Genomic DNA, 106,153 nt, shown 5'->3' on the forward strand with positions numbered 1-106,153 from the left:
TCGAGCTGGGCCCGACCAGCGGCCGCACCCGGATGCCGCGCGCATGCGCCAGCCGCACCAGCTCGGCGCCAGGATCGGCCACCGCCGGCACGCCGGCTTCGGACAGCAGGCCACCGTCGCGGCCGGCCTGGATCGGCGCGAGCAGCTCGGCCAACGCGTCGGCGCGGGTGTTGACGTTCAGCTCGCGGATCTCGATCTGCTGGATCGGGCGTGCCAGCGGGGTGCTTTCGCCCAGCTTCTTCAGGAAGGCGCGGGCGGTCTTGGCGTTTTCGGCGACCAGGTAGTCGAGCCCGGCTGCGATCTGCTGCACGCCGGCGGGAATGACTTCGACCAGCGGATCGGCTTCGTCGCGCTTGCCGAGGGTATTGGGGATCAGGAAAAGATTGCCGCTCATGGTTGGCTCCGGTGCGTCATGCCGCGAGCAGCGGGTAGCCCGCCTGGCGCAGCATGCCGGTCAGCGCGATCAGCGGCAGGCCGACCAGCGCCGTGGGATCGTCGGACTCGACGCGCGCGAGCAGCGTGATGCCCAGCCCCTCGGACTTGGCGCTGCCCGCCACGTCGTAGGGACGTTCCAGTTGCAGGTAGGTTTCGATCTCCGCGTCGCTGAGGTCGCGCATGGTCACGCGCGTCTGTACGTCGGCCAGTTGGGCGGTGCCGGTGCGCCCGTCCAGCAGGCACAGCGCCGAATGGAAGATGGCGGTGCGTCCGCGCATGCGGCGCAGCTGCGCGACGGCCTTATCGTGCACGCCGGGCTTGCCCATCTGCGCCCCGTCCAGCGTCAGCACCTGGTCCGAGCCGATCACCAGTGCACCCGGATGGCGCGCCGCGATGGCCTCGGCCTTGCGCTGCGACAGGCGCAGGGCGGTAGCCTCCGGCGCTTCGCCGCCGAGCGGGGTCTCGTCGATGTCCGGGATGGCCACTTCAAAGGGGATGCGCAGCCGCTCGAGCAGCTCGCGGCGGTAGGGCGAGCCGGAGCCAAGGATCAGCCTGGGGCGGGGGTCTTGATGCATAAGTGATTGAAGCGTAGCAGGAATAAGGCAAGGTTTGCGTGGCAAGACCTTTGACCTCCACAAGGTTTACGTCGTATAATCGTGCGTTTTGCCGCATCCGCACTTGGGCGCTGTGCCGCCAATGTGCGCGGCCGCTGTCAGCGCAGGCGTGGGATGTGGCGAGCCAGTCATTGCAATACGACGGGAGCCACGCACATGACCCAGCCAATTGACCTGCGCGCGCTCGATCTCTTCGCGTTCTGCCGCAAGAGCGAAAGCCTGAGCGGCGACGTGGCGGTGCGGGATTTGCCGCGCATCTTAGCCGAGACTGCCGCGCAAGCGCCAGCCGCGGCTCCCGAAGAGACGTTTGCCTATACGGCCACCGGCTTCGTTCGCGAAGAGGCGGCCGAGCCGGGCGCCCCGGTGGTGCGGCGGCTGTTTCTCGATGTGACCGTCAAAGGCCGGATGTGGCTGGATTGCCAGCGCTGCCTGACGCCTTATGCCGAGCCGGTCGATACGGCTACGCGCTTCGAGGTGGTGGAGAGCGAAGAGGCGGCCGATGCCGCGCCGATGGACGACGACGATGTCGACGTGATCGCCGGCTCCAAGCGTTTTTCGCTGCTGGAACTGATTGAAGATGAAGTGCTGCTGGCGCTGCCGGTGGCCCCCAAGCATGACGCCTGCCCGTCGGTGCACGAAAGCCTCGTGACCGGCACGGACGGCGAGGCCCAGCCCGAAGCTGAGCCAGAGGAAGAAAAGCGGCCGTCGCCCTTTGCGGCGCTGGCCGGCCTGAAGAACAAGCACTGAGGCCAACCGGGCCGAGGGCGTGTTCCGCAGGTGGTAGTTGAAGCATCCGGCCGGGCCCCGGCTACGCCTTGGGCGGGATGCGTGTGTTAATATTGAAAAATTCTCGAAGGAGTCATCATGGCTGTTCAACAGAACAAGAAGTCGCCGTCCAAGCGCGGCATGCATCGTTCGCACGACCACCTGACGGTCGCCCCGCTGGCCGTCGAGCCGACCACCGGCGAAACCCACCTGCGTCACCACGTCAGCCCGAACGGCTACTACCGTGGCCGCAAGGTCATCAAGACCAAGAACGACTGATAGCTTCGTGGCGTGACATTGCGTCTCGCTCGCGCATGCCTGTAAGTCGGACACAAGACGGTCAGACACAAAAAAGCGGCAAGATCGTTGCCGCTTTTTTGTTGGGCGCTCGGGACAACCGCCGGGCGTGGTGTGCGCTGCCGCGCTATCCGTACCAGGAACAATGACGATCAAAATCGCTATCGACTGCATGGGCGGCGACCACGGCGTGTCCGTGACCGTGCCCGCGGCGATCAGTTTTCTATCCCGCTACGACGATGCCGAAATGGTGCTGGTGGGCCTGCCGGACGCCATCCGGGCGCAGCTGAAAAAGCTGCATGCGCTGGATCATCCGCGTGTGAGCATCGTCGAGGCCACCGAAGTCATCACCATGGATGACCCGGTCGAGGTGGCGCTGCGCAAGAAGAAGGATTCTTCGATGCGCGTGGCCGTCACCCAGGTCAAGGAAGGCCACGCCGGTGCCTGCATCTCCGCCGGCAATACCGGCGCGCTGATGGCGGTGTCGCGCTATGTGCTGAAAACGCTCGAGGGCATCGAGCGGCCGGCCATTGCCACCACCATCCCGAACCAGGAAGGCTGGGGCACCACCGTGCTGGACCTCGGCGCCAACGCGGACTGCGAGCCCGAACACCTGCTGCAGTTCGCCCGCATGGCCGAGGCCATGGTCGCCGTGGTGGACCACAAGGACCGCCCGACCGTCGGCCTGCTGAACATCGGCGAGGAAGTCATCAAGGGCAACGAGGTGGTCAAGCGCGCCGGCGAACTGCTGCGTGCTTCCGAGCTCAATTTCTACGGCAACGTGGAAGGCAACGACATCTTCAAGGGAACGACGGATATCGTCGTTTGCGACGGCTTTGTCGGCAATGTGGCGCTCAAGAGCACCGAGGGCCTCGCCAAGATGATCGGCGGCATGATCAAGGAAGAATTCACCCGCTCGTGGTTCACCAAGCTGCTCGCGGCGGTGGCCATGCCGGTGCTGTCGCGGCTCGCCAAGCGGCTTGACCCGGCGCGCTACAATGGTGCGTCGCTGCTGGGCCTGCGCGGCCTGGTGATCAAGAGCCACGGTTCGGCCGATGCCCATTCTTTTGAGTGGGCAATCAAACGCGGGTATGATGCCGCCAAGAATGGCGTGATTCCCCGTATCGCACGGGCTTTCGCCGATAAGTCCAGCGCCGCTGGCGTGGCGCTGGCCGCCCCGGAGACAGACGCGCCCAGCGCGCATCCCAGTACCCACCCCGCTTGAGCGCCTTGCGCACCAGCCGGCGGGAACTGCGGTCCATACGATCCGACACTACATGACCAAGTACGCAAAAATCATCGGTACCGGGAGCTACTTGCCCCCGCGGCGCGTGACCAACCATGATCTGGCGGCGCAGCTTGCCGAAAAGGGCATCGAGACCAGCGACGAGTGGATCGTCTCGCGCAGCGGCATCTCGGCGCGCCACTGGGCCGAGCCCGACGTGACCAGCAGCGACCTGGCGGTCAAGGCCGCCGAGCGGGCCATCGAGGCCGCCGGCATCGACCGGCAGAGCATCGACCTGATCATCGTCGCCACGTCTACGCCGGACTTCGTCTTCCCCAGCGCCGCCTGCATGGTGCAGGAGAAGCTGGGCATCACTAACCACTGCGCGGCATTCGACCTGCAGGCGGTGTGCTCGGGCTTCGTCTATGCGCTGGCCACGGCCGACAAGTTCATCCGCAGCGGCTCGCACCGCAACGTGCTGGTGATCGGTACTGAAGTGTTCTCGCGCATTCTGGATTTCAACGACCGTACCACCTGCGTGCTGTTCGGCGACGGCGCCGGCGCAGTGGTGCTGACCGCTTCTGAAGAGCCTGGCATCCTGTCGAGCGCCATGCACGCGGACGGCAGCCACGTCGACATCCTGTGCGTGCCCGGCAATGTCTCGGGCGGCAATATCACCGGCAACGCCTTCCTGCAGATGGATGGCCAGGCTGTGTTCAAGCTTGCCGTGAACGTGCTCGACAAGGTCGCGCGCGAAGCCATGGAACTGGCAGCCATGCAGCCAGAGCAAATCGACTGGCTGATTCCGCACCAGGCCAATATCCGCATCATGCAGGGCACGGCCAAGAAGCTGGGCCTGCCCGCCGAGCGCATGGTCGCCACCGTGCACGAGCACGGCAATACTTCGGCCGCGTCGATCCCGCTGGCGCTCGACGTCGCCGTGCGCGACGGCCGCATCCGCCCGGGCCAGACCGTGCTGATGGAAGGCGTCGGCGGCGGCTTCACCTGGGGCGCGGTGCTGCTGCGCATGTAATTCGCAGCCGGTGCCCGGTGCGCGCCAATGCCGCGCGCCGCCGCGCCGGCTTCCCGTTCCATAAAGGGTTCCAATCCGATGAAATTCGCTTTCGTATTTCCCGGCCAGGGTTCACAGTCGGTCGGCATGCTCAATGCCTTTGCGGATAACGCCGTCGTGCGCGCCACCGTGGAAGAAGCCTCGGCCGCGCTGGGCCAGGATCTCGGCCGCCTGATCGCCGATGGCCCCGCTGAAGAACTGAACCTGACCACCAATACTCAGCCGGTGATGCTGACCGCCGCCGTGGCGGTCTACCGCGCGTGGCTGGACGCCGGCGGCCCGGCTCCGGCCCTGGTGGCCGGCCACAGCCTGGGCGAGTACTCGGCGCTGGTGGCCGCGGGCGTGATCCCGTTTGCCGACGCGGTGCCGCTGGTGCGTTTCCGCGCGCAGGCCATGCAGGAAGCCGTGCCGGTGGGCGAGGGCGGCATGGCCGCAATCCTGGGCCTGTCCGATGACGACGTCCGCGCCGCGTGCGCCGAAGCGGCTGCCGCCGGCGTGGTCGAAGCCGTCAACTTCAACGCCCCGTCGCAGGTCGTGATCGCCGGCCACAAGGGCGCGGTCGAGAAGGCATGCGAGATCGCCAAGGCCAAGGGCGCCAAGCGCGCGCTGCCGCTGCCGGTGTCGGCGCCGTTCCATTCGTCGCTGCTCAAGCCCGCTTCGGACCGCCTGCGCGAGCGGATGGCCGGGCTGGCGTTCGCGTCGCCGTCGATCCCGCTGGTGAACAACGTTGACGTTGCGATCGTCAATGATCCGGAAGCGATCAAGGACGCGCTGGTGCGCCAGGCCGCGGCGCCGGTGCGCTGGGTCGAGTGCGTGCAGAAGATGGCTGCCGAGGGCGTCACCCATGTGATCGAATGCGGCCCGGGCAAGGTGCTGGCCGGCATGACCAAGCGCATCGACGGCAACCTGACCGGCGGCGCGATCTTCGATCCGGCCTCGCTGCAGGACACGCTGGCCCTGCTGAAGTAAGCGCAGCGAAGTCAGCCCAGGTAGTCAGTCCAGGACAAAAGAGCACGAAAGGACATTCTGCATGACCAAACTTCTCGATAACCAGGTTGCGCTGGTCACCGGCGCCTCGCGCGGCATCGGCCGCGCCATCGCGCTGGAACTTGCCCGCCAGGGCGCCACCGTGATCGGCACCGCCACCAGCGAGTCCGGCGCCGCCGGCATCACCGAATACCTCGGCGCAGAAGGCCTGAAGGGCAAGGGCGCGGTGCTGAACGTCAATGACGCGGCCGCTTGCGATGCCCTGATCGACGAGATCGTGAAGACCCACGGCGGCATCGGCGTGCTGGTCAACAATGCCGGTATCACGCAGGACCAGCTGGCGATGCGGATGAAGGACGAGGACTGGGTCGCGGTCATCCAGACCAACCTGACCTCGGTTTTCCGACTGTCGCGCGCGGTGCTGCGCCCGATGATGAAGGCGCGCCAGGGCCGTATCATCAATATCACTTCGGTGGTCGGCTCGGTCGGCAACCCCGGCCAGATGAACTACTCGGCCGCCAAGGCCGGCGTGGCCGGCATGACCCGCTCGCTGGCCGCCGAGATCGGCAGCCGCAACGTGACCGTCAACTGCGTCGCGCCGGGCTTCATTGATACCGACATGACCAAGGCGCTGTCCGAAGAGCAGCATGCTTCGCTCAAGCAGCAGATTCCGCTGGGCCGCCTGGGGCAGCCCGAGGATATCGCCAACGCGGTGGCCTTCCTGGCCGGTCCGCAAGCCGCCTACATCACCGGCACCACGCTGCATGTGAATGGCGGGATGTACATGAATTAATCGGCTTTTTGGGTGGCGCTTTTCCGGCGAGAAGCCGGAAGAAGCCGCCTGAAGCCGTAGTGAAGTCGTAGTTTTCCGAACCAAACGGGCGCGATTCTTGCAAAGCTTGGCAGGCGGCATTTCTGTCGTCCCAAACCTGCTAAAATGCGCCCACTTTTTGTCGAACTTCCCTGGAGGGTTACATGGACAATATCGAACAACGCGTCAAGAAAATCGTGGCAGAACAGCTTGGCGTGGCCGAGGCAGACATCAAGAACGAATCCTCGTTCGTGAACGACCTCGGTGCGGACTCGCTGGACACGGTTGAACTCGTGATGGCGTTGGAAGATGAATTCGGCATGGAAATTCCCGATGAGGAAGCCGAAAAGATCACGACCGTGCAACAGGCTATCGACTACGCCACCGCGCACGTCAAGGCCTGAGCCCGTCGTATCTGAATTCCGAGCCACAGAAGGCAGGTGGGCGGGCCGTCGCGGCCTTGCCTTGCTGTTTTCTGTGGCTTTCGTCTGTTCGAAGACGCAGAATGGAATGCGCCTGTACGCCGCGCCCGTGGCCCGGCGGCAGGCTGATCCGTCGTTCCGTTGCCTCTTCACGCACCCGTAGGAAAACATAGTGAGCCGTCGTCGCGTCGTCGTCACTGGGCTTGGCCTTGTGTCTCCGGTCGGAAACACGGTTGCCGAAGGCTGGGCCAACCTGGTAGCCGGCAAGTCCGGCATCGCCACCATCACCAAATTCGATCACTCCGCGCTTTCCGTGCATTTCGCCGGTGAAGTGAAGGGCTTCAATGCTGAGGATTACATCCCGGCCAAGGAAGCCCGCAATATGGATACCTTTATCCATTACGGCATCGCCGCGGGTACGCAGGCCCTGAAGGACAGCGGCCTGGAAGTGACCGAAGCCAACGCCGAGCGTATCGGCGTACTGGTCGGCTCGGGCATCGGCGGCCTGCCGATGATCGAAGAGACCAAGGCGGTGCTGACCGAGCGCGGTCCGCGCCGCATTTCGCCGTTCTTCGTGCCGGGCTCGATCATCAACATGATCGCTGGCCACCTGTCGATCATCCACGGCATCAAGGGCCCGAACCTGGCTGCCGTGACCGCGTGCACGACCGGCCTGCACAGCATCGGCCTGGCCGCGCGCCTGATCCAGGCCGGCGACGCCGACGCCATGCTGGCAGGCGGCGCCGAGTCGACGGTGTCGCCGCTGGGTATCGGCGGCTTCGCCGCGGCCCGCGCGCTGTCGACCCGCAACGACGATCCGGCCGCAGCCTCGCGCCCGTGGGACAAGGACCGCGACGGCTTCGTGCTGGGCGAGGGCGCCGGCGTGATGATGCTGGAAGAGTACGAGTCGGCCAAGGCGCGCGGCGCGCGCATCTATGCCGAGCTGATCGGCTTCGGCATGAGCGGCGATGCGTTCCACATGACCGCGCCGAACATGGACGGCCCGCGCCGCTGCATGGTCAACGCGCTGAAGGACGCAGGCATCAACGCGGACCAGGTGCATTACCTGAACGCGCATGGCACCTCGACGCCGCTCGGCGACAAAAACGAATCCGATGCTATCAAGGCAGCGTTCGGCGACCAGGCCTACAAGATGGTGGTGAACTCGACCAAGTCAATGACCGGCCACCTGCTGGGCGGCGCCGGCGGCCTGGAATCGGTCTTCACCGTGCTGGCCGTGCACAACCAGGTGTCGCCGCCGACGATCAACATCGACAACCAGGATCCGGAATGCGACCTGGACTACGTGGCCAACACGGCGCGCGAGATGAAGATCGACGTTGCGGTGAAGAACAACTTCGGTTTCGGCGGTACCAACGGCACGCTTGTCTTCCGCCGCGTCTGATCCGTGGTTGAGGCGGGCCCTTCGCGGGCTGCGCCAGGACAGGGTCCACCCGTTGCGGTGGGCCCTGTTCGTGTTCTGCGCCGGTGAAGCGGCTGCGGTGGGGCTGCTCGTGTCCGCGCTGGCCGACACCGTTGCCGCCAGCCCGGCCGGCATGCTGTGGTGGCATGGCGCGCTGGCTCCGCTGCCCTTCGCCACCGGCGTGGTGATTGTGCGCAGCTGGCGCCGATGGACGTGTGCCTTGCGCTGGCGCTGCACGGCGCTGCTGCCGGCACCCGACGGCAGAGGGCCGCTGCGAGTCCGTATTGAAGCATCCGCCAGCCGCCACGAAGTAGTGGTGAGCGGATTCTGGCAGGCGGGCGGCGTCGCTGTCTTGCGCCTGGCCTCCCGCGCGCCTGGCTTGCCGGGTGCCGTCTTCCTCCCCTGGCAAGCCGCGTCGCCGGAACTCTCGCGGCGGTTGCAGCGCGCTGCCAGAGTTGCACTCCAGGTGCAACCCGATGCGGCCACGAGGGAACGAAATTGTTAATTCACGGTCACAGGATGCGCGTTGCTCGACGGGGCGGGCGGAGAATCGTAGGTAAAATACAACGTTTGTCGTGACGACCAAACCAAGAGATACACTGCAGGTGAGCCATACGTGAGCGAACGCGAAGCCGATCAGCTCCTAGTTGAACGCGTCCAGCAGGGCGACAAGCGGGCCTTTGAACTTCTGGTGACCAAATACCATCGGAAGATCATTCGCCTGATCTCGCGCCTGGTGAGGGACCCCGCCGAAGTCGAGGATGTGGCGCAGGATGCCTTTATCAAGGCATATCGCGCCTTGCCCCAGTTTCGCGGGGAGTCCGCCTTCTACACGTGGCTGTACCGGATCGCCGTCAATACGGCCAAGAACTACCTGGCTACCCAGGGCCGCCGCCCGGAAGCGTCGAGCGACATCGATGCGGAAGAGGCTGAAACTTTTGCGGACGGTGAGCAACTAAGGGATATCAATACGCCGGAGTCGATGCTCCATACGCGCCAGGTTGCCGAGACGGTGAACCGCGCGATGGAAGCACTGCCGGAGGAATTGCGGACCGCCATTACGCTGCGCGAGATCGAGGGCCTCAGCTATGAGGAAATCGCGGAGGCGATGGGATGTCCGATCGGCACGGTGCGCTCGCGGATCTTCCGTGCGCGCGAGGCGATTGCCGAAAGATTGCGTCCGCTGCTGGGAACGGCAGAGGGCAAGCGGTGGTAGTGGTTCCGGTGGTGGTAGTAGTTCGGTAGCAAAGAACGATGTCGTGCGGCCAGCGTTGCAGCCTATTCCTGCATCGATAAGCGACAGCAGTAGACGGGATTATCGGTGTTCAATGGAATGTCTTGGGGTGGGAAATGGGTCAGGCTCATAAGCAGTCGGTTCATGTAGTGGAAGCAGCGGAGCAGATCTCCGTTCTGATGGATGGCGAACTCGCGCCGCACGAAGTCGATGCCGTGCTTGATCTCGCGAAAGGCGATGCCGGCATGGTGGACTGGAGCACATACCAGTTGATCGGCGATGCGCTACGCTCGGAAGACCTGACGCATGCTGGCTCCACCGCCGATTTCCTCTCTCGCTTCTCCGCGCGCCTGGAGGCCGAGCCGCATGTGCTGGTGCCGGCCGTGGCGCAAGCCAGCGCCCGCCACCGCCTGCTGTTCAGGCCGTCGTGGGTGCGCCGCGCCTTGCCGGGTACCGCGATCGCGGCCGCCGTCGCAGCGGTCAGCTGGGTGGTGGTGCCGCAGATGCGCGGACCCACCGGCCTGGCCACGCCCCAAGCCGTGGTGGCGCGCGCGGAACCGTCCGCAGCCGCGCCGGCCGCCGGCATCGTCACCGTGGCCGAAACCCAGATGATTCGCGACCCGCGACTCGACGAATACCTGCGTGCCCATCGCACGTCGGTGGCAACGGATGCATTCGTGCCGACCATGCGCACGGTTGCCAACGGCGCCAGCTTCTCTCAGGAAAATACGCAGGAATAATGCCGGACATGCATAAAGGACGGTCGTCCGCCTATGTAGCGGGCGCACAGAGAATTGGGGCCCTGCGTAGGTCCCTTTTTCTGGCCTTGTGTCTGACTGCTGCAGCGGCAACCGCGCAGCCGTCGGACAGTACGCTGAACCGACGCGACGCCACCGCCTGGCTCAACAAGATCCACAAAGCCGCGCAACGCGAGAACTATGTCGGCACGCTGATCTACCAGCGCGGCAGCGTCATGCATGCGTCGCGCATCCAGCATTACAGCGACCTGGTCAACAACGAGTACGAGCGCCTGGAAACGCTGGACGGCAAGCCGCGCGAGGTGCTGCGCCAGAATGACGTGGTGCACAGCCTGATTCCGGAAGCCAAGCTCGTGGTGGTGGAGAAGCAGGAAGCCAAGGACCGCTTCCCGGCGCTGCTTGCCACCAACAAGAACGATGTGCTCGAGCTCTACGACATGCGCAGGATGCCCGCGGAGCGGGTGGCCGGCATGGATTGCGAGGTGTTCGCGCTGGAGCCGCACGATGCCGCTCGCTATGCGGTGCGCCTGTGGGCCGAAAAGAATTCCGGCTTGCTGATGCGTGCGCAGACCGTTGGCGATGGCGGCAAGGTGCTGGAGCAGGTGGCGTTCTCGCAAGTCCAGATCGGGGTGCCGTCTGAAAAGCAGCGCATCCTTGCTGCCATCAAGAGTGCCAGCAACTGGAACCACTACGAGGTGAATTACCAGCCGACCAACATTGCAGACGAAGGCTGGACGATCGCCGTGCCGCTGAAGGGTTTCCAGAAAATCCGCGAGGTGCGGCGGCCGCTGGGCGAGCTGCGGGCCTCGGCGCCCGGCAACAGCCGCGGCCAGGTCTTCGAAGTCCTGCAGGTGGTCTACAGTGACGGGCTGACCGGCCTGTCGGTGTTCATCGAGCCGGTTTCCGAGCAGCGCGTGCGCCGCGAAGGCGTGGCCGCGCTCGGCGCAACCCAGGTCGTGGTGCGCCGCATTGCCGATTACTGGATTACCGTCGTCGGCGAAGTGCCGGCGAGCACCGTACGCCAGTTTGCGACGGCCGTAGAGTACCGGCAGCCCAAGGCGGTACACTGAGCCTGACGCGGGTGCAGCCGGCGCCTCGGAATGCCCATTCTGGGTGCCGGCCCATGAATCCTGCGCATGGGGTCCCAGCCACGGGATCGTATCGGTTTTTTCTTCTTTCGCTGAATCCCGGGAGTTGTCGATGACTTTCAGATCTCCAGCCCTGGCGCGTGCCGTGGTCATGGCTGCCATGTTGGTGCTCGGCCCGACCGTGGCCGAAGTCAGCCACGCCCAGGCTGCCGCCAACAGCTACAACCTGCCTGATTTCACCGACCTGGTGGAAAAGGCCAGCCCCGCGGTGGTCAATATCCGCACCACCGAGCGCGTGCGCCAACGCGGCGGCGCCCCCGGTGACGATGAAATGGCCGAGTTCTTCCGGCGCTTCTTTGGCGTGCCCATGCCGGGCGCGCCGGCCCCGGGCACGCCGCCTCGCCGCGGGCAGCCGCAGCCGCCGCAGCAGGAAGAGCAGAGCCGCGGCGTAGGCTCGGGCTTCATCATCAGCGCCGATGGTTATGTGATGACCAACGCGCATGTGGTGGCGGACGCCGAGACCATTTACGTGACGCTGCCGGACAAGCGCGAGTTCAAGGCCAAGCTGATCGGCTCGGACAAGCGTACCGACGTGGCGCTGCTGAAGGTCGATGCCAACAACCTGCCGCGCCTGCCGCTGGGCGACTCGGAGAAAGTCCGCGCCGGCGAGTGGGTGCTGGCCATCGGCTCGCCGTTCGGGCTGGATAACAGCGTGACTGCCGGCATCGTTTCGGCCAAGGGGCGCGATACCGGCGACTATGTGCCGTTTATCCAGACCGACGTGGCGGTCAACCCCGGCAACTCGGGCGGCCCGCTGATTAACCTGCGCGGCGAAGTGATCGGCATCAACTCGCAGATCTACAGCCGCAGCGGCGGCTACATGGGCATTTCCTTCGCGATCCCGATCGACGAGGCGATGCGCGTGTCGGAGCAGCTCAAGACCGCTGGCCGCGTGACCCGCGGCCGGATCGCGGTGGCGATCGGCGACGTCACCAAGGAAGTGGCCGATTCGCTGGGACTGGGCCGTGCGCGCGGCGCACTGGTCGGCAGCGTCGAGCCGGGCGGCCCCGCCGAGAAGGCCGGCATCGAGGCCGGCGACATCATCCTGAAGTTCAACGGCCGCGATATCGAGCGCGCTTCGGACCTGCCGCGCATGGTCGGCGATACCAAGCCGGGCGCGCGCGTGCCGCTGCAGTTGTGGCGCAAGGGCGCGACCCGGGAGGTCACCATCACTGTCGCCGAGCTGGAGCCGGACGGCAAGGCGCGCGCCAGCCGCAGCGCGGCGCCCAAGGAAGACAGCGCACAGACCAGCAAGCCGAACGCGCTGGGGCTGGTGGTCACCGACCTGCCCGACACGCGCCTGAAGGAGCTCAAGCTCAAGTCGGGCGTCGAGGTAGAGCTGGCCGACGGTCCTGCGCTGCGCGCCGGCATTCGTCCGGGCGACATCATCCTGCGCCTGGGCGACACCGACGTGACCAACGCGCGTCAGTTCAACGAGCTGGTGCGCGGGCTGGACAAGAGCCGGATCGCTGCGGTGTTCGTGCGGCGCGGCGACGCCACCCAGGTGTTGACGCTGCGCCCGGGTGCCACCGCCAACCGCTGATCGGCTACCCGTCGATGGCATGCCCGTTCTGACGATCTACGGCCGGGCATACTGCCATCTGTGCGACGACATGAAGGTCGCGCTGGAGTCGCTCCGGCGCGATTTTTCTTTCGTGCTCCATGAGGTGGATGTCGACAGCGACGCCGGCCTGGAAGACCGCTTCGGCGAACTGGTCCCGGTCTTGATGCCAGGGCCACCGGAGGCGCTCGACAGCGGTGCCGCGCAGCTTTGTCACTATTTCCTCGATGATGGCGCGGTGCGGGTGCGGGTGTGGCTTGCGGCACACGGCGGCGCCCGCGCCAGCCGCTGACTGCGCCTGGCACGCTTACAGCGTGGCCATTTCGCGACCCGGAAGCCTTTGAAAATCCGGTAAAATTGCGGATTGGCGCAAAAATTGCGCCCCTGACCTTTGCGGCACGCCCGCGCACGCCTGCCGGCGCGCGGCGCTGGGCCATTTTCGAACTGCGACGAACCGTTGTTGCCGCCCGGGCCCTATTGCCGGCGCTCCCCTGAACACTAGATGGACCATATCCGTAATTTCTCGATCATTGCCCACATCGACCATGGGAAGTCCACCCTGGCCGACCGGATCATTCAGCTCTGTGGAGGGCTGTCGGATCGGGAGATGGAAGCGCAGGTCCTCGACTCGATGGATATCGAGAAAGAGCGCGGCATCACCATCAAGGCGCAGACCGCCGCGCTGTCTTACAAGGCGCGCGACGGCAAGGTCTACAACCTGAACCTGATTGATACCCCGGGGCACGTCGACTTCAGCTATGAAGTCAGCCGCTCGCTGTCCGCCTGCGAAGGCGCGCTGCTGGTGGTCGACGCCTCGCAGGGCGTCGAGGCGCAGACCGTGGCCAACTGCTACACCGCGATCGAGCTGGGCGTGGAAGTGGTGCCCGTGCTGAACAAGATCGACCTGCCGCAGGCCGACCCCGAGAACGCGATCCAGGAGATCGAGGACGTCATCGGCATCGACGCGCAGGATGCCACGCCGTGCTCGGCCAAGACAGGCCAGGGCGTGCAGGACGTGATCGAAGCCCTGATCGCCAAGGTGCCGCCGCCCAAGGGCGATACTGACGCACCGCTGCAGGCGCTGATCATCGATTCCTGGTTCGACAACTATGTCGGCGTGGTAATGCTGGTGCGCGTGGTCAACGGCACGCTGCGCACCAAGGACAAGGTCCTGCTGATGGCCACCGGCGCGCAGCACCTGGTCGAGCAGGTGGGCGTGTTCACGCCCAAGTCGATCCAGCGCGATTCGCTGACTGCAGGCCAGGTGGGCTTTGTCATCGCCGGCATCAAGGAACTGAAGGCCGCCAAGGTGGGCGACACCATCACCACGGTGCAGCGCAAGGCCGAGGCGCCGCTGCCGGGTTTCAAGGAAGTCAAGCCGCAGGTGTTTGCCGGCCTGTATCCGGTTGAAGCCAACCAGTATGAAGCGCTGCGCGAGTCCCTGGAAAAGCTCCGGCTGAATGACGCCTCGCTGATGTTCGAGCCGGAAGTGTCGCAGGCACTGGGCTTCGGCTTCCGCTGCGGCTTCCTGGGCCTCCTGCACATGGAAATCGTGCAGGAACGCCTGGAGCGCGAGTTCGACATGGACCTGATCACGACCGCGCCGACGGTGGTGTACCAGGTCGAGATGCGCGACGGCACCATGATCACGGTTGAAAATCCGGCGAAGATGCCGGACCCGAGCAAGATCGAGGCGATCCTGGAACCGATCGTCACGGTCAACCTGTACATGCCGCAGGAATATGTCGGCTCGGTGATCACGCTGTGCACGCAGAAGCGCGGCACGCAGATCAACATGAGCTACCACGGCAAGCAGGTGCAGCTGACCTACGAAATCCCGATGGCGGAAATCGTGATGGACTTTTTCGACCGCCTGAAGTCGGTTTCGCGCGGCTATGCGTCGATGGACTACGAGTTCAAGGAATATCGCCCGTCGGATGTGGTCAAGGTCGATATCCTGATCAACAGCGACAAGGTCGATGCGCTGTCGGTGATCGTGCACCGCTCCAACTCGCAATACCGCGGCCGCGAAGTAGCAGCCAAGATGCGCGAGATCATTCCGCGCCAGATGTACGACGTGGCGATCCAGGCGGCGATCGGCTCGAATATCATCGCGCGCGAGAACGTCAAGGCGCTGCGCAAGAACGTGCTGGCCAAGTGCTACGGCGGCGATATCAGCCGCAAGAAGAAGCTGCTGGAAAAGCAGAAGGCCGGCAAGAAGCGCATGAAGCAGGTGGGTACGGTCGAGATCCCGCAGGAGGCCTTCCTGGCCATCCTGCAGGTGGACGACAAGTAAGGCACCGGCAGCACGATGCCACGCGCAGCGGTTCGCCGTGCGCGTAACAGAACAGGCTGTACCAGGATTTCCAAGAACCAGAAGCCGTCATGAATTTTGCACTGATCCTTTTTGTGCTGGTGGTGATTACGGGTGTTGCGTGGGTCGCGGACAAGCTCGTGTTCGAGCGGCAGCGCCGCGCCTCGGCGCGGCTGGCGCTGGCCGAATTCGATTCCCGCCAGGCGGCGCTGCAAGGCGGCTTTGGCGCGACCGATGCCGACGCCACGCGCAAGCGCCTGGCCGAAGAAAAGCTGCGCCAGCCGTGGTGGCTGGAATACTCGGCCAGCTTCTTCCCGGTGATCCTGGCGGTGTTCGTGCTGCGCTCGTTCGTGGTCGAGCCGTTCAAGATCCCGTCGGGCTCGATGATCCCGACGCTGCTGATCGGCGACTTCATCCTGGTCAACAAGTATGAATACGGCATCCGCCTGCCGGTGGTGAACAAGAAAATCATGGACATGCGCGAGCCCCAGCGCGGCGACGTGATGGTGTTCCGCTACCCGAAGGACCAGTCGCTCGATTACATCAAGCGCGTCATCGGCGTGCCGGGCGACACGGTGCAGTATTTCAACAAGCGGCTGACCATCAATGGCAAGCCGGCCGAATACACGGTGCTGCCGGATTTCCTGGACGAAGAGCGCCTGGCGTACTCCAAGCATTTCCGCGAAAAACTGCCCGGCAGCGTCGACCATGGCATCCTTAACGATGCCGACCGGCCGGCGTTCGTGGCGGGCGCCGACCCGGATTTCCCTTACCGGGAAAACTGCACTTACAATCAGCAGGGTGTGACGTGCAAGGTACCTGCAGGTCACTATTTCGTGATGGGCGACAACCGGGACAACAGCCTCGACTCCCGCTACTGGGGATTCGTGCCGGACGAGAATATCGTCGGCAAGGCTTTTGTCATCTGGATGAACCTGGGCAATTTCGGACGCGTGGGCTCCTTTAAATAAGCCAATCCGCGCGGCGCAAGAACACTCAACACAACAGAGGGCAAGCGCAAATGGGTCAGACCGGGAAGGTTAAGGGGAAAGAACAAGGCCGGAAGTACGGGCAGGCCGGGCCACGGCGCCGCGGGCAGGGCGGTTTTTCCGTCTGGACGCTGCTGGTGGTCGTGGTCTTCGTGATTGGCGTGGCCTTGCCGGCCGTACGCTCGATCCCGAGCCTGGTGGAGTATTTTTCAGTCAAGCGCGCCGCCAGCTTCGCGAAGCAGCGCGCAGTCAACAAACGTGAAGTCGTCGAGTATTTCGACAAACAGGCAGCCATCGACCGGATTGCCGCAGTCAAGGGCGAAGACCTGCTGGTCCGCGAGGACGATAACGGCAACATCCGCTCGGTCGATTTTTCGTACCGGACCGAAGTGCCCGTCTACGGACCCCTGAGTCTTCTGATCACCTATTCGGGAACGCAGCACTGATATGAACCTCGACGCCTTGCAGCAACGACTCGGCTACCGATTCAGCAAGCCAGAATTGCTGCAGCAGGCGCTGACGCACCGCAGCCACAGCGCCCAGCACAACGAACGCCTCGAGTTTCTGGGCGATTCGGTGCTCAACTGCGCGGTGGCGGACATGCTCTATGGCATGTTCGGCAAGCTCGACGAAGGCGACCTGTCGCGCGTGCGGGCCAACCTGGTCAAGCAGCAGGCCCTGTATGAGATCGCCCAGATGCTGCAGCTGTCCGAGACGCTGCGCCTGGGCGAGGGCGAGTTGAAGAGCGGCGGTTTCCGCCGTCCGTCGATTCTCGCCGACGCGCTCGAAGCCATTGTTGGCGCGGTCTTCCTCGATACCGGCTTCGAGGCCGCGCGCGCGCTGATCCGCAAGCTCTATATCCCGATCCTGGAGCAGGTGGACCCGCGTACGCTCGGCAAGGACGCCAAGACCCTGCTGCAGGAATACCTGCAGGGCCACAAGATCGCGCTGCCGCAATATAACGTAATCGCCACCCACGGGGCCGCGCACAGCCAGCAGTTTGAAGTCGAGTGCACGGTGCCTAAACTGGAAGTCCGGGTGTTCGGCACCGGTGCCTCGCGGCGCGCCGCCGAGCAGGCCGCCGCCAAGCTGGCGCTGGACGAAGTCCAGAAGCTGGTACCGCAGCTGCTCAAGCGCAGCCGCGCCGAGCGCACCGGCAAGACCCGCAAGCAACCCCAGCCGCAGGACCCGCAGCTGTCTCTCAGGTTGAAGGAATGACCGAATCTAACCATCCGCAGCAAGACGCGGCGGATACCCCGGCCGCGGCGTTCCGCTGCGGCACCGTGGCCATCGTCGGCCGCCCCAACGTGGGCAAGTCCACGCTGATGAACGCGCTGGTCGGCCAGAAGATCAGCATCACCTCGCGCAAGGCGCAGACCACGCGGCACCGCATCGTCGGCATCCAGACCACGGATGACGCGCAGTATGTGTTCGTCGATACGCCCGGATTCCAGACCCGCCACGCCAGCGCGCTGAACCGTTCGCTGAACCGCGCGGTCACGTCGACGCTGTCGTCGGTGGACCTGATCCTGTTCGTGGTCGAGGCCGGCTATTACGGCGCCGACGACGAGAAGGTGCTGTCGCTGCTGCCGAAGAACACGCCGGTGCTGCTGGTGACCAACAAGCTCGACCGCATCGGCGAGAACCGCTCGGAAGTGATGATGCCCTTCCTGGAAAAGATGGGGCAGCTGTTCCCGTTCCGCGAAGTGGTGCCGATGTCGGCCAAGACCCGCGACCATATCGCGCGGCTGTTCGACATCATCCGGCCCTACCTGCCGGAAGGCGAGCCGATGTATGACGCCGATGCGATGACCGATCGCAGCGAGCGCTTCCTCGCCTCGGAAATCATCCGCGAGAAGGTGTTCCGCTGGACCGGCGACGAGCTGCCGTACACCAGCACCGTGGTCATCGACAAGTTCGAGACCGAGGGCCGGCTGCGCCGCGTCTTTGCCACGATCCTGGTCGAGCGCGACGCGCACAAGGCCATGATCATCGGCAACAAGGGCAGCAAGCTCAAGCAGATCTCCACCGAGGCGCGCCTCGACATGGAGAAGTTGTTCGACGGCAAGGTCTACCTTGAAATGTGGATCAAGGTGAAGAGCGGCTGGGCCGACAACGAAGCCGGACTGCGGGCCTACGGCTACGAGTGAGCGCACTGCGAGCGAAAGGCGAGCGACCCTTGAGCAAGACGGCTGACATCGCGCGCGCGCCGGCGCCCCGCGCCCGCCGCGCCGATCCGGTGGTGGACGAGGCGGCCGAACTGCTCGACAGCAAGGCGCTGCCCGGCATGGCTGGTGTTGGCGATGTGGCGGCGGCACGCGCCATGATGGACCGCGCCATGCGCATCGTGCCGGCACGGCCCGAATCGCGCGTCGCCGACCAGCCGGGCTTTGTGCTGCATGCCTGGCCGTATCGCGAGACCAGCCTGATCCTTGATGTCTTCACGCGCGACCATGGCCGCATCTCGATGGTGGCCAAGGGCGCCAAGCGCCCGCATTCGGCGTTGCGCGCGGTGCTGCAGCATTTCCATCCGGTGTCGGTGTCGTGGAGCGGCCGCGGCGAGGTCAAGACGCTGACCAAGGCCGAATGGGTCGGCGGCATGCCGCCGCTGGCTGGCGATGCGCTGCTGTCCGCGTTCTATCTCAACGAACTGGTGATGCGCTTCTGCCCGCGCGAAGATGCCTACCCCGTGCTGTTCCGCCATTACCTGGCCACGCTCACGCGGCTGGCGCATGGCGAGCCCGCCGGGCTGGTGCTGCGCAGCTTCGAGCGTGTGCTGCTGCAGGACACCGGCTTCGCCGTGGCCTTCGACCAGTGCCTGAGCACCGGCGAGCGCGTGCAGCCGGGGCTCGACTATGTCTACCAGCCCGAGCGCGGCGTGCGCCGCGCCCAGCCGAGCGACCCTTCGTCCTGGCCGGTGGTGTCGGGCCAGACGCTGCTCGACATGGCGCAGGACGATTACAGCCGCGCGCAGACCGCGGCGCAAAGCCGGGCGCTGATGCGCTTCCTGCTGCATTATTATCTGCAAGGCGAACCGCTGAAAACGCGCCAGATACTGATCGACCTGCAGTATCTGTGACCGAATCATTCCAATCCGAATCTCTCCTGCTCGCATGATCTTCCACGCAAATCCGGGCGTCATCGACCTTGGCGTCAATATCGACCACGTCGCCACGCTGCGCAACGCGCGCGGCACCGTGTATCCCGACCCCATCCAGGCTGCGCTGCAGGCCGAGGAAGCCGGCGCGGACCTGATCACGCTGCACCTGCGCGAAGACCGCCGCCATATCCGCGACGCCGACGTGCGCGCGCTGCGCCCGCAACTGGCCACGCGCATGAACCTCGAATGCGCGATTACGCAGGAGATGCTCGATATCGCTTGCGAGATCCGCCCGCAGGACGTGTGCCTGGTGCCCGAGCGCCGCGAAGAGGTGACCACCGAAGGCGGCCTCGATGTGGCCGGGCGCTTCGAGCAGGTCAAGGCCGCCTGCGCGCAGCTGGCCGGCGCCGGCATCCGCGTGTCGCTGTTCATCGATGCCGATCCCGACCAGATCGCCGCCGCGGCCGCGTGCGGCGCGCCGGTGATCGAGCTGCATACCGGCGCCTATGCCGATGCGCAGTCGCCCGACCAGCAGGCGGCGGAATTCCGCCGCATCGCCGAGGGTGTCGACGCAGGCCTGAAGCATGGGCTGGTGGTCAACGCCGGACACGGCCTGCACTACACCAATGTCCAGCCCATCGCGGCGCTGCCCGGCATCAAGGAGCTGAACATCGGCCATGCCATCGTCGCGCATGCGGTGTTCGTCGGCTGGCAGAACGCGGTGCGCGAGATGAAGGCCATTATGGTGGCCGCGCGCCTGGGCACGCGCTATCCCATCGCGGGCGCGCCGGCGTGATCTACGGCGTCGGCACCGACATCATCCAGATCGCCCGCGTGCAGGGCGTGATGGAACGCACCCACGGCCGCTTCGCGGAAAAGGTGCTGGGACCCAACGAGCTGGCCAAGTACCACGCGCGCAAGGCGCGTTCCGAGAAGCGCGGGCTCGCCTTCCTGTCCACGCGTTTTGCCGCCAAGGAAGCCTTTTCCAAGGCCATCGGCCTGGGCATGCGCTGGCCGATGACGTGGCGCGCGATGGAACTGATGAACCTCCCTTCGGGCGAGCCTGCGCCGGTATGCCACGGCGAGCTGGCGGCATGGCTTGCGGAACGCGGCCTCACTGTGCGGGTCAGTGTCAGTGACGAACATGACTATGCGGTCGCCTTCGCCATTGCCGAGCGCACCGGCGGGGCGGCTCCCCAAACCAAAGCCTTGTGAATCCAACCACTTCCATGTCCAAGAAGAACTCCGGCAAGCGGCCGGGCCCGGTGGTCCTCGACGTCGTCGGCAAGCAGCTCGATACCGACGATGCGCGCCGCATCGCGCATCCGCTGACCGGCGGCGTGATCCTGTTCGCGCGCAACTTCGAATCGCGCTCGCAGTTGCAGGCGCTGACGTGCGCGATCCGCGCGGTGCGCGACGACGTGCTGATCTGCATCGACCATGAAGGCGGCCGCGTGCAGCGCTGCAAGACCGATGGCTTTACCCATCTGCCGGCGATGCATCGGCTGGGCGAGCTGTGGGACCGCGATGTGCTGGCGGCCACGCGCGCCGCGGTGGCATGCGGCTATGTGCTGGCGGCCGAGCTGCGCGCCTGCGACATCGATTTCAGCTTCACGCCGGTGCTGGACCTCGACTACGGGCGCAGTGCCGTGATCGGCGACCGCGCCTTTCATGCCGACCCGCGCGTGGTGACGATGCTGTCCGGCCACCTCAACCACGGCCTGCTGCTGGCCGGCATGAGCAACTGCGGCAAGCACTTCCCCGGCCACGGCTATGTCGAAGCCGACTCGCACGTGGCGATCCCGGTCGACGAACGTACGCTGGACGAGATCCTCGGACAGGACGCGCGCCCGTATGAATGGCTGGGCCTGGGCCTGTCGTCGGTGATGCCGGCGCACGTGATCTATCCCAAGGTCGACCCGAATCCGGCCGGCTTCTCGCGCTACTGGCTGCAGGACGTGCTGCGCGCGCAACTGGGCTTCGAAGGCGTGATTTTCAGCGACGACCTCAGCATGGAGGGCGCCAGCGTGGCCGGCAACGTGACCGAGGCCGCGCGCGCCGCGCTGGCGGCAGGCTGCGACATGGTGCTGATCTGCAACCACCCGGATCGCGCCGACCAGTTGCTGACCGAACTCGACACAGGCATCGACAAGGCCTCGCAGCGCCGCGTCCGCAAGCTGTTCCCGCGCCGCAAGCCGATGGACTGGAACAAGCTGCAGGGCGAAGGCGAATACCGCGCTGCGCTGCGCACGCTGCGCGAGTACGAGCTGATCGCCTGATCCGCGGGCGTACAAAAACAGAAAAGGCAGCCGAGGCTGCCTTTTTCCTTGCCGGTCCCGCTGTGCGAGCCGGGACCTTGCGCGCGCCTTAGTTGGCGCGGCTGCGGTATTCGCCGGTACGGGTGTCGATTTCGATCTTGTCGCCGATGTTGCAGAACAGCGGGACTTGCAGTTCGAAACCGGTGTTGATCTTGGCGCCCTTGAGCACCTTGCCCGACGAGGTGTCGCCCTTGACGGCCGGCTCGGTGTAGACGATTTCGCGGACCAGCGTGGTCGGCATTTCGACCGAGATGGCCTTGTCGTTGTAGAACACGACTTCGACGTTCATGCCGTCTTCGAGGTAGTTCAGCGAGTCACCCATGCTGTCCTGCTCGACTTCGTACTGGTTGTAGTCGGCGTCCATGAACACGTACATCGGGTCGGCGAAGTACGAGTAGGTGCACTCGCGGCGCTCCAGCACCACGACTTCGAACTTGTCGTCGGCCTTGAACACCGACTCGCCCGGGGCGTCGGTCAGCAGGTTCTTGTACTTCATCTTGACCACGGCTGCGTTGCGGCCCGACTTGTTGTACTCGGCCTTCTGCACGACCATCGGATCGCCGCCGATCATGAACACGTTACCGACGCGGAGTTCCTGTGCGATTTTCATCTGAACTGTTTTCCTGAATAAGAAAGTAGGAATCTGGAATGGCGAAGGCGCGCTGCCGGCATTACCGCTGCGGTCGGGCAAATGCTCCACCGAAAGCCGCCGAAGCCGGTATCCACGCGCTCGCGACCCCGTGCTCAGCTTGCATTCAGGTCTTCAGCCCCCGCGTTCGACGCATGGGAGAGGACCCGGTTCTCCGGCCCGGTCGCCATTTGAATCAACCGGTTATTTTACCTGATTTTCGCAAAACGCCACCAGGTTGGCGGCAAGATCTCCGGGATGCTGCAAGCGCCGCTCCCAGCGCGGCGCGGTTGCGGCAAGTGCCTCCAGATGCGCTCGCAGGCGTGGCCAGTCGACGGGAACGCCATAGCCGTTCCACGCGTGCCAGAAATCGGTTAATGCAGCGGCGGCGTCGGGTGCCACCCCGCTTTGGCGGAACAGGTCGAGCCAGGCATCGAGCTTGACCTCGTGTGCCGCATCGTCCTGCGGGTAGATATGCCAGACCAGTGGCCGCGCTGCCCACTGCGCGCGGACGAAAGAGTCCTCGCCCCGCACGAAGTTCAGGTCGCAGGCCCACAGCAGTTCGTCGAAGTGCTCCTGGCGTACGAATGGGATCAGCTGCACGCACAGCCTGCCACGTTCCACCGGGTCGCCGATCCGCAGCGGCGCGCCCAGCCATTCGGCGACCTGGTCCGCAGCCAGGCCGGCGGGCACCAGGCAATGGACCGTCTCGGCGCCTTCGCGCCATTGCTCCAGCAGCGCGGGCAGGGCCGGGTTGCGGTAGGCAAACAGGCTCACCCGCAGCGCGTCGGGCCGGGGCGTCACGCTCAGCCGATGCCACAAGGCAGCCTGGGCGGCTGTTCCGCCAAGGAAGGCGGCGCGCTGCGCGCCCAGCATCGATTCCCGCAACAGGCCGCCGGTGCCGGGCTCGAAGCCGGGGAAGAAGAAGTGCTTTACCAGCGGCAGCCGCGGATGGGGCGAGGGCATCGCATGATGCTCCCGCACCCACTGTTCGGCGCTCATGTATTCCAGGTTGATCCAGGCGGGCTTGGGGTCGCGCGCGGCCATGCGGGCCAGGAAGGCTTGCGGCACTTCGCAGGCGAAGGCTTCGATGACGGCATCGTGTGGCGCCACCCCGGCGGTGTCATCCACGTCGCTATCATCACCCGGGCCTGCCGGCCGCCACGGACGAATTTCCACGCCCGCCAGGCGCTGCACGGTGGCGCCGGTATCGAGTTCAGGCGCCAGCCGCGCGAAGCTCGCCAGGTCATCGACCCATAGCCGCACCGCGTGCCCGTGCTCCTGCGCGAGCTGGCGGGCCAGCCGCCAGCCGACGCCGATGTCGCCGAAATTGTCGATCACGGTGCAGAAGATGTCCCAGGAGCGGATAGGCATGGCGGGTAAAGGCGCGCGCGGGCGGGACGCGCGCTGAATTGCTCTAAACTTGCGATTTTAGAGGCCGCGTCACTTTGTTGCGCGCGAGCCGTGTAGCGGTCACCGTCCCCCAATGTCCGACCAGCAATCCGATTCACCGAAACCCGAGGCCGATGTGGCGGCCGAAACGCCGGCCGACGTTCCGGCTGACGTGCAGCCCGAGATCGCCGCCGAAGCTCCGGGCGCTCCGGGCGAATTGCCGCCGGAGCCCTTCGACCCCAAGCCGGTCATCTCGCGCCTGCCGGGCCTGCCCGGCGTGTACCGCTATTTCGATGCCGCCGGCAATGTGCTGTATGTCGGCAAGGCGCGCGACCTGAAGAGGCGGGTCTCGAGCTATTTCACCAAGACCCAGCTGTCGCCGCGCATCGCGATGATGGTCGCGCGCATCGCCCGTATCGAGACCACGGTGGTGCGCACCGAGGCCGAGGCGTTGCTGCTCGAGAACAACCTGATCAAGGCGCTGGCGCCGCGCTACAACATCCTGTTCCGCGACGACAAGTCGTACCCGTTCCTGAAGCTGACCGGGCACCGCTTCCCGCGCATGGCGTACTACCGCGGCGCCACCGACCGCAAGCACCAGTACTTCGGCCCGTTCCCGAGCGCCTATGCGGTGCGCGAGAGCATGCAGATCCTGCAGAAGGTGTTCCAGCTGCGCACTTGCGAGGACACCGTCTTCAACAACCGCACCCGGCCTTGCCTGCTGCACCAGATCCATCGCTGCACGGGCCCGTGCGTCAACGCCATCAGCGAAGAGGACTACGCGCGTGACGTGGCCAACGCGGCGCGCTTCCTGCAGGGCCGCCAGACCGAAGTGCTGGAAGGCCTGCAGGGCAAGATGGAGCAGCATGCCGAGCGGCTCGAGTTCGAGCAGGCCGCCGCGGTGCGGGACCAGATCGCGGCGCTGTCGACCGTGCTCAAGCGCCAGGCGGTGGAGGAAGTGGGCGGGCAGGCGCGCGATATCGACGTGCTGGCCGTGGCGGTGGAAGGCGGGCGCGCCTGCGTCAACCTGGCCATGGTGCGCGGCGGGCGGCATCTCGGCGACAAGGCCTATTTCCCGGCCCATGCCGACGAGGCCGCGATGATCGTCGAGGATGCCGACCAGCGCGACACGCTGGACGAAGCCGGCGCCGCCGAGGCTGCACTACCGCTCACCGTCGAGCGCATCGCCGCCCGGGTGTTGTCCGCCTTCATGGTGCAGCACTACCTGGAGCAATCCGCACCCCCCATCATCGTCGTCAGCCATATGCCGGACGACGGCGCGGTGTTGGAGGCGCTGTCGCTGCACGCCGGCCGCAAGGTGACGCTGGTGCGCCAGCCGCAGGGCCAGCGCAAGGTGTGGCTGGAGATGGCGCAGCAGGGCGCGGCGCTGGCGCTGTCGCGCCGGCTGGCCGAGCAGGGCAGCCAGGAGGGGCGTACGCGCGCGCTGGCGGAAACCATCGGCCTGGACCTGGAAGACCTGGCGCTGCTGCGGGTGGAGTGCTTCGATATCAGCCATACCGCCGGCGAGGCGACGCAGGCGTCGTGCGTGGTGTACCACCACCATGACATGCAGAACAGCGAATACCGCCGATACAACATCCAGGACATCATCCCCGGCGACGACTATGCCGCCATGCGCCAGGTGCTTACGCGCCGCTACCAGAAGCTGGTCGAGCAGATGCAGGAAGACGGCGGCGGGCAGGCCGGCGGTGAGTCCGCCGCGCTGCTGCCGCAGATCGTGCTGATCGACGGCGGCAAGGGCCAGGTCGAGGTGGCGCGCCAGGTATTCGAGGAGCTGGGGCTGGATATCGGCTTGCTGGTCGGCGTGGCCAAGGGCGAAGGGCGCAAGGTCGGCCTGGAGACGCTGGTGTTCGCCGACGGCCGGCCGTCGCTGGAGCTGGGGCAGGGCAGCGCGGCGCTGATGCTGGTGGCGCAGATCCGCGACGAGGCCCACCGCTTCGCCATTACCGGCATGCGCGCGCGCCGGGCCAAGGCGCGCACGACCTCGCGGCTGGAAGAGATCGAAGGCGTGGGCGCACGCCGGCGGCAGAAGCTGCTGACCCGTTTCGGCGGCCTGCGCGGCGTGATGGCCGCCAGTATCGACGAGCTGGCCAGCGTCGAGGGCATCTCGCGCGGGCTGGCCGAGGAGATCTACCGGCAGCTGCATTGACCCGCGGCAGTTGCTGGCGCGGGCAGGAAAATGACCAATGATGGTCGATTGGTCCCGAAATCGGCGACAATCGCGGGATTGGTCACGTTCCCCCGCCGCCCGAGTTCCATGCCTTTCAATATTCCGATCCTGCTGACCTGGCTTCGTGTCGCCATGATTCCCCTGGTGGTGGGCGTGTTCTACCTGCCCGACGCATGGCTTCCCATGCACACCAAGAACCTGACGGCGGCGGCGTTCTTTATCATCGCCGCGGTGACGGACTGGCTCGACGGCTTCCTGGCGCGGCGCTGGAACCAGACCTCGTCGTTCGGCGCATTCCTGGACCCGGTCGCCGACAAGCTGATGGTGACGGCTGCGCTGCTGTCGCTGCTGGCGCTGGATCGGGTCACCGACCTGATCGCGCTGGTCATCATCGGCCGCGAGATCACGATCTCGGCGCTGCGCGAGTGGATGGCGCAGATCGGCGCGTCCAAGAGCGTGGCAGTGAACTTCCTCGGCAAGCTGAAGACCACAGTGCAGATGATCGCGATCCCGCTGCTGCTGTTCAGCGGTCAGCTGTTCGGCTTCGACGCCTATGTGCTGGGCACGTGGATGATCTACCTGGCCGCGGTGCTGACGCTGTGGTCGATGATCTATTACATGAAGCTAGCCTGGCCGCAGATCCGGGAGCGCAGCAGTGTCGTGGCGGGTGCCGGCGCCCGGAAGTGAAAAGAAATTCCAAAAAGGTGTTGACGCAGAGAAGAGCTTTTTGCATAATTTCATTCTCGTTGCTGACGACGCAAACGAAAGCAGCGAGATAAGGCGGGTTTGGCGCAAGATGTTGTGTGATAGTGCTAAATTGCGAAATAAAATGCCTTAAAAGTTTTTGAAGCAGTACCCTGCGGGAGTAGCTCAGTTGGTAGAGCGCAACCTTGCCAAGGTTGAGGTCGCGAGTTCGAGACTCGTCTCCCGCTCCAGGTTATCGAAGGGTTCGGCAACGTGCATGGCACTGGCCGGGCCGGCAGCAAAAAGTTGTACGCGGGAGTAGCTCAGTTGGTAGAGCGCAACCTTGCCAAGGTTGAGGTCGCGAGTTCGAGACTCGTCTCCCGCTCCAATCCCCAAAGGGAAGCAACGCTTCCCTTTTTGTTTGGGTTGAATTGCCGTGGCAGGCCAGCCGGCAGCATCGGCTGAATGCGGCTACAATCCAGCATCACGTCACCTGGCGGGGTGGCAGAGTGGTTATGCAGCGGCCTGCAAAGCCGTGTACGCCGGTTCGATTCCGACCTCCGCCTCCAGTTGCAAAGCAAAAACGGCGCCCAAGGGCGCCGTTTTTGCTTTGCGCATGTTTAGCGCTCGTTCGCCCAGCCTCGCGCAGCCGCCCCGCGCCGCGAATTGCCTCGCATTTCTGCGCTTTGAGCGCGCGGCGGGCATGTTACATTACTCCTGTCGTACGCTTTTCCGGGTGCGCCGCGCGATGGGTCGCGGCGCAGCATGTCATACGCCATTCCCGATCCGTGATGCGCCTCCAGCGTGTCCGGGGCCGCTGCGGCACTTCCCGTTCTTTCCCTGCTTGTCCCGTTACGAGGCTGCCATCGTGCCGCGCCGACCGCTGGTGCGCGCCGCATGGTGGGTCATGGCATCGTGGCGCGCGGGGAGGGCGGGTGGAATCCAGCCATCGCCGTCCAGCCCCTGACACGAGGAACCCCGCGCGCATGCATCACGCCACCCCGCTCATCAGCACCATCGTCGGTGGTATCGTCCTGGCCTTCGTCCTTGGCGCTATCGCCAGCAAGCTGCGGCTGCCGCCGCTGATCGGCTACCTGTGCGCGGGGATCGTGGTGGGACCGCATACGCCGGGCTACACGGCCGACCAGGCGCTCGCGCCGGAGCTTGCCGAACTCGGCGTGATTCTGCTGATGTTCGGCGTCGGGCTGCATTTCTCGATCAAGGACCTGATGGCGGTGAAGCGCATCGCGATCCCCGGGGCGGTCGTGCAGATCGGTATCGCGACCTTCCTCGGCATGCTGGTGGCGTGGGGTTTCGGCTGGTCGTGGGGGCAGGGGCTGGTGTACGGCCTGGCGCTGTCGGTGGCCAGTACCGTGGTCCTGCTCAAGGCGCTGCAGGAGCGCGACCTGGTGGAATCGCCCCAGGGGCGGATCGCAGTAGGCTGGCTGATCGTTGAAGACCTGGCCATGGTGCTGGCGCTGGTGCTGTTGCCAGCGATGGCGGGTCTGCTTGCCGGCGCCGCGGACGCCGGCGCCGAAGGCAGTCCGGGCACCGGCGACGTCCTGCTGGCGGTGCTCTCGACGCTGGGCAAGGTCGCCGCCTTTGTCGCGGTCATGCTGGTGATCGGGCGCCGCTTTATTCCGTGGATGCTCGAGCGCATCGTCTGGACCGGCAATCGCGAGATGTTCCGCCTGGGCGTGCTGGCGACCGCGCTGGGCGTTGCCTATGGCGCGTATTCACTATTTGGCGTGTCCTTCGCACTGGGGGCCTTCTTTGCCGGCATGGTGCTGGCCGAATCTGAATTCAGCCATCGCGCGGCCGAAGAATCGTTGCCGCTGCGCGATGCCTTTTCGGTGCTGTTCTTCGTCTCGGTCGGCATGCTGTTCGATCCCATGGTGCTGGTCAACGACCCATGGGGCGTGCTGTCGACGCTGTTTATCATCGTGGTCGGCAAATCGCTGGCGGCGATGGGCATCGTACGGGTGTTCGGGCACTCCGGGCAGACCGGCATGACGATTGCCGTCAGCCTGGCGCAGATCGGCGAGTTCTCCTTCATCCTGGCGAGCCTGGGCGTGTACCTGAACATCCTGCCCGAGCGCGGCCAGGCATTGATCCTGGCGGGTGCGCTGCTGTCGATCATGCTCAATCCGGTGCTGTTCCACCTGCTCGACCTGTACACCGCGCGCAGCAAGCGCAGCGAGCCGCAGGCGGCATAGCTGTCCGCGCTCAGGCGGCCCGCAGGAGGCGTCACGCGCCGATACGCGGCGCCATGGTGCGCAGGTATTCGGTGAAGGCCAGCAGGCCTTGCGTCGGGAACTTGTCCTGGTGCACGACCAGTTGCAGCGGCCGCACGATGCGCGGCAAGCCTTCGCGGATCGCCACCAGCGTGCCTTGCGCGAGTTCGTCGCGCACCACGTACAACGACAGGCAACTGACGCCGAAGCCGCTCATCACCGCGCGCTTGATTGCTTCGGCGTTGCCCAGTTCCAGCGCGAAGCGCAGTTCGCCCAGCAACGGCACCAGGCGTTCCTCGATCACCTCGCGCGTGCCCGAGCCCGGTTCGCGCACGATCCATTCGGCGTCGCGCAGTGCCACCAGGTCGTTCGGCGTGAGCGCCAGCGGATGCGACGGGCCAACCACCACCACCATCTCGTCATCGCACCAGTGCATGCTGCGCAGGTCGCGCTCGTGGCTGGCGCCTTCCACCAGGCCGATGTCGGCTTCGAACTGCAGCAGCGACTGCAGCACTTCGCGGGTGTTGCCGATGCGCAGGTCCAGCGTGCAGGGCCCGCTGCGCGAATGACGGAATCCCGCCAGCAGCGGCGGCAGGATATAGCTGCCGATGGTATTGCTGGCCGCGATGCGCAACTGCACCCCGGTCTGTGTGGCAAAGCGCTCCAGCTCATGCGCCTGGTCCAGCAGCGCCAGCGCGCGCGGGAAGAACTGGCGGCCGGTCTCGTTGATGCTGAGCCGGCGTGCGATGCGATCGAACAGCGGGCTGTCCAGCGCACGTTCGAGCTCTGCCAGTGAAGCGCTGACCGCTGACTGCGACATCGCCAGCGCCTGCGCGGCTGCCATGGTGCTGCCGTGCTGGGCCACGGCGACGAAGACGGACAGCTGGCGCAGCGTGAGGCGCAGGGGGCGTTGCTCGGGGCGGGGCTCTGGACGGGATTCCATATCGAAAGAATAGATAACGCATAACGATATTACCCGTTTTACGGGTTAGGGGCGGGCCAGTACGCTGGAGTCACTACATAACAAGTGAACTGCCATGTCTTCCGCCACTTCCAGCAGCGCCCCCCGCACCGCAGTCGTCACGCCGGCAGCGGCTTCCCCGCCCTGGTCACAGCGCCTGCTGACGCTGGTGCCGCTGGGCGGCATTGCCTGGCTGGCACTGGCGCTGGCCGAGCATCCGGCGATTGCCCGCTACGGCCTGAGCGCGCTGACGCTCGCCATGTGCGCCGGCATGGTCGCCGCCAATACGCTGCCGAAGCACTGGCTGGCGCCGCTGGCACCCGGGATGCAGGTGGCGCGCCATTACCTGCTGCGGCTTGGCGTGGCACTGTACGGCCTGCGGCTGACATTCGCGTCCATCGTCGCGCTGGGCCTGCCGGGTATCGTGGTGCCGCTGACGATGCTGGTCGCCACGCTGCTGTTCGGCACCTGGGTCGGCACGACCTTCTTCGGCCTGAGCCGCCGCGAAGCGATCCTGGTCAGTTCCGGCAGCGCCATCTGCGGCGCGGCCGCGGCCATCGCGGTGTCGTCGGTGGTACGCACCGACGATCGCCAGACCGCGGTGGCGGTCGCCACGGTGGTGCTGTTCGGCACCGTCGGCATGCTGCTCTATCCGTATCTGTTCGAACTGGCCAACGGCCATTGGCACTGGTCGGTCAGCGAGCGCATGTTCGGCATCTTCACCGGCGCGACGTTGCATGAAGTGGCGCAGGTGATCGCCGCGGGCAAAATGATCAGCGAGCCGACCGCCGATGCCGCGGTGGTGGCCAAGATGGTGCGCGTGCTGGCGCTGGGGCCGCTGCTGCTGGTGATGGCGCTGTGGCCGCAAGGCAAGGCCGAGGCAGGCCAGGCACCTGCCGGCAAGGGCCGCTTCTCCGGGATCCTGAAGTCGGTGCCGTGGTTTGCGGTGGGTTTTGTCGCGGTAATGGCACTCAACTCGGCCGGCACGGTGCCCGCTGCCTGGAAGGCCCCGTTGATCGCGCTGGATAACTGGCTGCTGGCGTGTGCGATGCTGGCCATCGGCCTGCATACCCGCATCGGCGACCTGGTGCGCGCCGGACGCAAGCCGCTGGCACTGGCCGGGGTGCTGTTTGTGTTCCTGATGGGGGTCGGTGCGCTGATGTGCTACGTGATGGCCTAAATGATGGCCTAAATGATGGCGTAAAGCGGCGTAAAGCACGACCCAGCGCGAAGGATCTGAAGGGGGGGCGAGAGCCTCCTCTTTTGTATTTGGCGCAAGGTTGCCGCTGCGGTGGCCCTGGTGCGGCCGACGGGACTCGAACCCGTACGCCTGGAAAGGCGGCAGATTTTAAGTCTGCTGAGTCTACCAATTTCTCCACGGCCGCACGGCAAGCCCGGTATTGTGGTGGCTTCGCAATCCGGATGCAAGCGCGCCGCAGGCTTTAATTTGCTTGGCCAAGCAGTTGGCGTCGCGGAAGGAAAAAGTGACGCACTGTTACGGCTAGTAACAATGTCGTGCCTTCGGTTGCACCTGGAAAATTCAGGCCCTCTACAATACCGAGTAAGAGAAATCTCAAATTCTGAGAGGCGGATATGAAACGTTGGTGGCTCGCAGCATTCGGTGTCGCAGCCGGGCTGGCATCCGGGGCCGCGATGGCCCATGTGAGCGTCGGCGTCGCGATTGGCGTGCCGGGCGTCGTGGTTGGCGCGCCGGCCTACTATCCGCCCGCTCCGGCCTACTATGCGCCGCCGGTGGTGGTGGCCCCGGCACCGGTCTACTACGGCCCGCCGGCCGTGGTGGTGCGTCCGCGCCCGGTCTACTACGGCCCGCGCTACTATGGCCCGCCGCGCTACTATGGTGGCCATCACCACGGTTACTATGGTCCGCCGGGCTACCGCGGTCATGGCCGCTGGCGTCACGACTGACCGGCCGGCGCCGAAACGCTGTGGAATACAGGGCCCTGCGGGGCCCTTTCCTTTTGGCTTGCATATCGCGACACGAGCCGCAGGCGCCGGTTCCCTGGATGATTCCCTAGTTTGACGCCCATCAAATTATTTGAACGGACTGCTCAAAGCGTCACGTCTATCGTCTTAAGGGTTTTCCCTAAACTAGAGGCATGACATCGCGATGAGGGCGCCTCTTTTTGTTTCAGGAGTCGTCCGCCGCGGTGCCCGTACCGACCAGAATTGCAAGGGGAATCTCATGAAGCTCAAACAATCAATTGCCGCCGCCTCCGTGCTGGCCGCGCTGTGCGCAGTGTCCACCGCCTCGTTCGCCGCGACCGGCAAGCCTGACCCGTACCTGGACGGCGCCCGCATGGGCAAGGTCGATCCGTTCACCGATGGCGCCCGCGTCGGCAAGACCGACCCGTACACCGACGGCGCGCGCATCGGCAAGCCTGACCCTTACACCGACGGTGCCCGCATCGGCAAGCCGGATCCGTACACCGACGGCGCTTGATTGCCGCCGTGTCTGCATGACGAATGGCCCGCCTGTGCGGTCCGCCTGTGCGGGCCATTTTCTTGCCCGCCGCTGCCGCGTGGGCGCGATGACGATGGCATGGGGTGCGGGGTATACTTCGGTCTCCAACCAAATGAATGACCAGGAGAGTGGCATGCAGCAAAAGACGGTTCTGACGGCAGACGATGTGAAGAAGATCATGGCCGCGGCGGAAACCGAAGCGAAGAACCATCACTGGGCTGTGTCCATCGTCGTGGTCGATGACGGTGGCCATATGCTGGCGATGCAGCGCCTGGACGGCGCCGCGCCGATCTCGGCCCATATCGCCGCGGAAAAGGCCCGTACGTCCGCCCTGGGCCGTCGTGAATCGAAGATCTACGAAGACATGATCAACAACGGCCGCTATTCGTTCATGACCGCACCGGTGTTGCAGGGCATGCTGGAGGGCGGCGTGCCTATCGTCGCCAACGAGCAGGTGGTCGGTGCCGTCGGCGTTTCGGGCGTGAAGTCGACCGAAGACGCGCAGATTGCCCGCGCCGGCATCGCCGCTCTGGGCCTGTAATAGCAGGGCCCGTTGCGCGGCACCAGTCGCGCATGAAAGAGCCCCGCAGGCCAGGGCCTGCGGGGCCGAATAAAAAGAGGGCATGGCTGGGTGTGGCCGATATGGCGAGGGGTCTGGAATTCCCGCCGCGGCGCCAGCACCTGGCTACTGCCCAACACCTCGTTCCGAGGTGGTCCCCACAAAAGTCTGTACTGCCACTTGCGTGGCACCCGCGGCAGACGCGGGCCTCAAACAGTTCCCTTCGGCTTCAGCGCATGGCCTTGCCGCCAGGATGCGTCATTTGGTCAGGATCAGCTTGCCATAGCGCGTCACGCGCAGCGTGTAGACCTCGCCGTTATGCAGGATCGGCAGCGTGCTGTTGCCGCGCATGATCGCGTCAAGTGCGACCGGTTCGCCGGCGGGCGCCGACGACAGGCTGTCGCGCACCAACGCTTCCAGCCGGGCGGGCAGGGCGGCTACGGCCGATTTCATGGATGCGATCGTCGACGGGGCTGCTTTCGCGGCTGCGGTCTCGCGGCGCGGCTGGGCCACCTCGACACGGCGCAGCGACAGGCGGCGGCGGGTGACTTCACGCGGTTGCGACAGCGGCAGGGAAAGAGTGCTCATCATCTGGCTCCGGGTCGGCCTGGCGCCATGGGCGCGCAGGGGAAAAGGCATCAGGGGTGCGCCACCGATGGCGCAATCGATGGATGAATCATAAATGCGAATTGTTATCATTACAATAGCATGGATCGAAGATTCGACAAACAGCGATCCGGTCCAGCGCCCTGCAGCGGCGAGCGGCCAGTAAACGAAAAAGGGCATCCGGCGGGATGCCCTTCCAGTGCGCAACGCCTGCCGGCGCGCCTCCTTATTGCTTGGGTTCGGTGATAAAGCCGATCTTGCCCAGGCCGCCGTGCTGCGCGGCGGCCATGACTTCGGCCACGCGCTCGTAGCGCACCTCGCGGTCGGCGCGCAGGTGCAGCTCAGGCTGCGGCTGCTGCTGCGCGGCCAGCGAAATATTGCTTTCCAGCGTGGCCTGGTCCACTTCCACCTGGTTCCAGAACACCTTGCCGCTGGCGTCGATCGAGACGTTGATGTTCTGCGGCTTGGGATCGTTCGGGGAGTTGGTGGCGCGCGGCAGGTCGATCTTCACCGCGTGGTTGATCACGGGGATGGTGATGATGAAGATGATCAGCAGCACCAGCATGACGTCGACCAGCGGCGTCATGTTGATCTCGCTCATCACCTCGTCGTCGTCACCGTCGAGAGTACCGAATGCCATGATGACTTCCTTGCTTGCGGATTAGCGCTGGGCCGCGGCCAGGCGCACGGTGCCGTCTTCGCTGCGGGCACCGGTGGGGCGCACGCGGGCGCCGGTCACGAAGTAGGCGTGCAGGTCGTGGGCGAAGCGGTTGAGCTTGGAGATCACCGCCTTGTTGCCCCGCGTCAGTGCGTTATAGCCCAGCACCGCGGGGATTGCCACGGCCAGGCCGAAGGCGGTCATGATCAGGGCCTCGCCCACCGGGCCGGCGACCTTGTCGATGGTCGGAACGCCCGAGGCGCCGATGCCGATCAGCGCGTGGTAGATGCCCCACACCGTGCCGAACAGGCCGACGAACGGTGCGGTCGAGCCCACCGAAGCCAGCACCGCCAGGCCCGACTGCATGTGCGCCACGGCGTCGTCGATCGAGCTCTTAAGCGAGCGGGTCAGCCAGTCGGAGATATCCATCACGTCGTGCAGCTGCGGCTGGCTGGCGCGGTGGTGCTGGGCGGCTTCCTTGCCGGCGATGGCCAGCGTGCGGAACGGGTTGGCATCATTGGCGCCCAGGGTTTCCAGCGCATGGTCGAAGTCGTCCGAGTGCCAGAAGCGCTTTTCCGCGCCTTGCGCCATCTTCTTCAGGCGCACCAGATCCCAGGCCTTGGTGAAGATCACGATCCAAGAGGCGAGCGACATGATCAGCAGAATGATGGCGGTCGCACGCATGACGAAGTCGCCTTGCGTCCAGAGGTGGGAGAGTCCGAGGTCCTGCATGGGTTGGTTCCTGGTGAGTTCGCTTGGTTTAGGTCAGATCGGATGATCGGAAATCGGGTAGCGGATCGGTGATCAGTTCAGTTCGAAGCCGATTGGCTGCTGCGCCGTGACGGCGATGGCACGGCCGTTGTCCGTGTAAGGCTTGCAGCGCATGGCCTGCACGGCTTCCACAGCGGCCTGGTCCAGGCGCGACGAGCCGCTCGACGACACCACGGAAGTCTTGACGACCTTGCCGCCTTCATCTGTGGTCAGGCGCACCACTGTCCTGCCGGTCTCGCCCATGCGGCGCGATTGAGAAGGATACTTCGGTTGGGGCGGCGTGCACTGGATTTCACCGATGCCGACGGCGCGCGGCGCGGCGGAAACGGGCGCCGGAGCGGGTTCAGGCGGTGCGGGCGGCGCAGGCGGTGCGGCCGGCGCTTCCGGCGCGCTCGGGGTCGGCGGCAGGTTGGCCACCGGCTGCGGAGTCGGCTTGGGCTGCGGCGCCGGCTTGGGCGTGGTCACCTTGACCTGCTTCGGCGGCGTTTCCTGCTTGGGCTTGGGTTTGGGCGGCTCAGGCGGGGCCTCTTGCTTGGGCGGTTCGAGCGGGATGATGCGGGCGACGATCTCGGGGGCGACCACCGCCTCGGTCAGCTTGCGGCCCAGGCCGCTCTGGATCAGGTAGAGCAGGCCGGCGTGGAACAGCAGGACGGCGAGCGTAATCTTGAAGAAGCGTTGATCGAACATGTGTCAACAACAAAAGTCTGCCGGCAGGCGCAGGAGGGCCTGGCTCGGTACAACCAGCGCCACGAGCAGCAGCGACCGTGCGCCATCACTTGCGGTAAAACAGGATCAGCGAGATGCCGCAACCGACCAGCAGGCTAAGCAGCAATTCCATGATAAACGCTCCTTCAACTAGGTTGACGTGGGAGCGCCACTCTGGGGCAGCGTGTCAGCGCGCTAGTATAAACGATAATGATTCTTATTTGTTGTGATTTGTGCGTCGCAACTGGAATTTTCTGCCGCGGCAAGTTATACCGCCAGATCAGGCAGCCGTGTGGAGCGGTTGGCGCTATCTTGCGCGGGTTTGCGCGCCCGCAAGGATCCGTAGCTTCGGTGGCACAGGCCACAGTCGCTGGTGGCAGCTTTGCCTATCCCCGCGCGGTGGGCAGCAAAGCGCGCTAGCATAGGAAGAAACTGCAGACGAGGCGGTGCGCCGGTCGGTCGGCCCCGCCACGGCGAACTCGGGGAACCGTCCATGGATTTCACACGTTCCGCTGAAGATGACCGATCGACGCTCCTGCGCTCCATGCCCGGGGTGTCGTCCAGCTCCGCGCTGGACTGGATGTGCGCGCAATTTGCCCTGCGCGTGGTGTGCGCATTGGGTCCGCGCTTCAACCTGCGCAGCAATATCAACGATGTGCTGACCGTCAGCGCGCAGGAAATGGTGTGGCCATACGGGGTGGTGCTGCGCGTGCAGCGCTTCCTGGCCGCCCGCTGCGCCGACATGCCCGCGTGGAAGGGCGCGGCGCGGCTGACGCCCGAGGAATTCCTGGACCGCCACGGCCAGTGGAACAGTGCCTTCGACGAAAGCGCGCTGTTCTATTACCTCGACGAGTACGTCAAGCACCACGCCAAGGACATGTTCGCCGTGTTCGACGCCTCGGCCGCCGCCATCGCGCAGCGGCTGGACGGCGAGCGCGTGCTGCTGGTGCGCAATATCGACATGCTCAGCCGCGTGCTGGACCTGCCCGACCACGAGCGCAAGCTGCTGCTGTACGCGGCGCTGGCCAAGTACAAGCGCGACCTGCGCGCGGTCATGGTCGATTGCAAGGTGGCGCACAGCCAGGAAGCCTTCCAGATCCTGGCCGGCCTGACCGGTGCCGGGGCGGCCGACGTGGCCGCGTCGCTGCGACCGGGCTCGCGGCTGGAAACGCTGAACCTGATCGAGCAGCCGCTGCCCGAGAACAGCGTCACCGACCTGGGCGACCTGATGCGCCTGTCCGACCGGCTGCTGCACGTGCTGCTGGGCAATTACGCCAACGAGGCCGAGATGATGGCGGTGTTCACACGCCCGGCCGCGCCGCCCACGCTGACCGTCGCCGACTACCCGCATGTCGAGACCGATGCCCGCTACCTGTGCGCGCTGCTCGCCAACGCCACGCGCCAGCACGCCAGCGGCGTCAACGTGCTGATCTACGGCCCGCCCGGCACCGGCAAGACTGAATTTGCGCGCCTGCTGGCGCGCGAGGCCGGTTGCGAGCTGTACGAGGTGGATTGCCTGGACCGCGACGGCAACAGCCTGTCGGGCAAGGACCGCTACCGCTCGCTGCAGGTATCGCAGGCCTTCCTGCGCGGCCGCGCGCATACCGCGCTGCTGTTCGATGAGGTGGAGGACGTTTTCCCCGGCAGCGCGCGCGAGCTGATGAGCCTGTTCGGCCAGGAAGATACGCGCGCGTCGGTCAACGGCAAGGCGTGGGTCAACCAGACCCTCGAGCAGAACCCGGTGCCGGTGATCTGGATTTCCAATTCGATCCGGCAGATCGACCCGGCCTACCTGCGCCGCTTCCAGTTCCACCTCGAACTGAAGATCCCGCCGCCGCTGGTGCGCGAGAACATCATCCGCAAGCACCTGGGTGGGCTCGATGTCAGCGATGCCTTCATCAGCGGCCTGGCCGCCCGCAAGACGCTGACGCCGGCGCAGGTGCAATCGGCGGCGCGTTTTGTCGAGCTGGCGCGGCCCGACGTGGCGGAACCGGTCGAAGCGCTGATCCTGCGCCAGCTGGAGCATGCCGACCGCGCCATGGGCCTGCGTCCGGAGGCCGAGGCCCGCCCGGTGGTCACGCATTACCGGCTGGAAAACCTGCACCTGGAAACCCGCTACGAGGTGGTGAAGATCGTCGATGCACTGCGCGTGCGCCAGCGCGGCACGCTGTGCTTCTATGGGCCGCCCGGCACCGGCAAGACCGCGCTCGCCGAGCATATCGCCGCCGAGCTGGACCTGCCGCTGATGATCCGGCGCGCCTCTGACCTGATGAGCAAGTACGTGGGCGAGACCGAGCAGCAGATCGCGGCCATGTTCGCGCGCGCGGAGGAAGACGGCGCGGTGCTGTTGCTGGACGAGGCCGACAGCTTCATGCAGAGCCGCCAGCAGGCGGTGCGCAACTACGAGATCTCAGAGGTCAACGAGATGCTGCAGGGCATGGAGCGCTTCAACGGCATCTTCATCTGTACCACCAACCTGTTCGACCGCATTGACGAGGCCGCGCTGCGGCGCTTCTCGTTCAAGATCCGCTTCCTGGCGCTGAGGCCGGAGCAACGGGCGGCGATGTTCGTCGACGAAGCGCTGGGCGGCGACGCCACGCTGCTGACCGATGCCATGCGGCGCGAGTTGGATGCGATGGATTGCCTGACGCCAGGCGACTTCGCCACCGTCAAGCGCCAGTGCGTGCTGCTGGGCGAGGCGCTGACGCCGGACGAATTCCTGGCGCAGCTGCGCCAGGAACATGCCATCAAGCCGGAGGTGCGGGAGCACCGGCCGCTGGGCTTCCTGCAATAACCTGCCGCAGGGCAGGCGCCGGCTAGAACGCTGGCGCCGGCTCGATCACCACCGTTTCCGCATCCGCGTCCACCCGCAGCAGCGCTGCTGCCATCGCGCGCAAGTGCGCGGCGTCCTTGGTGGAAACGAAGCGGTCGCGCGGCAGCGCGCCGGTGTCCGCGCAAAGGCCGTGCTCGGCCAGCTTGCGGGCGAGCTGGCGCGCAATGGCGCTGCCGGTGTCGACCAGCGCCAGTTGGTCTCCGACCATCTCGCGGATCGTGCCGGACAGGAAAGGGTAGTGCGTGCAGCCCAGCACCAGCGTGTCCGCGCCGGCTTCGAGCATGGGAGTGAGGTAGGCATCGAGGCGCTCGCGCACGGCGGGGCCGTCGAGGTCGCCTTGCTCGATCAGCGATACCAGGCCAAGGCCGGCCTCGCAGATAAAGCGGCTTTCGTGCTCGAGCGAGGTCAGCAGCCGGCCGAACTTGGCGCTCTTGAGGGTGTTGGCGGTCGCCAGCACGCCCACCACCTTGCTGCGGCTCGCCGCGGCGGCCGGCTTGAGGCCGGGCTCGACGCCGATGATCGGCACCGGCAGCCGCTCGCGCAAGGTCTGCACCGCGTGCATGGTCGCCGTGTTGCAGGCGATCACCAGCGCCTTGCAGCCCTGGCCGAGCAGCCATTCGCACGCCTGCAGCGTGCGCGCCTCGACGAACGTCTCGGGCTTCTCGCCGTAAGGCGCATATTTCGAGTCGGCGAGGTACAGCAGCGATTCTTGCGGCAGCAGCGCGCGGATCTCGCGCAGCACGGACAGGCCGCCAAGGCCGGAATCGAAGATGCCGATGGGTGCTGGGTTCACTGGGATGCGAGGACGACTGGAAAGGACTGGAAAGAAGAGGGCAGAAAAAAGCCGGGTCGGAACCCGGCTTTTTCGAGTGCTAGGGCAGATTCTACCGCCTCGGCGTGATGCGCTCGCGTGGCGATGCTTACAGCGCGGCGACCGGAATCTTGCCGATCTTGGCCTGCCACTCGGCGGGGCCGGTCTTGTGCACCGAGGTGCCTTCGCTGTCCACGGCGACCGTCACCGGCATGTCCTTGACGTCGAACTCGTAGATGGCTTCCATGCCGAGGTCTTCGAAGCCGACCACCTTGGCTTCCTTGATCGCCTTGGCCACCAGGTAGGCGGCACCGCCCACGGCCATCAGGTAGGCCGACTTGTGCTTCTTGATGGCCTCGATTGCCGCCGGGCCGCGCTCAGCCTTGCCGATCATCGAGATCAGGCCGGTTTCGGCCAGCATCATCTCGGTGAACTTGTCCATGCGCGTGGCGGTGGTGGGGCCGGCCGGGCCGACCGCCTCGTCGCGCACCGGATCGACCGGGCCGACGTAGTAGATCACGCGGTTCTTGAAGTCCACCGGCAGCTTCTCGCCCTTGGCCAGCATGTCGGCGATGCGCTTGTGCGCGGCGTCTCGGCCGGTCAGCATCTTGCCGTTGAGCAGCAGGGTCTGGCCCGGCTTCCACGAGGCGACTTCTTCCGGCGTCAGCGTGTTCAGGTCCACGCGCTTGGAGGTCTCGGTGTTGGGTGCCCACTCGACCTCCGGCCATTGCGACAGGTCCGGCGCTTCCAGCTTGGCCGGGCCGCTGCCGTCCAGCGTGAAGTGCACGTGGCGGGTGGCGGCGCAGTTCGGGATCATCGCGACAGGCTTGGACGCGGCGTGCGTCGGGCAGGCCATGATCTTGACGTCCAGCACGGTGGCCAGGCCGCCCAGGCCTTGCGCGCCGATGCCCAGCGCGTTGACCTTCTCGTACAGTTCGACGCGCAGTTCCTCGACCCAGTCCTTCGGGCCGCGGGCGATGATGTCCTGGATGTCGATGGATTCCATCAGCGATTCCTTGGCCATCACCATCGCCTTCTCGGCGGTGCCGCCGATGCCGATGCCCAGCATGCCCGGCGGGCACCAGCCGGCGCCCATGGTCGGCACGGTCTTCAGCACCCAGTCGACGATCGAGTCCGACGGGTTCAGCATCACGAACTTGGACTTGTTCTCCGAGCCGCCGCCCTTGGCCGCGACCTGGATGTCGACGGTGTTGCCCGGCACCACTTCATAGTGGATCACGGCCGGGGTGTTGTCCTTGGTGTTCTTGCGGCCGCCTTCGGGCGGGCTGACGATCGAGGCACGCAGCACGTTGTCGGGGTGCGTGTAACCGCGGCGCACACCCTCGTTGATCATGTCGGTCAGGCCCATGGTGGCGCCGTCCCAGCGCACGTCCATCCCCACCTTGACGAAGACCGTGACGATGCCGGTGTCCTGGCAGATCGGACGCTTGCCTTCCGCGCACATGCGGCTGTTGGTCAGGATCTGTGCGATCGCGTCCTTGGCCGCCGGGCTCTGCTCCAGCTCATAGGCGCGGCCCAGGCTGGTGATGTAGTCCATCGGGTGGTAGTAGCTGATGTACTGCAGGGAGTCGGCGACGCTCTGGATGAGGTCTTCTTGCTTGATGACTGTCATTTTGTGGGGTGGGCAGCGGTGAAACACAGGCCGAAATCATACACTGCCCCGGGGCTGTCTGCCCGGCTGCATACATTGGTCTACAGCCTCCTGGGGTGTCGCCGGCGCCTCATGGCGCGGACACCGAACGCCAAATGCAAAAACCGCGGCGCATGGCCGCGGTCCGGAGGCAAGTACTGGCTTTTGGAAAGCTTAATGTGATTCGCGCTTGGTATGCGCGCCGGCCGGGTGCGACACCATCCGGTCGACATACGCCATCGCCACCGCAGAGGCCAGGAACGCCACGTGGATGGCCACCTGCCACATGATGGTGTGGGTAGTGCGCTGTTCCGCATCGATAAACGTCTTCAGCAGGTGGATCGACGAAATCCCGATCAGCGCCATCGACAGCTTGACCTTGAGCACCCCTGCGTTGACATGGTCCAGCCATTCCGGCTCGTCCGGGTGGTTGTCGATGCCCAGGCGCGAGACGAAGGTCTCGTAGCCGCCCACGATCACCATGATCAGCAGGTTGGAGATCATCACCACGTCGATCAGCCCCAGCACCACCAGCATGATCTTGTTCTCGTCGAACTCGGTCACATGTGCCAGCAGATGCCAGACTTCGACCAGGAAATGGTAGACATAGACGCCCTGGGCCACGATCAGGCCCAGGTATAGCGGCAGCTGCAGCCAGCGCGACGCGAAGATGATGCTCGGGATCGGCCGCAGGCTCTGGGCCTGCGGCTTGGTCATTGGATTGGAAGCCATGGGCGGGGCGAAGAGTGGAAAAATTGCGGCGAGTTGAAAATCGGCGTGGATTGTACCAAGCGACGATGGCAGCGCTGTGTTACCAGCAGTAACCGGTGCCACGCCACGCCGTTCAGGTTCCCGCGCGCGGATCGGCGCCCGCCGCCTTGCCGCGCCACGCGCCGCGCGCAATCCGCCCCGGCCAGCTCGCAAGAACGATTCCGGCCAGCACGCAGGCCAGCGCCACGCCGTGCGGCCAGCCCGGCTGCTCGCCCAGCACAGCGATGCCGTAGGTGGCCGCTGCCACCGGCAGCACCGAGGTAAACACGCCCGCCAATTGCGCCGGCACATGGCGGATGCCCTTCATCCACAGCCAGAACGAGAACACGCTGGCCGACAGCGCGTACCACAGCAGCATCAGCCAGGTCTGCGCCGGCACCGTGGAGGCGTCGAAGGTCAGCAGCGGCACCAGCCCCAGCGGCAGCATCAGCAGGCCGCCGATCAGGTGGGTATAGGCGCAGATCTCGATCGCGGCCAGTGTCTGCGTGAGGCGGCGCGACAGGATCACGTAGACCGATTCGCACAGCACCGCGCCCAGGATCATCAGGTTGCCGAGCCAGGCCTGGCTGTTTTCGCCGGCGCCGTGCGCATCGCTGCGGGCGATGTTGAGCACGGCGATGCCGGCCACCGCCAGCAGCACCGAGGCCACGGTGCGGCGCGACAGCCGTTCGCGCAGCACCAGCCAGGACAGGATTGCCACCGTGGCGGGAATGGTGCTGGTGATGACCCCCGCGGCCATGGCGCTGGTCAGCCGCACGCCGTTGAGCATCAGCAGCGTGAACAGGAAGGTGCCGAAGAACGCCTGCAGGAACAGGTTCAGCCATTCGCCGCGCGACACCCGGCGCATGCGCGCCGGCCGGTACCACGGCGCCAGGCAGACGATGGCGATGACGAAGCGCAGCAGCGCGAACAGCAGCACCGGCACATGGGCGATGATCGATTTGCCCAGCCCCACATTGCTGCCGACCAGCGCCATCGATCCGACCAGGAACAGTGCGTGGATCGGGGAGAAAAGCCGAGAGTGGGCAGGGGCTGAAGTGGAGGTGTTGGTGGGCACGGTCGATGCCTCGGTCAGCCGGCGGCCACGATCGCGGGTGGCGCGAGGCGCGGCGAGCCGGTGCAAGCGTGGAGAGGCCGCGGCAAGGGTAAGCACCGCGTTCAGGTATAGGGCTCGCGGGATTATAGCTGTGCTAGCCTAATGGAGAAGGCTGCACTTTCGCCCCCGATGGCAGGACGTTTCCCGCTGCATTGCAGCATGCGGCGACCTCGGACACCGGCCAGTCACCATAGGCAGCAGCCGCCGACCGTCAGGTTTAAGTAAGCCGTCGGGCGTAACTTGGCAGCCAAAGCCATTCCAAAATCAGGAGACGAGTCTATGTCCGCCATCGAATCGGTGATGCAAGAGAACCGCGTGTTCAACCCGCCCGAGTCGTTCGCCAGCCAGGCCGCGATTCCCAGCATGGACGCCTACCGCGCGCTGTGCGAGGAAGCCGAACGCGACTACGAAGGCTTCTGGGCACGCCACGCCCGCGAGCTGCTGCACTGGAACAAGCCCTTCACCAAGGTGCTGGACGAGAGCAACGCGCCGTTCTACAAGTGGTTCGAGGATGGTCAGCTCAATGCCTCGTACAACTGCCTGGACCGCAACCTGGAAAACGGCAATGCCGACAAGGTCGCGATCGTGTTCGAGGCCGACGACGGCACGGTGACGCGCGTCACCTACCGCGAACTGCATGCGAAGGTGTGCCGCCTGGCCAACGGCCTGAAGACGCTCGGCATCAAGAAGGGCGACCGCGTCGTGATCTACATGCCGATGTCGGTCGAAGGCGTGGCCGCGATGCAGGCCTGCGCGCGCCTGGGCGCGACGCACTCGGTGGTGTTCGGCGGCTTCTCGGCCAAGTCGCTGCAGGAGCGGCTGGTCGACGTGGGCGCGGTGGCGCTGATCACCGCCGACGAGCAGATGCGCGGCGGCAAGGCGCTGCCGCTGAAGGCCATCGCCGACGACGCGCTGGCGCTGGGCGGCTGCGAGGCCGTGAAGAACGTGATCGTGTACCGCCGTACCGGCGGCAATGTCGGCTGGACCGAGGGCCGCGACCGCTGGCTCGACGACGTCTGCGCCAACCAGCCCGAGACCTGCGAAGCCGAGCCCGTCGGCGCCGAGCACCCGCTGTTCGTGCTCTACACCTCGGGCTCGACCGGCAAGCCCAAGGGCGTGCAGCACAGCACCGGCGGCTACCTGCTGTGGGCGCTGATGACGATGAAGTGGACCTTCGACATCAAGCCCGACGACCTGTTCTGGTGTACCGCCGACATCGGCTGGGTCACCGGCCACACCTACATCGCCTACGGCCCGCTGGCCGCCGGCGCCACCCAGGTGGTGTTCGAAGGCGTGCCGACCTACCCGAACGCCGGCCGCTTCTGGGACATGATCGCGCGCCACAAGGTCAGCATCTTCTATACCGCGCCGACCGCGATCCGCTCGCTGATCAAGGCCGCCGAGGCCGACGAGAACATCCACCCGAAGCAATACGACCTGTCGAGCCTGCGCCTGCTCGGCACCGTGGGCGAGCCGATCAATCCCGAGGCGTGGATGTGGTACTACAAGAACATCGGCAACGAGCGCTGCCCGATCGTCGACACCTTCTGGCAGACCGAGACCGGCGGCCACATGATCACGCCGCTGCCGGGCGCGACGCCGCTGGTGCCGGGTTCGTGCACGCTGCCGCTGCCGGGCATCATGGCCGCCATCGTCGACGAGACCGGCCATGACCTGCCCAACGGCAATGGCGGCATCCTGGTGGTCAAGCGCCCGTGGCCGGCCATGATCCGCACCATCTGGGGCGACCCGGAGCGCTTCAGGAAGAGCTACTTCCCCGAGGAGCTGGGCGGCAAGCTGTACCTGGCCGGCGACGGCTCGATCCGCGACAAGGACACCGGCTACTTCACCATCATGGGCCGCATCGACGACGTGCTGAACGTGTCGGGGCACCGCATGGGCACGATGGAGATCGAGTCGGCGCTGGTGGCCAACCCGCTGGTGGCCGAGGCCGCGGTGGTCGGCCGCCCCGACGACATGACCGGCGAGGCGATCTGCGCGTTCGTCGTGCTCAAGCGCGCCCGCCCGAACGGCGAAGAGGCCATCAAGCTTGCCACCGAGCTGCGCAACTGGGTCGGCAAGGAAATCGGCCCGATCGCCAAGCCCAAGGACATCCGCTTTGGCGACAACCTGCCCAAGACGCGCTCAGGCAAGATCATGCGCCGCCTGCTGCGCTCGCTGGCCAAGGGCGAGGCAATCACGCAGGACACCTCGACGCTGGAGAACCCGGCGATCCTGGACCAGCTCAAGCAGGCACAGTAACCCTTCCGCCGTGCCCCCTACCAGCCCGCCGCCGCGTTCCCGCGCGCCGGCGGGTTTGTTACGATAGCGCCCCACCGACCACGGACCGCCGCCCATGCCTGATGCCCAGTCGCGCTTCCGCCGCCGGCTGCTGCTGTACTACGGCCTGTTCACGCTGGGGTTGTTTGGCTTCGTCGGCATGATGGGGCTGCTGGAGCGTTCCAACGCCGATGCCTTGTGGCTCGGCTATGTCTTCCTCTTCATCACCATCGCGATCTATGCCTGCATCGGGCTGATCTGCCGCACCTCCGACCTCAACGAGTATTACGTCGCCTCGCGGCGCGTGCCGGCCCTGTTCAACGGCATGGCGATCGCCGCCGACTGGATGAGCGCCGCGTCCTTCATCGGGCTGGCCGGCATCCTGTTCGCATCCGGCTACGAGGGCCTCGCCTACGTCATGGGCTGGACCGGAGGCTATTGCCTGGTGGCCTTCCTGCTGGCGCCATACCTGCGCAAGTACGGCGGCTACACCATTCCGGATTTTCTCGCCGCGCGCTATGGCAACGGCAAGCCCGGCGGCAACCTGCCGGTGCGCGCGATCGCGGTGCTGGCGGCGTCGCTGTGTTCGTTCGTCTACCTGGTGGCGCAGATCCAGGGGGTAGGGCTGGTGGTGACGCGCTTCATCGGCGTGGAATTCGCCGTTGGCATCTTCTTCGGCCTGGCCGGCATCCTGGTGTGCTCGTTCCTGGGCGGCATGCGCGCGGTCACGTGGACGCAGGTGGCGCAGTACATCATGATGATCGTCGCCTTCCTGGTCACGGTCTCGATGATCGCGTGGAAGCATCACCAGGAAGCGGTGCCGCAGCTCAGCTACGGCACGCTGCTGGCGCAGCTCGATGCGCGCGAGCAGGAACTGGAGCGCGAGCCCGCCGAGCAGGCCGTGCGCGAGTACTACAAGCAGCAGGCCATCCTGCTGCAGGAGCGCATCGCCCGGCTGCCGGCATCCTTCCAGCAGGAGCGCGACACGCTGGACGCGCGGCTGCAGGACCTGCGTGCGCGCAATGCGCCGCTGCGCGAAATCAAGGCGCTGGAACGCGAGCGCCTGGAATTCCCGCGCGATCCCGCCGCCGCACAGCAGCAGTGGAACCTGCAGCGCGAAGACGCGCTTGCGCGCAGCCGGCATTCGATGTCGTCCACCGAGCCATACCCGGCGGCGTCCGAGCAGGAGCGCAAGACCAAGCGGCTCAATTTCGTGCTGCTTGTGTTCTGCCTGATGGTCGGCACCGCCAGCCTGCCGCATATCCTGACGCGCCTCTACACCACGCCCTCCGTCAAGGAGACCCGCAACTCGGTGGCCTGGGCCGTGTTCTGCATTGCGCTGCTGTACGTGTCCGCGCCGACGCTGGCCGCGCTGGTCAAGTACGAGTTCTTCGAGCACCTGGTCGGCACGTCGTATGCGGAACTGCCGCAATGGGTGGTGCAATGGCGCAAGGTCGATCCGCCGGTATTCGGCATCCGCGACGTCAACGGCGACGGCATCGTGCAATGGGCCGAGATCCTGCTGCAGCCCGACATGATCGTCCTGGCCGCCCCGGAGATCGCCGGACTGCCTTATGTCATCTCCGGCCTGATCGCCGCCGGCGCGCTGGCGGCGGCGCTGTCGACCGCCGACGGCCTGCTGCTCACCATCGCCAATGCGCTGTCGCACGACGTCTTCTATCACATGGTCGACCGCCAGGCGAGCCACCAGCGCCGCGTCACCACGGCCAAGATCGTGTTGCTGGGCGTTGCCTTGTTCGCTTCATACGTTACATCGCTGCGCCCAGGCAACATCCTGTTCCTGGTCGGCGCTGCCTTCTCGCTGGCGGCATCGAGTTTTTTCCCCGTGCTGGTGCTGGGCATCTTCTGGCGCCGGACGACTGCGGCCGGCGCTGTCGCCGGCATGTCCGCCGGGCTTGGCGTGGCGGTCTACTACATCTTCGTCAACTACCCGTTCTTCACCCGCATGACCGGCATTTTCGGCAACCGCTGGTTCGGCGTCGACCCGATCGCTTCCGGCGCCTTTGGCGTGCCCGCGGGGTTTGCGGTAGCGATCATCGTCAGCCTGCTCACGCCGCGCAACGCGCCGGTGATCGACAGGCTGGTGACGTATTTGCGTCGGGGCTAGGAGGGCGCCGCACGAACTTGTAGATTCGTCGGGCAACTCTGCTATAATCGCGGACTTCCCGGAGAGATGGATGAGTGGTTTAAGTCGCACGCCTGGAAAGCGTGTATAGGTTAATAGCCTATCGGGGGTTCGAATCCCCCTCTCTCCGCCACCTTATTCCATAAGGCTTTGCGGCAAATTCGGAAGCGCCAGTTTTCCTACAGAATCCCGGCTTTCCTATTCGATCACCGCAGAGGCTTCACCAGTTCCGGTTTGCGACGGTACACCCGCTCCGTGATCCGGCTGTCCGCGTGGGCCATCAGCGCCCGCGCATGCTCCAGAGTTTCCGCATCGCTCGCGCACTTCGCGCGCAGGTCGTGCTCGTTGAAGCGCTGCTTGACCCCGGTCTCTTTCAGCACGCGCTCCATAAATCCCCGCCACATCGAATCCCACCCGCCGGCGCGGCCGGTTTCCTCGCTGATGTAGCATTCGCCCTCCCGGTTACAGAATAGCCACTTAGCAATCCTGACCGGCCGGGCCCTCTTTGCCATCTCCACCGCTTCGCGCAACTCGTCCGTCCAGATCAGGATCACGCTCTTGCCTGTGCTGCCAGCCGTCTTCGCAGGCGTAACGTGAATACCGTCCTCCTGCAGGTCTGACATGGTCAGGCGGAGAAGGTCGCCGCGGCGGAGGCCGGTGATCATCTTCACGCGGATATAGGCCTGCACTGCCAGCACGCTGCCATGCGTGCGCTTTGGCTCCAGCGACAGGCATTCCACGATCTCCCAGTCCTCCACGTACCGCGTGCGCGGCTTCTCGCCGGACAGCCGAACCTGGCCCTTGAAAGGGTGGCGGTCGATGATTCCCCATTCCACCGCCTTGGTGAAGGCATGGGACAGGATCTCGACTTCCCGCCGGGCGGCTATCTTCGACTGGCGGCGCTCGATGTACTGGTAGACCAGCTGCGGCCGCACGCTGGCGATGGGAGCTGCACCCAGCACGGCCCGCAGGCGTTTGATCGCAACCTGGTTTTGTGCCTGTGTCGTCGCGGCCTTGGTGGGCACCACCTGCAGCAGGTAGCGCTCGAGCAGTTCGCCGATGGTCTTGGCATCCGCCGCATAGGCCAGCCGCTCGGCCCATACCTTGTAGGCTTCAGGGAGCGACGCGCCGAGGCGGAATTCCTTCTTGCCGTCCCACATCGCTTCCAGGCCCTTCGGGACCTGGTAGTAGTAGGCGCCGCTGCGCTTACGCCAGCGGTTAGGTAGCCCCCGGTTCTCCGGGCTGCGCGCGCGAGGCATCAGGCTGCGCTCCAGTTCGGTTGCCAGTCAGGGGAGGCCGCACGGCGCTCGCGTGGGCCCCCCATCTGTGCGTCGACGTGCGACCGCAGGACCGCCACGGTGCCATCCGGGCGCACCTTGTGCTCGATCCCCATGGCGCGAAGTGCGCGGATCTGCGCCGACGGCTTCTGCCTGTTCGTCAGTTCTCGCACTTCATCGCCGGAAAGTGTCAGTGTCGTCATGGCGGCTTCCCAATGTTGCCGGGTAATTGTCAGGATACTCGTTGCTGCTTGCTGCATTACAGGGTATGGCTTGTAAAGCGGGAATACAGGCAAAAGCCTGTTCCAGGTGGTGGTTATGGGGTGGCGGCGCTGAACAGGTCCTGCTGGCCCGGCTCTGGCACCGTCGCCGGCTTCCCGGTCAGCGCGTCGATCGCGAACTGCGTCGCCAGCCACCAGAATCGGTGCGGGCCGATCTCGCCAGCATCCAGCATTGCCGCGGCCTTGGCGAAGGCGTCATCTTGGCCGGCGAGCTGCAGCTTCAGCTCGGGGCCGGTCATGAAGTGGGGCATGTCTCGTTCCTCCTGAACTCCACTACCCATACCCAAGGGTTCGCCTCCCACGCGCCAGCACCGTTGATGCTGTCCCACAGTGAGGCGTAGCTCGTGGTAGGAAAGGCAACGCAAGAGCCGCCGGCGTAAGACTTCCAGCCATCGCCGTCACGCTCAATGCCCTCCGTGATTGCATCCGCCTCACTGCAGTCGTTCAGCCGCTCGACGCGCACGCCGGTGATCTCCAGCACCAGTCGGCACAGCGCGCGCGGCATGTGGATGCTCGGCTTCCAGGTGATAGCGTCGGCCGGCGGGATGTTCTCGAAACCGACCGGCACGCATGCGGGATAGTCCGCACGGTAGACCGTCGGGCCCGGGTCCAGCGGCACCGGCTGCGCCCACGTCTCCCGCACCCACAGGAGGTCGCCGGGCTTGCCATAGGGGCAGGCCACGCGCTTGATGCGCTCGTGCACCTCGTGGCCGGGGCCGTCGCCATACAGCCAGGACAGTGCGGCCACGCCCGGCTCGTCTTCGATGCCGACGCTCAGGCTCGGGCCAACAGCCTGCTTGAGGATCCGCCGTGTCTGCGTCTTCCGGCCGTCCAGGATGGCGCGCACCATGGCGCCGCTGAAGAGGATGGGGCGTTCTTTGGTCATGCTAGGATTCCTTACCGAAAAGCAGTGGCTGCACGGCACCGTTCTGATAGACGGTCTCCATAACGGTGTCGCCGGTCGGCTCGTCACCATCCCAGCCCTGCGGCCAGGTCTGCAGGGCGATCAGCTCGCGGATGCGAGCCTCTTCCTCGGCATCGATCAGGCTGATCTCTGGTCGGCCCTGCACGCGGGCTGCATCGTTGCAGGCGAATTGGATGGCAAGCACCCGATCCAGGGCCATCAGCCGTGCTTCGAACGTCAGCGGTCCCATGCGTTGCGGGTTCTTGGCGATCGATCCATCCTTCAGACGCTCAGCGCCGGCCTTCTTCAGGCGGTGCTGCGGCTCGCGCAGCTCGCGCCACAGCGGCTTGATGCCGCGAAGTGGGGCAAGGTAGGACCACTGGCTGTTCCGCAGGACGGTCTCCAGCGCCTTCTCCTCCTGGGCGAGGGGGCAGCCGACGCAGCCGGTGCGCGCATTCAGTTCTTCCGCTTCATCCCCACCGTAGGCGTCTGCGATCGCACGAGTCGACCAGTCACCGAAGTCCGCCTCCGGCGCCCAATGCTTCAGCCATTCCCATACATGGCAGACGCGCCAGTGAAGCAGAGGGGCTAGCGTGGCGATGCGTCCGCGCAGGCCGCGGGCATTGGGCAGAACCTGCTGATACCAGCCTTGGCCGCACTCGGCGCCGTCCTTGCCGCAACTCATCTCGATGCGGCGGTCACGGATCGCGCTCTCGCCCTGGCGGACGCCCGTAATCATCAGAATGCTGCCCTCGATCCCGTCGAGGCGCTGGCGCAGCGCTTCTTCCATGGGATCAATCTTGATCTGGCGGGTGCACCATCGCAGGGTGTTGTTGTTCGGCGGCGGCACGCCCCGGCCGAGGATATAGACCATGAACCGTTTGTCCAGCGGCGCGCGCACGACCTCTACCGCGATGTTTCGGTCGCGCAGCTCGTCCATAATTCGCTCGGCCGAGATGGCCAGCGGCGCGAGCTCCTGCCGGGTGTCGGCGTAGAAGACGGTCAGTGTCTTGGGACGCGTGATCTTGCCGGTGTCGAGCAGCCAGCAGATCATCGTCAGCGTGGCAGTGCTGTCCTTGCCGCCCGACCAGGCGATGCCCCAGTGGTCATGCGTCGGGCCGTAGGCCTGCATGGACTGAACCGTGAGTTCAATGCTCTCGGTCATCTGCAGGCGCTGGCCGCCGTCGAAGATAGAGGTCTGGGTGCTCATGCTAGGATGCCTCCCAAAAACGGGAGGGTTCATGTCGGTGGAAAAATGGGGCTGGGCCGCAGTTGTTGGTGCCGCTTGTGTTTGCGTTGCGGCGGGCAGTCTGGTGCTTGCACAGATCTGGCCCAAGGATTCCGGCGATGTAGCGAGCTGGGTGCAGGCAATCGGTTCCGTCGTCGCAATCCTTGCCGCCGCCTGGATCTCCAACTCTCAGCAACGAGCCGTCAACCGCAAGGAGCGTCTGGCAGAACTGCGGGTAGTCCAATCCGCTTGCCGGCTGGGTGTGGAGGCTTTGGCCATAGTTGTTGATGTTCGAGGTCTGCGTACCGGAGGTGTTTCGTGGGATGAATTTGTCGCGCGCAAGCAGCGGGAGGCGGTCAGGATTAGCGAGACATTGAATAGCTTGCCGGTTCATTTGATGCTGGCCGATGGCGTGCTTCACAGCGCCTTTCAGATCCGCATCCAGCTGGGACATCTGGGTATGCTTCTCGAAGCTTCCGCCAAGGCTGGAAACCTGTTTCACCAGTACGATCCGCTTGGCAAAGTCGAACAGGAGATCCGTGATCGGGTGGATGAACTGAAGGCGATCCTTGTCCGTCATTGGCACTTCAAAGCGGCCGATTGAGACGGCATCGGGCAGGAGGTTCATGCACGCACCTCCGCCAAGAACTCGGCCCGCGTGATCCGCTCGCCCTCATAGAACATGACGCCGGACGTCAGCTGTTCCGGCCACTGCCGGCCGTTCGCGGCGACGGCGCGGGAGATGATCTGGACGCGCTCAGCATTCACCGCAGGATTTGCGACAATTGCAGCGCTATTCACCGCAGGGGCCTGCGCGGCCAAGAGGGCGTCGATCCACTTTGCCTCAGCAAGTTGCTCGTCGTTCAGCTGGTCGTGCCGGCCAATGCCAAGCAATGCACGGATCGGCTGCCCGACTGGCGAGCTGCCACCCTGGTGATGCCACAGGATATTGAGCAGCATCGCGCGGGAGTGGCGAGACATCATGATCGATGCCGTGTGCAGTTGCGGCTGTTGCCCGAGGGTGGCGCGGATGCCATCTGCGAAGCGCCCCAGCGCCGCATCCCATGTGTTCGTTCCGGGCGTCGCAGCCATCAGGCCGCAGTCTCGGGCCAGGTTCCAGTCTTCGTCCCGGCACTGCGCCGGCGTCGTCGATTCGCTCATCTCATTGGTCCTTGATCGATGCGAGGAGGGCGGCCATCGGCCCGAACTTCACCCAGCGCGCGAGCGGCCAGTTCGGCTGCGTCACCGCGGCGCGCTTGAGCTCGTGAGCCAGCTTCTCCAACTGGGCCAGCTGCAGCGTCATGACGGCGTGCGCCTGGCGGCTGATGTCGAGCTGCTGGCGCAGTTCGGCGTTCTCGCGCTTCAGTGCCGTGGAGTCGCGCGCCAGGTCTACGACGTCGTCGTTCAGCCGGCGCGTGGCCATGCTGACGGTGGTTCCGATGGGCCAGGTCATGGAGTTCTGCCTTAGAAGGGAATTTCGACTGGCATGGAGTCGCCTTCGAGCGCTTCGCAGTTCACGAAGCGCCAGCCCGCGTATTTCTCCAGCAGTCGGCCGTACCTCGCCTTGCTGCGAAGAAAGCCCGCGTCGTTCTCGTAGGTGGCGAAGTGCGTGATGGTCTTGTTGGCTCGGTCCTTGACGGCGTTCTCGGTGTAGAAGAGACCGCTCGGCGTGACAAAGACTTGCGACAGGCCGAAGTCGTACGAATGCACGTCGCCGATGGGGTCGCGGTCCAGTCCGATCACCTGGATCAGACCGTGCGCGTTGGCGCCCTTGATGTCGCAGAGGTCCAGAAGGTTGCCGTAGTCTTCGTTTGCCGGGCGGAATTCGGCCTCGCCCATGAGCCACGCTGCCAGGATCTTGCAGTTGTGTGTGAACTGGGTGTCTTCGCCTTCCTCCCACTCGATCCGGACGAAGATGTCGATGTCCTTCACCTGCACGCCGCTGAGAGTGTCTCTTGGCGCGCCACCGGCAATGATCAATTCCTCGGTCCCGAAGAGCGAACGGGCGGTCTGGCAAAGGTGTTGCAGCTTCTCAATCGTCATGGACATGGTCGTCTATAGGTGTTTGGGTGGGGCGGCCGGAGCTGATCCCGGCTCTCTCTTACGTGTGACCGGAGCGCCGGCCGCGCAGTCTTCGCCCCGTTAATCGTCAGGCCGCTTCCTTCAGCTGCGCCGGCTCGTCGAAGTGGAGGCTCATGTGGACCTCCTGCCCGAGCAGCGACAGCAGCTTCGCGGTGGTGGTCTCGTCCGGGTGCGCCTGCACGCGGAAGTTGACGAAGACGGTGCCGCCTTCTTGGAAGTCGAACGCCAGCTTGTTGACCTTCGACTCGTCCAGCACGATGTCGAACTCTTCGCGCACGCCGTTGTGGATGCGCAGCACCTGGTGTTCCCAGTCGCCTTCCCACTTCACCGCGCCGAGCTTCGGGTTCTTCAGGTTGGGCAGGTAGCCGGCGTCGGTCACCAGATCACCCTGCACGGACTCGTCCTTGTGGTAGAAGGCCGCCTTCAGCGTCGGAGAGAACTGCGACAGCACGTCGTTCGACAGACGCGCCTGCAGCTTCAGGTCGACGCCCAGCACGTTGTCGTCGCCGTGCTTTTCGTTGCGGGTGTTGATGTGGAGGATCTTGACCAGTTCGGTTTCGAGTTCGAGCATGGGTATGGCTCCGGTGATTGGAAAATAGTTAGGCGACGGTGAGGTCCATCTCGCAGAGCCAGCCGATTACCTGCTCCTCGGTGGCTTCGAATTGGCTGACCAGGGCGGCGATGATTTGCGCGTCGGTCGGACGGGTCGGCGGGGCCGGGCGGCGTGCGGGCGCTTGGCGAGCGACCGGAGCAGGACGTGCGGCAGGTGCAGCAGCAGGGGCGGGCGCCGGCGCTGGTTCGTCAGCTTGTTTTGCCTGCTCGGCTTCGCGCGCCGCCTTCTCTTCGGCAGCGCGCTTGTCTGCAGCCTCGCGCTCCAGCTTGGCCTGCTCTTCGCGGCGGATGCGCTCGCGCTGCTCTTCTTCCTTGCGCTGCTCGTCGAGCTTGTGCTTTTCGATGCGGTTCGACACCACCATCTTGATGTCGTCCAGCTGCTTGGTAGCCAGGCCGTGGCGATCCGAGAACAGAAACTCGTAGCCCTTGATGGCCTCGTCCAGATAGGCAACGTTGGCACGCAGGCGCTTGGCCGATGCATCGGCGTCGATCTTGGCGTTGGCCAGCATCGTGTCCACGGCATCCTGGATGCTTGCCACGGAGCGCTTGCCCTTGGCCGCGCCAGCGAAGTCCGGCATGCCCAGTTCCACCCAGACGCCGCCGGTTTCTTCCTTCAGCGCTTGGACGTGAGCGGCGAAGGCATTGCGGCCGCAGACGATGATCGACTCCTTGATCTCGGCCTTTCGCTTCGTGACCAGCTTGTCCAGATCCAAGCGCACGCGCGCGGCCTCTGCGGTGACGTCGTCGATGGTGCGGAACAGGGCGTCAATGCTTTCCGTCTGCGCCAGCGCATGCTGCTTTGCAGACTTCAGCTTGGACTCCACTTCAGCGCACCACTTCACCGTCTTCTCGGCGTCGGCAAAGTCCTGATCGGTCTGCAGATCGCGGTTGATGCCGCGGAATACAGCGATGGCATGCTGGCGGAACGGCTCCAGGTTGCTGGCCGTCACCTGGCCGGTAACCTCAATCAGGAGTGCGGGCAGCGTCTCGGGCGTGCGGCCTTCCGGCTTGGCTTCGATCTCGCGCGGCTCGTAGTCTTCCACGTCGCGGTCGAACTGCTTCCAGCCGGCCATGATGCGGTTGAACCAGTCCTGAACCGGTTCGACGTCGGTCCAGACGAAGCGCTCGCGCGTGCCGTCCGACACAACGAAGCGCACGCGATCCGCGCCGGTCACCATCATGATCTGCTGGCACTGCGGCATATGGCTGTCCGGCACGATGCCTTGGCGCACCAGCGCCGCCAGATCCTCATTCCACTGCTTGTGTTCGAAGGCAATGTCGCCGGACATGGTCAGGCCGTCGCACGACGCCGACTCTTTGCCTCGCGAGCAGGTGACCGGATACAGTTCTTCGCCGAGGTCTTCCTCGACCAGCGGCCGCGCCATCGCTTCCAGTTCGTGGCCACGGTCCAGGATGCGCTCCTGCACGAACTGGCTGAACTCTTTCGGCATGGCCGTCTTCTTGATGTGCAGCAGCTCGTTGCGCTTCATGTTCTGCGACAGGCCGAGCATTGCCGCCGCCTCACTGGCGCCGTGATAGCTGAAGCGGAAGGCTTGCCACTCAGGCGAGCCTTGCACCAGGTTGTGGACGATGTAGTCAGTCATTCTCGTGGCTCCATGAATCGATGGTGTTCTTCTGTGCGTCGGTCAGCGGCGCGCCCTTGGACTCGATGAAGGCGATCATCTGGGGGACGGTCTTCTTCTTCGACTTGACCAGGTCGCGCCATGCCGCCTTGTTGGCGTCGAAGCGCTCCTGCGGGTAGGTGGCCGGCGCGTCGTGTCGCTGCTGCTGCCGTCCTTGATCCGGTCGGCCCTGAGTCGCGCCGCCGTTGCCGTCGTCATCGTCTTCCTGCTCGGACAGTCCGGTGATGGCCTTCAGCGTGTAGCGCTCCAGATAGGACTTCGTGCTAGCCCGCGCTTGGATCGCGTTCTTCGCGCCGCCTGTGTCCGGCGGGCCGCCCATCGACACGCTTTCCTCGTGTCCGGCGACATGGCGCAGGTAGCAGGTCACCTCAATCCAGTCTTTGTCGTCCTTGGTCAGTCGCCACGACGACGACAGGCCGTGCTTCGACAATGCGGGCGTCACCGTGTTGACCACCTCGTGCAGCTCCGCATATCCCTTGCCGCGCAGCGGTCCGTCGGTGACCTTCTTGTTCTTGATGATCGTGACCGCTTCGGCCTTGAATGCTGCGAACGCAGCGTCATAGGCCTTCTTCGCTTCCTTCGATTCCCAGCGCTCCTGCAGTTCCATCAGGCGCTCCAGGCGATCGAGATCCGCATTACTTTCCACTGCGATGCGCAGCAGATCGGCGGGCGTGGTGGTGGCCAGAGCGCCGGTGTGGCGAGTGGTCGGCAGTGCCGCGGTGCGCGGCATGCTGGGAGCGGTGTCGACGTCGACGACGTCTTCGACAACGGTTGACATGAAGGTCTCCTGAGAGGGAATGGTTTACAGGGCGCCGGCGCGGATCGCGACGGTCAGGTACCAGATAGAGCCAGCGGCCAGGCCGAAGCCGATGGCGCCGGCCCACTGGCGACCGCGCGTGCATTTCGCGCAGGCCAGCAGGGCGTTGGATGCGGGGTCGTAGTTCATACGGTCCTCGCCGGGTACGACATCGGGGCGTCGATGGTCAGTGCGGTGTACGCGCCCACCAGGGCGATCGCGGCAATGGCAATGGCGAACCAGAAGAAGATGGCAAGGAGCGCTCTCATGCTTGTGCTCCCGTGGCCTTGGCGATGGCCGAGCGCGCCTGCTCCAGCAGGTGCTCAGGCAAGAAGCTGTCGTTCGAGTACGGCTTATGGCCGAACGAGCATTCGTCGACGATGGCCTGCAGCGCCTGCGTCAGTTCCGCAACGAGGTTGTCGCGCGCGGCCTGGCGGGCGATGGCTTGCTCGGTGGTCATGCTGCCCTCCACACGCGCTGAACTTGAGCGGCTGCTTCGGCGGCTTCCGCGGTGGCCGCTTCCTGCAACAGCAGCTCGGCGTAGAGCAGCACCTCGGTCTTGTCGATCGAGCCCCAGGCGACGCGCTTCTCCGCGGCGGCGATGTAGTTGCGCAGCAGCATGGTTGCGGCCTTGCCGCCGGCCAGGCGCTCGAGGAACGCCTTCTCGGCTGCCGTCCCGTAGGACAGTTCGGCGATGACGGCGGAGGTCATGCTGCGTACCTCCGGGAGCGGGCCAGTTCATCGGAGGCGAGCGCTTCGAGGTGCTGCACGTACGCCGGCGCGAGGTTGTCGATCATGTCGACCGTCTCGCTGCCGTCGACCATCAGCTGGCGGATGTCGTGGGCGATGAAGGCCGGCGTGCGGCCCGGGGCGGGGGTGGTGAATTCGCCGATGACAGCCCAGTACAGGCCGTCGGCGGGGACTACTGCGCGCTCTTGATCTACGCGCACCACAGGGCGGCGCAAGATCTTGGCGTAGGTTGCGGGGCTTGGCATCGCGGGCTCCATCGGTGAGTTGATGGATTTGATTGTACACGCGACGTGAGTTTATGCAATCAGAATGTGAGTTTCGAGTGTGAGTTTTTTCGTACCCCTAAAGTGGGGTAGTTGTGAGCGCCCAACAAAAAGCCCACCGCGTGGGGTGGGCCGTTGTGAACCAGGAGGGCAGGGGTTACTGCTTGGTGCCGAGGAAGACGGCAATCTGACTGCGTGCCCCATTCAAGCTGGCCGCATAGAGGCGCTTGGTGGTGGGGTCCAGGTAGGCAATGCCGGTGAAGGTCTGGCCAGGAAATGCGCAGGGCGAAGCGCCGAACGTGATAGACACGTCGAATGCGTTTCCGCGCGCGCGTGGTGTTGCTTTGCCCGTGCTTGCGCAGCCGCTGCTGCCTATCGCCGCGATCGCGCCGTCGGCGGCCACGTTGATCGTCTGATTTTCCACGGCACCGATGATTGCAGACTGGCCGGAATACCGGCCTGTGATGTCGCCAAGCGTCGGTGTCTTTTCGTAGTCAGCGCTGTAGGTGCTGGTGAACGTGAGCGGCGTGCCGCCGCTGGTGGCGTTGTAGCTGAGGGTACCGTTCAGGCTTTGCTTGGCCTGCACGCTTGCCGAAACGCTCAGGCCTTGGACCGAGGCGCCGGATAGATTGAAGTCCCGGCCATTGGTAGAGGAGAAGCTCGAACCATTTACGGTTCCGGTGCCCTGAATGACGCCATCCAAAACACTAGGGTTGGCAGGCGCGGAATACATGACGTAGTAGGTGCCATCGTTCAGGACGATGCCGCTGATATCGCGATTGGCGCTGGTCTTGCCGTTCCAGATGCCTTCAGCGGCGTTCGACGGAACTACCGGTGCGGGCGCCGGCGCTGGCGCCGGTGCAGGCTCATCGCCACCACCACCGCCACCGCAAGCCGCCAACACGGCGGCTGCAAGACTGAGGACCAAGACGTTCTTTTTCATGTTTTCCCCTGATGCTTCTCGGCTTATTCCGGCACCCACTTCCCGACAACCACGCCGATGATGGTTGCGTTGCCGTTGATTGGGATGAATTTCGGGCCAGGCCAGTCAGGATTTAGCGGGCGCAGAAACTTGTGCCCGTTCTCAATGACCAGTTCTTTGAAGGTCGCCTCAGGTTCGTTTTCGAGCTGCACGACAACCCGTCGACCATGCTCGGCATGCGCCTCCGGCTCGACGTAGATCACGTCACCGTGCTGATAGCGCGGCTCCATGCTCGACCCCTCCACGCGAAGCGCGAATGCGCGCCTGCTCATCGGTCGCAGTGCTGGCAGCCACTGCTCCGCGTCTTCTTCTGTAAATCCCTTCACGACTTCCGACCAATTGCCTGCTTGAACCCAACTAATAAGGGGTATTTTCCCCTTCACATCAGGGCCCAACGTGAAGTTGTCCCCGGCCGAAAGGTCATTGTAAGGGTCCACTGAAAAGGCACTTTGCCCCTCTTTGGTGGGGTGGTGCGGATGCGAAGCGGCGAGAAGTTCATCAGCCGTGCACCCGAGAGCCGTCGCTATCTCAAGCGCACGTGCTTTCGGAGCCCCGCCTCTCTTCTTCCAGTTCGTGATGACGTTCGTGCCAACGTTGAGTTGGTCGGCCAGCCAGGCCTGTTTTCTCCCCGCGAGGCGAAGTTTTTCCTCAATCAGGGGCCAAGGGATGTTTGGATTTTCCATGTGCGCAAGGGTAGCTAAACGCTCACGACCTGTGGCTCACGGCACGACCGTAACAATGCTCACGTGGTGATTGCATAAAACTCACGCGCCGTGTATCTTGGTGTCTATGAACTCGACCCAAGAAAACGCCGCCATGCGGCTCGCTATCGACAAGGCTGGCGGCCTGAAGAAGTTGGCCGATGCCTTGGGCGAGAAGCGCACCCAGACCGTTGCCAACTGGCTCAAGCGCGGCGCTCCTATGGAGCGTTGCCCTGCCATCGAGAGTATCACCGGCGTGCCGTGCGAACAGCTGCGGCCCGACGTGAACTGGCACGAATTCCAACGGGTGCTTTGCGACCCGAATCGACAGAGGGCGGCCTAGCCCTCCGGATCTTCCTTGGCGACCTGAACCATGGCTCGCGTCCCGCGCAGCTGCTTCCGGAATTCGGTCAGCCAGGGATCCCCGAGGATCACGGGGCCGCCGCACAAGAGGCAGGTCTTGGCATCGACGGCGATGTCCGTCCGATTGCCGCAGGTAGCGCAGTGCGGAATCTCGGTCTTTTCGGCTTTGGGCATGGTGGTCTCGGTCCATGGCGCGGGTATTGGTCAGTTTAGCGGCATCGCTCTGATGCCTTCTTTTTTACGCAGTGCTCAACCGGTAACTCAACCGGTTACCCCATCAAATTTTCCTAAGGAGACCGGTGTGCAAGAACTGAGGCTGCTGGGAGGTGTGGTCAACGGGCCGGCATTCCTGCCCACCGACGTCATCGACGGATGCAAGACGTACCGGGAGGCGGTGCGGATCTCCTGGGCGCACCGCCGCATCAAGGGTATGACCCAGCGGACTCTGGCCGAGCTGATCGATTGTTACCCGCCGCACGTTTCCGACTACCTGCACGCGGACGACAAGGAAAGCCGGCGCAGCCTGCCTGGCGATCGCCTGAACGCCTTCGCAGCGGCGGTGGGCAACTGGGGCGTGCAGCAGTGGCTGATGCACCAGGCCAAGCTGACCGTGATGGAAGAGGTTATCGCGCAGAGGGCCGCATGACCCAACTGGACCAGATCAACGAATTGCTGCACCGGATCACCGTAGCCGAGACCCGCGAGGTCCGCATGGCCCTGTGCTCACAGATTAAGCAGTTGCTTGCCGAGATGCAGGGCACGACTGGGGGAAGGTAGTAATGGCTGGGGACTGGATCAAATTCGAGGTCAGCACGCCAGAGAAGCAGGAGGTGCTGGCCATCACCGTTGACATGGGATGGGACGACCCGGATTTGACGGTCGGGAAGCTGCTGCGCGTGTGGCGCTGGTTCGACCAACAGACGGTGGAAGGTAACGCTCCTGGCGTTAGCGCACCGTTACTCGACCGTATCGCAGGCGTTACCGGATTTGCGAAAGCGATGGCAAAAGTCGGCTGGCTGAACATTTCTGACGCTGGTCTCTCCCTTCCGAACTTCGGTCGACACAACGGTGAGACCGCAAAAAGTCGTGCACTCACCGCAAAACGGGTAGCGAAACACAAAGCTAACGCCAAGGGTAACGAGGAAGGTAACGCTGCAACCGTTACCGAAGAGTTACCTAGAGAAGAGAAGAGAAGAGAAGAGTCTTCTACTACCTCTAACGAGGTAGTTGTCGACAGCGTGCCCGCTGACGACTTCTCGCTAGACGGCGAGGGCAAAAAGACCACGCGTCCTGAATGCCCGCATCAGGCAATCATCGCCCTCTACCACGAGGTGCTGCCGATGTGCCCATCCATCCGCGAGTGGAACGGCACCAGGCAGGTCAACCTGCGCACCCGTTGGAATGAGGACAAGAAGCGCCAGAACCTCGACTACTGGAAGCGCCTGTTCACCTACGTCTCGCAGTCCGAGTTCCTGACCGGGCGCGCGAAGACGCCGGAAGGCCGTAAGCCTTTCCTTGCGGGCCTCGACTGGATCGTCAAGTCCGAAAACTTCACCAAGATCCGCGAGGGTCGCTATCACAGCGAGGAGGCCGCGGCATGAGCCTATTCCTCTGGATTCCCCAGCAGTCGATGCAAGACATCGATTCGCTCATTGCGTCGATGCTGCAGCACCGCGCCGAACGTTCGTGCTTCCTCCTCGGTGGGGAACAGCCCGAGAACGCTGTAACGGGTGTGGGGATTGCCGGCTTTGAAGGCGTCGATGTTCTCTCGAACCATCGTTGCCGCCGGTTCAACCCAGACGGCGTACCGGGACGGCGACTCGTAGTTGCTGATTGCCACCACCCACGTATTTTCGAGGAACTCAGTCATGGTTGAAGGTCGGGTCCTGTATCTGTTCGACGAGGATTTTAATCCCGAACTCATTGGCGACGATTCCTTGCCGGTCCAGTACCGGCTGAAGGCCCACGTCTTCGAAGCGTCGCTCGCAGCTAAGGCGATCATCTGGGGAGACCGTGTGGTCATGAATCGCTTCGGCCGCGCAGGTTTGATCCACAGCTTGGATAGCGGAGGCGCAGCATGAATGCCCCCGACGATTTCCCGCAGTCCCGTGCGCTGTTCAGCATCGAAGCCGAGCAGGCCGTGCTGGGCGGCCTGCTGCTCGACAACAGCGCTATCGATCGCATCAGTGGTCTGGAGCCGGCGCACTTCTACCGCGACGACCACCGCGAAGTCTATGGCGCGATCTACCGCCAGGTTTTGGCCAATCGGCCGGCTGATGTCGTGACCGTGTTCGAGGTGCTGCAGTCGCAGGGCAAGGCCGAGCGCGTCGGCGGCCTAGGCTACCTGACGCAGCTTGCGCACAACACGCCCAGCGCCGCGAACGTCGCCCGCTATGCCGAGATCATCCGCGACCGCGCCATGCTGCGCGAGACCGCCTCGGCCGCGCGCAAGGTGCTCGAGATGGTCGAGACACCGAGCGCCATGAAGGGTGCGGAAATTCTCGACCGAGCGCAGGCCCTGATCGGCGGTGTTGCGCAGATCGGCGTGCGCCGCGAAGCGAAGTTCCTGCGAGACCTGGCCACCCCCTTCGTCGAAGGCGTCGATGAGCGCTACCACGGCGCCGGCGACCGGGCTATCCCGACCGGCATCGGCTCGCTTGACCGCGCGCTCAATGGCGGCCTACGCGGCGGCAATCTGGTGATCGTGGCCGGGCGCCCCTCGATGGGCAAGACGGCGTTGACGACGGACATCGGCCTGAACATGTCGACCGATTACAGCGTGCTGCTGCAGTCGATGGAAATGTCCGATCAGGAGATCGTCGGCCGAGCGATGGCCAATCGCGGCGGGATCCACCTGTCGGCGCTGCTCTCCGGGCGCTTGGCGGATGCCGACTGGCCGCGCCTCACCTACGCCGTGCAGCACACCTGTGACCTGAACTTCGCGATCGACGATTCGCCGGCCCTGACGATGCTCGAGGTCCGCATGAAGGCCAAGGCCCACAAGCGCAAGCACGGCCTAGACGTGCTGATCGTCGACTACATCGGCCTGATGACCGGCGGCGAGGAAAAGATGCGCACGCAGCAGATCGGCGCTTACTCGCGCGGGCTGAAGGCGCTGGCGAAGGAACTGAACATTCCGGTCATCGCGCTGGCGCAGCTGAGCCGCAAGAACGAGGAACGTCCCGACAAGCGGCCGATCCTGTCCGACCTGCGCGACTCCGGCGACATCGAGCAGGACGCCGACGTCGTGATGTTCGTGCACCGCCCGGAGATGTACGACCCGAACAACGACGAGCTCAAGGGCTACGCCGAGGTGCTGATCCGCAAGCAGCGCAACGGCGCGCTCGGTGACGTGCCGCTGCTGTACCGCGGCGCCGTGACCAAGTTCGACGAGTGGACGGGCCCGTTGCCGACGGTTTCTGCCGGCGCGGCGGTGCGCAAGCGCGGCATCGCCGCAGATCTGTGAGGACAGCATGAGCGACTTCTTCGAAACCGTGACCGCAACGGAAGCGCCTGATTCGCAAGGGAATGTCCCCGCAGCGTTGGGTACGCCGACGTGCAATCTGAACATCCTGGCCATCGACATCGGTACCACCACCGGCTGGGCGCTGGGCATGCGCGACGGCGCGCTGCACAGCGGTAGCGAGTCCTTTGCGCCGCGCCGCAACGACGGCCCCGGCCAGCGCTGGCTGAAGTTCGCTGCGTGGTTGGGCGAGCGCGCGCGACAGGCCGGTGAGATCCACGCCGTCTACTACGAACTGGTGCTGCGCCACACCGCGGTGCAGGCCGCGCACGTGTACGGCGGGTTCGAGGCGCACCTGCAGGCCTGGGCAGATCGCAACAGGATCCGCCTGGTCGGCGTGCCGGTGCCGGTAATCAAGAAGGCCGCGACGGGGAAGGGTAACGCTGACAAGGTCGCCATGATCGCCGCCATGCGCAAGCGCGGCCATCGAGTGGTCGACGACAACCACGCGGACGCGCTGGCGCTGCTCGAGCACGCACGCAAGCAGGAGGCCTGACCATGCCGCGTTGGACTCCCGAAGAGGAACAGAAGCTGCGCGAACTGGTGGCCACCGGCCAGTCATATCGCGTGATCGGGGCTCATCTGGGCCGCGCCGGTGACACGGTGTTCGCCAAGGCCAAAGCGATGGGGCTCGGCCCGAAGCCACTGACCGGTGAACGCTCGCCTACCTGGATCGCCATCCTACGCATCTGTGCCGACGGCATTCCGCGCACGGTGCATGAGCTGGCCAAGGCCACCGGCGCCGCGCGGCACACGGTCGACTGCCTGTTCTGGGAACGGAAGAAGGCCAAGCAGGCGCACGTGGTGCGCTGGCTGACCGGTCACGGCGCGCCGGTGCCGTACTGGCTGCCGGTGCAGGGCCGGAGCGCCCGCCGCCCGCCGACGTTGACGCCGGCGCAGGTGTCGAAGCGATTCCGCGACCGCCTGCGGGAGAACGATCCGATTGCGTACCGAGCCTACCTGGCACGGACCACCACGCGCGCAGCGCTGAAGGCAGGCCGGGTGAAGCCACAGCACGCCATCGTGCGAGCACTTTTTGGAATGGGAGGGACCACGTCATGAGCAACTGGAACGGCTACTGCTGCTACTGCGGCGCCTTCGGGCACCGCGCGGACAACTGCCGCTGGAACCGCGGCGTTCGGCTGGCGAGGCAGCAATGAGCAACGGTCACGGAACGTGTCTGAAATGCAGGGGCGATGTCCAGGTGTTTGGCTCGCGCTGGTGCAAGAACTGCTACTACCCGGGTATCGACGAGACCTATCAGCGGTACCGGGACATGATCGAAGAGGGTTACACCCGCTACCAGGCGAAGGTCATGTCTGGCTGGGGCGACCCAGATGAAGCGAGGGAGGACTGAGCATGGCGGCGCTATACCGCGAGTTCACCCTGAAGTCGCCCGGCATCTGGCCGACGGTGCTGGCCTTCATCAAAGCCAATGCCGCGGCCTGCGCCGACAAGGGCCGCCCGCTGCGCATCATCGTGACGGCGGAGGAGCGGCGTCGGACGGGCGAGCAGAACGCCTTCTACTTCGGGCCGGTGCTGCGCGACATCGAGGAGCAGGCCTGGATCGACGGCCGCCAGTTCAAGCGCGACACCTGGCACGAGTACTTCGCCGACCTGTTCGCGCCGAAGGTCGAGATCGCGTTGCCGGACGGCCGGCTGTTCACGCGGCGCAAGTCGACGTCGGAATTCTCTGTCGGCGAGTTCAGCGAGTACGTGGCCAAGGTGCAGGCACACGCGGCCAACGAGTTCGGCGTCACGTTCGACGGGGTGCTGGGATGACACTGCCGGCCTACATGTTCCGCGACCCGGCGGTGGTCTACGAGCAGACCGAGGCCCGCAGCTGCAAGGGCTGCATCCACGAGAAGTCCGCCAGGCTGATGGGCGCCACGCACACGGTCTGCACCAAGCTGCTGCCGGGCGGCAAGCGGCGCCAGCACGGCCGGCGCTGCCAAAGTTTCAATGACGGGGAGAAGTGATGGAAAAACCGATGTTCGCAGACGTCTCGCACGCGCTGCACGTGTCCTACCTGGTGCTGTCGCTGCCGCCGCGACAGAAGGCGCCGTTCCGCAACATGCTGATCCAGCTGCTGGAGGCGATCGACGAGCCGACGGCCGCGCAGGAAAAGTGGCTGGCCGAGCTGCGCGGGCCGGCGGGGGAGTACGACCCCGACCGCCTGACCATGGACGAATACCGCGCGCAGTACGCCATGATCACCGACGCGGCCAAGACCCGGCTACCCAGCCCGGAGTACGCCGCGGTGCTGGCGCGCTACGCCCACGGGCAGGAGAAGCTGGCCGGCTGCAAGCGCCTGGCCATGTTCGCCCGCCGCTCGTGCGGGATCACCGCCGGCACGCTGCTGCTGGACCTGACCGCGCGCCACTACCTGCCGAAGCAGCTGCGCCAGGACATGACCGTCCGCGCGCTGGCGGAGAAGCACAAGACCGACCGCAACCGCGTCTTCCGTGCGGCGAAGTGGATGGAGGCGAACTACCGCGCTCTGGAGGCTCTGGCGCTGGAGCGGCTGGAACCGTCGTTCGTCGCCCATGGCCTGGTGCCGGACCGTACAGCGTGCAACGACTCGGAAAGCCTTGCGGCGTAAGGGATGGCGGGGAAAATATCCTTGCAATTTTGAGACAAGCGATGTAGATTTCCCCCAGACTCAGCCAAGCCCCGCCCGGTTCACGCCGGCGCGGGGCTTTTTCGTTGGAGCCGCGCCATGTCCCCTCTCGTGATGCTTTACCTGTGGTGGGGCGTCTGGGTGGAAGCGTGCCGCTCCTCGGGTAGCCGTAGTGGCAACAAGCCACGCGCTGAATAGGCGGAACGGTAAGGGCTGTAGGCATATCGGTAAGGACGATCTCCAGCAGTCGGAGTCAACCCCCGGCCAGAGGTGGGGCAAAACACTGGCAGCTGCCCGACGCGGTGACAAGCCGGTCTCCTCCCGTGCATCGCGGGTCTCCAAAGGCGGTGGGCGGGCAGCCCCCCGAATTCATCTACGCACGCGGAGTCGATGCCTGAGGCGTCGTTCCCTGAGGGACCGCGCACATGGCACGACCATCCAAGTACCAGCCGGACTTTGCTGAGCAGGCCCGGAAGCTCGCCCTGTTGGGCGCCACCAATGAGGAGCTGGCCGACTTCTTCGGCGTCAGCACCGCCACCCTGCGGAAGTGGGAAGCGGACTTCCCGGAGTTTCTGCTCGCCAAAAAACAGGGCAAGCAGGCTGCCGACGCCAACGTGGCCGACCGGCTGTACCAGCGCGCCTGTGGCTTCGAGCACGACGACATCGACATCCGGGTGGTGGGCGGCAAGATCCGCAAGACCAAGATCCGGAAGTACTACCCGCCGGACACCGCGGCCGCGTTCATCTGGCTGAAGAACCGCCAGCCGGCCAAGTGGCGGGACAAGACCGATCCGAAGGACGGGGACGACGTGCCGCCGCCGGTGATGGTGACGGTCAACGTGCACGATGCCAGCCGGCCCGAGCCTGAGAGCGATGCCTGATGCCTTCCTTGAACGTGCCCCAGGCGCAGTTCCTGGCCCTGCCGCACAAGTTCAAGGCGTTCGTGGCTGGCTTCGGCTCCGGCAAGACGTGGGTGGGCGGCGCTGGCCTGTGCAAGCACGCGTGGGAGTTCCCGCGCATCAACGCCGGCTACTTCGCGCCGACCTACGGCCAGATCCGGGACATCTTCTTCCCGACGATTGAGGAAGTCGCCGCCGACTGGGGCCTGATCGCAAAGGTGAACGCCTCCAACAAGGAGGTGCACTTATACAGCGGCCGCCGGTACCGGACCACGATCATCTGCCGGTCGATGGACGACCCCGGCAAGATCGTCGGCTTCAAGATCGGCAAGGCGCTGGTCGACGAGCTGGACGTCATGCGCAAACTGGAAGCGCAGACGGCGTGGCGGAAGATCATCGCGCGGATGCGCCAGGTCGCGCCCGGTCTGCTGAACGGCATCGACGTCACGACGACGCCCGAGGGCTTCAAGTTCGTCTACGAGCAGTTCGTCAAGGCGGTGCGGGAAAAGCCCGAACTGGCCGGCCTCTATGGTCTGGTGCAGGCGAGCACGTACCAGAACGCCAAGAACCTGCCCGATGACTACATCAGCTCGCTGCGCGCCAGCTACCCGCCGCAGCTGATCTCGGCGTACCTGCGTGGCCAGTTCGTGAACCTGACCAGCGGCTCGGTCTATGCGAACTTCGACCGGACGCTGAACCACACGGACGACACCATCCGGCCCGGCGACGCGCTGCACATCGGCATGGACTTCAACGTGCTGAAGATGGCTGCGGTGGTCTACGTGGTCCGCGGCGGTCTGCCCCGGGCGGTGGCCGAGCTCAAGGACGTGCGGGACACGCCGGAAATGGCGCGCATCCTGCGCGAGCGGTACCGCGCTGCCGGCCACAGCATCGTGATCTACCCGGATGCCAGCGGCAAGAACACGAGCAGCAAGAGCGCCAGCGAGTCGGACCTGTCGATCCTGCGAGGGGCTGGCTTCCAGATCAGCGTCGGCACGACCAACCCTGCGGTGAAGGACCGCGTGTCGTCGGTCAACGGCCTGCTGCAGAACGACAACGGCGAGCGCCGCCTGCTGGTGAATACGCACCAGTGCCCGGCCTTCACTGAGGCGCTGGAGCAGCAGCCGTACGACAAGAACGGCGAGCCGGACAAGACGACCGGCCATGACCACCTGAACGACGCCGGCGGCTATCCGCTGGTCCGCCTGTGGCCGATCGTGAAGCGGTCGGCGCAACGCACCAAGCTCCAAGGCACCTGACATGCCCGTTGACACCAAGCACCCCGACTACATCGCCGCGCTGCCCAAATGGGCGAAGTGCCGCGATGCCGTCAAGGGCGAGGAGGCCGTGCACGCCAAGGGCCAGACCTACCTGCCGAAGCTGTCCGGCCAGAGCGATGAGGCCTACGAGGCGTACAAGCAGCGCGCCGGCTTCTACAACGGCACCGGCCGCACGCTGGAAGTGCTGACCGGCCTGGTGTTCCGCCGGCCGCCGACCATCGACCTGCCCAGCGGCATGGAATCCGTGCAGGCCGACGCCGACATGTCGGGCACGCCGCTGCTGACCATGTGCGAGAAGACGGCGGACGAGCTGCTGCAGGTGGGCCGCTTCGGCCTGCTGGTCGACTATCCGACTCAGCAGAACGAGCCGCTGACCGTTGGCCAGGCCGAGGCGCGCGGGCTGCGCCCCTTCATGGCGCTATACACCGCCGAGGCAATAATCAACTGGTCGACCGGCCGGGTGGGCAACCAGACCACGCTGACGCAGGTGGTGCTGGCCGAGTCGGTGGAGGTGCGCAAGGACGAGTTCACGGTCGAGTGCAAGGCGCAGTACCGCGTGCTGGACCTGTTCGAGGGCCGCTACCGGGTGCGCCTGTTCCGCCCCGATCTGGCTCAGAACGTGGCGATCAGCGAGATCTTCCCGCTGATGAACGGTCGCCCGATGGGCTTTATCCCGTTCGTGATCTGCAACCCGACCGGCATCAGCTGGCAGGTGTCGAAGCCGCCGCTGCTCGACCTGGTCAACATCAACATGTCGCACTACCGCGGCACGGCCGACTACGAGCACGGGCTGCACTACACCGGCCTGCCGACGGCCTGGATCACCGGCCATGCCAGTCAAGGCGTCAACGAGGACGGCACCGCGGCAAGCGAGACGTGGTCGATCGGCTCCGGCGAGGCCTGGGTTATTCCGGAGGAGGGCGCCAAGGTCGGTTTCCTCGAGTTCCAAGGCGCCGGCCTGAGCCAGCTGAAGGACTCGCTGGACGGCAAGGTGCAGATGATGTCGACGCTCGGCGCGCGGATGCTGATGCAGGAGAAGCGCCAGGCCGAGGCGGCCGAGACGGCATCGATCTACCGCGCCGGCGAGAACAGCGTGCTGGCGTCGGTCGCCAACGCGGCCAGCTCGGCGCTTACCCGCGCGCTGGAGTGGATGCGCGACTGGATGGGCCAGAGCGGCGAGGTCAGCGCGCGCCTGAACACGGACTTCCTGCCCACCGGCCTGACGGCGCAGGACATCACCGCGCTGGTCTCGGCGTGGATGCAGGGCGCCATCAGTTGGGAAACGCTGTTCGATAACCTGGTGCGCGGCGAGGTGGTGGCTGATGGCTCGACGGCCGATGAGGAGCGCGCGCGGATCGACGCAGGCGCGCCATCTCTCGCGCCCAGCACAGCGGCGCCGCCGGCGGCCGAGTAATCCATGCGCAACCTGTCCCAGAAGCTCGCCGATCTGGCGGTGGAGCGCCAGCTTGACCTGAATCGGGTGATCGGCCACGAGTCGAACCTGGTGCTGACGGTCATGGAAGCGCTGCTGGACGACATCGAGAAGAAGATCGGGGCGCGCCCGCTGACGGAGTACCAGAAGACGCGGCTAAATCAGCTGCTGGCCGACGTCCGCGACCTGGTGGCCGACCAATACGAGACGCTGCAGGGCGACCTGTTCGACGACCTGAAGGATCTGGCCCAGCAGGAAGCGAAGTGGGTGCTGTCGAGCACCAACGGCGCGGTGGGCGTCGACCTGATGCGCGCGCTTGCGCCCACGTCGACGCTGAAGGCGCTGGTCGATACCGGCCTGTTCCAGGGCGCGCCGCTGGGGGACTGGCTGGATCGGCAGGCCGCTGACACTGCGTTCCGCTTTGCCAATGAGATCCGGCTGGGCGTGGCCGCCGGCGAGACCAACGCCAAGATCGTGCAGCGCATCGGCGGCTCGACACGCAAGGGCCTCACAGGCGTGATCGAGACCAGCCGCAGGAATGCCGACGCGCTGGTGCGAACCGCGGTGCAAACGGTGAGCGGGCGCGCGCGCAACCTAACGTGGGTGGCCAATGACGACATCGTCAAGGGCCGGCAGCAGGTGAGCACGCTGGACGGGCGCACGTCGGATGTCTGCATCGCCTACGCCGGCGCGTCGTGGAATCTGGAGGGCAAGCCGATCAACGGCACGAAGCTGCCATACAACGGCGGCGTGCCGCGCCACTGGGCGTGCCGTAGCACCGAGATCCCGCTGCTGAAGACGTTCCGGGAGCTGGGGCTGGACGCCGACGAGTTCACGCCGACCACGCGCGCCAGCATGGACGGGCAGGTCGCGGCTGACCTGACGTTCTCCGACTTCCTGGCCGGCAAGAGCAAGACGTTTCAGGATGACGTGCTCGGCAAGGGCAGGGCTGCCCTGTGGCGCGCCGGCACGATCACGCTGCCGCAGCTGCTGGATCAGCGCGGCAATCCGCTGACGCTCGAGCAGCTACGCGCCAAGTACGAATAACCGACGCCCGCCTGGCTGAGCCGTGCGGGCGTTTTTCATTGGGGCCGAGCCCCGCAACCCATCCCTGAGGGAATCCATGCCACTGGACCGCAACGACCCCGAAGTCAAGGCCCTGATCGAAGAAGTCACCGCCGCCGCGACCGAGGCGCTGAGCGCCAAGAATCGCGAGCTGCTGGGCGAGATCAAGACGCTGAAGGCCAAGGCCAAAGGCGCCGACATCGACCCGACCGAGCACGCCGCTCTGCAGCAGCAGGTGGAAGACCTGACCGCCAAGCTGGACAAGTCGGTCAAGGACGGCGCCAAGACGATCGAGAAGCTGACGGCAGACCTGACTGCAAAGGACACGGCTCTGACGCAGCACCTGATCGATGGCGGCCTGTCCGAGGCGCTGGCTAAGGCCGGCGTGGCGCCGCAGTTCATGGATGCAGCCAAGGCGCTGCACCGTGGCGCGGCGACGATCAAGGACGGTGCGGCGGTCATCGGTGACAAGCCGCTGGCCGAGCACATCACGGCCTGGGCGGCGAGCGATGGCGGCAAGCACTTCATCGCGGCGCCGGCAAACGGCGGGGGCGGCGCTCCCGGCGGCAATGGCAACCACAACCCACCGGTCGGCAACATGGGCGGCACGCGCGAAGAGCGCCGCGCTGCTCTCGCTGCCCGGCATCCCGAACTGAACAGCTAAGCGAGGTCAATCATGTCCCTGTCGCAAATGCAGGTCTTCAACAAGTACTTCATGCCCGCGATCATCGAGACGCTGGCGCAGGAAGTGGCGAAGTTCAACGCCGCGTCGCGCGGCACCATCCGCCTGACCACGGACGGCTTCGAAGGCGACTTCCTGCAGGAATCGTTCTTCGCGTCGATCCACGCAGCCCAGCGCCGCGTCGACCGCTACGCTGCCCAGGCTGCCGCCTCGGCAACCGACCTGACGCAGCTGAAGCGCTCGTCGGTCAAGATCGCCGGCGGCTTCGGCCCGATCCGCTATGAGCCGTCGCAGATGACCTGGCTGGACAAGCCGACCACCGAGGGCATCGAGGTGGCGTCGCGCAACTTCGCCGAGGCGCTGCTGGCTGACCAGCTGAACACCGCGATCGCCGCGCTGGTGGCTGCCATCAGCAACCAGGCTGCCGCGACGAACGACGTGTCGGCCACCGCCGGCATCAGCTACGCGGCCATGAACAACGCCTACGCGAAGTTCGGCGACCGCAGCCCGCTGATCCTGGCCAACGTGATGACCGGTCAGGTCGCGCACAAGCTGATCGGCCAGAACCTGACCAACGCGGTCAACCTCTACCAGGCCGGCAACGTCCAGGTGATCGACATCCTGGGCCGCGTGAACGTCATCACGGATGCCCCGTCGCTGTATGCCGCCGGCACGCCGAACAAGCAGAAGGTGCTGAGCCTGGTCGACTCCGCCGCGATCGTGCACGACGCGCGCGACATCATCAGCAACATCCAGACCACGAACGGCCAGACCCGCATCGAGACCACGATGCAGGTCGACTACTCGTTCGCCTTGGGCCTGAAGGGCTACACCTGGGACGAGGCCAACGGCGGCAAGTCGCCGGTGGATGCCGAGATCGCAACCGGTACCAACTGGGACAAGATCTCGACCAGCATCAAGGACACCGCCGGCGTGATCACCATCGGCGACGAAACCAAGAACTGATGAGCCGGGGCCCTTCGGGGCTCCGCCATCCCACTGATGAGGGAAACCATGGACAAGGAAGCCAAGAACATCTGGTATCTGGCCGGCCCGTTCTTCCGCTACGAGCAGGACGTCAAGGCCGAGGCGCGCAAGGCAGGCCTGCGCATCATCGACGCCAACGTGACGGACGACCGCACCGGCGAGGCCAAGGATGTGCCCAAGGTCACGCTGAAGCCGGAATACCGTCCGGCCAAGGTGAAGCAGGAAGCCGCGCAGGACTGACAGCGTCTGCTGACCATCGCCGCTCTACCCGGGGCGGCTTTGGTGAGCTGATGAGGATACGAACATGGCACTCGTCGTCGAAGACAGCACCGGCAAGCCCGATGCCAACAGCTATGTGAGCGTGGCCGAGGCCGACAGCTACCACGGCGACCGTGGCAACGCGAACTGGTCGGCGGCCACCACCAAGGAGGCGGCGCTGATCAATGCCACGAGCTACGTGGACAGCCTGTACCGGTTTCAGGGCCTGCGCGCGAGCGACACCCAGGCGCTGGAATGGCCGCGCGCCGGCGTGACTGGCATCCCGAAGCGGCTGAAGGATGCGGTCTGCGAACTGGCGCTGCGCGCGCTGTCGGGCCCGCTGGCAGCCGACGTGGCGCCCGAGCAGGTGATCGAGACGACCGTCGGTCCGATCACGAAGAAGTACGCCGCGGCGCCCCTCAACGGTGGCCGCAAGCGCTATCCGCTGGTCGACGGCATGCTGCGGCCGCTGCTGGTGGTCACGTCCGGTAATGTCCCGCTGCTGAGGGTCTGATGAGCTTCTACGACGAAATGGCCACGCTGGCCGACGAGCTACTGCGCGAGTTCGGCAAGGCGCTAACGCTGCGCCGCGTGGTGCCGGGCGCCTATGACCCGGCCAGCGGCACCTCGGCGGAGACCGTCACCGACTACCAGGGCACCGGCGCGCTGTTCGAATATGCCATGCTGGCCGCGGGCCAGACGTGGATACCCAGCACGCTGATCGAGGTCGGCGATAAGCAGTGCCTGCTGTCGCCCGCGGGCATGCCGCTGCCGACCACCGGCGACAAGCTGCTCGACGGCGCCGAAGTCTGGCAGGTGCAGAACGTCAAGGCCGTGAATCCGGCCGGCACGCCGGTGCTGTACGAGCTGCAGATCCGGAAGTAGCCAATGGCAGCCAACGACGAATTCCGCCGCAAGTTCGCCGCGTTCGTCGAGCGCGCCAAGGGCAATCAGGAACTGGTCGTGCGCAAGGTCTCGCTGGACCTGATGACCAGCCTGGTGATGAAGTCTCCCGTCGACACCGGCCGCTTCCGCGGTAACTGGCAGGTGCAGTACACCCTGACGCCGAGCACGCGCGAGCTGCTGGACAAGTCTGGCGCCGCGGCCATATCGGCGGCGCGCGCGGGGCTGCAGGGCCTGAACATCGGCGAGACGGCCTATCTGGTCAACCACCTGCCGTACGCCATCCCGCTCGAGTACGGGCATTCCAGCCAGGCGCCCGGCGGCATGGTGCGCATCACCTTGGCCGAGTTCGACCAGTACCTGACCCGCGCAGTGGGAGAGCTGAAGAAATGAGCAACGTCGCTGTCCGTAAGGCGCTGGAGACCCGGCTGAACGCCATGGCGCCGGCGCTAGCCACCGCCTGGCAGAACGTGCAATTCACCCCGGCCGCCGGCGTGCCATACCAGCGCGCGAATCTGCTGCTGGGCGCGCCGGAGAACCCCGCCTATGGCGAGTATTTCCGCGAGGTCGGCGTGCTGCAGGTGTCGCTGATGTACCCGCAGGGCACTGGGCCGGCGGCGGCCGATGCGCGCGCCGCGGCTGTACGCGACTGGTTCAAGCGCGGCACCACACTGGTTGCCGACGGCATCGAGGTGGTGGTGCAGCGCACGCCGGCCATTGCCGCGGGGTATGCCGACGGCGACAGATGGCGCGTGCCGGTCAGCATCCCGTTCTTCGCCAGCGCCTGACGCCGGCCCATCTCATCAACGCCTCGCCTTGCGCGGGGCATTTCTGTTTGGAGCAAGAAAATGCCCATCGCAAAGGGGTTGTTCAAGCAACTGCGGTACAAGCTGCAGACCGCGCAGGGCGTCGCGGCCGGTACCTCCGGCGGCCAGATCCTGCGCCGCGTCACGTCGGACATCTCGCTGAACAAGGACACCTACCAGTCCGAGGAGATCCGCTCCGACCAGCAGATTGCCGACTTCCGCCACGGCGTGCGCCGGGTGGCCGGCACGATCAACGGTGAAATCTCGCCGGGCACGTACGACGACCTGCTTGCCGCCATCCTGCGCCGCGACTTCACCGCGGTGACGGCCATTAGCGGAGCCAGCATCACGATCGCGGTGGCATCGCTGCTTGGCACGGTGCAGTCGTACACCGTCACGCGCGCCGCGGGCTCGTACCTCACCGACGGCATCAAGGCAGGCGACGTGGTGCGACTGACGGCCGGCGCGTTCAACGCCGCCAACCTGAACAAGAACCTGCTGGTGGTGTCGCTGACCGCACTGGCGCTGACCGTCATCCCGCTCAACGGCGTGGCGATGGTCGCAGAAGGCCCGATCGCCTCGGCCACCGTTTCGGTGCCGGGCAAGAAGACGTTCGTGCCGACCAGTGCGCACACGGACAAGTACATCACCTTCGAGCACTGGTTCGCTGACATCGCCCAGTCGGAGCGCTTCACCGACTGCAAGTTGGCGCAGATGGACATCAACCTGCCGGCGACCGGCATGGCGACGCTGGCAGCGCAGGTGCAGGGCCTGGACATGGTCACGGCCACGTCGGCGTACTTCACTGCGCCGGCAGTCGAAACCACGTCCGGCGTGGTGGCCGCGGTCAACGGCGTGCTGCTCGCCGGCGGCGTGCCGGTGGGGCTGGTCACGGGCATGAGCGCATCGATCAACGCCAACCTGACTGGCGATCCGGTGGTCGGCCAGAACACGTTGCCTGACCTGTTCCCCGGCCGCGTAGTGGTGACGGGCCAGTTCACCGCCTACTTCCAGGACGCGGTGCTACGCGACGCCTTCATCAACGAGACCGAGATCGGCATCACCTCGGTGCTGACGACCGGCAATACCGGGACCGCCGACTTCTTCGCAATGACGATGTCCCGCGTGAAGCTGGGCAGCGCCGGGAAGGACGACGGCGAGAAGGGCCTGATCCAGACCTTCAGCTTCCAGGCTCTGCTGAACGGCGCTGGCGGCGCTGGCACGGCCAACGAGAAGACCACCATTTCGGTGCAGGACTCGCTCGCATAAGACGAGCGGTCGACGGGACAGCGCTCCCACCCATGGGAAATTCGGCGGGCCGGCATGTGCTGGCCCGCATCTTTTTTGGAGCAGACGATGGAACAGAACACTGCGGCGCCGACGCGCTCGATCGCATCCCTGAACCTGGTGCAGGCCAGCGAGACCGGCTTCGAATTCGAGGTCAAGAACTCGGAAGGCATCGGCCTGGGCGTCTTCATCACGGTGCGCGGCGAGCATTCCGACACCGTGCGCGCGGCGGCGCGAAAGGAGATCAACGCCTTCCGCGAGCGCTCCTACCAAGCGGCGAAGAAGGGCGAGGCGATCGTCCCCGATCCGGTGGAAGACGACGAGGCCAAGGCCATTGCCGGCGCCGTGCTGCGCACGGTGGCGTGGCGCGGCCTGGACGAGCCGTGCACGCCGGACAATGCACGCCTGCTGTACACCGTCAACCCGGAAGTGCGCGGGCAGGTCTACGCCGCAGCTGCCCAGTCGGCAAATTTTCTGAAGGTCTGACGGCCGACCTGATCGCGTACGCGGAGCATCAGGCGGCGCTAGATGAGCGCCTTCCTGATGGCTCGACCGTCAGGCAGAACCTCGAATCGGTGGCGCGGCAGACCGGACGGCGGCCGGAAGGGCTGGACGGCCCGGAACTGCCGCCGGCGGGCTTCCAGCTCTGGGAGTGGTTCATGGAGCTGAACGCCACCAGGCCGGCCGGCATGGGCCTGTCACCGATCACCTACACCGACCTCCACGCCTTCTTCAGCATGATCGGCGAGCGCCCGGCGCGCTGGCAGATAGACGCCATCCGGCGGCTCGACCGCGTGGTGCTGGAGGCGGCCAACAAACGCAAGGCATAGCATGGACATCGCATCCCTCGGCATCGCCATGGACACCTCCGGGCTGGCGCGGGGGGAAGCTGCGCTCGACACCGCTGCGAAGACCGCTGGCCGGACGGCAGATGCCTTCGACACCGTCGGCGCCAAGGCTACCCAGGCCGGCAAGAAGGTCCAGCAGTCCGCCGCGCAGGCAGCGAACGCCATGCGCATGCTGCCTGCCCAGATGACGGACATCGGCGTCGGGCTGGCGACGGGCCAATCGCCGCTGATGGTGTTGCTGCAGCAGGGCGGCCAGCTGAAGGACATGTTCGGCGGGCTGGTGCCGGCCATCCAAGCGACCGCCTCGTACGTCGCTGGCCTGGTGAACCCTCTCACGGTCACTGCCGGCGCCGTCGCAGCGCTGGGCTATGCCTACTACGCCGGAAACAAAGAAGCCAAGGAGTTCAACGCCACGCTGCAGATGACCGGCAACTACGCCGGGCTGACGGCTTCCTCGCTGGAGAGCATGACGCGCCGGGTGGCGGCCGACGCGCGCACCTCGTTCGGCGAGGCGCGCGACGTGCTGATGGACTTCGCCAAGACCGGCCGCCTGACGTCTTCGGAGATGGAAGGCCTGGCCACCGTGGTGGTGCGCACCGCGGAGCTGACCGGCGAGAAGCTGGAAGACGTCAGCAAGGACTACGCCAAGGTCACCGCAGACCCGGCGAAGTGGGCGGCCGAGCACAACCAGGCCATGCACTTCATGGACGTGGCCACGTACCAGCACATCAAGGCGCTGCAGGACGCCGGCGACAAGCATGCCGCGGTGCAGGCGGTTATCGAGGCGGCCACGGCGCAGGTCGCCGCGTCGTCGGCGCAGCACCTGTCGAAGGCGGAGCAGGCCTGGCGCAGCCTGAGCGCCGGCGTCCAGCAGTTCTACGCGGAGCTGAAGAAGGGCCTGAGCACTGGCCCGACGCTGCAGGACCAGATCGACACCCTGACGGGGGAACGCCGCGACATCCAGGGCAACCGTCTGGCCGCGGGCCGGGTGGCGTCGATCGACAAGCAGGTCGCTCTGCTGCAGGAGCAGCAACGGATGGAGCAGCGCGCGGCGGAATCGTCGGCCGCCAACGCCCGGAAGCAGGAAGACGCCATCGCCGCCCAGCTGCGTGTCGACAAGATGCGCGACGAGGTGATGTCGAACGCCCAGAAGCGTCAGAAGGAACTGGAAAAGCTGGACAAGGACCGCGCTGCCATTCTGGCTGCCGGCGGCTCGTTCAGCGATGCCGACTACGCGCGCATGGTCAGCGGCATCAATGAGAAGTACAAGGATCCGAAGGCGAGCGGCGCCGGTGCCGCGGCGCTGGAGAACGCGCTGGGTGGCCAAATCGCCGCGCTGGAAGGCTATGCACGGCAAGCCAAGCAGATCGAGCACCAGTCCCAACTCGACCTGCAGCAGCAGCGGACGATGGGCCTGGTGTCCGAGCGCGAGTACATCCAGAAGTCTTATGACCTGAAGGAAAACGCGCTGCAGGACCAACTCGCCATTGCAGAACTGGAGGCGGAAGCAGCCAGCGGCCGCAAGTCGCTGGCTGAGCGCGAGCGGTACGCGTCCAAGGTGCAGGAGATCGAAGAGCAGATCGTCAACGTGCGCAAGGAAGGCACCAACGCCGTCGCCGCGTACGACAAGCGCGCGACCGATTCCCTGCGGGCCTATACCGACGCGCTGGACAACGCGCTGAAGCTGCGCCAGCAGGAGATCGGCCAGAACATCGCCGGCCTCGGCATGGGCGACACTGCGCGCGACCAGCTGGCACGGATCCAGCAGGCCAACCGCGACTTCGACCAGAAGTTCTACGACCTGAGCCGGTCGCGGCGTGAGGGGCGGATCAGCGAGGACGACTACCAGGCGCAACTGGCCGCGCTGCAGCAGTACCAGACGGACAGGGTGCTGCTCGAGCAGAGCGCCACGCAGCAGATGCTGGCAGCGCAGTCCAGCTGGGAACTCGGCGCCACCCGCGCGCTGGCCAACTACGCGGACGCCGCGCAGAACGTGTTTGCGCAGACCGAGAGCCTGTTCACCCGGGCCTTCGGTTCGATGGAGGACGCCCTGGTGAGCTTCACCATGACGGGGAAGCTCAACTTCGGCGATTTCGCCAAGTCCGTGATCTCGGACCTGATTCGGATCCAGACGCGCGCGGCGCTGTCGGGCATCTTCAGCCAGCTCGGAGGTTCGCTGCTCGGCATGGCGGGCGATGCAACCGGCATTTCGGTGGGCGGTGTCTATGGGCCGGCGACGCAGGCCGGGCTGGACAGCCTGGTCAGCAGCGTGAGCACCCGCGCATCGGGTGGCGATGTGCAGGCGGGAGTGCCGCTGCTAGTCGGTGAGCGGGGGCGGCCGGAACTGTTCGTGCCGGACAGCGATGGCACGATCATCCCGGACAACGTCCTGGCTCGCAAAGATGCACAGCAGGCCGCGCCGATGTCGGTCGAGATCAACAACACCTACCACATCGACAGCCGCACCGACCGCTCCGAAATCATCGCTTTCATCGACCAGAAGTCACGGCAGACGAAGGCTGAGATCCTGGACAGCATGAATCGCGGCGGCGCGTTCTCGCCGAAACGGTAAGCCATGACGACACTTACGTTCCCTGAGGACATCCTGCCGGCGAGCGCCATGTTCGGGCTGCAGTCAAACACGGAAAGCTTCACGTCCCCGCTGAACCGGGCCATGCAGACCGTGGAAAGGCCGGGCGCCCTGTGGAAGGCGCGCCTGACCTTCACCACCATGAGCCTTCAGCAGCAGCGCAAGCTGCAGGGCTTCCTGGCCGCGCTGAATGGTATGGCTGGTCGCGTGTACCTGTGGCCGCATGGGGCAGCGATCGCGGACATCGCCGCCGCTCCGGTGGACTCCACGATGGTGCTCAACTTCCTGTCCCAGTCGTACCAGATCAACGTCGCTCCAGTGGTCAACGGGGCGTTGATCGACTTCAACTACCTGCCATCGAAATACTGGCCGGCCAGCACGCTGGTGCTTCGAGCGGGCGAGTATGTGGAGGCTGGCGGCGAATTAAAGATGGTGACGGCAGACGTGGTCAGCGATGCGAACGGTATCGCGCTAGTTCCGATCGCGCCGTCGTTCCGCAAGGCACCGGCGGACCTCTCCGTGATCAATCTGGACAAGCCCAAAGCGTTCATGAGGCTGGCCAGCGACGTGTGGGAGTTCGTGAGCACGCCGGCATCCCGGCATGAGGCCTTCTCGGTCGACTTCATCGAGGTGCTGACATGACGCGCGCACTGGACGGCGGCAACGTCTCGCTGATCACTGCGGGCCATGTGCCGTATGTGTTCTTCGTGCAGCTCGACTTCTCGCAGCCGCTGCGGGTCTGTAGCGCTGGCTACAACATGGAGTGGAACGGCGCTACCTGGCTCGGTCTCGGTGCGCTGGGAGGCATTGAGCCGATCCAGGAGCGGGCGAGCCTCGAAGCAACGGGTGTTCGCCTGACGCTCAGTGGTGTGCCGACCGAATACGTTGCGATCATGCTCGCCGAGCAGTATCAGGGAAAGGCATGCCGCATCTGGTTTGCGCCGTTGCGATGGGATCTCCAGCTTGGCTTTGCGCCGATTCCATTGTTCTCGGGTCGCATGGACGTGCCAACCATCGATGTCGGCGAGACCGCGTCTATCACGGTGTCCGCCGAGTCGCGAATGGTCGCGTGGGACCGCGCGAAGGTGCGCCGCTACAACAACGAGGACCAGCAGAGCCGGTTCCCGGGTGATCGCGGCTTCGAGTTCGTGCCGCAGATGGTAGAGCGTCAGCTTCAGTGGGGAAGGTAAATGCAGCGATTGGAAGACTGGCCGACTCGGCTTGCCGAGTTTATTGAAGCCCGCCAAGAGCGGGCTTTTTCACGCGGTGTCAGCGACTGCTGCATGTTCGTGGCGGACGCGATTGAGGCAATGACTGGGACCGATCCGGCTGCGCGTTGGCGTGGACTCTACTTCACCGACAAAGGCGCGCATCGATTGCTGCGAGACAACGGCGGGGTAGTCGGTCTTTGCTCTCTGGTTCTTGGGCCTCCGATACCCGCGGCGCTGGCGGGGCGTGGTGATGTCGTTTTGATAGATGCGCCAGAAGGCGAGGCGTTGGCTGTGTGCCTGGGTGGGACCATCGCAGCGCAGGGTGGCAAGGGAATCATCTTCCTGCCTGCAACGGCTGCCAAAGCAGCATGGAAAGTCTAGGAGGTTGATATGGCAGAAGCTGTAGCTGCCGTAGCGGCATGGGCCTTTTCAGCCGCAGGCGGCGTAGCAGCCGGCGCAGCTGCTGTAGCTGCTGCAACGATTGCATACGGGGTTGCGTCCGCTGTCCTTACCATCGGCTTCTCGTTTGCGGTCGGCTCGCTCATGGGGGCGGTCTTCAAGCCGCGCACCCAAAACGGGTTTGCCGCCGAGGCACAGGGGCGCACGCAGATCGTCAGATCGAATGTCCAGCCGCGCAACATGATCTATGGCCGGGCGATGACGTCCGGCCCACTGGTGTTCGCAGCAAGCACCGACGGCAATGGCAAGACGAACCAGTTCATTCACCTTGTGGTGGCGCTGGCCGACCACGAATGCGATGCGATTGAGGAGGTGTACCTCGGGGAAGATCCTGTTGGTGGCATCGACGTGAACGGCTTCGTCACCGGTGGCAAGTTTCTGAAGCTGCGTGGCGAGTCCACTACGCATTCGAAGACTATCCCTGTCGGCCAGTCCCAAGTCACCTATGACGTTGACGAGACGGTCTATCGGGTGGTTTCCGCTGCCGGGTACACCGATGGCATGGGCTACGTACAGGAGTTCGCCTACACGGTGGACTGGCAACAAGGCTCGAAGACGGTAACCGTACGGGGCATTGACCCAGCTACCAAGATTGTCGTCATCACATATGAGGCGCTGCGGTCTAAGGCTCTGGTCCGGGTCAAGAAGCATCTTGGCTCGACCGATCAGGCCGCCGACGGCGACTTGGTATCGGAAGTGCCAGGCTGGACGTGGGACCACCGCCTGAGCGGTGTTTGCTACGTCTATCTGCGGCTGGAGTACGACGCCGACATCTTTCCGAACGGCTTGCCCAATATCAAGGCGGTGGTGCGCGGGAAGCGCCTGTATGACCCTCGCAACGGCGGTACGTACTGGTCGCACAACTGGGCGCTGTGCATCTACGACTACTTGCGAGACGAGCGCGGCTTCGGCTGTACCGACGCTGACATCGACGTCGCATCCGTGATCGCCGCGGCAAACATCAGCGACGAGCCGGTGCAGACCGACACGGCGGTGTGGCAAGAGCGCTATCTGTGCGATGGCATCGTCATGTCCGACAAGTCGCCGCGCGATAACCTGGCCGAGATGGTCACAGCTGGCGCCGGTGTGGCGGTAATCGCCGGTGGCGTATTCCGTGTGTTTGCGGGCGCCTACGATGTCCCGACGGTCACGCTGACGGAATCGGACCTGCGCGGGCCGGTGAAGGTGCAGCCGCGCACGTCACGCAAAGACCTGTTCAACGTGGTGAAGGGCACCTACGTCGATCCGGGCAAGTTCTGGCAGCCGGGCGACTTCCCCGCGGTGAGGAACGCGACCTATGCCGCCAACGATGGCGAGGTAATCGAGCGCGACATCGAACTGCCGTTCACCACCAACACGATCATGGCGCAGCGCATCGCCAAGATCATCCTGGAGCGGTCGCGGCAGAGCATCGTCGTCGAATTCCCTGCCAAGCTGACCGCTCTGCAACTGACCGCCTACAGCACGGTCAAGCTGTCACTGGCGAAGTTCGGCTGGACCGACAAGGTCTTCCGGGTGATGGACTGGCGCATGAGCGCCGATGGCGGTGTCGACCTGGTGCTGAACGAGGAGGCTGCCGCCGTCTACGACTGGAACCTGGGCAATGCCACCGTCGTCGATCCGGCGCCGGACACTAACCTGCCCAACCCGTTCTTGGTGGAGCCGCTGGGGCAGATCACGCTGGCGTCGGGCGAGGATCAGCTGATTCTCAGCTCGAGCGGCGTGGTCACGTCCCGGATGCTGATCACGTGGCCAGGGGCGCAGGATCTGGCGCTGTCCCAGACCGGCCGCGTCGAGATGGAGTACAAGCGCGCCGACAGCGCGGTGTGGTCGTCGATGCCGTCGCTGACTGCGGAGACGACGAGTCGACACCTTTCCCCGGTGGAAGATGGCGCCGCCTATATCGTGCGCGGCCGCTTCGTCTCGGCAATCGGCGTGCGCAGCAGCGCGTGGACGTACTCGGCGCTGCACGTCGTGACGGGGAAGATGGCGGCACCGTCCAACCTCACTGGCCTGTCCATGACGGTGCTAAACGGGTTGGCGAACCTGACATGGGACGCGGCGACCGATCTGGACGTGAGGAATGGTGGGCAGGCGCGGATCCGGCACACCACCGATCTGGTGCAGGCGAGCTGGGGCAGTGCCATTGACATCGGTGGCTATATCTCCGGCGCGGCCAATTCGGTGCAGCTGCCGCTGCTGGAAGGCGTGTATCTGGCCAAGTGGATCGATTCCACCGGCCACGAGTCGCCGACGGCTGCAATGGTCGTCACCACGGCGCCGTCGCTCCTGGCGCTGAACGTGGTGGCCACGGTGCAGGAGCAGCCGACCTTCGCCGGCGCCAAGACGAACGTCATCTACGACCCGGCGCTGAATGGCATCAAGCTGACCGGTGCCGGCCTGATTGATGACCAGGGCATGAGTGACGCCAGCGGGCTGTGGGACACGCAGCCTGCCATCAACACGCTCGGGCTGATCGATGACGTGGTCGGATCAGGTGGATGGGGCCTGATCGATTCGCTTGGCGGCATCGTCAGTAGCGGCGAGTACGTCTTTGCAGGCTCGCTCGATCTCGGCACGGTAGAGAAGTCGCGCCTGACTGCGACCATTGACGCGGTGTCGTTTGACACCGGCGACCTTATCGATTTCCGGTATGACCTGATCGACAGCTGGGCGTCGATCGATGGCGATCGGATCAACGACACCGCCGTCGCCCTGTACGTGCGCACCACCCCCGACGATCCTGCTGGCTCGCCGGCCTGGTCGTCGTGGCAGCGCTTCTCCATGGGCGACTACGAGGCGCGCGCCTTCCAGTGGAAGGTGGTGATGGAGAGCGGTTCCGCCACGCACAACGTAGTCGTGACAGGCCTGGCCGTGAATGTCGACATGCCGGATCGGCGCGAGTCGGGCAGGGACATCGTGTCGGCCGCAGGCGCAACGGCCATCACTTTCTCGAAGCCATTCCGGGCGCTGCCGGTGCTTGGCATCACCGCGCAGAACATGGCACAGGGCGACTACTTCGTCGTCAGCGGCAAGACCGTGTCTGGCTTCGCCGTGACCTTCTTCAACAGCGCCAGCGCGCCGGTTTCCCGCCGGTTCGACTGGGATGCGATCAGCTACTAACCAGAGAGGAAAGCATGTCCCAACACGACATGGACATCGCCAATCAGGCGGGCGCGGCGTTCCGAGCCGACCTGAACTTGGCACTGGGTGCGCTCGTCTCGAACAACTCTGGCGCAGCGGCGCCGACGACGCCCTTTGCCTACATGTTGTGGGCAGACACCAACGCCGGCCTGCTGAAGATGCGCAACGGCGCCAACACCGCTTGGGTGACTATCGGCCTGCTTGGTGTGCAGAACTTCGGCCACATCATGCCCGGCACGGTGGTGTACCACGCCGTCAGTTCTGTTCCGGCCGGCTTCCTGAAGGCCAACGGCGCCGCGGTCTCGCGAACAACCTATGCGGACCTGTTCGCCGTGCTGGGTACGGGATATGGGTCCGGCGATGGGTCTACCACCTTCAACCTGCCAGAACTGCGCGGCGAGTTCATCCGGGCGTGGGATGACGGGCGCGGGGTGGATGCGGGCCGGGTGATCGGGTCCGGGCAGCTGGAAGACCTGAAGAGCCATTTGCACACCACGCAATCTGTAGTGGCCGGCGGCGGCGCTGTGACAGGTCTCCAAATCGCGACCAACGGTATCAGCCAAGGCTTCATGTCGACCACATCCACGGGCGGCGCCGAAACGCGCCCGCGAAACATGGCCCTGATGGCCATCATCAAGTTCTGAGGAGCCGGCATGGAAATCTTCAACTACCACCCGATCACCGGCGAGTTCCTGAGCGTTGGCATTGCCGACGAGAATCCGCTCGAGCCGGAGAACCCCATCGTCTCCGGCTATGCTACGCCGACCGCTCCGCCGGCCGTAGAAGCTGGGCGCGTGCGCGTCTATCGGCGGCCGGACGGCACGGCGCCGCAGAACTGGCCTGAAGGCGCCTGGACGGTGGTCCCGGACTATCGCGCCGTGCAGCTGTACCGCACGGTAGACGGCTCGGCGTTCGAACTCGGCGGCGAGTACTCGGGCCTCGGCGATCTGCCGTCGTTCCTGACCGATGAGCCGCGCCCCTCGCCCGCGCATAAGTGGGTGGCGGACGAGTGGGTGCTGGACGACGGCCTAGTGGCTGAGCTTCTCGAGGCCGTACGGGCCGAGAAGAACGCCGAGATCAATGCTGCACGCTTGGCGGCCAACCGCAGCACGTTCGTGCACGCTGGCAAGGCGTTCGCTTGCGACGAGTTGAGCCGCAGCGACATCGATGGCGTCAACGGATACGCGACGCTGTTTGGCGCGCTGCCTGCAGACTGGCCTGGCGCTTGGAAGGCCGTCGACAATAGCTATGTGCCGATCGCCACGCTGGACGACTGGAAGGCGTTCTACGCCAGCATGGTTGCTGCCGGCAACGCGAATTTCGCGCACGCTCAGGCGCTGAAGGTGCAGCTCGCCGCGGCAACGACCATCGAGCAGGTGCAGGCCATCAGCTGGGAGTGACGATGCGCGCGGCGTTCTATCGTGGCACGCGGCCCGGCATGGCCGGCCTGTACAACCGTCTCGTGCGTTGGTGGTGCAGATCGCCGTATTCCCACTGCGAGCTGATCTTCTCCGATGGCATGGCCGCCTCAGCCTCTTACATGGACGGCGGCGTGCGCTTCAAGGCCATCGAATTCGATGCGGATCGCTGGGACATCGTGGATCTGCCGGACGACGGCGAGGCAGCGGCGCGGGCGTGGTTCGTCAACCAGATCGGCGCGCCCTACGATCTGCTGGGCAACGTCGGCTTTGTGTGGCGTCCGATCGCTGACGCGCGCCGTGCGTGGTTCTGCTCGGAGGCCGTCGCCGCGGCGCTGGGCTATACGGAGCCGTGGCGCTACGATCCCGCGACGCTTGCATCTGTGCTCACCAGACAGCCGCCTGTGGGCGGCCCCTCCGGAGTAAAGCATGCTGGGTAACGTACCCTTCGCCGAGCTGATCACGTTCACGCGTGCCAGCGCTGCCTGGCGCTTCAATGCGTCGGGCGTCCTGGTGCAGGATGGGAACAACGTGCCGCGCTACGACTACGACCCGGTGACGCTGCAGCCTCGGGGCATGCGGGTGGAGGAAGGGCGGACGAACCTGCTCACGCATTCGGCCAACTTCCCTGATGCGTCCTGGCCTAAAACGGGCTGCTCGGTTACCGGAAATGCGGCGCTTTCGCCGGATGGAACTTCTTCGGCGGACAAGATTGTCGAGGACACGTCCACAGGCATTCATGCCGTGGTGCGCAACGTTACCGTGTCGGCGTCCACGACTTACACGTACTCGGTCTTCGTGAAGGCCGCCGAGCGCACGGTCGCGCAGGTTCAACTCGGAAATTTCGGCAATCAGGTCGCATCAAACACCGTCTACGTCAACCTTTCTACCGGCTCGTTCACTGCTACGGATGCCAGTCGTACTGTGGTGCGTGATGCTGGAAACGGTTGGTGGTGGGTTGCGACCACGGTCACCACGACCGCGTCAGGCACATCCTTAGCGCCAAGCGCATACGCTGTGCAGACGATGGGGACTTCAACATATACCGGGGATGGTGCGTCTGGCATATACGTATGGGGAGCACAGTTGGAGGCGGGGGCGTTTCCCACGAGCCACATCCCAACCACTACCGCGACTGTCACGCGCGCGGCAGAAAGCGCACTTATAACCGACCTAACGAAGATCGGCCTCAACCCGCAGGCCGGCACCATATACGCCGAGTTCGTCGCGCCGAATATGGCCGCCGCAGCGAATCAGTCGATCTTCGCACTGTCAGATGGCACTACGGCAAATCGCATCCAGCCGTTCATCAATGCTGGGGTACTGACTACGCGCGTCACAACCGGGGGGGCTGCAGCGGACTTTAGTGGCGCGATCTCCGGTGCATCTCAAGTGCATAAATTGGCTATCGGCTGCGCGGCTGGAACTGCGGCGCTGAGCGTCGATGGCGGAGCGGCCGCCCAAACCAGTCCCACAGCCTTCCCCTCGGTGACAAAACTTTGCCTCGGGTCGGGTGCGGACGGCATTTCCGCATTCTTGAACGGCTATCTTCGGGCGCTTCGCTACTACCCGCGCAAGCTGTCCAACGCCGAACTGCAGGCGTTGACCGCCTGACCTTCTCACCGCCTCGCAACCAGCCGCCTTCTGGCGGCTTTTTCGTTTTCTGGAGGTTCACATGGAACTCATCGAAGAGGCCAAGAAGCAGCTCCCGCGGCTGTGGAGCGTGCGCCTGTCGCTGCTGGCCGGCCTGCTGTCGAGCCTGGAGGCGGGCGCCGATATGTATCTGACCGGCAAGCCGGCAATGGCCGCCATCGCCGCGGCACTCGTGGCGTTCGCCGCGGCGTTCTCGCGCATCGTCGCCCAGCCGGCCCTGAAAGACATGATCGACGCAGGCAAGGGGGCAGCCGAATGAGGGCCGGGTCGAAGCGGACCTTGCAGGCGACCGTCGGCGCCGGCGCCGCGGCATTGCTACTGACGGCGGTGCCGAAGTTCGAGGGCGTGATCCTGCGCGGCTACAAGGATCCGATCGGCATCGTCACCGCCTGCGCCGGCCACACAAAGACCGCGGTGCTGGGCCGGCCGTACTCGCCGGCCGAGTGCACTGCGCTGCTGGACGCCGACCTGGTCGAGCATGCCGACGGCGTCCTCGCCTGCACGCCGGGCCTGAAGGGCCAGACGTACCGGCTGGCCGCTGCGACCAGCTTCGCGTTCAACGTAGGGGTGGCGGCCTACTGCCGGTCGACCATGGCGCGCAAGTTCAACGCCGGCGACTACGCGGGCGCGTGCGCGGAGTTCTCGCGCTGGACCTACGCCGGCGGACGCGAGTTGCCGGGCCTGGTCAAACGGCGGGCCGCCGAGCGCGCCATGTGTGACGGCCGATTGGAGCAATCCTCATGAACCCTCTCACAAAAGCCGCCGTCGTCATCGGCATGCTGCTGGCGCTGGCCGGCGCTGCCGCGGCGTGGCGGGCGAGTGTGCATGCCGCGGGCTTCCGGGCCGGCCAGGCAGCACTGAAGGACGCGATCGACAAGCGCGACAAGGAGATCGCGCGCCTGAACAAGCAGGTCGTCGCCAAGGACCAGGACGTGCTCGTGGCCAAGCAGGAGGATCGCGAGCGCATCGTCACCATCTACCGGACCATCCGGGAATCAGTGGAGCCTGAAATTGTTGAAAAGCCTGTCTATCGCGATTGCCGCGTTGGCCCTGGCGTCCTGCGCAGCCTCGTCGCCGCCGCTGAGGGCGGAATGCCAGCCGATCCCACGAAGCCTGCGGACGATCCCGCCGGCAAAGCTGCCGGCGCCCGCCGATGACAGCATGGGCGCCTTGATCCGAGCCTACCTCGGCGCCGCCGAGCAGTACCACAAGAGCCGGCGCGACGCTGTTGCGCTGGACGCCGCAATCGAAGCCAGGGAGGGCTGCTATGCAGCAGAGCGATAGCCACGTCGCAGTAAGGATGGAGCGCCCCACGCTCCCGTTCTGGGGGCTGCTGGTGGCGCTGGTGGCCGCGCTGTCGGCTTACTTTGGCCAGCGCGAAGCCACGAACTCGGCGCTGATCGAGATCAAGACCGAGATGGTGGCCATGAAGAAGACCATCGAGAGGATGGAAGGGGACCGCTACACCGGCGCCGACGCCCGAAGGGACTTCGCATGGCGGGACGAACGAGTCGCAGAGCAGGGCAAGCGGCTGGCGGAACTGGAGAACGAGGTTCGGGCGCGGCGGCGATGAGCTTACATCAACTCTCGCGTCCGCCTATTGGACCTTGATGGCGTGATGCGAGAGCTGCTATCTGTTGCTGAATTAGGCGGAAATACTCGCGCCTGCCCACCGAACGAGCGGACGCAAGCGTAGCTTCCGATATTCCCTCAGGGAGTTCTTTGAGTAGATGTGGGAACATCACCAGCATCCATGTCCGGTAAGCTCTAAACTCGTCGCAGTCCTCGGCGCCAAGCACGCCGATGGCAAAGACAGCGTCCAGCATCACCATCTCGGATGCTTTGGGATTGAAGTGGTACACGTCCTCGGGGTCTTGGTCAGCGTGCTTGAAAAAGTTTGCAGCGCTGTTCAGCACATTGATCATGGAACCCCGATACTCGGCTTTGACGTACACGTCGATGAGTTCGTCGTGCAACATCTTGTGGCCAGTCTTATGATGCACATGTAGTTTCCGCAATACCATTCGTGCGGCACTGGCTAGCGCGTGAATCGAGATCGGGTCCATCTCGTGGAAGTAAAGCCAGATCGCCGTACGAAGCTGGTTTCTTGCTGCGTCAAGCTTGGAGATCTGCATTGACGCCTCAGCGATCTCCCTCTCTACCTGCATCCCTTGTGCTTTTCTTCCCATGGCGTCGTGTTTGAGTTAAGTCCCGGAATTTTAGGGCATCGGCGGCATGAGCCTCTTTGCATTCTTCGCGCACTACTATCGCCGAAACCGCTCCGGCGGTACCGCGCCGGGCCGCTTGATCTTCACCCAGTCGGCCGATCTCTCGCCGGCCTGATACGTCGAGCCGGCGCGCTTGCCCACAACACCCTCCAGACCTAGCGCCAGCGCATGACCGTAAAGCCAAGCGCCATCCTCCACGCTATCCACAAACAGCATGCCGGGGGACGACTGGCCGATCAGCTTACGTAGGTCCGCCTTTCGCCGCTCCAGTGGCAGCGAGCGCAGATCCTTCCCTTTGCCGACCAGCAGGTCGAACACGCAGTAGACAACGGGATCGGCGCCGCGGTACCAACCCTTGCGCCGGGCCCGCGCGTGCAGCCGCTCGAAATCGCTCTTGCCGATGTCATCCAGCACGCAGACCTCGCCGTCCAGGATCCAGCCTGCGGGGAGGGTGGTGAGAGCATCGACCAGCTCCGGAAACCAGGTGGTCGCGTTCGCCCCGTTGCGGGACTTCAGCCTTGGCGCGCCGCCAGTGGTGGCTAGTAGGCGGTACCCGTCGTACTTGATCTCGAAGTGCCAGCCGGGCTCTCGCGGGATGGTCTTGCGCTCGCACAGGAGCATGGGCCGTAGGTCGGCCAGGGTCGGCGCCACCGGCAGCCGGCTGGCCATGGCATCAGCCCGGGATGTCGCGCGGATCGTTGCCGAAGGAATTACGCTCGCGGATCTTGCCGTCCCGGCCGTGGATCAGCAGCTCTACCTTCTTTTCCTTGGCGCGGCGTGTGCCCGCAGCGATCGCCGCCTCTTGCGTGTCGAATGTCTCGCGGCCGTTGCCGCCCTCGGTCATGACGGCCCAGCGGTCGTCGTCCGGAACCACGTGGATGTCTTGTCCAGGCATGGCGGTCTCCTGAAGTTATGCCGCCAGTCTCCGCGCGTCACTGTGGCTGTGGGTATCCGGCGGAGTCCTACAGTGCCGGCGTGTCGGTTGCCTGGGCCGATAGCTCGATTTCGGCACCGATCGCGCGCATGCGATCGAGCACCCGGGAAAGTTCCTCATCTGAAAGAACAAGCCGAGCCGCGCCAAAAAAGAGCATCTGAGGTGCCATCTCGCGCGGTTGGGCCCCGCCGGTGTACTTGCGCCACTGTTGGCCGCCAGCAACGCCGAATAACTCGGCCATTTCTTCGCCGGTGCGGCCAAGTTCATTCTTGAGGCGTTGGAGGTCTTCTGGGCTGGGAGAGGAATAGCGCATAGAAGAAACCCGCCTTGCAGCGGGCCTTGGATCAGTTCAGGAAGAGCTTCACGAAGGCTGCTGCGGCCGCGAATAGGGCGGCGGCATGCACGAATGGGAGCCAGCGTGCTTCACGATTTAGCTTTGCCGTTTCGGCTTGCAGCTTGCCGCTTTCGGCATTCAGTTTGGTGGCTTCCATCACCAGCTTGCTGATCTCAGCTTCGGTCTTGATGATGTCCAAGGTCTTGTCCATTTGTGTCGTCCTTTCGGGATGTCGGGCGGCGCGGTGCGCTACCTCTGAGATCTATATTAGCACCAAAGGGGCTAATGTCAAGGGCGACGGCTTGCCCTAATCGTTCGCCTGGTCGGCGCGATACGCCGACCAGTAGTAGTGGGAATACCGACCGTGCCTGGCTCGCTTCTTCTCGATGAACAACCGGACCGTGCCGGCATGCCCGGCCTCGATCACTACCTCGTGTCGGTCTGGCGCCTCGCGCGTGGCCCTGCCCAGCGTACCGATGGCGGCCGCAATGTACTGGCCGTGGACCTGCCCGAGAATGCCGTTCTCGCCCGTTGGCGCTATATGCGACGGGCCCGATGAGAGGTGGCAGCCGGCGGCCAGTTTGCTGTTGCCCATGGTGCAGGTTCAGTTGACCCGATTCCAGGCGTCTTGGATTGCGCCGAAGGTGACCGGCAGCACTTCGCTGCCCGTGAAGTCGGCGGGCGTGTCGTCCTTCGGGTAGCCGAGAAACGGCGACGACTTCAGCATGCGGAGGAGGTTGGACGCATGCTTGCCAGACTGGGCCACTTCATGCAGGACCTCGTCCTCGATCTGGTGAATGAGCTTCCAGGTCAGAATGCCAGCGGCGCGGTGCTTGGCAACGATGGCAGGCGTGGCTTCGATGATGGCTGATTCTGCGGCTGAGAGTGAGTGCATGGCGGGTTGAAAGTACTGTATGGACATACAGTATATCCACAGTGGCCGCAGCTTCCTATAGCCACGAAGCACGCCCAATGAAATCAAGCACTTGCGCGCGCTTTCTCGTTCCTCGAATAGGAACGCGAACGTATCGTAATTCGTTTGGAATCAGTGGGTTGCAGCAGAAGAACGAGCAGGTTAATAGCCTATCGGGGGTTCGAATCCCCCTCTCTCCGCCAGAACATCCGCAGTGAGCCGAAGCCGTCCAATTGGACGGCTTTTTTGCTTTCTGCGCCGACCCGCACGGGATGCGCGCGGGGCGCCGGAACTGCCATAGCAGGGTCACCGGGCCTGTTGTTCGGACAGAGGCCGACTCCGGCAAAGAAAAGCCCTCGGCCAGGGTGGGCGAGGGCATGAAGGGCTTGAAGAAAGTGGGCAAGTCACGGAAACGCCCATAACCATGTTCGTGCAATCGCCCGGGGCGCGCATCCCTCTAAACAGAGGTGCCGCCAGGTTCGGCAGCGTCCTGACAGGGCCTGCATGAAAAAAAGAGCCCGCACAGCGGCGGGCTTTGGGTAGAAAGCCGAGAGGGGTCAACTCACGACCCGAGCATTCTCCGGCAAATGTAAAGACATTTGCATCCCCATTCGGTGGGGAGCTATTTCCATCGCTGTTTCGACGAGGACGCAGCGCAGCCTTATTCGAAGGTCCCGGCCGCTTTGGAAAGCGTCCACCCAAGCCCCAGACACAATCCAATCCATGCCGCCGAAATCAAGGCAACGTCATGCCAGTTCATCGTCCGGCGCCCAGGGCGGCGCAGCTTGAATGTGTCCCGCGACGAAGGCATGGCCGTCTCCTTCGGAAAGCATGGGGGAAGGCTAGGGCAACCCTGCCGGAATTCACGGGCTCAGTTGTAAAGATTTGTTGCGGTGCGGATGGGCCACAGCCTCTTTGCGCCAACCAAAGAAAAAGCCCTCGGCCAGGGTAGTCGAGGGCTTGAAGTAGTGGTGGGCGAGTCGCGGAACCGCCCATGACGATGGTCGTATAGCCGCATGGGATGGCGCATCCCTCTAAATAGAGGTGTTGTGCCTGGACGACGACACCCGGTCAACGGATCGCGCCCTGGCGGGGCTTGCCCTAGTGAAGGCAAAGAAAAAGCCCTCGGCCAGGGTAGGCGAGGGCTTGAAATGGCGTTGGGCGTGTCGCAGTCCGCCCGGTCTTATCGTCGCCGTTGCCGGCACGGCGCGCATCCCCAATTCTGGGGATGAAAAAAAGCCCGCACGAATGCGGGCTGCGGGAAATGCCGAGAGGGGTCAACTCACGACACCTTGATTCTGGCCAGGAAGTGCTGCAACGAACACCCCCACATGGGTGAATGGCGTCGCTGCTTCAACGCCGCGCCAGCCGGCAATCCGATGCAAATTGCGCATAACCTCGCGGTGGGGCGTGTGGAAGAATTGTTTCATTCTCTCCACCGCCTGAAGCACAATGACCGACCCCGTCGTCCACCTCAATGGTTCCCTCACCCCGCTGTCCGAAGCCCGCATTCCGGTCCTCGACCGCGGCTTTATTTTTGGCGATGGCATCTATGAGGTCATCCCGTACTACGGTGGCAAGCCGTTCCGCGGTACACAGCATCTCGCGCGCCTGCACCGCAGCCTGGAGGCGATCGGGATACCCGACCCGCACAGCGCCGAGCAGTGGCAGGCACTGATCGGCGAAGTGGTCCGTGCCAACGGGATGTCGGACCAGATGATCTATATCCAGGTGACGCGCGGCGTAGCCCGGCGTGCGCATGCCTTCCCCAAGGAAGTCGTGCCGACGGTGCTTATCATGACCAACCCGATGGCGCTGCCGCCCGCTCACATGCGCGAACAGGGCGTGGCCTGCGTGACGATGGAGGACCGGCGCTGGCTGAACTGCCAGATCAAGTCGACCTCGCTGCTGGGCAACGTAATGGCAGCGCAGCATGCCGCCGAGCACGGCGTGATCGAGGCGATCCAGTTCCGCGACGGCTGGCTGACCGAGGCCTCGTCGTCCAACGTCTGGGTGGTGCGCGATGGCCGCGTGCTGGCGCCGCCCAAGGACAACCTGATCCTGGAAGGCATCCGCTACGGCTTTATGGAAGAGGTTTGCGCGGCGCTGGAGATTCCGCTGGAAGCGCGCCGGATCGCCAGGGAGGACGTGTTCGGGGCGGACGAAGTGTTGCTGTCGTCGGCAAGCAAGGAGCTGCTGCCGGTGGTTACGATCGACGGGCGCACCGTCGGCGCCGGCGTGCCCGGACCGGTCTTCGCGCGGCTCTACTCGGCCTACCAGGCCGCGATCGCCGCACTTTGAACCACGCGGGCGCACCATGCTAGGATGCCAGCGCATGCATCGAGGAGTCAGTCATGGCCAAGCGCGAGCGTGGCCGGCGTGCCCTTCGGGACGAGGTCAGCCGGCGCATCCAGCAAATCTATGAAGTCGGCGAGGACGGCGCCAAAGTCCGCGTGCCCGCGCCGGTGCCGCATGCGCGCGATGCCCGCGGCCGCAACTGGGACATGAGCGGCTTTGGCAACGCAACCGGTTATGAGGCCAGCATCCGCGCGGTGGTCGACAAGGTGCGCGACGAGTTCGACCTGAACGAGTCGCTCGAGAACCGCGCGCCCAATCCGTTCGGCGACTGAGGCGGCTCACAGCGTAAGCGGCTATGGTCCGGGCGCCGGTTCCGGGCGGTCAAGCGTTCGGACGGAGGGCTGGGCTGCCGGCCGGCGGTCGCCAGTGGACTGATTATCGGTTGCTGCGACGCGGACTGAAAGATCAAGCAGCCGGGCTTCGCGGTGCTTCACGCAACACTTGCAATGGGGCCGGGTAAGGTCAGGTGCGGCCGGGTGCGGCCGGGTGCGGTGGGGTAGGCCGGGTAAGCCGGGTAAGCTGGGTAAGCTGGGTAAGGGCTCGGACCGTGTGCTAGAGTTTTCAGACACCTTTGTGTTACGGCACTTCCCGCAACGACGTTTCCAGAACGTTTCTCAAGGAGATGGATCATGGCGAGTGAAACCCGGCCGAACCTGAAAGCTTTCGTGCAGACCGCTCCCCAGGCTGGGCGCTATGTCTGGGTGATCGCGCTGGTCGACTTCGATGCGCGGCAGGTCCGGCGCGCCATCGTCTCGGATGACACCTTCACCACCGCGGACGCCGCGCGCGATGCCGGCGACGCTCAGCTCAAGGCGATGGCAGAGGATCACTGATGCCGCCGGCGTGCAGGCGAGTGTTGCGCGCCGGCATCTTTGTGATCCACCGAAACCCTTTCTTACATGGCGCCGCGGCGGGCGCGCGCTAGACTGTGCGCGTGTTCCTCCACGAGAAAGGGATTCCATGACACATCTCGCGCTCCGGCCGGTCCGGATTGTCTTGCTGGCGGCAATGCTGGGTTCCGGCCTCGCCTTCAGTGCGGCGTCGATCGCCCAGGTGTCGGTCAATATTGCCATCGGCGTGCCGCCGCCGGCGCCGATGTACGAGGCCATTCCCATCCCGCGCCCTGGCTATGTCTGGATGCCGGGCTACTGGGACTGGGACGACCACCACCATAAGCACGCGTGGAAGAAGGGCCGCTGGGAACGCGAGCGGCCGGGCTATGTCTATGAGTCGCCGCGCTGGATCCAGTCGCGCGATGGCTGGGTGCTGGTGCCGGGCCGCTGGGACCAGGGCGGCCACGGTGGCAAGGGCAATGGCAAGGGAGGCAAGAAGGACTACCACTGTCCGCCGGGCCACGCCAAGAAAGGCGAATGCTGAGGCGTGCGCCGGCGCCGCAAGGTGACGCCGGCCATGGTTGCCATGCTACGATCCCCGCCATGACTCCCGCGCCCGCAGGGTGCATCGGCAGTGGATCTGGAGGTAGCGATGGCAAGGCACGTCTTCACGCGCGCGCAGTATCTCGACATCCTCAATGACAGCCTGCGCAAGCATCCGGGCTGGCAGCCCGGCATGGCCTTCGTCTTCCTGCCGCCGGGTGCGGATGCCAGCCAGGCGACGGCGGTAGGCTGCACCGGCCCGATGGACGCCATCCCGGTCTACGCGGAAATCCAGCGCGTGGCGGCCGAGCTGATCGAAGTCAGCGACACGTAACGCGACTCGTCGCATGTTCCAGCGCGCGGTCGTTGCCGTGCCCGGCCGCAGCCTGCGCGTACAATGCCGGCCTCGACAGACTTTCGGAAATTGCCGTGAAGAAAACGGACCTGGAAAAGAACAAGGGCCTGAAGATCGCCAACAGCCTGAAACAGGCCTCGGCGGCCCGGGGCGGGATTCCTGGCGGCGCCGGGGCGCGGCCGGATCGCCGTGAACAGCGCCGGCTGGACCAGGAGCAGGGCCTGGTGCCGTTCGCGTGCAAGCTGGACGGCACGCTGGCGCGGCGCCTGCAGGCGCTGGCCGTCAATCATCCCGGTGGCATGACCGGCCTGCTCAATGAACTGCTGACGGGCGCGCTGCCGCCGGAGCAGGACCAGGCCTGATAAATGCGCGGCCGCGCAGGCGGCCGCAACGATCCGGCGGGGCCGGAAGCGGGTGGGTCAGTCCTCTTCCTCCTCGTCGAGGAATTCGCGGCGCAGCATCCAGTTGGCAATGGCTTCGTCGCAGAGGCGCTTGAACTTCTGCTTGTCCGGCATCTTGTCGAACAACTGGAAGTTGACCAGTGCCATGCCGGCGTCGGTGATATAGAACATCCGGCGCGGATCGTCATGGTGGACGATGCGGCCGTCGATGGCGTCTTCCTCGCTCTCGGCCGGCATGTCTTCCAGCTCGACCACGCGGCAGGTAAAGCGCGGGCTGCGGGTATGGGTCAGATACTCGAACTCGTCGTGCATGACCTCGCCGCTCTTGCCGGCGATAACGGCGAAGCCCCAGATAAAGCGGGGCATCGGCAGATCGGACAGATCTTCAATCTCGTCCATGGTGTTCTCCCTGATTCAATCCCCGCATTATCGCCCGGAACGCCGTTGCCTCAAACGTCGGCGTCGGATCCGGCAATGATGCTTGCCCGCGGCTAGGGCCTTGCCTGGCAATTCGACAGCGCCGCCGCGGCGTTTTCCTGCTGCATCAGGTCGCGCAGCGTGCCGGTGTCGCACTTGGTCCACCACTCGTAGCGCCCGCCGACATAGCGCGCGCCGGACGCCGCGACCGTGGTCACCGCCAGCACCGGCTTGCCGTCCAGGCGGAACACGGCGGCCTGGTTGTCGGCGCTGTTGAAGTAGCGCACGGTCAGCGTCTTGTCGCCGTCGCATTGGTAGCGCACGGTACGCACGTCGGTAAAGCGCACGCCGTCGATGCCGGGGGGCCGCGCGGCACTGGCGCTGCCAACGGCGGCCAGCCATGCAAGCAGCACCGCGCCGCGGATTGCGTTCAAGGTCGGGCGAGTCACGTCGGTGGGCCCTTTCTAGCGGTTTTGGCCAGCCAGTTCAGACGCGGGCGGCGGCGGCCGGTTCCTCGGGTTGCGCAGCGCCGCCCAGCATGTAGCCGGCGGCGAGCGCGCGGAAACTGTCGAGCTCGCGCGCCTGCCAGGCCTCGCTTTCCCCGAACTCTTCGGCCAGGATCGCGGCCACCGCCGGCGCGGCCTGCAGCGCAGCGCGCGCGTCGAGGAACAGCACGCGGTTGCGGCGCGCCAGCACGTCCTCGACGCGCCGTGCCAGTTCGTGCCGGGCCGCGAAACGGACATGCGCTTCGGTCAGGCCCGATGCCGCCGCCAGCACGCGGTCCTGGCCGGGCAGGGCGCGCAGCGTGGCCAGCTCGTTGCCGTAGTAGCGGTCCGGGGCGGGCGCATCCGCCAGCGGCAGTTCCGCCGGCAGTCCGGCGGCGCCGTGCAGCGGCAGGTCGCCGGTCACGCAGGGCGCGGCGCGCACCATCTGCCGCTGGATCGCGGTGTCGATCACGTCCTCCGCCATCTTGCGATAGGTGGTCCACTTGCCGCCGGTGACCGTGATCAGCCCCGCCTTAGAGACCAGGATCGTATGCTCGCGCGACAGCGACGCGGTGGAAGCTTCGCCGGTAGCCTTGACCAGTGGCCGCAGCCCGGCCCAGACGCTGGTGACGTCTGCGCGGGTGGGATCCTTGGCCAGGTAGCGCGACGCGGTCTCGAGGATGAAATCGACATCGTCGGCGCCGGCATCGGGCTCGAGCGGCAGGTCGCGCCGCGGCGTATCCGTGGTGCCGACAATGGTATGGCCGTTCCACGGCACCACGAACAGCACCCGGCCGTCGTCGGTCTTTGGAATCAGGATGGCGCTCTCGCCCGGCAGGAAGCTGCGCGGCAGCGTCAGGTGCACGCCCTGGCTCGGGGCCACCAGGGTGCGGGCATGGCCGTCCTCCATCTGGCGCACCGCGTCGACCCAGACCCCGGTGGCATTGATCACGCAATCGGCGCGCAGCCGGAAGGTGGCGTCGCCCAGCGCGTCCTGCACCGTGATGCCGCAGATCACGCCGCCTTGCTGGCTCAGGCCGGTCACGCGCATGTAGTTGACCGCGGTGCCGCCCACGTCGAACAGGGTGCGCATCAGCGCCACCGCCAGCCGCGCATCGTCGAACTGGCCGTCGAAGTACAGGTTGCCGCCACGCAGCGGGCGCCCGCTGACGTGCTCGGCCAGGTTGGGGACGGCGGCCAGCACCTCCTGGTGGTTCAGCCAGCGGCTGCCGGCCAGGTTGAGGTTGCCGGCGAGCAGGTCGTAGACCTTCAGGCCGATGCCGTAGAAGGGCTGGTCGAACATCTGGTACGCCGGCACCACGAAGCCCAGCGGCCACACCAGGTGCGGCGCGTTGCGCGCGAGCAGGCCGCGCTCGTGCAAGGCTTCGCGCACCAGGCCGATATTGCCCTGGGCCAGGTAGCGCACGCCGCCGTGTACGAGCTTGGTGGCCTTGCTCGAGGTGCCCTTGGCAAAATCGGCGGCTTCGACCAGCAGCGTGCGGTAGCCGCGCGAGGCGGCATCGACCGCGGTGCCGAGGCCGGTGGCGCCGCCGCCGATGACGATGACATCCCAGCGCGGTTCGCGCTCCAGGGTGGAAAGCAGGGCGGCCCGGCTGGGGGGCTGGGTCGGGGGCTGGGTCGGGGTGGAGGCTTTCTGCATGGCGCTTGGTTCGGGGTGTGTACGGTCTTGGCGGAGCGTTGGGGGCGGCCGGCGTTCAGCCGGCGGCGCCGGCTTCGTCCTCGCGCGCCCAGTCGCGGGCGCGCTCGACGGCACGGTGCCAGCGCGCCAGCCGGTGACCGCGTTCGTCAGCCGACAGGTTGGGCTCGAAGCGCTGCTCCACCTGCCATTGCTGCGCGATCTGCGCGGGGTCGCTCCAGTAGCCGGTGGCCAGGCCGGCGAGGTAGGCTGCGCCCAGCGCGGTGGTCTCGGTCACGCGCGGACGGACCACCGAGGTGCCGAGCAGGTCCGCCTGCATCTGCATCAGCAGGTCGCTGCGCGAGGCGCCGCCGTCCACGCGCAGCTCGGCCAGCGCGATGCCGGCGTCCTTCTGCATGGCTTCCAGCACGTCGACACTCTGCAACGCGATCGATTCCAGCGCCGCGCGCGCCAGCTGCGGCCGGCCGGTGCCGCGTGTCATGCCGACCAGCGTGCCGCGCGCGAAGGCGTCCCAGTGCGGGGCGCCAAGGCCGGCAAAAGCAGGCACCAGCACCACGCCGCCGGTGTCGTCGCACTGGCGTGCGAGTGGCTCAACTTCGGGCGCGCTGTTGATGATCTTCAGGCCGTCGCGCAGCCACTGGATGGTGGCGCCGCCCATGAAGACGCCGCCCTCCAGGCAATACTGGGTTTGCCCGCCCAATTGCCAGCCGATGGTGGTCAGCAGCCGGTTGTGCGATGCCACCGGTTCGGTGCCGGTATTCATCAGCAGGAAGCAGCCCGTGCCATAGGTGTTCTTGGCCATGCCGGGCGACAGGCAGGCCTGGCCGAAGGTGGCCGCCTGCTGGTCGCCCGCGATGCCCGCGATCGGGATCTCGACGCCGAACAGCCGCGCCGCGGTGCGCGCCACCTCGCCGCTGGACGGCACTACCTCGGGCAGCAGCGCGTGCGGGATGTCGAGCAGCGCCAGCAGCGCGTCGTCCCACTCGAAGCGGTGGATATTGAACAGCATCGTGCGCGAGGCGTTAGACACGTCCGTGACGTGGCGCGCGCCGTCGGTCAGCTGCCAGATCAACCAGCTGTCGACCGTGCCGAACGCCAGCTCGCCGCGCTGCGCGCGTTCGCGGGCACCTTCGATGTTGTCGAGCATCCAGCGCAGCTTGGTGCCGGAGAAATACGCATCGATGACCAGCCCGGTCTTCTCGCGGAACAGCTCGCCATGGCCGGCGTCCTGCAGCGCCTCGCACATCGGCGCGGTGCGGCGGTCCTGCCAGACCAGTGCGCGCCCGACCGGCTCGCCGGTCTTGCGGTCCCACAGCACCGTGGTTTCGCGCTGGTTGGTGATGCCGATGGCGCGCACCTGCGTGGCGGAGATGCCGGCATCGGCCAGCACTTCGTGCGCTACCGCCAGCTGCGACTGCCAGATTTCATACGGATCGTGCTCGACATGGCCCGGATGTGGGTAGTATTGGCGGAACTCGCGCTGCGCCAGCCGCACCACGCTGCCGGCGTGGTCGAACAGGATCGCGCGCGAGCTGCTGGTGCCCTGGTCGAGCGCCAGAACAAAGTGCGGCTCGGAAGCGTGCCGGCCTGGGCCGGCGTGCTGCGCCTGGGCTTGCGTTGCTGCCTGGTTCATGCGTTCAATCCTGAAAATGACAAGATGCGCCGGCCCGGCCGGCGCCCCGATCTGACATGGCCGACATCTTTTCCCTGCCGCCCGCGGTGCCGTCCGGCGTTCCGTCTGGAATTCCGTCCGGCGATGGCGCCGACGCCAGCCACATGCCACGCATCGCCGCCTCGCTGGCGGCGCGCACCCGCTTCGATCCCGCCAGCAAGCTGCGCCTGATGGTGGGCGGCCAGCAGGTCGGCTGGCTGCCCCGGGCGCATGCCGCGATCCTGCGCGGCATGGGTTGCATCCTCGGCCCGGAGGAGGGCGCCGCGGATGGCACCGCCGCGGTGGCATTGCTGCCGGGACGCTCCGGCTTCGAAGTGCTGAGCGCCGCGCTGGCCGCGCTCGCGCACCAGCTGGCCGAGGCCGGGCACGTGCGCGGCTGGCGCCATGAACTGTTCGCGGTCACCCCGGCGCTGGACGCGCCCGCGCTGGCGGCGGTCGAGCGCGCGGCGGCGCGCTTCCTGGGTTTGCTGACCTTTGCCTCGCACATGAACGGGATCGTTGACATGGCCGATACCGGCGCCGGCCCCGTGCTGTGGATCTCGCGGCGCAGCCCCGGCAAATCGGTCGACCCCGGCATGTGGGACAACCTGGTCGCCGGCGGCATGCCGCACGGCAGCGACCCGCTCGCCACGCTGGTGCGCGAGTGCGAGGAAGAGTCCGGCATCCCGCCGGCGCTGGCCGGGCGCGTGCAGCCGCACGGCATGGTCGAGGTGCTGCGCGACCTGCCCGAAGGCGTGCAGTGGGAACAGGTCTACATCTATGACCTGATGCTGCCGCCGGGATTCGTCCCAAGCAACCAGGACGGCGAGGTCAGCGAACACAAGCGCGTGGGGCTGGCCGCATTGCTTGATATCATGTCGAGCGGCGCCATGACGGTCGACGCCACGCTGGTGACGCTGGATGCCCTTCGCCGGCGCGGCTGGCCGGGCACCGAAGACCGTCGCGCCTGAGCGTGCGCAGCGGGCCTGGCCCGCGCTTTCACGGCTTTCACTGGCTTCGCGGCCTTGATGGCCCTTGGGCTCGCGCACCGGCTCGCGCACCGGCTCGTACACCGCGCCCCTCCGACAGAACCACACACCATGAGCACCACCGGATTTATCCTGACCCTTTCGTGCCCCGACCAGCCGGGCATCGTCCACGCCGTCTCGGGCCTGCTGTTCCAGCACGGCTGCAATATCGTCGATTCGGACCAGTACGGTGACGCGTACACCGGCCGCTTCTTCATGCGGGTGCACTTCAGCGCGGCCGCCGGCGGCCCGGACCTGGGCACGCTGAAGGCAGCGTTCGCGCCGGTGGGCGACCAGTTCGGCATGCAGTGGGAGCTGAACGACGCCTCTGTCAAGCCGCGCGTGATGATCATGGTGTCCAAGATCGGCCACTGCCTGAACGACCTGCTGTTCCGCGCCAAGGTGGGCGGCCTGCCGGTCGAGATCGCGGCAATTGTGTCCAATCACCGCGACTTCTACCAACTGGCGGCGTCGTACGACGTGCCGTTCTTCCACCTGCCGCTGATGAACGCCTCGGCCGAGCAGAAGGCCGCGCAGGAGGCGCGCGTGTTCGACGTGGTGCAGGAGCAGAAGATCGACCTGGTGGTGCTGGCGCGCTACATGCAGGTGCTGTCCGACGACCTGTGCCGCAAGCTCGCCGGCCGCGCCATCAATATCCATCACTCGTTCCTGCCCAGCTTCAAGGGCGCCAAGCCTTATTACCAGGCGCACGACCGCGGCGTGAAGCTGATCGGCGCGACCGCGCACTACGTCACCGCCGACCTGGACGAGGGCCCGATCATCGAGCAGGAAATCGAGCGCGTCGATCACAGCATGGACCCGGACCAGCTCACCGCCGTGGGCCGCGACGTGGAGTGCGTGGCGCTGGCCCGGGCGGTCAAGTGGCACGCCGAACGCCGCATCCTGCTGAACGGCCACAAGACCGTCGTCTTCAAGTAAGCCTCGATTTCCCAGGGGGTTTGCTCCCCTCTGCCGCGTGCGGGAGAGGGAACGGGGGGGAGGGCAGGCGCGTCGCAATGCCGACGCAGCATGCACCGTCCCGCCCCCCGCCCTCAACGCCAGCCCCGCTCCCGCCAGCGCGGCAGCGGCAGCCGGACATCCGGCACGCTCACTCCCGCTCCGCCACCACACACTTCACCCCACTGTCGGCCAGGATCCGGTCGAACGGTGCCGCCAGCGGCTCATCGGTGAACAGCCGGTCGACCTGCGACACATGCGCCAGCTCCACCATGGCCTGGCGGTTGAACTTGCTGGTATCCGCCGCCAGCCAGACCTCGCGTGAATGCTCGATGATGGTCCGCGCCACCTTGACCTCGCGGAAGTCGTAGTCGCGCAGCGTGCCATCCGTCTCGATGCCCGAGATGCCGATCAGGCCGATATCCACCTTGAACTGCCGGATGAACTCGACCGTGGCCTCGCCGACGATGCCGCGGTCGCGCGAGCGCAGCACGCCGCCGGCGACGATGACCTCGCAGTCGGGGTTGTCCGCCAGGATATTGGCCACGTTCAGGTTATTGGTGATCACGCGCAGCCCGCGGTGCTGCATCAGCTCGCGCGCGATCTCTTCCACCGTGGTGCCGATGTTCAGGATCAGCGAGCAGCCCTCCGGCACCGCCGCCGCCACCGCGCGCGCAATGCGCGCCTTGCCCTCGGCATTCAGCACCTGACGCTGCCGGTAGGCAATGTTCTCGGTGGTGGAGCCCTCCACCCGCACCCCGCCGTGGAAGCGCGCCAGCATGCCGTTCTCGGCCAGCAGGTTGACGTCTCGCCGCACCGTCTGCAGCGTGACGCCGAACTTGCGCGCAAGTTCGTCGATGGAGGCAAAGCCATGGCTGCGGACTTCTTCGAGCAGGGCGGTCTGGCGTGGATTGAGCGTCATGCCGGGATTCTAGTTCAAACAGAAACGAAAACAAATGATGCGGTGCACACTTGTTTTCTGTTCGTTTTATTACTAAAACGGTCGAAAGCCAAGAACTGTGCGCCTGCATCGCGCGGAAAGTGGTGATGCGAAAAGCATATCGAACATGGAGACCGGATGCAGCTGAGTTTGGAGGCCGTGGCGCAGCACGCAGGTTCGCAGGCGTATCTCTATCCGATGACGCTGGCGCCGGTTCCCGGTGCGGTGACCATCCTGCTGGGCGCTACCCAGGCGGGCAAGACTTCGCTGATGCGCGTGATGGCGGGGCTCGACCGGCCCAGCGCCGGCCGCGTGCTGGTCGACGGCCACGACGTTACCGGCGTGCCGGTGCGCGAGCGCAACGTGTCGATGGTCTACCAGCAGTTCATCAACTACCCGTCGCTCAAGGTCTTCGACAACATTGCCTCTCCGCTGCGCTTGCGGCTGCGGCTGCGTCGCGATGGCGCCGCCGGCGCCGACATTGCCGCGCGCGTGCGCGAGCTGGCGGCGCGGCTGCATATCGACCACCTGCTCGACCGCTACCCGTCTGAGCTGTCGGGCGGCCAGCAGCAGCGCGTGGCGCTGGCGCGCGCGCTGGCCAAGGAAGCGCCGCTGATGCTGCTGGACGAGCCGCTGGTCAACCTGGATTACAAGCTGCGCGAGGAACTGCGCGAAGAGCTGTCGCAGCTGTTCGCGCATGGCGATGCGACCGTGGTCTACGCCACCACCGAACCCGGCGAGGCGCTGCTGCTGGGCGGCCATACGGCCGTGCTCGATGCCGGCGAGCTGCTGCAGTACGGGCCGACCGCCGACGTCTTCCACTATCCCGATTCGCTGCGCGTGGCGCGCGCCTTCAACGATCCGCCGATGAACCTGGTACCGGGCACGCTCAACGGCGGCTGGGTCACGCTTGCCGGCGGCATCTCGGTGCCGGTGTCCGGCGCCGGCGGCGCCGGCGGAGGTGAGGGACCCGTCACCGTGGGCGTGCGCGCGTCGGCGCTGCGCCTGGCAGGCGAACCGGGCGCGGTCGCGGTACCGGGGCACGTGGCGCTGGCCGAGCTGTCGGGCTCGGACACCTTTATCCATGCCGATACGCCGGTGGGCAACCTGGTGGCGCAGTTCGCCGGCGTGCTCGACCTGCGGCTGGGCGAACCGGTGTCCTTGCACCTGTTGCCTGACCAGATCTACCTGTTCGACGCGGCCGGCCGGCGCATCCATGCGCCGCGGCGGCCCGGCGGGCTGGCCGCGGGGGTGCCGGGCGATGTGCCGGGCGGGGCGGCAGCCGGTGCCGCGGCGGCGGCGGGGGGCTGACGATGGCACGCATCGACCTGGACCTTGCGCACTCTTACCTGCCGCATCCGCGCAACGATGACGACTACGCATTGCTGCCGCTGAAGTTCACCTTCGAGGACGGCGGCGCCTATGCGCTGCTGGGCCCGTCAGGCTGCGGCAAGACCACGCTGCTGAACTGCATTTCCGGGCTGCTGCGGCCTTCGCACGGCACCATTGCCTTCGACGGACGCGACGTCACGGGCGCCACGCCGCAGGCGCGCAATATTGCACAGGTGTTCCAGTTCCCGGTGATCTACGACACCATGACCGTCGGCGAGAACCTGGCCTTCCCGCTGCGCAACCGCGGCGTGCCGGAGGCGCAGGTGCGCGAGCGCGTGGGACGCGTGGCCGAGATGCTGGAGCTGTCGGCCACGCTGGACCGCCGCGCCAGCGGCCTCGCCGCCGACGCCAAGCAGAAGATTTCCTTGGGCCGCGGACTGGTACGGCACGACGTCTCGGCGATCCTGTTCGACGAGCCGCTGACGGTGATCGACCCGCAGCTGAAATGGCAGCTGCGGCGCAAGCTCAAGGAAATCCACCACGAATTCGGCCTGACGCTGATCTACGTCACCCACGACCAGACCGAGGCGCTGACCTTTGCCGACCAGGTGGTGGTGATGTCGCGCGGCAAGGCGGTGCAGGTGGGGCCTGCCGATGCGCTGTTCGAGCGGCCTGCACACACCTTCGTCGGGCATTTCATCGGCTCGCCCGGCATGAACTTCCTGCCGGGCCAGTGGCGCGACGACGCCATCGAGGTGGCAGGCCGGCGCTACACGCCGGCGCTGGCGCCATCGGTGGCTGCGGCCTTGCGCGCGGCGGGCAGCTTCCGCATCGGCGTGCGGCCCGAGTACCTGCAACTGGCACCGGAGCGCGAGGAGCGCCCTATGCAGGCAGTGCCGATACAGGTGCAGCGCGCGCAGGACATCGGCACCTACTGGCTGGTGACCGGCAGCGTGCAGGAAGCGGGCGCGCAGGCTGCAACGCTGCGTGCCCGCCTGGGGGCCGAGGCGGCCGCCTTGCGCGCCGGCGACACGGCCTGGCTGTCGGTGTTCAACCGCCATACCTGCTACTACGTCAACGAGGAGCTGGTGTCATGAAGCCCGTCAACCAGAAGGCCTGGCTGCTGGTATTGCCGGTGGTGGCATGCGTGGCGTTCTCGGCGATCCTGCCGCTGATGACCATCGTCAACTACTCGGTGCAGGACATCATCTCGCCCGAGCGGCGCGTGTTTGTCGGCACCGAATGGTTCCGCACCGTGCTGCGTGACGGCGAACTGCACGACGCGCTGCTGCGCCAGCTGGGCTTTTCGCTGGCGGTGCTGCTGGTGGAGATTCCGCTCGGCATCCTGCTGGCGCTGTCGATGCCGGCCAGGGGCTGGAAGGCATCGGCGGCGCTGGTGATCATCGCGCTGTCGCTACTGATCCCATGGAACGTGGTCGGCACCATCTGGCAGATCTTCGGGCGCACCGATATCGGCCTGCTCGGCGCCGCGCTCGAGGCGATGGGCTTCGACTACAACTATACCGGTAGCGCCTTCGATGCCTGGGTCACGGTGCTGGTGATGGATGTCTGGCACTGGACGCCGCTGGTGGCGTTGCTCTGCTACGCGGGCCTGCGCGCGATTCCCGACGCCTACTACCAGGCCGCGCAGATCGATGGCGCCTCGCGGCTGGCGGTGTTCCGCCACATCCAGCTGCCCAAGCTGCGCGGGGTGCTGATGATCGCGGTGCTGCTGCGCTTCATGGACAGCTTCATGATCTATACCGAGCCCTTCGTGCTGACCGGCGGCGGTCCCGGCAACGCCACCACCTTCCTGTCGCAATACCTGACGCAGAAGGCCGTGGGCCAGTTCGACCTTGGCCCCGCGGCGGCGTTTTCCATCGTCTACTTCCTGATCATCCTGCTCCTGTGCTTCATCCTCTATAACTGGATGCAGCGCGCGGGCACCGCCGGCAGCGAGGACATGCCCCATGGCTGAAATCCGCACCCAGGCCACCACCACGACTTGGTGGCGCGCCGGTTTCCTGCTGGTCTACCTGCTATTCGCCATCGTGCCGATCTACTGGATGGTGAACATGTCGTTCAAGACCAACGAGGAAATCGTCTCCACGCTGTCGCTGTGGCCGGCCGACTTCACGCTGGAGCACTACAAGACTATCTTCACCGATTCGTCGTGGTACTCCGGCTACCTCAATTCGATGATCTACGTGGCGATGAACACGGTGATCTCGATCGTGGTCGCGCTGCCGGCGGCATACGCGTTTTCGCGCTACCAGTTCATCGGCGACAAGCATGTGTTCTTCTGGCTGCTGACCAACCGCATGACACCGCCCGCGGTGTTCCTGCTGCCGTTCTTCCAGCTGTACAGCACCATCGGCCTGATGGACACGCACCTGGGCGTGGCGCTGGCCCACCTGGTCTTCAACGTGCCGCTGGCGGTGTGGATCCTGGAGGGCTTCATGTCGGGCGTGCCGCGCGAAATCGACGAGACCGCCTACGTCGACGGCTATTCCTTCCCGCGCTTCTTCCTGACCATCTTCCTGCCGCTGATCAAGGCTGGCGTGGGCGTGGCGGCGTTCTTCTGCTTCATGTTCAGCTGGGTGGAGCTGCTGCTGGCGCGCACGCTGACTTCGGTCAACGCCAAGCCGATCGTGGCCACCATGACGCGCACGGTGTCGGCATCGGGCATGGACTGGGGCGTGCTGGCCGCGGCCGGCGTGCTGACCATCGTGCCAGGCGGCATCGTGATCTGGTTTGTGCGGCACTACATCGCGAAGGGCTTCGCGATGGGGCGCGTATAGGACGCAGGTAAAAAGCGCGCGCACTCAAGACAAGGAGACATGGCAATGCTGAGCTGGATGGTGTGGACGACACCGGTCGCGGTGTTCTTCGCCTGCATCGTAGTCAT

The 106,153-nt window shown here is 65.4% G+C and carries 133 protein-coding genes and 5 tRNA genes (2 of these 138 only partly in view); 91 read left to right on the forward strand and 47 right to left on the reverse strand.

Annotation, left to right across the window (positions count from 1 at the left end; translation table 11 throughout):
* Positions 1-394: the 5' portion of an SAM-dependent methyltransferase gene (locus ACAD63_RS05710; protein WP_133095525.1), read on the reverse strand. 338 nt of this gene lie to the left of the window's left edge; the window shows 394 of its 732 coding nt (coding positions 1-394); the start codon lies at positions 392-394; its stop codon lies off the left edge, out of view.
* A gap of 16 nt (positions 395-410) precedes the next feature.
* Complete coding sequence (locus tag ACAD63_RS05715) at positions 411-1,010, reverse strand: Maf-like protein (RefSeq protein ID WP_135705566.1); 600 nt, start codon at positions 1,008-1,010, stop codon at positions 411-413.
* Between the two features lie 195 nt (positions 1,011-1,205).
* Between ACAD63_RS05715 and ACAD63_RS05720 the strand changes: the two genes are divergently transcribed.
* The 23 genes from ACAD63_RS05720 to nagZ all read left to right on the forward strand — a co-directional run bounded on the left by ACAD63_RS05720 (position 1,206) and on the right by nagZ (position 21,434).
* Positions 1,206-1,796: a YceD family protein gene (locus ACAD63_RS05720; RefSeq protein ID WP_434033540.1), complete on the forward strand. Its 591-nt coding sequence runs from the start codon at positions 1,206-1,208 to the stop codon at positions 1,794-1,796.
* Positions 1,797-1,913: 117 nt separating this feature from the next.
* Entirely contained in the window at positions 1,914-2,093 is a 180-nt protein-coding gene (rpmF, locus tag ACAD63_RS05725; RefSeq protein ID WP_029046300.1) for a 50S ribosomal protein L32, read from the forward strand.
* 163 nt (positions 2,094-2,256) lie between these two features.
* Positions 2,257-3,336 carry a phosphate acyltransferase PlsX gene (gene plsX / locus ACAD63_RS05730; protein WP_133095528.1) on the forward strand — a complete coding sequence of 360 codons (1,080 nt, stop codon included), beginning with the start codon at positions 2,257-2,259 and terminating at the stop codon, positions 3,334-3,336.
* Between the two features lie 52 nt (positions 3,337-3,388).
* Positions 3,389-4,369, forward strand: coding sequence for a beta-ketoacyl-ACP synthase III (locus ACAD63_RS05735; protein WP_133095529.1), 981 nt, complete (start codon positions 3,389-3,391; stop codon positions 4,367-4,369).
* A gap of 78 nt (positions 4,370-4,447) precedes the next feature.
* A complete protein-coding gene (gene fabD, locus ACAD63_RS05740) occupies positions 4,448-5,377 on the forward strand; it encodes an ACP S-malonyltransferase (RefSeq protein ID WP_133095530.1) in 930 nt (309 codons plus the stop codon).
* Between the two features lie 61 nt (positions 5,378-5,438).
* Entirely contained in the window at positions 5,439-6,188 is a 750-nt protein-coding gene (gene fabG, locus ACAD63_RS05745; RefSeq protein ID WP_133095531.1) for a 3-oxoacyl-ACP reductase FabG, read from the forward strand.
* Between the two features lie 182 nt (positions 6,189-6,370).
* The gene (acpP, locus tag ACAD63_RS05750) at positions 6,371-6,610 is read left to right on the forward strand and encodes an acyl carrier protein (protein WP_008644813.1); all 240 of its coding nucleotides are present in this window, start codon (positions 6,371-6,373) and stop codon (positions 6,608-6,610) included.
* Positions 6,611-6,800: 190 nt separating this feature from the next.
* Positions 6,801-8,033 (forward strand): beta-ketoacyl-ACP synthase II, encoded by a 1,233-nt coding sequence (gene fabF / locus ACAD63_RS05755; RefSeq protein WP_063238294.1) that lies wholly within the window; start codon positions 6,801-6,803, stop codon positions 8,031-8,033.
* Between the two features lie 52 nt (positions 8,034-8,085).
* Complete coding sequence (locus ACAD63_RS05760; RefSeq protein WP_240745886.1) at positions 8,086-8,556, forward strand: hypothetical protein; 471 nt, start codon at positions 8,086-8,088, stop codon at positions 8,554-8,556.
* Between the two features lie 111 nt (positions 8,557-8,667).
* The gene (gene rpoE, locus ACAD63_RS05765; protein WP_012353313.1) at positions 8,668-9,267 is read left to right on the forward strand and encodes an RNA polymerase sigma factor RpoE; all 600 of its coding nucleotides are present in this window, start codon (positions 8,668-8,670) and stop codon (positions 9,265-9,267) included.
* Between the two features lie 134 nt (positions 9,268-9,401).
* Complete coding sequence (locus ACAD63_RS05770) at positions 9,402-10,025, forward strand: sigma-E factor negative regulatory protein (RefSeq protein WP_133095532.1); 624 nt, start codon at positions 9,402-9,404, stop codon at positions 10,023-10,025.
* 8 nt (positions 10,026-10,033) lie between these two features.
* On the forward strand, positions 10,034-11,113 hold the full coding sequence (locus ACAD63_RS05775) for a MucB/RseB C-terminal domain-containing protein (RefSeq protein ID WP_133095533.1): 1,080 nt from the start codon (positions 10,034-10,036) through the stop codon (positions 11,111-11,113).
* Between the two features lie 130 nt (positions 11,114-11,243).
* On the forward strand, positions 11,244-12,734 hold the full coding sequence (locus tag ACAD63_RS05780; protein WP_133095534.1) for a DegQ family serine endoprotease: 1,491 nt from the start codon (positions 11,244-11,246) through the stop codon (positions 12,732-12,734).
* Positions 12,735-12,753: 19 nt separating this feature from the next.
* Positions 12,754-13,044: a glutaredoxin family protein gene (locus tag ACAD63_RS05785; protein WP_434033541.1), complete on the forward strand. Its 291-nt coding sequence runs from the start codon at positions 12,754-12,756 to the stop codon at positions 13,042-13,044.
* 210 nt (positions 13,045-13,254) lie between these two features.
* On the forward strand, positions 13,255-15,048 hold the full coding sequence (gene lepA / locus ACAD63_RS05790) for a translation elongation factor 4 (protein WP_135705564.1): 1,794 nt from the start codon (positions 13,255-13,257) through the stop codon (positions 15,046-15,048).
* Positions 15,049-15,137: 89 nt separating this feature from the next.
* Positions 15,138-16,037: a signal peptidase I gene (gene lepB, locus ACAD63_RS05795; protein ID WP_029046313.1), complete on the forward strand. Its 900-nt coding sequence runs from the start codon at positions 15,138-15,140 to the stop codon at positions 16,035-16,037.
* Between the two features lie 50 nt (positions 16,038-16,087).
* The gene (locus ACAD63_RS05800) at positions 16,088-16,501 is read left to right on the forward strand and encodes a DUF4845 domain-containing protein (RefSeq protein ID WP_135705563.1); all 414 of its coding nucleotides are present in this window, start codon (positions 16,088-16,090) and stop codon (positions 16,499-16,501) included.
* 1 nt (position 16,502) lies between these two features.
* Positions 16,503-17,273 (forward strand): ribonuclease III, encoded by a 771-nt coding sequence (gene rnc / locus ACAD63_RS05805; RefSeq protein ID WP_133095538.1) that lies wholly within the window; start codon positions 16,503-16,505, stop codon positions 17,271-17,273.
* Positions 17,270-18,205: a GTPase Era gene (gene era / locus ACAD63_RS05810; RefSeq protein ID WP_133095539.1), complete on the forward strand. Its 936-nt coding sequence runs from the start codon at positions 17,270-17,272 to the stop codon at positions 18,203-18,205. Before rnc ends, era begins: the two co-directional genes overlap by 4 nt.
* A 29-nt stretch (positions 18,206-18,234) precedes the next feature.
* On the forward strand, positions 18,235-19,134 hold the full coding sequence (recO, locus tag ACAD63_RS05815; protein ID WP_133095540.1) for a DNA repair protein RecO: 900 nt from the start codon (positions 18,235-18,237) through the stop codon (positions 19,132-19,134).
* A 34-nt stretch (positions 19,135-19,168) separates the two neighbouring features.
* Positions 19,169-19,951: a pyridoxine 5'-phosphate synthase gene (gene pdxJ / locus ACAD63_RS05820; RefSeq protein WP_434033542.1), complete on the forward strand. Its 783-nt coding sequence runs from the start codon at positions 19,169-19,171 to the stop codon at positions 19,949-19,951.
* Positions 19,948-20,370, forward strand: a complete 423-nt coding sequence (acpS, locus tag ACAD63_RS05825; protein WP_133095542.1) for a holo-ACP synthase — start codon at positions 19,948-19,950, stop codon at positions 20,368-20,370. The genes pdxJ and acpS overlap by 4 nt, the downstream gene beginning before the upstream one ends.
* 14 nt (positions 20,371-20,384) lie before the next feature.
* Positions 20,385-21,434: a beta-N-acetylhexosaminidase gene (nagZ, locus tag ACAD63_RS05830; protein ID WP_434033543.1), complete on the forward strand. Its 1,050-nt coding sequence runs from the start codon at positions 20,385-20,387 to the stop codon at positions 21,432-21,434.
* A gap of 88 nt (positions 21,435-21,522) precedes the next feature.
* Here nagZ and efp read toward each other — a convergent pair whose 3' ends face one another.
* Complete coding sequence (gene efp / locus ACAD63_RS05835; RefSeq protein WP_133095544.1) at positions 21,523-22,083, reverse strand: elongation factor P; 561 nt, start codon at positions 22,081-22,083, stop codon at positions 21,523-21,525.
* Positions 22,084-22,305: 222 nt separating this feature from the next.
* Positions 22,306-23,475 (reverse strand): elongation factor P maturation arginine rhamnosyltransferase EarP, encoded by a 1,170-nt coding sequence (gene earP / locus ACAD63_RS05840; RefSeq protein ID WP_434033544.1) that lies wholly within the window; start codon positions 23,473-23,475, stop codon positions 22,306-22,308.
* 112 nt (positions 23,476-23,587) lie between these two features.
* Here earP and uvrC point away from each other — a divergent pair, with 112 nt between their 5' ends.
* The 6 genes from uvrC to ACAD63_RS05870 all read left to right on the forward strand — a co-directional run bounded on the left by uvrC (position 23,588) and on the right by ACAD63_RS05870 (position 28,584).
* Positions 23,588-25,663, forward strand: a complete 2,076-nt coding sequence (gene uvrC, locus ACAD63_RS05845) for an excinuclease ABC subunit UvrC (protein WP_434033545.1) — start codon at positions 23,588-23,590, stop codon at positions 25,661-25,663.
* A gap of 108 nt (positions 25,664-25,771) precedes the next feature.
* A complete protein-coding gene (gene pgsA, locus ACAD63_RS05850) occupies positions 25,772-26,371 on the forward strand; it encodes a CDP-diacylglycerol--glycerol-3-phosphate 3-phosphatidyltransferase (RefSeq protein ID WP_133095547.1) in 600 nt (199 codons plus the stop codon).
* Positions 26,372-26,543: 172 nt separating this feature from the next.
* Positions 26,544-26,619 (forward strand) — tRNA-Gly (locus ACAD63_RS05855).
* Between the two features lie 61 nt (positions 26,620-26,680).
* Positions 26,681-26,756 (forward strand) — tRNA-Gly (locus ACAD63_RS05860).
* A 107-nt stretch (positions 26,757-26,863) separates the two neighbouring features.
* Positions 26,864-26,937 (forward strand) — tRNA-Cys (locus tag ACAD63_RS05865).
* A 417-nt stretch (positions 26,938-27,354) separates the two neighbouring features.
* Positions 27,355-28,584 (forward strand): cation:proton antiporter domain-containing protein, encoded by a 1,230-nt coding sequence (locus tag ACAD63_RS05870; RefSeq protein WP_133095548.1) that lies wholly within the window; start codon positions 27,355-27,357, stop codon positions 28,582-28,584.
* Between the two features lie 31 nt (positions 28,585-28,615).
* Here ACAD63_RS05870 and ACAD63_RS05875 read toward each other — a convergent pair whose 3' ends face one another.
* Positions 28,616-29,545: a LysR family transcriptional regulator gene (locus ACAD63_RS05875; protein ID WP_133095549.1), complete on the reverse strand. Its 930-nt coding sequence runs from the start codon at positions 29,543-29,545 to the stop codon at positions 28,616-28,618.
* Positions 29,546-29,639: 94 nt separating this feature from the next.
* Here ACAD63_RS05875 and ACAD63_RS05880 point away from each other — a divergent pair, with 94 nt between their 5' ends.
* Complete coding sequence (locus tag ACAD63_RS05880; protein WP_135705557.1) at positions 29,640-30,743, forward strand: YeiH family protein; 1,104 nt, start codon at positions 29,640-29,642, stop codon at positions 30,741-30,743.
* 118 nt (positions 30,744-30,861) lie between these two features.
* Here ACAD63_RS05880 and ACAD63_RS05885 read toward each other — a convergent pair.
* Positions 30,862-30,948, reverse strand: a tRNA-Leu gene (locus tag ACAD63_RS05885).
* Between the two features lie 208 nt (positions 30,949-31,156).
* Here ACAD63_RS05885 and ACAD63_RS05890 point away from each other — a divergent pair.
* The 3 genes from ACAD63_RS05890 (at position 31,157) to ACAD63_RS05900 (ending at position 32,586) form a co-directional block, all read left to right on the forward strand.
* Positions 31,157-31,489 (forward strand): hypothetical protein, encoded by a 333-nt coding sequence (locus ACAD63_RS05890; RefSeq protein ID WP_133095551.1) that lies wholly within the window; start codon positions 31,157-31,159, stop codon positions 31,487-31,489.
* A gap of 277 nt (positions 31,490-31,766) precedes the next feature.
* Complete coding sequence (locus ACAD63_RS05895) at positions 31,767-32,024, forward strand: hypothetical protein (protein ID WP_133095552.1); 258 nt, start codon at positions 31,767-31,769, stop codon at positions 32,022-32,024.
* Positions 32,025-32,178: 154 nt separating this feature from the next.
* Entirely contained in the window at positions 32,179-32,586 is a 408-nt protein-coding gene (locus ACAD63_RS05900; RefSeq protein ID WP_133095553.1) for a heme-binding protein, read from the forward strand.
* 276 nt (positions 32,587-32,862) lie between these two features.
* On the opposite strand, the gene ACAD63_RS05905 is transcribed toward ACAD63_RS05900, so the two are convergent.
* From ACAD63_RS05905 to ACAD63_RS05920, 4 genes are all read right to left on the reverse strand, one after another.
* Positions 32,863-33,192, reverse strand: coding sequence for a hemin uptake protein HemP (locus ACAD63_RS05905; RefSeq protein WP_133095563.1), 330 nt, complete (start codon positions 33,190-33,192; stop codon positions 32,863-32,865).
* Between the two features lie 244 nt (positions 33,193-33,436).
* Positions 33,437-33,850, reverse strand: a complete 414-nt coding sequence (locus ACAD63_RS05910; protein WP_133095554.1) for an ExbD/TolR family protein — start codon at positions 33,848-33,850, stop codon at positions 33,437-33,439.
* 21 nt (positions 33,851-33,871) lie between these two features.
* The gene (locus ACAD63_RS05915) at positions 33,872-34,600 is read right to left on the reverse strand and encodes a MotA/TolQ/ExbB proton channel family protein (protein WP_133095555.1); all 729 of its coding nucleotides are present in this window, start codon (positions 34,598-34,600) and stop codon (positions 33,872-33,874) included.
* A 72-nt stretch (positions 34,601-34,672) separates the two neighbouring features.
* A complete protein-coding gene (locus tag ACAD63_RS05920) occupies positions 34,673-35,326 on the reverse strand; it encodes an energy transducer TonB (RefSeq protein ID WP_133095556.1) in 654 nt (217 codons plus the stop codon).
* A 511-nt stretch (positions 35,327-35,837) separates the two neighbouring features.
* On the opposite strand from ACAD63_RS05920, the gene ACAD63_RS05925 reads away from it, so the two are divergent.
* Positions 35,838-38,138 (forward strand): AAA family ATPase, encoded by a 2,301-nt coding sequence (locus tag ACAD63_RS05925; RefSeq protein WP_135705555.1) that lies wholly within the window; start codon positions 35,838-35,840, stop codon positions 38,136-38,138.
* A 22-nt stretch (positions 38,139-38,160) separates the two neighbouring features.
* Here the strand turns inward: ACAD63_RS05925 and murI are convergent, their stop codons facing one another.
* From murI to ACAD63_RS05945, 4 genes are all read right to left on the reverse strand, one after another.
* Positions 38,161-38,970 (reverse strand): glutamate racemase, encoded by an 810-nt coding sequence (gene murI, locus ACAD63_RS05930; protein WP_135705554.1) that lies wholly within the window; start codon positions 38,968-38,970, stop codon positions 38,161-38,163.
* Positions 38,971-39,097: 127 nt separating this feature from the next.
* Positions 39,098-40,621, reverse strand: a complete 1,524-nt coding sequence (locus tag ACAD63_RS05935) for a fumarate hydratase (RefSeq protein WP_133095559.1) — start codon at positions 40,619-40,621, stop codon at positions 39,098-39,100.
* Positions 40,622-40,813: 192 nt separating this feature from the next.
* Positions 40,814-41,371, reverse strand: a complete 558-nt coding sequence (locus ACAD63_RS05940) for a TIGR00645 family protein (protein ID WP_434033546.1) — start codon at positions 41,369-41,371, stop codon at positions 40,814-40,816.
* Between the two features lie 112 nt (positions 41,372-41,483).
* Positions 41,484-42,386 (reverse strand): DMT family transporter, encoded by a 903-nt coding sequence (locus ACAD63_RS05945; protein WP_135706293.1) that lies wholly within the window; start codon positions 42,384-42,386, stop codon positions 41,484-41,486.
* A gap of 399 nt (positions 42,387-42,785) precedes the next feature.
* Here ACAD63_RS05945 and acs point away from each other — a divergent pair, with 399 nt between their 5' ends.
* The 3 genes from acs to ACAD63_RS05960 all read left to right on the forward strand — a co-directional run bounded on the left by acs (position 42,786) and on the right by ACAD63_RS05960 (position 47,065).
* Positions 42,786-44,768 (forward strand): acetate--CoA ligase, encoded by a 1,983-nt coding sequence (acs, locus tag ACAD63_RS05950; protein ID WP_434033547.1) that lies wholly within the window; start codon positions 42,786-42,788, stop codon positions 44,766-44,768.
* A 94-nt stretch (positions 44,769-44,862) separates the two neighbouring features.
* Positions 44,863-46,914, forward strand: a complete 2,052-nt coding sequence (locus ACAD63_RS05955) for a sodium:solute symporter family protein (protein WP_133096055.1) — start codon at positions 44,863-44,865, stop codon at positions 46,912-46,914.
* Positions 46,915-46,974: 60 nt separating this feature from the next.
* Positions 46,975-47,065 (forward strand) — tRNA-Ser (locus ACAD63_RS05960).
* A 73-nt stretch (positions 47,066-47,138) separates the two neighbouring features.
* Here ACAD63_RS05960 and ACAD63_RS05965 read toward each other — a convergent pair.
* From ACAD63_RS05965 to ACAD63_RS05985, 5 genes are all read right to left on the reverse strand, one after another.
* Complete coding sequence (locus ACAD63_RS05965; RefSeq protein ID WP_434033548.1) at positions 47,139-48,191, reverse strand: tyrosine-type recombinase/integrase; 1,053 nt, start codon at positions 48,189-48,191, stop codon at positions 47,139-47,141.
* Entirely contained in the window at positions 48,191-48,412 is a 222-nt protein-coding gene (locus ACAD63_RS05970; protein ID WP_434033549.1) for a DUF4224 domain-containing protein, read from the reverse strand. The genes ACAD63_RS05965 and ACAD63_RS05970 overlap by 1 nt, the downstream gene beginning before the upstream one ends.
* A 113-nt stretch (positions 48,413-48,525) precedes the next feature.
* Positions 48,526-48,741, reverse strand: a complete 216-nt coding sequence (locus ACAD63_RS05975) for a hypothetical protein (RefSeq protein WP_434033550.1) — start codon at positions 48,739-48,741, stop codon at positions 48,526-48,528.
* A complete protein-coding gene (locus ACAD63_RS05980; protein ID WP_434033551.1) occupies positions 48,726-49,376 on the reverse strand; it encodes a hypothetical protein in 651 nt (216 codons plus the stop codon). Before ACAD63_RS05980 ends, ACAD63_RS05975 begins: the two co-directional genes overlap by 16 nt.
* Before the next feature lies 1 nt (position 49,377).
* Positions 49,378-50,604: a phosphoadenosine phosphosulfate reductase family protein gene (locus tag ACAD63_RS05985; protein WP_434033552.1), complete on the reverse strand. Its 1,227-nt coding sequence runs from the start codon at positions 50,602-50,604 to the stop codon at positions 49,378-49,380.
* Positions 50,605-50,635: 31 nt separating this feature from the next.
* Between ACAD63_RS05985 and ACAD63_RS05990 the strand changes: the two genes are divergently transcribed.
* Positions 50,636-51,226 (forward strand): hypothetical protein, encoded by a 591-nt coding sequence (locus tag ACAD63_RS05990; RefSeq protein ID WP_434033553.1) that lies wholly within the window; start codon positions 50,636-50,638, stop codon positions 51,224-51,226.
* A gap of 20 nt (positions 51,227-51,246) precedes the next feature.
* Here ACAD63_RS05990 and ACAD63_RS05995 read toward each other — a convergent pair whose 3' ends face one another.
* The 13 genes from ACAD63_RS05995 to ACAD63_RS06055 all read right to left on the reverse strand — a co-directional run bounded on the left by ACAD63_RS05995 (position 51,247) and on the right by ACAD63_RS06055 (position 58,433).
* Positions 51,247-51,783, reverse strand: a complete 537-nt coding sequence (locus tag ACAD63_RS05995) for a hypothetical protein (RefSeq protein ID WP_434033554.1) — start codon at positions 51,781-51,783, stop codon at positions 51,247-51,249.
* 1 nt (position 51,784) lies between these two features.
* A complete protein-coding gene (locus ACAD63_RS06000; protein ID WP_434033555.1) occupies positions 51,785-52,075 on the reverse strand; it encodes a hypothetical protein in 291 nt (96 codons plus the stop codon).
* Between the two features lie 11 nt (positions 52,076-52,086).
* Positions 52,087-52,665 (reverse strand): hypothetical protein, encoded by a 579-nt coding sequence (locus ACAD63_RS06005; RefSeq protein ID WP_434033556.1) that lies wholly within the window; start codon positions 52,663-52,665, stop codon positions 52,087-52,089.
* Positions 52,666-52,771: 106 nt separating this feature from the next.
* A complete protein-coding gene (locus ACAD63_RS06010; RefSeq protein WP_434033557.1) occupies positions 52,772-53,275 on the reverse strand; it encodes a hypothetical protein in 504 nt (167 codons plus the stop codon).
* A gap of 28 nt (positions 53,276-53,303) precedes the next feature.
* Complete coding sequence (locus ACAD63_RS06015; RefSeq protein WP_434033558.1) at positions 53,304-54,920, reverse strand: YqaJ viral recombinase family protein; 1,617 nt, start codon at positions 54,918-54,920, stop codon at positions 53,304-53,306.
* Positions 54,913-55,737 carry an ERF family protein gene (locus tag ACAD63_RS06020; RefSeq protein ID WP_434033559.1) on the reverse strand — a complete coding sequence of 275 codons (825 nt, stop codon included), beginning with the start codon at positions 55,735-55,737 and terminating at the stop codon, positions 54,913-54,915. The genes ACAD63_RS06015 and ACAD63_RS06020 overlap by 8 nt, the downstream gene beginning before the upstream one ends.
* Before the next feature lie 24 nt (positions 55,738-55,761).
* Complete coding sequence (locus ACAD63_RS06025; protein ID WP_434033560.1) at positions 55,762-55,905, reverse strand: hypothetical protein; 144 nt, start codon at positions 55,903-55,905, stop codon at positions 55,762-55,764.
* Entirely contained in the window at positions 55,902-56,024 is a 123-nt protein-coding gene (locus ACAD63_RS06030) for a hypothetical protein (RefSeq protein ID WP_434033561.1), read from the reverse strand. The genes ACAD63_RS06025 and ACAD63_RS06030 overlap by 4 nt, the downstream gene beginning before the upstream one ends.
* Positions 56,021-56,215 (reverse strand): hypothetical protein, encoded by a 195-nt coding sequence (locus ACAD63_RS06035; protein WP_434033562.1) that lies wholly within the window; start codon positions 56,213-56,215, stop codon positions 56,021-56,023. Before ACAD63_RS06035 ends, ACAD63_RS06030 begins: the two co-directional genes overlap by 4 nt.
* Positions 56,212-56,466 (reverse strand): hypothetical protein, encoded by a 255-nt coding sequence (locus tag ACAD63_RS06040; protein WP_434033563.1) that lies wholly within the window; start codon positions 56,464-56,466, stop codon positions 56,212-56,214. Before ACAD63_RS06040 ends, ACAD63_RS06035 begins: the two co-directional genes overlap by 4 nt.
* Positions 56,463-56,750: a hypothetical protein gene (locus ACAD63_RS06045; protein ID WP_434033564.1), complete on the reverse strand. Its 288-nt coding sequence runs from the start codon at positions 56,748-56,750 to the stop codon at positions 56,463-56,465. Before ACAD63_RS06045 ends, ACAD63_RS06040 begins: the two co-directional genes overlap by 4 nt.
* 175 nt (positions 56,751-56,925) lie before the next feature.
* Positions 56,926-57,711 (reverse strand): hypothetical protein, encoded by a 786-nt coding sequence (locus ACAD63_RS06050; RefSeq protein ID WP_434033565.1) that lies wholly within the window; start codon positions 57,709-57,711, stop codon positions 56,926-56,928.
* 23 nt (positions 57,712-57,734) lie between these two features.
* Positions 57,735-58,433: a LexA family protein gene (locus ACAD63_RS06055; protein ID WP_434033566.1), complete on the reverse strand. Its 699-nt coding sequence runs from the start codon at positions 58,431-58,433 to the stop codon at positions 57,735-57,737.
* 106 nt (positions 58,434-58,539) lie between these two features.
* On the opposite strand from ACAD63_RS06055, the gene ACAD63_RS06060 reads away from it, so the two are divergent.
* On the forward strand, positions 58,540-58,794 hold the full coding sequence (locus tag ACAD63_RS06060; protein WP_434033567.1) for a YdaS family helix-turn-helix protein: 255 nt from the start codon (positions 58,540-58,542) through the stop codon (positions 58,792-58,794).
* Here the strand turns inward: ACAD63_RS06060 and ACAD63_RS06065 are convergent.
* Positions 58,791-58,988 carry a hypothetical protein gene (locus ACAD63_RS06065; RefSeq protein ID WP_434033568.1) on the reverse strand — a complete coding sequence of 66 codons (198 nt, stop codon included), beginning with the start codon at positions 58,986-58,988 and terminating at the stop codon, positions 58,791-58,793. The two genes, ACAD63_RS06060 and ACAD63_RS06065, sit on opposite strands and share 4 nt — an antisense overlap.
* 127 nt (positions 58,989-59,115) lie before the next feature.
* Between ACAD63_RS06065 and ACAD63_RS06070 the strand changes: the two genes are divergently transcribed.
* The 3 genes from ACAD63_RS06070 to ACAD63_RS06080 are packed head-to-tail and all read left to right on the forward strand — an operon-like array spanning position 59,116 to position 60,415.
* Entirely contained in the window at positions 59,116-59,460 is a 345-nt protein-coding gene (locus ACAD63_RS06070) for an XRE family transcriptional regulator (protein WP_434033569.1), read from the forward strand.
* Positions 59,457-59,591, forward strand: coding sequence for a hypothetical protein (locus tag ACAD63_RS06075; RefSeq protein ID WP_434033570.1), 135 nt, complete (start codon positions 59,457-59,459; stop codon positions 59,589-59,591). Before ACAD63_RS06070 ends, ACAD63_RS06075 begins: the two co-directional genes overlap by 4 nt.
* Before the next feature lie 2 nt (positions 59,592-59,593).
* Positions 59,594-60,415 (forward strand): hypothetical protein, encoded by an 822-nt coding sequence (locus tag ACAD63_RS06080; protein ID WP_434033571.1) that lies wholly within the window; start codon positions 59,594-59,596, stop codon positions 60,413-60,415.
* 2 nt (positions 60,416-60,417) lie between these two features.
* On the opposite strand, the gene ACAD63_RS06085 is transcribed toward ACAD63_RS06080, so the two are convergent.
* The gene (locus ACAD63_RS06085; RefSeq protein ID WP_434033572.1) at positions 60,418-60,684 is read right to left on the reverse strand and encodes a hypothetical protein; all 267 of its coding nucleotides are present in this window, start codon (positions 60,682-60,684) and stop codon (positions 60,418-60,420) included.
* Between ACAD63_RS06085 and ACAD63_RS06090 the strand changes: the two genes are divergently transcribed.
* The 36 genes from ACAD63_RS06090 (at position 60,683) to ACAD63_RS06265 (ending at position 87,452) form a co-directional block, all read left to right on the forward strand.
* Positions 60,683-60,895, forward strand: coding sequence for a hypothetical protein (locus ACAD63_RS06090; RefSeq protein WP_434033573.1), 213 nt, complete (start codon positions 60,683-60,685; stop codon positions 60,893-60,895). The genes ACAD63_RS06085 and ACAD63_RS06090 overlap by 2 nt on opposite strands.
* Positions 60,896-60,954: 59 nt before the next feature.
* Positions 60,955-62,280, forward strand: a complete 1,326-nt coding sequence (gene dnaB, locus ACAD63_RS06095) for a replicative DNA helicase (RefSeq protein ID WP_434033574.1) — start codon at positions 60,955-60,957, stop codon at positions 62,278-62,280.
* A 7-nt stretch (positions 62,281-62,287) separates the two neighbouring features.
* Positions 62,288-62,833 carry a hypothetical protein gene (locus tag ACAD63_RS06100; RefSeq protein ID WP_434033575.1) on the forward strand — a complete coding sequence of 182 codons (546 nt, stop codon included), beginning with the start codon at positions 62,288-62,290 and terminating at the stop codon, positions 62,831-62,833.
* 2 nt (positions 62,834-62,835) lie between these two features.
* Positions 62,836-63,399, forward strand: a complete 564-nt coding sequence (locus ACAD63_RS06105; RefSeq protein WP_434033576.1) for an SANT/Myb-like DNA-binding domain-containing protein — start codon at positions 62,836-62,838, stop codon at positions 63,397-63,399.
* Between the two features lie 94 nt (positions 63,400-63,493).
* Positions 63,494-63,694 (forward strand): hypothetical protein, encoded by a 201-nt coding sequence (locus tag ACAD63_RS06110; protein ID WP_434033577.1) that lies wholly within the window; start codon positions 63,494-63,496, stop codon positions 63,692-63,694.
* 2 nt (positions 63,695-63,696) lie between these two features.
* Positions 63,697-64,119: a recombination protein NinB gene (locus ACAD63_RS06115; RefSeq protein ID WP_434033578.1), complete on the forward strand. Its 423-nt coding sequence runs from the start codon at positions 63,697-63,699 to the stop codon at positions 64,117-64,119.
* On the forward strand, positions 64,116-64,316 hold the full coding sequence (locus ACAD63_RS06120) for a hypothetical protein (RefSeq protein ID WP_434033579.1): 201 nt from the start codon (positions 64,116-64,118) through the stop codon (positions 64,314-64,316). Before ACAD63_RS06115 ends, ACAD63_RS06120 begins: the two co-directional genes overlap by 4 nt.
* 11 nt (positions 64,317-64,327) lie before the next feature.
* Positions 64,328-64,939, forward strand: a complete 612-nt coding sequence (locus ACAD63_RS06125; RefSeq protein ID WP_434033580.1) for a hypothetical protein — start codon at positions 64,328-64,330, stop codon at positions 64,937-64,939.
* Positions 64,940-65,382: 443 nt separating this feature from the next.
* The gene (locus tag ACAD63_RS06130; protein WP_434033581.1) at positions 65,383-65,838 is read left to right on the forward strand and encodes a terminase; all 456 of its coding nucleotides are present in this window, start codon (positions 65,383-65,385) and stop codon (positions 65,836-65,838) included.
* Positions 65,838-67,115 carry a terminase large subunit domain-containing protein gene (locus tag ACAD63_RS06135; protein WP_434033582.1) on the forward strand — a complete coding sequence of 426 codons (1,278 nt, stop codon included), beginning with the start codon at positions 65,838-65,840 and terminating at the stop codon, positions 67,113-67,115. Before ACAD63_RS06130 ends, ACAD63_RS06135 begins: the two co-directional genes overlap by 1 nt.
* Position 67,116: 1 nt before the next feature.
* Entirely contained in the window at positions 67,117-68,550 is a 1,434-nt protein-coding gene (locus tag ACAD63_RS06140) for a DUF4055 domain-containing protein (RefSeq protein ID WP_434033583.1), read from the forward strand.
* 3 nt (positions 68,551-68,553) lie between these two features.
* Positions 68,554-69,615 (forward strand): hypothetical protein, encoded by a 1,062-nt coding sequence (locus tag ACAD63_RS06145; RefSeq protein WP_434033584.1) that lies wholly within the window; start codon positions 68,554-68,556, stop codon positions 69,613-69,615.
* A 76-nt stretch (positions 69,616-69,691) separates the two neighbouring features.
* Positions 69,692-70,297 carry a hypothetical protein gene (locus ACAD63_RS06150; protein ID WP_434033585.1) on the forward strand — a complete coding sequence of 202 codons (606 nt, stop codon included), beginning with the start codon at positions 69,692-69,694 and terminating at the stop codon, positions 70,295-70,297.
* A gap of 12 nt (positions 70,298-70,309) precedes the next feature.
* Positions 70,310-71,281 (forward strand): major capsid protein, encoded by a 972-nt coding sequence (locus tag ACAD63_RS06155; RefSeq protein WP_434033586.1) that lies wholly within the window; start codon positions 70,310-70,312, stop codon positions 71,279-71,281.
* Positions 71,282-71,329: 48 nt separating this feature from the next.
* Entirely contained in the window at positions 71,330-71,542 is a 213-nt protein-coding gene (locus ACAD63_RS06160) for a hypothetical protein (protein ID WP_434033587.1), read from the forward strand.
* A gap of 64 nt (positions 71,543-71,606) precedes the next feature.
* A complete protein-coding gene (locus tag ACAD63_RS06165; protein WP_434033588.1) occupies positions 71,607-72,074 on the forward strand; it encodes a DnaT-like ssDNA-binding protein in 468 nt (155 codons plus the stop codon).
* Positions 72,074-72,445: a hypothetical protein gene (locus ACAD63_RS06170; protein ID WP_434033589.1), complete on the forward strand. Its 372-nt coding sequence runs from the start codon at positions 72,074-72,076 to the stop codon at positions 72,443-72,445. The genes ACAD63_RS06165 and ACAD63_RS06170 overlap by 1 nt, the downstream gene beginning before the upstream one ends.
* Positions 72,446-72,448: 3 nt before the next feature.
* Positions 72,449-72,856 (forward strand): HK97 gp10 family phage protein, encoded by a 408-nt coding sequence (locus ACAD63_RS06175; RefSeq protein WP_434033590.1) that lies wholly within the window; start codon positions 72,449-72,451, stop codon positions 72,854-72,856.
* Positions 72,853-73,251 carry a phage tail terminator-like protein gene (locus tag ACAD63_RS06180; RefSeq protein WP_434033591.1) on the forward strand — a complete coding sequence of 133 codons (399 nt, stop codon included), beginning with the start codon at positions 72,853-72,855 and terminating at the stop codon, positions 73,249-73,251. The genes ACAD63_RS06175 and ACAD63_RS06180 overlap by 4 nt, the downstream gene beginning before the upstream one ends.
* A gap of 60 nt (positions 73,252-73,311) precedes the next feature.
* Positions 73,312-74,538, forward strand: a complete 1,227-nt coding sequence (locus tag ACAD63_RS06185; protein WP_434033592.1) for a phage tail tube protein — start codon at positions 73,312-73,314, stop codon at positions 74,536-74,538.
* 87 nt (positions 74,539-74,625) lie between these two features.
* Positions 74,626-75,042, forward strand: coding sequence for a hypothetical protein (locus ACAD63_RS06190; RefSeq protein ID WP_434033593.1), 417 nt, complete (start codon positions 74,626-74,628; stop codon positions 75,040-75,042).
* An 89-nt stretch (positions 75,043-75,131) separates the two neighbouring features.
* On the forward strand, positions 75,132-75,386 hold the full coding sequence (locus tag ACAD63_RS06195) for a phage tail assembly chaperone (protein ID WP_434033594.1): 255 nt from the start codon (positions 75,132-75,134) through the stop codon (positions 75,384-75,386).
* Position 75,387: 1 nt separating this feature from the next.
* Entirely contained in the window at positions 75,388-77,976 is a 2,589-nt protein-coding gene (locus ACAD63_RS06200; RefSeq protein ID WP_434033595.1) for a phage tail tape measure protein, read from the forward strand.
* A gap of 3 nt (positions 77,977-77,979) precedes the next feature.
* Entirely contained in the window at positions 77,980-78,636 is a 657-nt protein-coding gene (locus ACAD63_RS06205; protein ID WP_434033596.1) for a hypothetical protein, read from the forward strand.
* Positions 78,633-79,184, forward strand: coding sequence for a hypothetical protein (locus ACAD63_RS06210; RefSeq protein WP_434033597.1), 552 nt, complete (start codon positions 78,633-78,635; stop codon positions 79,182-79,184). The genes ACAD63_RS06205 and ACAD63_RS06210 overlap by 4 nt, the downstream gene beginning before the upstream one ends.
* Positions 79,185-79,586 carry a DUF6950 family protein gene (locus ACAD63_RS06215; protein WP_434033598.1) on the forward strand — a complete coding sequence of 134 codons (402 nt, stop codon included), beginning with the start codon at positions 79,185-79,187 and terminating at the stop codon, positions 79,584-79,586.
* Between the two features lie 9 nt (positions 79,587-79,595).
* Positions 79,596-82,787, forward strand: coding sequence for a phage tail protein (locus ACAD63_RS06220; protein ID WP_434033599.1), 3,192 nt, complete (start codon positions 79,596-79,598; stop codon positions 82,785-82,787).
* A gap of 14 nt (positions 82,788-82,801) precedes the next feature.
* Positions 82,802-83,452, forward strand: a complete 651-nt coding sequence (locus tag ACAD63_RS06225) for a phage tail protein (protein WP_434033600.1) — start codon at positions 82,802-82,804, stop codon at positions 83,450-83,452.
* A 9-nt stretch (positions 83,453-83,461) separates the two neighbouring features.
* Positions 83,462-84,208, forward strand: coding sequence for a DUF4376 domain-containing protein (locus tag ACAD63_RS06230; RefSeq protein ID WP_434033601.1), 747 nt, complete (start codon positions 83,462-83,464; stop codon positions 84,206-84,208).
* A 2-nt stretch (positions 84,209-84,210) separates the two neighbouring features.
* Positions 84,211-84,666 (forward strand): hypothetical protein, encoded by a 456-nt coding sequence (locus ACAD63_RS06235; protein ID WP_434033602.1) that lies wholly within the window; start codon positions 84,211-84,213, stop codon positions 84,664-84,666.
* A complete protein-coding gene (locus ACAD63_RS06240; protein ID WP_434033603.1) occupies positions 84,656-85,840 on the forward strand; it encodes a phage head spike fiber domain-containing protein in 1,185 nt (394 codons plus the stop codon). The genes ACAD63_RS06235 and ACAD63_RS06240 overlap by 11 nt, the downstream gene beginning before the upstream one ends.
* Before the next feature lie 61 nt (positions 85,841-85,901).
* Positions 85,902-86,138 carry a hypothetical protein gene (locus tag ACAD63_RS06245; protein ID WP_434033604.1) on the forward strand — a complete coding sequence of 79 codons (237 nt, stop codon included), beginning with the start codon at positions 85,902-85,904 and terminating at the stop codon, positions 86,136-86,138.
* Positions 86,135-86,623, forward strand: a complete 489-nt coding sequence (locus ACAD63_RS06250) for a lysozyme (RefSeq protein ID WP_434033605.1) — start codon at positions 86,135-86,137, stop codon at positions 86,621-86,623. Before ACAD63_RS06245 ends, ACAD63_RS06250 begins: the two co-directional genes overlap by 4 nt.
* Positions 86,620-87,036 carry a hypothetical protein gene (locus ACAD63_RS06255; RefSeq protein WP_434033606.1) on the forward strand — a complete coding sequence of 139 codons (417 nt, stop codon included), beginning with the start codon at positions 86,620-86,622 and terminating at the stop codon, positions 87,034-87,036. The genes ACAD63_RS06250 and ACAD63_RS06255 overlap by 4 nt, the downstream gene beginning before the upstream one ends.
* Before the next feature lie 4 nt (positions 87,037-87,040).
* Positions 87,041-87,163, forward strand: a complete 123-nt coding sequence (locus ACAD63_RS06260) for a hypothetical protein (protein WP_434033607.1) — start codon at positions 87,041-87,043, stop codon at positions 87,161-87,163.
* A complete protein-coding gene (locus ACAD63_RS06265; protein ID WP_373379922.1) occupies positions 87,147-87,452 on the forward strand; it encodes a hypothetical protein in 306 nt (101 codons plus the stop codon). Before ACAD63_RS06260 ends, ACAD63_RS06265 begins: the two co-directional genes overlap by 17 nt.
* 7 nt (positions 87,453-87,459) lie before the next feature.
* Here the strand turns inward: ACAD63_RS06265 and ACAD63_RS06270 are convergent, their stop codons facing one another.
* From ACAD63_RS06270 to ACAD63_RS06305, 8 genes are all read right to left on the reverse strand, one after another.
* Positions 87,460-88,014 (reverse strand): hypothetical protein, encoded by a 555-nt coding sequence (locus ACAD63_RS06270; RefSeq protein WP_434033608.1) that lies wholly within the window; start codon positions 88,012-88,014, stop codon positions 87,460-87,462.
* Between the two features lie 129 nt (positions 88,015-88,143).
* Positions 88,144-88,776 carry a hypothetical protein gene (locus tag ACAD63_RS06275; RefSeq protein ID WP_434033609.1) on the reverse strand — a complete coding sequence of 211 codons (633 nt, stop codon included), beginning with the start codon at positions 88,774-88,776 and terminating at the stop codon, positions 88,144-88,146.
* 4 nt (positions 88,777-88,780) lie between these two features.
* Positions 88,781-89,002 (reverse strand): DUF2188 domain-containing protein, encoded by a 222-nt coding sequence (locus tag ACAD63_RS06280; RefSeq protein ID WP_434033610.1) that lies wholly within the window; start codon positions 89,000-89,002, stop codon positions 88,781-88,783.
* Positions 89,003-89,069: 67 nt separating this feature from the next.
* The gene (locus ACAD63_RS06285) at positions 89,070-89,354 is read right to left on the reverse strand and encodes a hypothetical protein (RefSeq protein ID WP_434033611.1); all 285 of its coding nucleotides are present in this window, start codon (positions 89,352-89,354) and stop codon (positions 89,070-89,072) included.
* A gap of 31 nt (positions 89,355-89,385) precedes the next feature.
* Complete coding sequence (locus ACAD63_RS06290; protein ID WP_434033612.1) at positions 89,386-89,586, reverse strand: hypothetical protein; 201 nt, start codon at positions 89,584-89,586, stop codon at positions 89,386-89,388.
* A 96-nt stretch (positions 89,587-89,682) separates the two neighbouring features.
* Positions 89,683-89,970 (reverse strand): hypothetical protein, encoded by a 288-nt coding sequence (locus ACAD63_RS06295; RefSeq protein ID WP_434033613.1) that lies wholly within the window; start codon positions 89,968-89,970, stop codon positions 89,683-89,685.
* Positions 89,971-89,979: 9 nt separating this feature from the next.
* Positions 89,980-90,297: a DUF2471 family protein gene (locus ACAD63_RS06300; protein WP_434033614.1), complete on the reverse strand. Its 318-nt coding sequence runs from the start codon at positions 90,295-90,297 to the stop codon at positions 89,980-89,982.
* Between the two features lie 1,268 nt (positions 90,298-91,565).
* Positions 91,566-91,718 carry a hypothetical protein gene (locus tag ACAD63_RS06305; protein ID WP_434033615.1) on the reverse strand — a complete coding sequence of 51 codons (153 nt, stop codon included), beginning with the start codon at positions 91,716-91,718 and terminating at the stop codon, positions 91,566-91,568.
* A 22-nt stretch (positions 91,719-91,740) separates the two neighbouring features.
* On the opposite strand from ACAD63_RS06305, the gene ACAD63_RS06310 reads away from it, so the two are divergent.
* The 6 genes from ACAD63_RS06310 (at position 91,741) to ACAD63_RS06335 (ending at position 94,739) form a co-directional block, all read left to right on the forward strand.
* Positions 91,741-92,589, forward strand: coding sequence for a D-amino acid aminotransferase (locus tag ACAD63_RS06310; RefSeq protein WP_195431783.1), 849 nt, complete (start codon positions 91,741-91,743; stop codon positions 92,587-92,589).
* Positions 92,590-92,642: 53 nt separating this feature from the next.
* Complete coding sequence (locus tag ACAD63_RS06315; RefSeq protein ID WP_135705551.1) at positions 92,643-92,918, forward strand: hypothetical protein; 276 nt, start codon at positions 92,643-92,645, stop codon at positions 92,916-92,918.
* Positions 92,919-93,275: 357 nt separating this feature from the next.
* Positions 93,276-93,479, forward strand: a complete 204-nt coding sequence (locus tag ACAD63_RS06320; protein ID WP_133096058.1) for a hypothetical protein — start codon at positions 93,276-93,278, stop codon at positions 93,477-93,479.
* Between the two features lie 127 nt (positions 93,480-93,606).
* A complete protein-coding gene (locus tag ACAD63_RS06325) occupies positions 93,607-94,023 on the forward strand; it encodes a YXWGXW repeat-containing protein (protein WP_133096059.1) in 417 nt (138 codons plus the stop codon).
* A 108-nt stretch (positions 94,024-94,131) separates the two neighbouring features.
* Entirely contained in the window at positions 94,132-94,356 is a 225-nt protein-coding gene (locus ACAD63_RS06330; RefSeq protein ID WP_029046345.1) for a hypothetical protein, read from the forward strand.
* Positions 94,357-94,445: 89 nt separating this feature from the next.
* Positions 94,446-94,739, forward strand: coding sequence for a hypothetical protein (locus ACAD63_RS06335; protein WP_167884615.1), 294 nt, complete (start codon positions 94,446-94,448; stop codon positions 94,737-94,739).
* Positions 94,740-94,796: 57 nt separating this feature from the next.
* On the opposite strand, the gene ACAD63_RS06340 is transcribed toward ACAD63_RS06335, so the two are convergent.
* From ACAD63_RS06340 to glpK, 4 genes are all read right to left on the reverse strand, one after another.
* Entirely contained in the window at positions 94,797-95,177 is a 381-nt protein-coding gene (locus ACAD63_RS06340; protein ID WP_434033616.1) for a hypothetical protein, read from the reverse strand.
* 92 nt (positions 95,178-95,269) lie between these two features.
* Positions 95,270-95,629: an MliC family protein gene (locus tag ACAD63_RS06345; RefSeq protein ID WP_434033617.1), complete on the reverse strand. Its 360-nt coding sequence runs from the start codon at positions 95,627-95,629 to the stop codon at positions 95,270-95,272.
* 52 nt (positions 95,630-95,681) lie between these two features.
* Positions 95,682-97,340 carry a glycerol-3-phosphate dehydrogenase/oxidase gene (locus tag ACAD63_RS06350; protein ID WP_135705548.1) on the reverse strand — a complete coding sequence of 553 codons (1,659 nt, stop codon included), beginning with the start codon at positions 97,338-97,340 and terminating at the stop codon, positions 95,682-95,684.
* 55 nt (positions 97,341-97,395) lie between these two features.
* Positions 97,396-98,970: a glycerol kinase GlpK gene (gene glpK / locus ACAD63_RS06355; protein ID WP_135705547.1), complete on the reverse strand. Its 1,575-nt coding sequence runs from the start codon at positions 98,968-98,970 to the stop codon at positions 97,396-97,398.
* 56 nt (positions 98,971-99,026) lie between these two features.
* On the opposite strand from glpK, the gene ACAD63_RS06360 reads away from it, so the two are divergent.
* Together ACAD63_RS06360 and purU are read left to right on the forward strand one after the other, a co-directional pair.
* The gene (locus tag ACAD63_RS06360; RefSeq protein WP_434033618.1) at positions 99,027-99,959 is read left to right on the forward strand and encodes an NUDIX hydrolase; all 933 of its coding nucleotides are present in this window, start codon (positions 99,027-99,029) and stop codon (positions 99,957-99,959) included.
* Between the two features lie 129 nt (positions 99,960-100,088).
* Complete coding sequence (purU, locus tag ACAD63_RS06365) at positions 100,089-100,955, forward strand: formyltetrahydrofolate deformylase (RefSeq protein ID WP_063238204.1); 867 nt, start codon at positions 100,089-100,091, stop codon at positions 100,953-100,955.
* A gap of 169 nt (positions 100,956-101,124) precedes the next feature.
* Here purU and ACAD63_RS06370 read toward each other — a convergent pair whose 3' ends face one another.
* Entirely contained in the window at positions 101,125-101,895 is a 771-nt protein-coding gene (locus tag ACAD63_RS06370) for a DeoR/GlpR family DNA-binding transcription regulator (protein ID WP_133096065.1), read from the reverse strand.
* Positions 101,896-102,051: 156 nt separating this feature from the next.
* Between ACAD63_RS06370 and ACAD63_RS06375 the strand changes: the two genes are divergently transcribed.
* The 5 genes in view from ACAD63_RS06375 to ACAD63_RS06395 are tightly spaced (at most 45 nt apart) and all read left to right on the forward strand, a layout consistent with a single transcriptional unit that may run on beyond the window.
* Entirely contained in the window at positions 102,052-103,224 is a 1,173-nt protein-coding gene (locus tag ACAD63_RS06375) for an ABC transporter ATP-binding protein (RefSeq protein ID WP_434033619.1), read from the forward strand.
* 2 nt (positions 103,225-103,226) lie between these two features.
* Positions 103,227-104,342: an ABC transporter ATP-binding protein gene (locus ACAD63_RS06380; protein ID WP_135705545.1), complete on the forward strand. Its 1,116-nt coding sequence runs from the start codon at positions 103,227-103,229 to the stop codon at positions 104,340-104,342.
* The gene (locus ACAD63_RS06385; protein ID WP_133096068.1) at positions 104,339-105,223 is read left to right on the forward strand and encodes a carbohydrate ABC transporter permease; all 885 of its coding nucleotides are present in this window, start codon (positions 104,339-104,341) and stop codon (positions 105,221-105,223) included. Before ACAD63_RS06380 ends, ACAD63_RS06385 begins: the two co-directional genes overlap by 4 nt.
* Complete coding sequence (locus ACAD63_RS06390; protein ID WP_133096069.1) at positions 105,216-106,046, forward strand: carbohydrate ABC transporter permease; 831 nt, start codon at positions 105,216-105,218, stop codon at positions 106,044-106,046. Before ACAD63_RS06385 ends, ACAD63_RS06390 begins: the two co-directional genes overlap by 8 nt.
* 45 nt (positions 106,047-106,091) lie before the next feature.
* Positions 106,092-106,153, forward strand: the 5' portion of a protein-coding gene (locus ACAD63_RS06395; RefSeq protein ID WP_133096129.1) for a DUF2160 domain-containing protein. It continues 247 nt past the right edge of the window; the window shows 62 of its 309 coding nt (coding positions 1-62); its start codon is at positions 106,092-106,094; the stop codon falls past the right edge of the window.

Source organism: Cupriavidus sp. a3, from assembly GCF_051015765.1.
GTDB classification, from domain to species: Bacteria; Pseudomonadota; Gammaproteobacteria; order Burkholderiales; family Burkholderiaceae; genus Cupriavidus; species Cupriavidus oxalaticus_A.

Coding starts and splice junctions, on each gene's coding strand:
- ACAD63_RS05715 (WP_135705566.1), bottom strand. CDS start 1,010: ATGCATCAAGACCCCCGCCCCAGGCTGATCCTTGGCTCCGGCTCGCCC.
- ACAD63_RS05720 (WP_434033540.1), top strand. CDS start 1,206: ATGACCCAGCCAATTGACCTGCGCGCGCTCGATCTCTTCGCGTTCTGC.
- rpmF (WP_029046300.1), top strand. CDS start 1,914: ATGGCTGTTCAACAGAACAAGAAGTCGCCGTCCAAGCGCGGCATGCAT.
- plsX (WP_133095528.1), top strand. CDS start 2,257: ATGACGATCAAAATCGCTATCGACTGCATGGGCGGCGACCACGGCGTG.
- ACAD63_RS05735 (WP_133095529.1), top strand. CDS start 3,389: ATGACCAAGTACGCAAAAATCATCGGTACCGGGAGCTACTTGCCCCCG.
- fabD (WP_133095530.1), top strand. CDS start 4,448: ATGAAATTCGCTTTCGTATTTCCCGGCCAGGGTTCACAGTCGGTCGGC.
- fabG (WP_133095531.1), top strand. CDS start 5,439: ATGACCAAACTTCTCGATAACCAGGTTGCGCTGGTCACCGGCGCCTCG.
- acpP (WP_008644813.1), top strand. CDS start 6,371: ATGGACAATATCGAACAACGCGTCAAGAAAATCGTGGCAGAACAGCTT.
- ACAD63_RS05770 (WP_133095532.1), top strand. CDS start 9,402: ATGGGTCAGGCTCATAAGCAGTCGGTTCATGTAGTGGAAGCAGCGGAG.
- ACAD63_RS05775 (WP_133095533.1), top strand. CDS start 10,034: ATGCATAAAGGACGGTCGTCCGCCTATGTAGCGGGCGCACAGAGAATT.
- ACAD63_RS05780 (WP_133095534.1), top strand. CDS start 11,244: ATGACTTTCAGATCTCCAGCCCTGGCGCGTGCCGTGGTCATGGCTGCC.
- ACAD63_RS05785 (WP_434033541.1), top strand. CDS start 12,754: ATGCCCGTTCTGACGATCTACGGCCGGGCATACTGCCATCTGTGCGAC.
- lepA (WP_135705564.1), top strand. CDS start 13,255: ATGGACCATATCCGTAATTTCTCGATCATTGCCCACATCGACCATGGG.
- lepB (WP_029046313.1), top strand. CDS start 15,138: ATGAATTTTGCACTGATCCTTTTTGTGCTGGTGGTGATTACGGGTGTT.
- ACAD63_RS05800 (WP_135705563.1), top strand. CDS start 16,088: ATGGGTCAGACCGGGAAGGTTAAGGGGAAAGAACAAGGCCGGAAGTAC.
- rnc (WP_133095538.1), top strand. CDS start 16,503: ATGAACCTCGACGCCTTGCAGCAACGACTCGGCTACCGATTCAGCAAG.
- era (WP_133095539.1), top strand. CDS start 17,270: ATGACCGAATCTAACCATCCGCAGCAAGACGCGGCGGATACCCCGGCC.
- pdxJ (WP_434033542.1), top strand. CDS start 19,169: ATGATCTTCCACGCAAATCCGGGCGTCATCGACCTTGGCGTCAATATC.
- nagZ (WP_434033543.1), top strand. CDS start 20,385: ATGTCCAAGAAGAACTCCGGCAAGCGGCCGGGCCCGGTGGTCCTCGAC.
- efp (WP_133095544.1), bottom strand. CDS start 22,083: ATGAAAATCGCACAGGAACTCCGCGTCGGTAACGTGTTCATGATCGGC.
- earP (WP_434033544.1), bottom strand. CDS start 23,475: ATGCCTATCCGCTCCTGGGACATCTTCTGCACCGTGATCGACAATTTC.
- uvrC (WP_434033545.1), top strand. CDS start 23,588: ATGTCCGACCAGCAATCCGATTCACCGAAACCCGAGGCCGATGTGGCG.
- pgsA (WP_133095547.1), top strand. CDS start 25,772: ATGCCTTTCAATATTCCGATCCTGCTGACCTGGCTTCGTGTCGCCATG.
- ACAD63_RS05870 (WP_133095548.1), top strand. CDS start 27,355: ATGCATCACGCCACCCCGCTCATCAGCACCATCGTCGGTGGTATCGTC.
- ACAD63_RS05875 (WP_133095549.1), bottom strand. CDS start 29,545: ATGGAATCCCGTCCAGAGCCCCGCCCCGAGCAACGCCCCCTGCGCCTC.
- ACAD63_RS05880 (WP_135705557.1), top strand. CDS start 29,640: ATGTCTTCCGCCACTTCCAGCAGCGCCCCCCGCACCGCAGTCGTCACG.
- ACAD63_RS05890 (WP_133095551.1), top strand. CDS start 31,157: ATGAAACGTTGGTGGCTCGCAGCATTCGGTGTCGCAGCCGGGCTGGCA.
- ACAD63_RS05895 (WP_133095552.1), top strand. CDS start 31,767: ATGAAGCTCAAACAATCAATTGCCGCCGCCTCCGTGCTGGCCGCGCTG.
- ACAD63_RS05900 (WP_133095553.1), top strand. CDS start 32,179: ATGCAGCAAAAGACGGTTCTGACGGCAGACGATGTGAAGAAGATCATG.
- ACAD63_RS05905 (WP_133095563.1), bottom strand. CDS start 33,192: ATGAGCACTCTTTCCCTGCCGCTGTCGCAACCGCGTGAAGTCACCCGC.
- ACAD63_RS05910 (WP_133095554.1), bottom strand. CDS start 33,850: ATGGCATTCGGTACTCTCGACGGTGACGACGACGAGGTGATGAGCGAG.
- ACAD63_RS05915 (WP_133095555.1), bottom strand. CDS start 34,600: ATGCAGGACCTCGGACTCTCCCACCTCTGGACGCAAGGCGACTTCGTC.
- ACAD63_RS05920 (WP_133095556.1), bottom strand. CDS start 35,326: ATGTTCGATCAACGCTTCTTCAAGATTACGCTCGCCGTCCTGCTGTTC.
- ACAD63_RS05925 (WP_135705555.1), top strand. CDS start 35,838: ATGGATTTCACACGTTCCGCTGAAGATGACCGATCGACGCTCCTGCGC.
- ACAD63_RS05935 (WP_133095559.1), bottom strand. CDS start 40,621: ATGACAGTCATCAAGCAAGAAGACCTCATCCAGAGCGTCGCCGACTCC.
- ACAD63_RS05940 (WP_434033546.1), bottom strand. CDS start 41,371: ATGGCTTCCAATCCAATGACCAAGCCGCAGGCCCAGAGCCTGCGGCCG.
- ACAD63_RS05945 (WP_135706293.1), bottom strand. CDS start 42,386: ATGGCGCTGGTCGGCAGCAATGTGGGGCTGGGCAAATCGATCATCGCC.
- acs (WP_434033547.1), top strand. CDS start 42,786: ATGTCCGCCATCGAATCGGTGATGCAAGAGAACCGCGTGTTCAACCCG.
- ACAD63_RS05955 (WP_133096055.1), top strand. CDS start 44,863: ATGCCTGATGCCCAGTCGCGCTTCCGCCGCCGGCTGCTGCTGTACTAC.
- ACAD63_RS05965 (WP_434033548.1), bottom strand. CDS start 48,191: ATGCCTCGCGCGCGCAGCCCGGAGAACCGGGGGCTACCTAACCGCTGG.
- ACAD63_RS05970 (WP_434033549.1), bottom strand. CDS start 48,412: ATGACGACACTGACACTTTCCGGCGATGAAGTGCGAGAACTGACGAAC.
- ACAD63_RS05975 (WP_434033550.1), bottom strand. CDS start 48,741: ATGCCCCACTTCATGACCGGCCCCGAGCTGAAGCTGCAGCTCGCCGGC.
- ACAD63_RS05980 (WP_434033551.1), bottom strand. CDS start 49,376: ATGACCAAAGAACGCCCCATCCTCTTCAGCGGCGCCATGGTGCGCGCC.
- ACAD63_RS05985 (WP_434033552.1), bottom strand. CDS start 50,604: ATGAGCACCCAGACCTCTATCTTCGACGGCGGCCAGCGCCTGCAGATG.
- ACAD63_RS05990 (WP_434033553.1), top strand. CDS start 50,636: ATGTCGGTGGAAAAATGGGGCTGGGCCGCAGTTGTTGGTGCCGCTTGT.
- ACAD63_RS05995 (WP_434033554.1), bottom strand. CDS start 51,783: ATGAGCGAATCGACGACGCCGGCGCAGTGCCGGGACGAAGACTGGAAC.
- ACAD63_RS06000 (WP_434033555.1), bottom strand. CDS start 52,075: ATGACCTGGCCCATCGGAACCACCGTCAGCATGGCCACGCGCCGGCTG.
- ACAD63_RS06005 (WP_434033556.1), bottom strand. CDS start 52,665: ATGACGATTGAGAAGCTGCAACACCTTTGCCAGACCGCCCGTTCGCTC.
- ACAD63_RS06010 (WP_434033557.1), bottom strand. CDS start 53,275: ATGCTCGAACTCGAAACCGAACTGGTCAAGATCCTCCACATCAACACC.
- ACAD63_RS06015 (WP_434033558.1), bottom strand. CDS start 54,920: ATGACTGACTACATCGTCCACAACCTGGTGCAAGGCTCGCCTGAGTGG.
- ACAD63_RS06020 (WP_434033559.1), bottom strand. CDS start 55,737: ATGTCAACCGTTGTCGAAGACGTCGTCGACGTCGACACCGCTCCCAGC.
- ACAD63_RS06025 (WP_434033560.1), bottom strand. CDS start 55,905: ATGAACTACGACCCCGCATCCAACGCCCTGCTGGCCTGCGCGAAATGC.
- ACAD63_RS06030 (WP_434033561.1), bottom strand. CDS start 56,024: ATGAGAGCGCTCCTTGCCATCTTCTTCTGGTTCGCCATTGCCATTGCC.
- ACAD63_RS06035 (WP_434033562.1), bottom strand. CDS start 56,215: ATGACCACCGAGCAAGCCATCGCCCGCCAGGCCGCGCGCGACAACCTC.
- ACAD63_RS06040 (WP_434033563.1), bottom strand. CDS start 56,466: ATGACCTCCGCCGTCATCGCCGAACTGTCCTACGGGACGGCAGCCGAG.
- ACAD63_RS06045 (WP_434033564.1), bottom strand. CDS start 56,750: ATGCCAAGCCCCGCAACCTACGCCAAGATCTTGCGCCGCCCTGTGGTG.
- ACAD63_RS06050 (WP_434033565.1), bottom strand. CDS start 57,711: ATGAAAAAGAACGTCTTGGTCCTCAGTCTTGCAGCCGCCGTGTTGGCG.
- ACAD63_RS06055 (WP_434033566.1), bottom strand. CDS start 58,433: ATGGAAAATCCAAACATCCCTTGGCCCCTGATTGAGGAAAAACTTCGC.
- ACAD63_RS06060 (WP_434033567.1), top strand. CDS start 58,540: ATGAACTCGACCCAAGAAAACGCCGCCATGCGGCTCGCTATCGACAAG.
- ACAD63_RS06065 (WP_434033568.1), bottom strand. CDS start 58,988: ATGCCCAAAGCCGAAAAGACCGAGATTCCGCACTGCGCTACCTGCGGC.
- ACAD63_RS06075 (WP_434033570.1), top strand. CDS start 59,457: ATGACCCAACTGGACCAGATCAACGAATTGCTGCACCGGATCACCGTA.
- ACAD63_RS06080 (WP_434033571.1), top strand. CDS start 59,594: ATGGCTGGGGACTGGATCAAATTCGAGGTCAGCACGCCAGAGAAGCAG.
- ACAD63_RS06090 (WP_434033573.1), top strand. CDS start 60,683: ATGGTTGAAGGTCGGGTCCTGTATCTGTTCGACGAGGATTTTAATCCC.
- ACAD63_RS06085 (WP_434033572.1), bottom strand. CDS start 60,684: ATGACTGAGTTCCTCGAAAATACGTGGGTGGTGGCAATCAGCAACTAC.
- ACAD63_RS06100 (WP_434033575.1), top strand. CDS start 62,288: ATGAGCGACTTCTTCGAAACCGTGACCGCAACGGAAGCGCCTGATTCG.
- ACAD63_RS06105 (WP_434033576.1), top strand. CDS start 62,836: ATGCCGCGTTGGACTCCCGAAGAGGAACAGAAGCTGCGCGAACTGGTG.
- ACAD63_RS06110 (WP_434033577.1), top strand. CDS start 63,494: ATGAGCAACGGTCACGGAACGTGTCTGAAATGCAGGGGCGATGTCCAG.
- ACAD63_RS06115 (WP_434033578.1), top strand. CDS start 63,697: ATGGCGGCGCTATACCGCGAGTTCACCCTGAAGTCGCCCGGCATCTGG.
- ACAD63_RS06120 (WP_434033579.1), top strand. CDS start 64,116: ATGACACTGCCGGCCTACATGTTCCGCGACCCGGCGGTGGTCTACGAG.
- ACAD63_RS06125 (WP_434033580.1), top strand. CDS start 64,328: ATGTTCGCAGACGTCTCGCACGCGCTGCACGTGTCCTACCTGGTGCTG.
- ACAD63_RS06130 (WP_434033581.1), top strand. CDS start 65,383: ATGGCACGACCATCCAAGTACCAGCCGGACTTTGCTGAGCAGGCCCGG.
- ACAD63_RS06135 (WP_434033582.1), top strand. CDS start 65,838: ATGCCTTCCTTGAACGTGCCCCAGGCGCAGTTCCTGGCCCTGCCGCAC.
- ACAD63_RS06140 (WP_434033583.1), top strand. CDS start 67,117: ATGCCCGTTGACACCAAGCACCCCGACTACATCGCCGCGCTGCCCAAA.
- ACAD63_RS06145 (WP_434033584.1), top strand. CDS start 68,554: ATGCGCAACCTGTCCCAGAAGCTCGCCGATCTGGCGGTGGAGCGCCAG.
- ACAD63_RS06150 (WP_434033585.1), top strand. CDS start 69,692: ATGCCACTGGACCGCAACGACCCCGAAGTCAAGGCCCTGATCGAAGAA.
- ACAD63_RS06155 (WP_434033586.1), top strand. CDS start 70,310: ATGTCCCTGTCGCAAATGCAGGTCTTCAACAAGTACTTCATGCCCGCG.
- ACAD63_RS06160 (WP_434033587.1), top strand. CDS start 71,330: ATGGACAAGGAAGCCAAGAACATCTGGTATCTGGCCGGCCCGTTCTTC.
- ACAD63_RS06165 (WP_434033588.1), top strand. CDS start 71,607: ATGGCACTCGTCGTCGAAGACAGCACCGGCAAGCCCGATGCCAACAGC.
- ACAD63_RS06170 (WP_434033589.1), top strand. CDS start 72,074: ATGAGCTTCTACGACGAAATGGCCACGCTGGCCGACGAGCTACTGCGC.
- ACAD63_RS06175 (WP_434033590.1), top strand. CDS start 72,449: ATGGCAGCCAACGACGAATTCCGCCGCAAGTTCGCCGCGTTCGTCGAG.
- ACAD63_RS06180 (WP_434033591.1), top strand. CDS start 72,853: ATGAGCAACGTCGCTGTCCGTAAGGCGCTGGAGACCCGGCTGAACGCC.
- ACAD63_RS06185 (WP_434033592.1), top strand. CDS start 73,312: ATGCCCATCGCAAAGGGGTTGTTCAAGCAACTGCGGTACAAGCTGCAG.
- ACAD63_RS06190 (WP_434033593.1), top strand. CDS start 74,626: ATGGAACAGAACACTGCGGCGCCGACGCGCTCGATCGCATCCCTGAAC.
- ACAD63_RS06200 (WP_434033595.1), top strand. CDS start 75,388: ATGGACATCGCATCCCTCGGCATCGCCATGGACACCTCCGGGCTGGCG.
- ACAD63_RS06205 (WP_434033596.1), top strand. CDS start 77,980: ATGACGACACTTACGTTCCCTGAGGACATCCTGCCGGCGAGCGCCATG.
- ACAD63_RS06210 (WP_434033597.1), top strand. CDS start 78,633: ATGACGCGCGCACTGGACGGCGGCAACGTCTCGCTGATCACTGCGGGC.
- ACAD63_RS06215 (WP_434033598.1), top strand. CDS start 79,185: ATGCAGCGATTGGAAGACTGGCCGACTCGGCTTGCCGAGTTTATTGAA.
- ACAD63_RS06220 (WP_434033599.1), top strand. CDS start 79,596: ATGGCAGAAGCTGTAGCTGCCGTAGCGGCATGGGCCTTTTCAGCCGCA.
- ACAD63_RS06225 (WP_434033600.1), top strand. CDS start 82,802: ATGTCCCAACACGACATGGACATCGCCAATCAGGCGGGCGCGGCGTTC.
- ACAD63_RS06230 (WP_434033601.1), top strand. CDS start 83,462: ATGGAAATCTTCAACTACCACCCGATCACCGGCGAGTTCCTGAGCGTT.
- ACAD63_RS06235 (WP_434033602.1), top strand. CDS start 84,211: ATGCGCGCGGCGTTCTATCGTGGCACGCGGCCCGGCATGGCCGGCCTG.
- ACAD63_RS06240 (WP_434033603.1), top strand. CDS start 84,656: ATGCTGGGTAACGTACCCTTCGCCGAGCTGATCACGTTCACGCGTGCC.
- ACAD63_RS06245 (WP_434033604.1), top strand. CDS start 85,902: ATGGAACTCATCGAAGAGGCCAAGAAGCAGCTCCCGCGGCTGTGGAGC.
- ACAD63_RS06250 (WP_434033605.1), top strand. CDS start 86,135: ATGAGGGCCGGGTCGAAGCGGACCTTGCAGGCGACCGTCGGCGCCGGC.
- ACAD63_RS06255 (WP_434033606.1), top strand. CDS start 86,620: ATGAACCCTCTCACAAAAGCCGCCGTCGTCATCGGCATGCTGCTGGCG.
- ACAD63_RS06260 (WP_434033607.1), top strand. CDS start 87,041: ATGGGCGCCTTGATCCGAGCCTACCTCGGCGCCGCCGAGCAGTACCAC.
- ACAD63_RS06265 (WP_373379922.1), top strand. CDS start 87,147: ATGCAGCAGAGCGATAGCCACGTCGCAGTAAGGATGGAGCGCCCCACG.
- ACAD63_RS06270 (WP_434033608.1), bottom strand. CDS start 88,014: ATGCAGATCTCCAAGCTTGACGCAGCAAGAAACCAGCTTCGTACGGCG.
- ACAD63_RS06275 (WP_434033609.1), bottom strand. CDS start 88,776: ATGGCCAGCCGGCTGCCGGTGGCGCCGACCCTGGCCGACCTACGGCCC.
- ACAD63_RS06280 (WP_434033610.1), bottom strand. CDS start 89,002: ATGCCTGGACAAGACATCCACGTGGTTCCGGACGACGACCGCTGGGCC.
- ACAD63_RS06285 (WP_434033611.1), bottom strand. CDS start 89,354: ATGCGCTATTCCTCTCCCAGCCCAGAAGACCTCCAACGCCTCAAGAAT.
- ACAD63_RS06290 (WP_434033612.1), bottom strand. CDS start 89,586: ATGGACAAGACCTTGGACATCATCAAGACCGAAGCTGAGATCAGCAAG.
- ACAD63_RS06295 (WP_434033613.1), bottom strand. CDS start 89,970: ATGGGCAACAGCAAACTGGCCGCCGGCTGCCACCTCTCATCGGGCCCG.
- ACAD63_RS06300 (WP_434033614.1), bottom strand. CDS start 90,297: ATGTCCATACAGTACTTTCAACCCGCCATGCACTCACTCTCAGCCGCA.
- ACAD63_RS06305 (WP_434033615.1), bottom strand. CDS start 91,718: ATGAAACAATTCTTCCACACGCCCCACCGCGAGGTTATGCGCAATTTG.
- ACAD63_RS06310 (WP_195431783.1), top strand. CDS start 91,741: ATGACCGACCCCGTCGTCCACCTCAATGGTTCCCTCACCCCGCTGTCC.
- ACAD63_RS06315 (WP_135705551.1), top strand. CDS start 92,643: ATGGCCAAGCGCGAGCGTGGCCGGCGTGCCCTTCGGGACGAGGTCAGC.
- ACAD63_RS06320 (WP_133096058.1), top strand. CDS start 93,276: ATGGCGAGTGAAACCCGGCCGAACCTGAAAGCTTTCGTGCAGACCGCT.
- ACAD63_RS06325 (WP_133096059.1), top strand. CDS start 93,607: ATGACACATCTCGCGCTCCGGCCGGTCCGGATTGTCTTGCTGGCGGCA.
- ACAD63_RS06330 (WP_029046345.1), top strand. CDS start 94,132: ATGGCAAGGCACGTCTTCACGCGCGCGCAGTATCTCGACATCCTCAAT.
- ACAD63_RS06340 (WP_434033616.1), bottom strand. CDS start 95,177: ATGGACGAGATTGAAGATCTGTCCGATCTGCCGATGCCCCGCTTTATC.
- ACAD63_RS06350 (WP_135705548.1), bottom strand. CDS start 97,340: ATGCAGAAAGCCTCCACCCCGACCCAGCCCCCGACCCAGCCCCCCAGC.
- glpK (WP_135705547.1), bottom strand. CDS start 98,970: ATGAACCAGGCAGCAACGCAAGCCCAGGCGCAGCACGCCGGCCCAGGC.
- ACAD63_RS06360 (WP_434033618.1), top strand. CDS start 99,027: ATGGCCGACATCTTTTCCCTGCCGCCCGCGGTGCCGTCCGGCGTTCCG.
- purU (WP_063238204.1), top strand. CDS start 100,089: ATGAGCACCACCGGATTTATCCTGACCCTTTCGTGCCCCGACCAGCCG.
- ACAD63_RS06370 (WP_133096065.1), bottom strand. CDS start 101,895: ATGACGCTCAATCCACGCCAGACCGCCCTGCTCGAAGAAGTCCGCAGC.
- ACAD63_RS06375 (WP_434033619.1), top strand. CDS start 102,052: ATGCAGCTGAGTTTGGAGGCCGTGGCGCAGCACGCAGGTTCGCAGGCG.
- ACAD63_RS06380 (WP_135705545.1), top strand. CDS start 103,227: ATGGCACGCATCGACCTGGACCTTGCGCACTCTTACCTGCCGCATCCG.
- ACAD63_RS06385 (WP_133096068.1), top strand. CDS start 104,339: ATGAAGCCCGTCAACCAGAAGGCCTGGCTGCTGGTATTGCCGGTGGTG.
- ACAD63_RS06390 (WP_133096069.1), top strand. CDS start 105,216: ATGGCTGAAATCCGCACCCAGGCCACCACCACGACTTGGTGGCGCGCC.